The sequence below is a fragment of the Streptomyces roseirectus genome (assembly GCF_014489635.1).
Lineage (GTDB): Bacteria > Actinomycetota > Actinomycetes > Streptomycetales > Streptomycetaceae > Streptomyces > Streptomyces roseirectus.
In genome coordinates, this window is record NZ_CP060828.1 from 7,491,135 (window position 1) to 7,606,477 (window position 115,343).

The 115,343-nt window shown below is 71.0% G+C and carries 102 protein-coding genes (2 of these 102 cut by a window edge); 60 read left to right on the forward strand and 42 right to left on the reverse strand.

What is annotated here, in order from left to right; translation table 11 throughout:
* The 3 genes from metH to IAG44_RS32235 all read left to right on the forward strand — a co-directional run.
* Positions 1-2,137, forward strand: the 3' portion of a protein-coding gene (gene metH, locus IAG44_RS32225; protein WP_187750602.1) for a methionine synthase. 1,385 nt of this gene lie to the left of the window's left edge; 2,137 of the gene's 3,522 nt are visible here — the last part of the coding sequence; its start codon lies beyond the left edge, outside the window; its stop codon occupies positions 2,135-2,137.
* 161 nt (positions 2,138-2,298) lie between these two features.
* On the forward strand, positions 2,299-2,994 hold the full coding sequence (locus tag IAG44_RS32230; protein WP_187750603.1) for an HAD family hydrolase: 696 nt from the start codon (positions 2,299-2,301) through the stop codon (positions 2,992-2,994).
* A gap of 355 nt (positions 2,995-3,349) precedes the next feature.
* Positions 3,350-4,930 (forward strand): ABC transporter substrate-binding protein, encoded by a 1,581-nt coding sequence (locus IAG44_RS32235; protein WP_187750604.1) that lies wholly within the window; start codon positions 3,350-3,352, stop codon positions 4,928-4,930.
* A 90-nt stretch (positions 4,931-5,020) separates the two neighbouring features.
* On the opposite strand, the gene IAG44_RS32240 is transcribed toward IAG44_RS32235, so the two are convergent.
* Entirely contained in the window at positions 5,021-5,692 is a 672-nt protein-coding gene (locus tag IAG44_RS32240) for a response regulator (protein ID WP_187750605.1), read from the reverse strand.
* Positions 5,693-6,305: 613 nt separating this feature from the next.
* On the reverse strand, positions 6,306-7,085 hold the full coding sequence (locus IAG44_RS32245) for a RecB family exonuclease (RefSeq protein ID WP_246562203.1): 780 nt from the start codon (positions 7,083-7,085) through the stop codon (positions 6,306-6,308).
* 557 nt (positions 7,086-7,642) lie between these two features.
* Here IAG44_RS32245 and IAG44_RS32250 point away from each other — a divergent pair.
* The 3 genes from IAG44_RS32250 (at position 7,643) to IAG44_RS32260 (ending at position 10,993) form a co-directional block, all read left to right on the forward strand.
* Complete coding sequence (locus IAG44_RS32250) at positions 7,643-9,271, forward strand: site-2 protease family protein (RefSeq protein WP_187750606.1); 1,629 nt, start codon at positions 7,643-7,645, stop codon at positions 9,269-9,271.
* A gap of 41 nt (positions 9,272-9,312) precedes the next feature.
* Positions 9,313-10,218: a tRNA (adenine-N1)-methyltransferase gene (locus tag IAG44_RS32255; protein WP_187750607.1), complete on the forward strand. Its 906-nt coding sequence runs from the start codon at positions 9,313-9,315 to the stop codon at positions 10,216-10,218.
* A 196-nt stretch (positions 10,219-10,414) separates the two neighbouring features.
* Positions 10,415-10,993: a hypothetical protein gene (locus IAG44_RS32260; RefSeq protein ID WP_187750608.1), complete on the forward strand. Its 579-nt coding sequence runs from the start codon at positions 10,415-10,417 to the stop codon at positions 10,991-10,993.
* Positions 10,994-11,038: 45 nt separating this feature from the next.
* Here IAG44_RS32260 and IAG44_RS32265 read toward each other — a convergent pair whose 3' ends face one another.
* On the reverse strand, positions 11,039-11,344 hold the full coding sequence (locus IAG44_RS32265; protein WP_187750609.1) for a ferredoxin: 306 nt from the start codon (positions 11,342-11,344) through the stop codon (positions 11,039-11,041).
* A gap of 252 nt (positions 11,345-11,596) precedes the next feature.
* On the opposite strand from IAG44_RS32265, the gene arc reads away from it, so the two are divergent.
* The 6 genes from arc (at position 11,597) to prcA (ending at position 17,680) form a co-directional block, all read left to right on the forward strand.
* Complete coding sequence (gene arc, locus IAG44_RS32270; RefSeq protein WP_187750610.1) at positions 11,597-13,363, forward strand: proteasome ATPase; 1,767 nt, start codon at positions 11,597-11,599, stop codon at positions 13,361-13,363.
* A gap of 272 nt (positions 13,364-13,635) precedes the next feature.
* Positions 13,636-15,147, forward strand: a complete 1,512-nt coding sequence (dop, locus tag IAG44_RS32275) for a depupylase/deamidase Dop (RefSeq protein WP_343075755.1) — start codon at positions 13,636-13,638, stop codon at positions 15,145-15,147.
* A 154-nt stretch (positions 15,148-15,301) separates the two neighbouring features.
* Positions 15,302-15,520, forward strand: a complete 219-nt coding sequence (locus IAG44_RS32280; protein WP_187750611.1) for a ubiquitin-like protein Pup — start codon at positions 15,302-15,304, stop codon at positions 15,518-15,520.
* 309 nt (positions 15,521-15,829) lie between these two features.
* Positions 15,830-16,063 (forward strand): endonuclease VII domain-containing protein, encoded by a 234-nt coding sequence (locus IAG44_RS44835; RefSeq protein ID WP_319726289.1) that lies wholly within the window; start codon positions 15,830-15,832, stop codon positions 16,061-16,063.
* A complete protein-coding gene (gene prcB, locus IAG44_RS32290; protein ID WP_187750613.1) occupies positions 16,015-16,860 on the forward strand; it encodes a proteasome subunit beta in 846 nt (281 codons plus the stop codon). The genes IAG44_RS44835 and prcB overlap by 49 nt, the downstream gene beginning before the upstream one ends.
* Positions 16,861-16,921: 61 nt before the next feature.
* Positions 16,922-17,680 (forward strand): proteasome subunit alpha, encoded by a 759-nt coding sequence (gene prcA / locus IAG44_RS32295; protein ID WP_187750614.1) that lies wholly within the window; start codon positions 16,922-16,924, stop codon positions 17,678-17,680.
* Positions 17,681-17,714: 34 nt separating this feature from the next.
* On the opposite strand, the gene IAG44_RS32300 is transcribed toward prcA, so the two are convergent.
* The gene (locus IAG44_RS32300) at positions 17,715-18,746 is read right to left on the reverse strand and encodes a LacI family DNA-binding transcriptional regulator (RefSeq protein ID WP_187750615.1); all 1,032 of its coding nucleotides are present in this window, start codon (positions 18,744-18,746) and stop codon (positions 17,715-17,717) included.
* 127 nt (positions 18,747-18,873) lie between these two features.
* On the opposite strand from IAG44_RS32300, the gene IAG44_RS32305 reads away from it, so the two are divergent.
* The 11 genes from IAG44_RS32305 to IAG44_RS32355 all read left to right on the forward strand — a co-directional run bounded on the left by IAG44_RS32305 (position 18,874) and on the right by IAG44_RS32355 (position 30,249).
* Positions 18,874-20,142, forward strand: coding sequence for an MFS transporter (locus tag IAG44_RS32305; RefSeq protein WP_187750616.1), 1,269 nt, complete (start codon positions 18,874-18,876; stop codon positions 20,140-20,142).
* A 9-nt stretch (positions 20,143-20,151) separates the two neighbouring features.
* Entirely contained in the window at positions 20,152-21,513 is a 1,362-nt protein-coding gene (gene pafA / locus IAG44_RS32310; RefSeq protein ID WP_187750617.1) for a Pup--protein ligase, read from the forward strand.
* Between the two features lie 127 nt (positions 21,514-21,640).
* Positions 21,641-22,651: an FKBP-type peptidyl-prolyl cis-trans isomerase gene (locus IAG44_RS32315; RefSeq protein ID WP_187750618.1), complete on the forward strand. Its 1,011-nt coding sequence runs from the start codon at positions 21,641-21,643 to the stop codon at positions 22,649-22,651.
* 59 nt (positions 22,652-22,710) lie between these two features.
* Positions 22,711-23,082, forward strand: a complete 372-nt coding sequence (locus IAG44_RS32320) for an FKBP-type peptidyl-prolyl cis-trans isomerase (RefSeq protein WP_187750619.1) — start codon at positions 22,711-22,713, stop codon at positions 23,080-23,082.
* 130 nt (positions 23,083-23,212) lie between these two features.
* Complete coding sequence (locus tag IAG44_RS32325) at positions 23,213-24,190, forward strand: helix-turn-helix transcriptional regulator (protein ID WP_187750620.1); 978 nt, start codon at positions 23,213-23,215, stop codon at positions 24,188-24,190.
* A gap of 17 nt (positions 24,191-24,207) precedes the next feature.
* A complete protein-coding gene (locus IAG44_RS32330) occupies positions 24,208-25,200 on the forward strand; it encodes a helix-turn-helix transcriptional regulator (protein ID WP_187750621.1) in 993 nt (330 codons plus the stop codon).
* 23 nt (positions 25,201-25,223) lie between these two features.
* Positions 25,224-25,496 (forward strand): hypothetical protein, encoded by a 273-nt coding sequence (locus IAG44_RS32335; protein ID WP_187750622.1) that lies wholly within the window; start codon positions 25,224-25,226, stop codon positions 25,494-25,496.
* A 96-nt stretch (positions 25,497-25,592) separates the two neighbouring features.
* Complete coding sequence (locus IAG44_RS32340; RefSeq protein ID WP_187750623.1) at positions 25,593-25,787, forward strand: hypothetical protein; 195 nt, start codon at positions 25,593-25,595, stop codon at positions 25,785-25,787.
* 260 nt (positions 25,788-26,047) lie between these two features.
* A complete protein-coding gene (gene tatA, locus IAG44_RS32345; RefSeq protein WP_187750624.1) occupies positions 26,048-26,332 on the forward strand; it encodes a Sec-independent protein translocase subunit TatA in 285 nt (94 codons plus the stop codon).
* 47 nt (positions 26,333-26,379) lie between these two features.
* On the forward strand, positions 26,380-27,324 hold the full coding sequence (gene tatC / locus IAG44_RS32350) for a twin-arginine translocase subunit TatC (protein ID WP_187750625.1): 945 nt from the start codon (positions 26,380-26,382) through the stop codon (positions 27,322-27,324).
* Positions 27,325-27,399: 75 nt separating this feature from the next.
* A complete protein-coding gene (locus tag IAG44_RS32355; protein WP_187750626.1) occupies positions 27,400-30,249 on the forward strand; it encodes a DEAD/DEAH box helicase in 2,850 nt (949 codons plus the stop codon).
* A 71-nt stretch (positions 30,250-30,320) separates the two neighbouring features.
* On the opposite strand, the gene atzF is transcribed toward IAG44_RS32355, so the two are convergent.
* From atzF to IAG44_RS32410, 11 genes are all read right to left on the reverse strand, one after another.
* Entirely contained in the window at positions 30,321-31,946 is a 1,626-nt protein-coding gene (atzF, locus tag IAG44_RS32360) for an allophanate hydrolase (protein WP_187750627.1), read from the reverse strand.
* Positions 31,947-31,961: 15 nt separating this feature from the next.
* Positions 31,962-35,504: a 5-oxoprolinase/urea amidolyase family protein gene (locus IAG44_RS32365; protein ID WP_187750628.1), complete on the reverse strand. Its 3,543-nt coding sequence runs from the start codon at positions 35,502-35,504 to the stop codon at positions 31,962-31,964.
* A complete protein-coding gene (locus tag IAG44_RS32370) occupies positions 35,501-36,103 on the reverse strand; it encodes an urea amidolyase associated protein UAAP2 (RefSeq protein ID WP_187750629.1) in 603 nt (200 codons plus the stop codon). The genes IAG44_RS32365 and IAG44_RS32370 overlap by 4 nt, the downstream gene beginning before the upstream one ends.
* Complete coding sequence (locus IAG44_RS32375; protein WP_187750630.1) at positions 36,100-36,924, reverse strand: urea amidolyase associated protein UAAP1; 825 nt, start codon at positions 36,922-36,924, stop codon at positions 36,100-36,102. The genes IAG44_RS32370 and IAG44_RS32375 overlap by 4 nt, the downstream gene beginning before the upstream one ends.
* A gap of 508 nt (positions 36,925-37,432) precedes the next feature.
* On the reverse strand, positions 37,433-38,923 hold the full coding sequence (locus IAG44_RS32380; protein WP_187750631.1) for a cytochrome P450: 1,491 nt from the start codon (positions 38,921-38,923) through the stop codon (positions 37,433-37,435).
* A gap of 30 nt (positions 38,924-38,953) precedes the next feature.
* Positions 38,954-39,574: a GTP-binding protein gene (locus IAG44_RS32385; protein ID WP_187750632.1), complete on the reverse strand. Its 621-nt coding sequence runs from the start codon at positions 39,572-39,574 to the stop codon at positions 38,954-38,956.
* On the reverse strand, positions 39,555-39,968 hold the full coding sequence (locus IAG44_RS32390; protein ID WP_187750633.1) for a DUF742 domain-containing protein: 414 nt from the start codon (positions 39,966-39,968) through the stop codon (positions 39,555-39,557). Before IAG44_RS32390 ends, IAG44_RS32385 begins: the two co-directional genes overlap by 20 nt.
* The gene (locus IAG44_RS32395; protein ID WP_187750634.1) at positions 39,965-40,372 is read right to left on the reverse strand and encodes a roadblock/LC7 domain-containing protein; all 408 of its coding nucleotides are present in this window, start codon (positions 40,370-40,372) and stop codon (positions 39,965-39,967) included. The genes IAG44_RS32390 and IAG44_RS32395 overlap by 4 nt, the downstream gene beginning before the upstream one ends.
* Complete coding sequence (locus IAG44_RS32400) at positions 40,369-42,051, reverse strand: ATP-binding protein (protein ID WP_246562206.1); 1,683 nt, start codon at positions 42,049-42,051, stop codon at positions 40,369-40,371. The genes IAG44_RS32395 and IAG44_RS32400 overlap by 4 nt, the downstream gene beginning before the upstream one ends.
* Positions 42,052-42,321: 270 nt before the next feature.
* Entirely contained in the window at positions 42,322-42,939 is a 618-nt protein-coding gene (locus IAG44_RS32405) for a TetR/AcrR family transcriptional regulator (protein WP_187750635.1), read from the reverse strand.
* Complete coding sequence (locus IAG44_RS32410) at positions 42,936-43,892, reverse strand: pseudouridine synthase (protein WP_187750636.1); 957 nt, start codon at positions 43,890-43,892, stop codon at positions 42,936-42,938. Before IAG44_RS32410 ends, IAG44_RS32405 begins: the two co-directional genes overlap by 4 nt.
* A gap of 694 nt (positions 43,893-44,586) precedes the next feature.
* Here IAG44_RS32410 and IAG44_RS32415 point away from each other — a divergent pair.
* Positions 44,587-45,180: a GNAT family N-acetyltransferase gene (locus tag IAG44_RS32415; RefSeq protein WP_187750637.1), complete on the forward strand. Its 594-nt coding sequence runs from the start codon at positions 44,587-44,589 to the stop codon at positions 45,178-45,180.
* On the opposite strand, the gene IAG44_RS32420 is transcribed toward IAG44_RS32415, so the two are convergent.
* From IAG44_RS32420 to IAG44_RS32430, 3 genes are all read right to left on the reverse strand, one after another.
* Positions 45,170-46,669 carry an amino acid permease gene (locus IAG44_RS32420; RefSeq protein ID WP_187750638.1) on the reverse strand — a complete coding sequence of 500 codons (1,500 nt, stop codon included), beginning with the start codon at positions 46,667-46,669 and terminating at the stop codon, positions 45,170-45,172. The two genes, IAG44_RS32415 and IAG44_RS32420, sit on opposite strands and share 11 nt — an antisense overlap.
* A 139-nt stretch (positions 46,670-46,808) precedes the next feature.
* On the reverse strand, positions 46,809-47,648 hold the full coding sequence (locus IAG44_RS32425; protein ID WP_187750639.1) for a siderophore-interacting protein: 840 nt from the start codon (positions 47,646-47,648) through the stop codon (positions 46,809-46,811).
* Positions 47,649-47,824: 176 nt separating this feature from the next.
* Positions 47,825-48,739 (reverse strand): 5'-3' exonuclease, encoded by a 915-nt coding sequence (locus tag IAG44_RS32430; protein ID WP_187752937.1) that lies wholly within the window; start codon positions 48,737-48,739, stop codon positions 47,825-47,827.
* A gap of 174 nt (positions 48,740-48,913) precedes the next feature.
* Here IAG44_RS32430 and IAG44_RS32435 point away from each other — a divergent pair, with 174 nt between their 5' ends.
* The 4 genes from IAG44_RS32435 (at position 48,914) to IAG44_RS32450 (ending at position 53,612) form a co-directional block, all read left to right on the forward strand.
* The gene (locus tag IAG44_RS32435) at positions 48,914-49,945 is read left to right on the forward strand and encodes a quaternary amine ABC transporter ATP-binding protein (RefSeq protein WP_187752938.1); all 1,032 of its coding nucleotides are present in this window, start codon (positions 48,914-48,916) and stop codon (positions 49,943-49,945) included.
* Complete coding sequence (locus IAG44_RS32440) at positions 49,938-51,731, forward strand: ABC transporter permease/substrate binding protein (protein ID WP_187750640.1); 1,794 nt, start codon at positions 49,938-49,940, stop codon at positions 51,729-51,731. The genes IAG44_RS32435 and IAG44_RS32440 overlap by 8 nt, the downstream gene beginning before the upstream one ends.
* A 338-nt stretch (positions 51,732-52,069) precedes the next feature.
* Positions 52,070-52,639, forward strand: a complete 570-nt coding sequence (locus IAG44_RS32445; protein ID WP_187750641.1) for a helix-turn-helix domain-containing protein — start codon at positions 52,070-52,072, stop codon at positions 52,637-52,639.
* A 61-nt stretch (positions 52,640-52,700) separates the two neighbouring features.
* The gene (locus tag IAG44_RS32450) at positions 52,701-53,612 is read left to right on the forward strand and encodes a LysR family transcriptional regulator (protein WP_187750642.1); all 912 of its coding nucleotides are present in this window, start codon (positions 52,701-52,703) and stop codon (positions 53,610-53,612) included.
* Positions 53,613-54,505: 893 nt separating this feature from the next.
* Here the strand turns inward: IAG44_RS32450 and IAG44_RS32455 are convergent.
* Both IAG44_RS32455 and IAG44_RS32460 read right to left on the reverse strand, forming a co-directional pair.
* Positions 54,506-55,186 (reverse strand): gamma-glutamyl-gamma-aminobutyrate hydrolase family protein, encoded by a 681-nt coding sequence (locus IAG44_RS32455; RefSeq protein WP_187750643.1) that lies wholly within the window; start codon positions 55,184-55,186, stop codon positions 54,506-54,508.
* 94 nt (positions 55,187-55,280) lie between these two features.
* On the reverse strand, positions 55,281-56,018 hold the full coding sequence (locus tag IAG44_RS32460) for a FadR/GntR family transcriptional regulator (RefSeq protein WP_187750644.1): 738 nt from the start codon (positions 56,016-56,018) through the stop codon (positions 55,281-55,283).
* Between the two features lie 113 nt (positions 56,019-56,131).
* Here IAG44_RS32460 and IAG44_RS32465 point away from each other — a divergent pair, with 113 nt between their 5' ends.
* The 3 genes from IAG44_RS32465 to IAG44_RS32475 are packed head-to-tail and all read left to right on the forward strand — an operon-like array spanning position 56,132 to position 59,672.
* Entirely contained in the window at positions 56,132-57,490 is a 1,359-nt protein-coding gene (locus IAG44_RS32465) for a glutamine synthetase family protein (RefSeq protein ID WP_187750645.1), read from the forward strand.
* A gap of 35 nt (positions 57,491-57,525) precedes the next feature.
* The gene (locus IAG44_RS32470; protein WP_187750646.1) at positions 57,526-58,893 is read left to right on the forward strand and encodes an aldehyde dehydrogenase family protein; all 1,368 of its coding nucleotides are present in this window, start codon (positions 57,526-57,528) and stop codon (positions 58,891-58,893) included.
* Positions 58,890-59,672 carry a 3-oxoacyl-ACP reductase gene (locus tag IAG44_RS32475; protein WP_187750647.1) on the forward strand — a complete coding sequence of 261 codons (783 nt, stop codon included), beginning with the start codon at positions 58,890-58,892 and terminating at the stop codon, positions 59,670-59,672. Before IAG44_RS32470 ends, IAG44_RS32475 begins: the two co-directional genes overlap by 4 nt.
* 7 nt (positions 59,673-59,679) lie before the next feature.
* Here the strand turns inward: IAG44_RS32475 and IAG44_RS32480 are convergent, their stop codons facing one another.
* The gene (locus IAG44_RS32480) at positions 59,680-60,882 is read right to left on the reverse strand and encodes an amino acid deaminase/aldolase (RefSeq protein WP_187750648.1); all 1,203 of its coding nucleotides are present in this window, start codon (positions 60,880-60,882) and stop codon (positions 59,680-59,682) included.
* A 1,100-nt stretch (positions 60,883-61,982) separates the two neighbouring features.
* Between IAG44_RS32480 and IAG44_RS43835 the strand changes: the two genes are divergently transcribed.
* Together IAG44_RS43835 and mycP are read left to right on the forward strand one after the other, a co-directional pair.
* Positions 61,983-64,475 carry a hypothetical protein gene (locus IAG44_RS43835; RefSeq protein ID WP_246562212.1) on the forward strand — a complete coding sequence of 831 codons (2,493 nt, stop codon included), beginning with the start codon at positions 61,983-61,985 and terminating at the stop codon, positions 64,473-64,475.
* A 71-nt stretch (positions 64,476-64,546) separates the two neighbouring features.
* Positions 64,547-65,713 (forward strand): type VII secretion-associated serine protease mycosin, encoded by a 1,167-nt coding sequence (mycP, locus tag IAG44_RS32490; RefSeq protein ID WP_187750649.1) that lies wholly within the window; start codon positions 64,547-64,549, stop codon positions 65,711-65,713.
* A gap of 39 nt (positions 65,714-65,752) precedes the next feature.
* Here the strand turns inward: mycP and IAG44_RS32495 are convergent, their stop codons facing one another.
* On the reverse strand, positions 65,753-66,691 hold the full coding sequence (locus IAG44_RS32495) for a serine hydrolase (protein ID WP_187750650.1): 939 nt from the start codon (positions 66,689-66,691) through the stop codon (positions 65,753-65,755).
* Positions 66,692-66,840: 149 nt separating this feature from the next.
* Between IAG44_RS32495 and IAG44_RS32500 the strand changes: the two genes are divergently transcribed.
* Positions 66,841-67,575: an SseB family protein gene (locus IAG44_RS32500; RefSeq protein ID WP_187750651.1), complete on the forward strand. Its 735-nt coding sequence runs from the start codon at positions 66,841-66,843 to the stop codon at positions 67,573-67,575.
* 12 nt (positions 67,576-67,587) lie between these two features.
* Here IAG44_RS32500 and IAG44_RS32505 read toward each other — a convergent pair whose 3' ends face one another.
* The gene (locus IAG44_RS32505) at positions 67,588-67,932 is read right to left on the reverse strand and encodes a DUF1844 domain-containing protein (RefSeq protein ID WP_187750652.1); all 345 of its coding nucleotides are present in this window, start codon (positions 67,930-67,932) and stop codon (positions 67,588-67,590) included.
* Positions 67,933-68,305: 373 nt separating this feature from the next.
* Between IAG44_RS32505 and infC the strand changes: the two genes are divergently transcribed.
* The 10 genes from infC to IAG44_RS32555 all read left to right on the forward strand — a co-directional run bounded on the left by infC (position 68,306) and on the right by IAG44_RS32555 (position 78,888).
* The gene (infC, locus tag IAG44_RS32510) at positions 68,306-68,986 is read left to right on the forward strand and encodes a translation initiation factor IF-3 (RefSeq protein ID WP_187752940.1); all 681 of its coding nucleotides are present in this window, start codon (positions 68,306-68,308) and stop codon (positions 68,984-68,986) included.
* Between the two features lie 111 nt (positions 68,987-69,097).
* Entirely contained in the window at positions 69,098-69,292 is a 195-nt protein-coding gene (gene rpmI, locus IAG44_RS32515; protein WP_004933563.1) for a 50S ribosomal protein L35, read from the forward strand.
* Positions 69,293-69,396: 104 nt separating this feature from the next.
* Entirely contained in the window at positions 69,397-69,780 is a 384-nt protein-coding gene (gene rplT, locus IAG44_RS32520) for a 50S ribosomal protein L20 (RefSeq protein ID WP_187750653.1), read from the forward strand.
* Positions 69,781-69,855: 75 nt separating this feature from the next.
* Positions 69,856-70,701, forward strand: a complete 846-nt coding sequence (locus IAG44_RS32525; RefSeq protein ID WP_187750654.1) for a TrmH family RNA methyltransferase — start codon at positions 69,856-69,858, stop codon at positions 70,699-70,701.
* 44 nt (positions 70,702-70,745) lie between these two features.
* Positions 70,746-71,852, forward strand: a complete 1,107-nt coding sequence (locus IAG44_RS32530) for a sensor histidine kinase (RefSeq protein WP_187750655.1) — start codon at positions 70,746-70,748, stop codon at positions 71,850-71,852.
* Positions 71,853-71,978: 126 nt separating this feature from the next.
* Positions 71,979-73,100 (forward strand): phenylalanine--tRNA ligase subunit alpha, encoded by a 1,122-nt coding sequence (gene pheS / locus IAG44_RS32535; RefSeq protein ID WP_187750656.1) that lies wholly within the window; start codon positions 71,979-71,981, stop codon positions 73,098-73,100.
* Positions 73,100-75,643 (forward strand): phenylalanine--tRNA ligase subunit beta, encoded by a 2,544-nt coding sequence (gene pheT / locus IAG44_RS32540; RefSeq protein ID WP_187750657.1) that lies wholly within the window; start codon positions 73,100-73,102, stop codon positions 75,641-75,643. The genes pheS and pheT overlap by 1 nt, the downstream gene beginning before the upstream one ends.
* Positions 75,644-75,791: 148 nt before the next feature.
* Positions 75,792-76,808, forward strand: coding sequence for a PP2C family protein-serine/threonine phosphatase (locus IAG44_RS32545; RefSeq protein ID WP_187750658.1), 1,017 nt, complete (start codon positions 75,792-75,794; stop codon positions 76,806-76,808).
* A 43-nt stretch (positions 76,809-76,851) separates the two neighbouring features.
* Entirely contained in the window at positions 76,852-78,195 is a 1,344-nt protein-coding gene (locus tag IAG44_RS32550; protein WP_187750659.1) for an NsdA family TPR-like regulatory protein, read from the forward strand.
* A 162-nt stretch (positions 78,196-78,357) separates the two neighbouring features.
* Positions 78,358-78,888 (forward strand): NUDIX hydrolase, encoded by a 531-nt coding sequence (locus IAG44_RS32555; protein ID WP_187750660.1) that lies wholly within the window; start codon positions 78,358-78,360, stop codon positions 78,886-78,888.
* On the opposite strand, the gene IAG44_RS32560 is transcribed toward IAG44_RS32555, so the two are convergent.
* Both IAG44_RS32560 and IAG44_RS32565 read right to left on the reverse strand, forming a co-directional pair.
* Positions 78,885-79,142 (reverse strand): hypothetical protein, encoded by a 258-nt coding sequence (locus tag IAG44_RS32560; protein ID WP_187752941.1) that lies wholly within the window; start codon positions 79,140-79,142, stop codon positions 78,885-78,887. The genes IAG44_RS32555 and IAG44_RS32560 overlap by 4 nt on opposite strands.
* Before the next feature lie 204 nt (positions 79,143-79,346).
* A complete protein-coding gene (locus IAG44_RS32565) occupies positions 79,347-80,207 on the reverse strand; it encodes a 3-hydroxybutyryl-CoA dehydrogenase (protein WP_187750661.1) in 861 nt (286 codons plus the stop codon).
* Positions 80,208-80,344: 137 nt separating this feature from the next.
* Here IAG44_RS32565 and IAG44_RS32570 point away from each other — a divergent pair, with 137 nt between their 5' ends.
* Entirely contained in the window at positions 80,345-81,601 is a 1,257-nt protein-coding gene (locus tag IAG44_RS32570) for a glycoside hydrolase family 10-like protein (RefSeq protein ID WP_187750662.1), read from the forward strand.
* A gap of 52 nt (positions 81,602-81,653) precedes the next feature.
* Here the strand turns inward: IAG44_RS32570 and IAG44_RS32575 are convergent, their stop codons facing one another.
* Together IAG44_RS32575 and IAG44_RS32580 are read right to left on the reverse strand one after the other, a co-directional pair.
* Positions 81,654-81,848 (reverse strand): DUF1918 domain-containing protein, encoded by a 195-nt coding sequence (locus IAG44_RS32575; RefSeq protein WP_187750663.1) that lies wholly within the window; start codon positions 81,846-81,848, stop codon positions 81,654-81,656.
* 49 nt (positions 81,849-81,897) lie between these two features.
* Positions 81,898-82,839, reverse strand: a complete 942-nt coding sequence (locus IAG44_RS32580; protein WP_187750664.1) for a DMT family transporter — start codon at positions 82,837-82,839, stop codon at positions 81,898-81,900.
* Here IAG44_RS32580 and IAG44_RS32585 point away from each other — a divergent pair.
* Positions 82,838-84,271, forward strand: coding sequence for an aminotransferase-like domain-containing protein (locus IAG44_RS32585; RefSeq protein ID WP_187750665.1), 1,434 nt, complete (start codon positions 82,838-82,840; stop codon positions 84,269-84,271). The two genes, IAG44_RS32580 and IAG44_RS32585, sit on opposite strands and share 2 nt — an antisense overlap.
* Here the strand turns inward: IAG44_RS32585 and IAG44_RS32590 are convergent.
* On the reverse strand, positions 84,268-84,828 hold the full coding sequence (locus IAG44_RS32590; protein WP_187750666.1) for a DUF6461 domain-containing protein: 561 nt from the start codon (positions 84,826-84,828) through the stop codon (positions 84,268-84,270). The genes IAG44_RS32585 and IAG44_RS32590 overlap by 4 nt on opposite strands.
* 496 nt (positions 84,829-85,324) lie before the next feature.
* On the opposite strand from IAG44_RS32590, the gene IAG44_RS32595 reads away from it, so the two are divergent.
* Positions 85,325-85,762, forward strand: coding sequence for a GNAT family N-acetyltransferase (locus IAG44_RS32595; protein ID WP_187750667.1), 438 nt, complete (start codon positions 85,325-85,327; stop codon positions 85,760-85,762).
* Here the strand turns inward: IAG44_RS32595 and IAG44_RS32600 are convergent.
* Complete coding sequence (locus IAG44_RS32600; RefSeq protein WP_187750668.1) at positions 85,735-86,226, reverse strand: DUF6314 family protein; 492 nt, start codon at positions 86,224-86,226, stop codon at positions 85,735-85,737. The genes IAG44_RS32595 and IAG44_RS32600 overlap by 28 nt on opposite strands.
* A gap of 129 nt (positions 86,227-86,355) precedes the next feature.
* Here IAG44_RS32600 and IAG44_RS32605 point away from each other — a divergent pair, with 129 nt between their 5' ends.
* Positions 86,356-88,833, forward strand: a complete 2,478-nt coding sequence (locus IAG44_RS32605) for an alpha-L-arabinofuranosidase C-terminal domain-containing protein (protein ID WP_187750669.1) — start codon at positions 86,356-86,358, stop codon at positions 88,831-88,833.
* Here the strand turns inward: IAG44_RS32605 and IAG44_RS32610 are convergent.
* Both IAG44_RS32610 and IAG44_RS32615 read right to left on the reverse strand, forming a co-directional pair.
* Positions 88,820-89,257, reverse strand: a complete 438-nt coding sequence (locus tag IAG44_RS32610; protein WP_187750670.1) for a carboxymuconolactone decarboxylase family protein — start codon at positions 89,255-89,257, stop codon at positions 88,820-88,822. The genes IAG44_RS32605 and IAG44_RS32610 overlap by 14 nt on opposite strands.
* Before the next feature lie 52 nt (positions 89,258-89,309).
* Complete coding sequence (locus IAG44_RS32615; protein WP_187750671.1) at positions 89,310-89,684, reverse strand: VOC family protein; 375 nt, start codon at positions 89,682-89,684, stop codon at positions 89,310-89,312.
* Positions 89,685-89,946: 262 nt separating this feature from the next.
* On the opposite strand from IAG44_RS32615, the gene IAG44_RS32620 reads away from it, so the two are divergent.
* From IAG44_RS32620 to IAG44_RS32645, 6 genes are all read left to right on the forward strand, one after another.
* A complete protein-coding gene (locus IAG44_RS32620; RefSeq protein ID WP_187750672.1) occupies positions 89,947-92,529 on the forward strand; it encodes a YfhO family protein in 2,583 nt (860 codons plus the stop codon).
* A 213-nt stretch (positions 92,530-92,742) separates the two neighbouring features.
* On the forward strand, positions 92,743-93,771 hold the full coding sequence (gene argC, locus IAG44_RS32625; protein ID WP_187750673.1) for an N-acetyl-gamma-glutamyl-phosphate reductase: 1,029 nt from the start codon (positions 92,743-92,745) through the stop codon (positions 93,769-93,771).
* The gene (gene argJ / locus IAG44_RS32630; RefSeq protein WP_187750674.1) at positions 93,768-94,919 is read left to right on the forward strand and encodes a bifunctional glutamate N-acetyltransferase/amino-acid acetyltransferase ArgJ; all 1,152 of its coding nucleotides are present in this window, start codon (positions 93,768-93,770) and stop codon (positions 94,917-94,919) included. Before argC ends, argJ begins: the two co-directional genes overlap by 4 nt.
* A complete protein-coding gene (gene argB, locus IAG44_RS32635; protein ID WP_187750675.1) occupies positions 94,916-95,860 on the forward strand; it encodes an acetylglutamate kinase in 945 nt (314 codons plus the stop codon). Before argJ ends, argB begins: the two co-directional genes overlap by 4 nt.
* 41 nt (positions 95,861-95,901) lie before the next feature.
* Positions 95,902-97,053 (forward strand): acetylornithine transaminase, encoded by a 1,152-nt coding sequence (locus tag IAG44_RS32640; protein WP_246564702.1) that lies wholly within the window; start codon positions 95,902-95,904, stop codon positions 97,051-97,053.
* Positions 97,054-97,060: 7 nt separating this feature from the next.
* On the forward strand, positions 97,061-97,585 hold the full coding sequence (locus tag IAG44_RS32645) for an arginine repressor (protein ID WP_187750677.1): 525 nt from the start codon (positions 97,061-97,063) through the stop codon (positions 97,583-97,585).
* Positions 97,586-97,709: 124 nt separating this feature from the next.
* Here IAG44_RS32645 and IAG44_RS32650 read toward each other — a convergent pair whose 3' ends face one another.
* From IAG44_RS32650 to IAG44_RS32685, 8 genes are all read right to left on the reverse strand, one after another.
* On the reverse strand, positions 97,710-98,447 hold the full coding sequence (locus tag IAG44_RS32650; RefSeq protein WP_425508482.1) for an FAD:protein FMN transferase: 738 nt from the start codon (positions 98,445-98,447) through the stop codon (positions 97,710-97,712).
* Positions 98,448-98,502: 55 nt separating this feature from the next.
* Positions 98,503-99,597 carry an FMN-binding protein gene (locus IAG44_RS32655; RefSeq protein ID WP_187750679.1) on the reverse strand — a complete coding sequence of 365 codons (1,095 nt, stop codon included), beginning with the start codon at positions 99,595-99,597 and terminating at the stop codon, positions 98,503-98,505.
* Between the two features lie 86 nt (positions 99,598-99,683).
* Positions 99,684-101,066: a ferredoxin reductase family protein gene (locus tag IAG44_RS32660; protein ID WP_187750680.1), complete on the reverse strand. Its 1,383-nt coding sequence runs from the start codon at positions 101,064-101,066 to the stop codon at positions 99,684-99,686.
* 102 nt (positions 101,067-101,168) lie between these two features.
* Entirely contained in the window at positions 101,169-101,807 is a 639-nt protein-coding gene (locus IAG44_RS32665) for a hypothetical protein (protein WP_187750681.1), read from the reverse strand.
* On the reverse strand, positions 101,807-102,145 hold the full coding sequence (locus tag IAG44_RS32670) for a hypothetical protein (RefSeq protein ID WP_187750682.1): 339 nt from the start codon (positions 102,143-102,145) through the stop codon (positions 101,807-101,809). The genes IAG44_RS32665 and IAG44_RS32670 overlap by 1 nt, the downstream gene beginning before the upstream one ends.
* A gap of 11 nt (positions 102,146-102,156) precedes the next feature.
* Positions 102,157-106,971 (reverse strand): HD domain-containing protein, encoded by a 4,815-nt coding sequence (locus IAG44_RS32675; RefSeq protein ID WP_187750683.1) that lies wholly within the window; start codon positions 106,969-106,971, stop codon positions 102,157-102,159.
* Positions 106,972-107,103: 132 nt separating this feature from the next.
* Positions 107,104-108,534: an argininosuccinate lyase gene (argH, locus tag IAG44_RS32680; RefSeq protein ID WP_187750684.1), complete on the reverse strand. Its 1,431-nt coding sequence runs from the start codon at positions 108,532-108,534 to the stop codon at positions 107,104-107,106.
* Between the two features lie 81 nt (positions 108,535-108,615).
* The gene (locus IAG44_RS32685) at positions 108,616-109,809 is read right to left on the reverse strand and encodes an argininosuccinate synthase (RefSeq protein ID WP_187750685.1); all 1,194 of its coding nucleotides are present in this window, start codon (positions 109,807-109,809) and stop codon (positions 108,616-108,618) included.
* 179 nt (positions 109,810-109,988) lie between these two features.
* Here IAG44_RS32685 and IAG44_RS32690 point away from each other — a divergent pair, with 179 nt between their 5' ends.
* Positions 109,989-110,879 (forward strand): hypothetical protein, encoded by an 891-nt coding sequence (locus IAG44_RS32690; protein ID WP_187750686.1) that lies wholly within the window; start codon positions 109,989-109,991, stop codon positions 110,877-110,879.
* Positions 110,880-110,966: 87 nt separating this feature from the next.
* On the opposite strand, the gene IAG44_RS32695 is transcribed toward IAG44_RS32690, so the two are convergent.
* Positions 110,967-111,488 carry an ATP-binding protein gene (locus tag IAG44_RS32695; protein WP_187750687.1) on the reverse strand — a complete coding sequence of 174 codons (522 nt, stop codon included), beginning with the start codon at positions 111,486-111,488 and terminating at the stop codon, positions 110,967-110,969.
* Between the two features lie 150 nt (positions 111,489-111,638).
* On the opposite strand from IAG44_RS32695, the gene IAG44_RS32700 reads away from it, so the two are divergent.
* A complete protein-coding gene (locus IAG44_RS32700) occupies positions 111,639-112,571 on the forward strand; it encodes a helix-turn-helix domain-containing protein (protein ID WP_187750688.1) in 933 nt (310 codons plus the stop codon).
* A complete protein-coding gene (locus IAG44_RS32705) occupies positions 112,568-112,837 on the forward strand; it encodes a DUF397 domain-containing protein (protein WP_187750689.1) in 270 nt (89 codons plus the stop codon). Before IAG44_RS32700 ends, IAG44_RS32705 begins: the two co-directional genes overlap by 4 nt.
* A 122-nt stretch (positions 112,838-112,959) precedes the next feature.
* Here IAG44_RS32705 and IAG44_RS32710 read toward each other — a convergent pair whose 3' ends face one another.
* Positions 112,960-113,139 carry a hypothetical protein gene (locus tag IAG44_RS32710; protein WP_187750690.1) on the reverse strand — a complete coding sequence of 60 codons (180 nt, stop codon included), beginning with the start codon at positions 113,137-113,139 and terminating at the stop codon, positions 112,960-112,962.
* A 57-nt stretch (positions 113,140-113,196) separates the two neighbouring features.
* A complete protein-coding gene (locus tag IAG44_RS32715; RefSeq protein WP_343075756.1) occupies positions 113,197-113,418 on the reverse strand; it encodes a hypothetical protein in 222 nt (73 codons plus the stop codon).
* 68 nt (positions 113,419-113,486) lie between these two features.
* On the opposite strand from IAG44_RS32715, the gene IAG44_RS32720 reads away from it, so the two are divergent.
* The 3 genes from IAG44_RS32720 to IAG44_RS32730 all read left to right on the forward strand — a co-directional run.
* The gene (locus IAG44_RS32720; protein ID WP_187750692.1) at positions 113,487-114,431 is read left to right on the forward strand and encodes an aldo/keto reductase; all 945 of its coding nucleotides are present in this window, start codon (positions 113,487-113,489) and stop codon (positions 114,429-114,431) included.
* A gap of 77 nt (positions 114,432-114,508) precedes the next feature.
* Positions 114,509-115,060, forward strand: a complete 552-nt coding sequence (locus IAG44_RS32725) for a TetR/AcrR family transcriptional regulator (RefSeq protein ID WP_187750693.1) — start codon at positions 114,509-114,511, stop codon at positions 115,058-115,060.
* A protein-coding gene (locus IAG44_RS32730; protein WP_187750694.1) for an MFS transporter crosses the window boundary here: on the forward strand, positions 115,057-115,343 show its 5' end (the start). Its footprint extends 1,234 nt past the window's final position; 287 of the gene's 1,521 nt are visible here — the first part of the coding sequence; it begins with the start codon at positions 115,057-115,059; its stop codon lies off the right edge, out of view. The genes IAG44_RS32725 and IAG44_RS32730 overlap by 4 nt, the downstream gene beginning before the upstream one ends.

Consider the following 115,343-nt stretch of genomic DNA (forward strand, 5'->3'; position numbering starts at 1 on the left):
GGTCACCAAGCTCGCCCGGGAACACGGCGCCGCCCTCATCGCCCTCACCATCGACGAGGAGGGCCAGGCCCGCACCCCCGAGAAGAAGGTCGAGATCGCCGAACGCCTCATCGACGACCTCACCGGCAACTGGGGCATCCACGAGTCCGACATCCTCATCGACACCCTGACCTTCACCATCTGCACCGGCCAGGAGGAGTCGAGGAAGGACGGCATCGCCACCATCGAGGCGATCCGCGAACTCAAGCGCCGCCACCCCGACGTCCAGACCACCCTCGGCCTGTCCAACATCTCCTTCGGCCTCAACCCGGCCGCCCGCATCCTCCTCAACTCCGTCTTCCTCGACGAATGCGTCAAGGCCGGCCTCGACTCCGCGATCGTCCACGCGTCGAAGATCCTGCCCATCGCCCGCTTCAGCGAGGAAGAGGTCACCACCGCCCTCGACCTGATCTACGACCGCCGCGCCGAGGGATACGACCCCCTCCAGAAGCTGATGGCCCTCTTCGAAGGCGCCACCGCCAAGTCCCTCAAGGCCGGCAAGGCCGAGGAACTGGCCGCCCTGCCCCTGGAGGAACGCCTCAAGCGCCGCATCATCGACGGCGAGAAGAACGGCCTGGAGACCGACCTCGACGAAGCCCTCCAGACCCGCCCCGCCCTCGACATCGTCAACGACACCCTCCTGGACGGCATGAAGGTCGTCGGCGAACTCTTCGGCTCCGGCCAGATGCAGCTCCCGTTCGTCCTCCAGTCCGCCGAGGTCATGAAGACGGCCGTCGCCCACCTCGAACCCCACATGGAGAAGTCCGACGCCGACGGCAAGGGCACCATCGTGCTGGCCACCGTCCGCGGCGACGTCCACGACATCGGCAAGAACCTCGTCGACATCATCCTCTCCAACAACGGCTACAACGTCGTCAACCTCGGCATCAAGCAGCCCGTCTCCGCGATCCTCGAAGCCGCCGAGGAACACAAGGCCGACGTCATCGGCATGTCCGGACTCCTCGTGAAATCCACCGTGATCATGAAGGAGAACCTGGAGGAGCTGAACCAGCGCGGCCTCGCCGCCAACTACCCCGTCATCCTCGGCGGCGCCGCCCTCACCCGCGCCTACGTCGAACAGGACCTCCACGAGCTCTACGAGGGCGAGGTCCGCTACGCCCGCGACGCCTTCGAGGGACTGCGTCTCATGGACGCCCTCATCGGCGTCAAACGCGGCGTCCCCGGCGCCGCCCTGCCCGAGCTGAAGCAGCGCCGGGTCCGCGCGGCGGCCGGCGCCGTGCAGACCGAGGAGCACACCGAGGAAGAAGGGCACGTCAGGTCCGACGTCGCCACCGACAACCCGGTGCCCAAGGCCCCCTTCGAGGGCACCCGCATCATCAAGGGCATCCCCCTCAAGGACTACGCGAGCTGGCTCGACGAAGGCGCCCTCTTCAAGGGCCAGTGGGGACTCAAGCAGGCCCGCGCCGGCGACGGCCCGACCTACGAGGAACTGGTCGAGAACGAGGGCCGGCCCCGGCTGCGCGGGCTCCTCGACCGCCTCCAGACCGACAACCTCCTCGAAGCCGCCGTCGTCTACGGCTACTTCCCGTGCGTCTCCAAGGACGACGACCTGATCATCCTCGACGACCGGGGCAACGAACGCACCCGCTTCACCTTCCCCCGCCAGCGCCGCGGCCGGCGCCTGTGTCTCGCCGACTTCTTCCGCCCGGAGGAGTCCGGCGAGGTCGACGTCGTCGGCCTCCAGGTCGTCACCGTCGGCAACCGCATCGGCGAGGAGACCGCCAAGCTCTTCGAGGCCAACGCCTACCGCGACTACCTCGAACTGCACGGCCTGTCCGTCCAGTTGGCCGAAGCCCTCGCCGAGTACTGGCACGCGCGCGTGCGCGCCGAACTCGGCTTCGGCGGCGAGGACCCCGCCGAGATCACCGACATGTTCGACCTCAAGTACCGCGGCGCCCGCTTCTCCCTCGGCTACGGCGCCTGCCCCAACCTGGAGGACCGCGCCAAGATCGCCGAACTCCTCCAGCCCGAACGCATCGGCGTCCACCTCTCCGAGGAGTTCCAGCTCCACCCCGAACAGTCCACCGACGCGATCGTCCTCCACCACCCGGAGGCGAAGTACTTCAACGCGCGCTGAACCCTCCGGCCCGCCACCGCGTCTGTAAAGACCCGGGCCCGGAAACAAAACGCGCACGGATCGATCCGGTCGTACACTGGTCGGTCCACCGCAGGCCGGTCGCCCCTCTGCGCACAGCAGGGACCGCGACCGGCCTGCTCGTCCCTCCAAGGAGGCAGTGGATGACCAGTACGGTCCCCGCACCCGCAGCGATCACCGCCGAGGGCTCCGCCCTCCAGGCCGTCCTCCTCGACATGGACGGCACCCTGGTGGACACCGAAGGCTTCTGGTGGGACATCGAGGTCGAGATCTTCAAACGCCTCGGCCACACCCTCGACGACGCCTGGCGGCACGTCGTGGTCGGCGGACCCATGAGCCGCAGCGCCGGCTTCCTCATCGAGGCCACCGGCGCCGACATCACCCTCGACGAACTCTCCGGCCTGCTCAACGACGGCTTCGAGGAGCTGATCGGCCAGGCCCTGCCCCTCATGCCCGGCGCCGCCCGCCTGCTCACCGAACTCGCCGCGCACGACGTGCCGACCGCCCTGGTCTCCGCCTCCCACCGGCGCATCATCGACCGCGTCCTGACCGCCCTCGGCCCCCACCACTTCCGCCTCAGCGTCGCCGGCGACGAGGTCACCCGCACCAAGCCCCACCCCGAGCCCTATCTCCTCGCCGCCACCCGCCTCGGCGTGGATCCGGCCAGATGCGCCGTCGTCGAGGACACCGCGACCGGCGTCGCCGCCGCCGAGGCCGCGGGCTGCCAGGTCGTCGCCGTACCCTCCGTCGCACCCATCGCCCCCGCCGCCCGCCGCACCGTCGTCCCGTCCCTGGAACACGTCGACGTGACATTCCTGCGCGCCCTCGTCACCCACTGACCGGAAAGCGGGACAGCGCCGGTGGCCAGGCAATTCACGGAAGGCGACGGAAGGCACCGGAACGGAATTCGGCACGCCCCGAATTCCGGGGGAACGGCCGAAACACCGCCCCACCCCTCATGTGACGTTCCCCACTCACAAAAGCCTTTTCCGGCCCGGACCGGCCCGCCCAAGTGTCCCGATTCATGAACCGCTGCACGAAACATGCCGGGCCCGATTCTCCGATCCGTCGGCTTTCGGCTCCACAGCGTGAGGAACCGTCAACTCCGCTCCCCGCAAGTCGACGCGCGGACGCCCACTAACCTCGTACAGAACCACCCCGAGACCTCCGCGTCCGACGACAAGGCACGTACACGTGAACAAGCGCACCCAGTGGCCGGTCCTCCCGATCGTGGCAGGGCTCGCCTCCGGCCTGTTGACCGGCTGCGGCTCCGAGAGCGGCTCCTCCGGAGGCAGTGGCTCCTCCGTGGTCATGGGGATGTCCGACGACGTCCTCGCCACGGACCCCGCCTCCGGCTACGACCCCGGCTCCTGGCTGCTGTTCAACAACGTCTTCCAGTCCCTCCTCTCCTTCCCCAAGGGCGGCACCGACCCCGAACCGGACGCCGCGAAGGAATGCACCTTCAGCGACACCGAGACCAAGGTCTACGAGTGCACCCTGAAGTCCGGACTGAAGTTCAGCAACGGCGACTCCCTCACCTCCGAGGACGTCAAGTTCTCCTTCGAACGCATGCTGAAGATCAACGACGAGTCCGGCCCCGCGATCATGTTCCCCATGCTCGACAAGGTCGAGGCCCCCGACGAACACACCGTCGTCTTCCGCCTCAAGGTCCCCGACGCCACCTTCCCCAGCAAACTCGCCTCCGGCGCCGGCTCCATCGTCAACCACGAGCAGTACGACGCGGACGGGCTGCGCAAGGACGACAAGGCCATCGGCTCCGGCCCCTACAAGCTGGACTCCTTCGACAAGGACCAGGCCGTGTTCTCCGTCAACGAGAACTACAAGGGCAACGCCCAGGTCAAGAACTCCGGCGTCACCCTCAAGTTCTTCCACGGCGACCAGTCCGCCCTCAAGAAGGCCCTCCTCGACGGCAAGGTCGACATCGCCTACCGCGGCCTGACCGCCGCCGACATCACCGACGTCCAGCACAGCGACAACAGCAAGGGCGTCGACGTCGTCGAAGGCACCAGCGCCGAGGTCCAGCACCTCGTCTTCAACATGAAGGACCCCGTCGCCGGGAAACTCCCCGTCCGCAAGGCCATCGCCCACCTCATCGACCGCGACGCCCTCATCAAGGACGTCTACGAGGGCACCGCCGACCCCCTCTTCTCGATCATCCCCGCGGGCATCACCGGCCACAACACCGCCTTCTTCGACCGCTACGGCGCCCGGCCCTCCGTCGAGAAGGCCACCGCCGCCCTGCGCGAAGGCGGCATCACCGACAAGGTCAAGCTCACCCTCTGGTCCACGCCCTCCCGCTACGGCCCCGCCACCGACCAGGAGCTCAAGACCATCGCCGGCCAGCTCAACGCCAGCGGCCTGTTCGACGCCGACGTCAAGTCCGTCCCCTTCGACAAGTACGAGAAGGACATCGAGGCCGGCAAGTACGGCGTCTACGTCAAGGGCTGGGTCCCCGACTACCCCGACGCCGACAACTTCACCGCCCCCTTCTTCGGCGAGGGCAACGTCCTCAACAACCACTACACGAACGAGACCATCACCGGCACGCTCATCCCCCGCACCGCCGCCGTCACCGACCGCGCCGCCACCGACCGCGACTACGGCCACCTCCAGGACATCGTCGCCGACCAGCTCCCCGTCCTGCCCGTCTGGCAGGCCAAGCAGTACGCCGTCACCCGCGAGAACGTCTACGGCCTGGAGTACTGCCTCGACGCGTCGACCGTCTTCCGCTTCTGGGAACTCAGCAAGGGCTGAAAGCCTTCCGCATGACGACGACGGGGTGCCCCTTTCCCGAAGGGGCACCCCGCGTCGGTCGTCCAAGCAGTGCTTTTACTGCCGGTGCTTCTACTGCGCGCCCGGCCGCACCAACCCGCTCTCGTACGCGTACACCGCCGCCTGCACCCGGTCCCGCAGCCCCAGCTTCGTCAGCACATGACCCACGTGCGTCTTCACCGTCGTCTCGCTCACGAACAGGTCCGCCGCGATCTCCGCGTTCGACAGGCCCCGCGCGACCAGCTTCAACACCTCGACCTCACGGTCCGTCAGCGTGTGCAGCGTGTTGGGGACCGGGTCGTCGCCGGACGGCAGGTGCGTCGCGTACTTGTCCAGCAGCCGTCGCGTGATGCTCGGCGCGAGCATCGCCTCGCCGGCCGCGACCACCCGGATCGCCTGCACCAACTCGTTCGCGGGCGCGTCCTTCAGCAGGAAACCGCTGGCCCCCGCGCGCAACGCCTCCACCACGTACTCGTCCAGGTCGAACGTCGTCAGCACCAGCACCTTCGCCGGGCCGTCCCGCTCCGGGCCCGTGATCTGCCGGGTCGCCTCCACACCGTCCATCCGGGGCATCCGGATGTCCATCAGCACCACATCGGGCTGCAGCGCCCGCACCTGATCCAATGCCTGAAGACCGTCACCGGCCTCCCCCACGACCGCGATGTCCTGCTCCGCCTCCAGAATCATCCGGAAGCCGGTACGCAGCAGCGGCTGGTCATCGACCAGTAGGACGCGGATGGCCACGAAAGTCTCCTTCGCTCGTCCGGGCCCATTCTGCCTTGTACGAACGGTGAAGACCCGACCGGGCTGGGGAGGGGGCGTCGGGGGAGTCAGGGGGGCTGTGGAGGCTGGGATGGGAACGCGTATAGGGGTGAGGCTGGGGCGGGGAGAGTGCGGGGGCCCGGGAGGGCGTGGGACCGCTGCACGAGGTGCTGCCGACGCCGGCCGCACGGGGGAGGGTCCGCCGGTCCCCGGCACGGTGACTGTCGCCCGCCGCGGCCAAGGGACCTCGGACGCCGGTCCCTGCCCGGACAGCCTCCACGGCTCAGGAACGTCCGCGCCCCGGACGCCGGGCCCGACCCCCGGCGACACCGAGGGCCCTCGGACACCGGCCTCGGCCTCCCGGCGTCGCCAGCACCTCCTGCGGTGGCCCCACGCCCTCCCGGGCTTCATGCCCTCCCCGCCCCATGTCCTCCCGGGCCCTCTCGGCCCCCGGGCTCTCTCGGCCCCCCCCCACACCCTCCCCGCCCCCATGTCTTCCCTGCCCCCACACTCTCCCTGCCCCCACACTCTCCCGGCCCTCGCGCCCTCCCGGGCCCGGGGCCGGCCCCTCCGCTGGGGAGAGGGAGCGGGCGGGCTACTGCTGGGGCTGGGGTTCCCGGAGGGGGAGGGGGTACGGCGGGGGTGTGCCGCCGAATTCCGGGCAGTGGGACTGGTGGTCGCACCAGCCGCAGAGCTTGGTGGGGCGGGGACGCCAGTCGCCGGTGCGGGTGGCCTCGGTGATCGCCTCCCAGAGCGCGAGGAGCTTGCGTTCGACGCGTTCGAGGTCGGCGGGAGTGGGGTCGTACGTGAGGACGTCGCCACTGCCGAGGTACACGAGCTGGAGCCGGCGCGGGATCACCTTCTTCAGCCGCCACACCACCAGCGCGTAGAACTTCATCTGGAACAGCGCCCCCTCCGCGTACTCGGGGCGCGGCGCCTTGCCCGTCTTGTAGTCGACGATCCTGACCTCACCCGTCGGCGCGACGTCGACCCGGTCGATGATCCCGCGCAACGTCAGCCCCGAATCCAGCTCGGCCTCGACGAACAGCTCCCGCTCGGCCGGCTCCAACCGCGTCGGATCCTCCAACGTGAACCACCGCTCCACCAGCCCCTCCGCCTCCCCGAGCCACCGCGCGAGCCGCGCCCCCTCAGGGTCGTCCGCGAACAGCTCGGCGACCTCCGGACGGCTCTCCCGCAGCCGCTCCCACTGCCCCGGCACCAACCCCTTCGCCCTCGGCACCGTCCGCTCCCCGGCCGGCGCGTCGAACAGCCGCTCCAGCACCGAGTGCACCAGCGTCCCCCGGGTCGCCGCCTCACTCGGCTTCTCCGGCAGCCGGTCGATCACCCGGAACCGGTACAGCAGCGGACACTGCATGAAGTCACTGGCCCGCGAAGGAGAAAGCGAACTGGGCACGGAGGAACGAGACCGAGAGCCCGCCGGGGGAGAGACGACAGGGGAGGCCGCAGCGCCGGCGGACCCCTCCGAGACGGCCGCGCCACGACCGACGGCGGACAGCACACCGTCCGCAGCCCCCTCGACATGCGAACCCCCCGCAGACCCCCCGGCACGCGCGGCCCCCGCGGACTCCCCACCCGGCCCACCCACCCGCGCGAGCAGAGCCGCCACCGCGTCCGCGGCTCTCCCGGAAGCAGTCACGCCGGAAGCGGCCACCCCGCCCCCGGCCTCCCCCTCCGGCACACACGCCCGCGCACCCACCCCGTCACGCCCCTCTGCCACACCCTCGCTGCTGCTCTCCATGCCCCAGACCATACGACCCACCACTGACAGTCACCCACTCCCGCCGTCCCGACCCCGACGGGCGGGCAAACACAGGGGGTGCCGGGGCGGAACGCGCCGCGACGGCCGCATACCATCGGTCGAAGACCCTTCCGCCCGGCAGGAGCGGGAGACCTTTCGATCGAGGGGACACCGTGGTGGAAAGCGGCGGGAGCGGCCAGCCGCGGCCGGACAACGAACAGCCGACCGAGCACCCCTCCGACGACCCCACACCGCAGTCGGACGAGACCCCCCGCCCGTCCGACGAGCAGCCCACCCCTCCCGCGCCCGCCGACTCCCGGACGGACGAAGCCGACACCCCGGCCGACGACCCGACCCCACCCCCGGCGGCCAAGTCCCCCCAGCCCCCGGCCCCGGAGGAGCAAGAGGAGAAAGCGGATACCACCCCCGCCGACCCCCCTCACGACGACGCCACACGCCAGATCCGCCTCCCCGCGAAACCCCCTGCCACCCCCGGCCCCGAGGCCGAACCCCCCGCGACCCCCCGGACCCAGCCCCAGCCCCCGGCCCTCACCCCCGACCTGCACCCCGACCGCCCCCACGCCCACAGCGGCACCGGCGGAGCGAGCAGCACCGGTGGTGCCGGCAAGAAGGAAGCCGAGAAAGCGCGCGAACCCCGCAGCGGCATCCTGATGGGCCGCCCCTTCGGCGTGCCCGTGTACGTCGCCCCCAGCTGGTTCCTGGTCGCCGCCCTGATCACCTGGGTGTTCGGCGGCCAACTGGACCGCGTGCTGCCGGAACTCGGCGCGGGCCGCTACCTCGTCGCCCTGTTCTTCGCCGTCGCGTTCTACGCCTCCGTCCTGGTCCACGAACTCGCCCACACCGTCGCCGCCCTCCGCTTCAAGCTCCCGGTCCGCCGCATCCAGCTCCAGTTCTTCGGCGGCGTCTCGGAGATCGAGAAGGAGGCGGAGACCCCGGGCCGCGAGTTCTGGCTCGCGTTCGTCGGCCCGCTGCTGTCCCTCGTCCTGTCCGGCGTGTTCTACCTGGCGATGCTGCTGGTCGACCCCGGCACGGTCCCCGGCGTCCTGCTGGCCGGCCTGATGATCTCCAACCTCATCGTGGCGATCTTCAACCTCCTCCCCGGCCTCCCCCTGGACGGCGGACGGATGCTGCGCGCCGTCGTCTGGAAGATCACCGGCAAGCCGATGACCGGCACCATCGCCGCCGCCTGGGTCGGCAGGGCGCTCGCCGTCTCCGTCCTGATCGGCCTGCCCCTGCTCACCCAGTCCGGCGCGCTCGGCACCACCGCCGAGGACAGCGTCGGCATGGACACCGTCACCGACGCCCTGCTCGCCGCGATCCTCGCCGCGATCATCTGGACCGGCGCCGGCAACAGCCTGCGCATGGCGCGCCTGCGCGAACACCTCCCGGAGCTGCGCGCCCGCAACCTCACCCGCCGCGCGGTCCCCGTCGAGACGGACACCCCCCTCTCCGAGGCCCTGCGCCGCGCGAACTCCGCGGGCGCGCGCGCCCTCGTCGTCGTGGACGCCCAGGGCGAACCCCTCTCGCTGGTCCGCGAGGCCGCCATCGTCGGCGTCCCCGAGCACCGCCGCCCCTGGGTCGCCGTCAGCGGCCTCGCCCAGGACCTCACCGACGGCATGCGCGTCTCCGCCGAACTCGCCGGCGAGGACCTGCTCGACGTCCTGCGCGCCACCCCCGCCACCGAGTACCTGGTCGTCGAGGACACCGGCGAGATCTACGGCGTCCTGTCCGCCGCCGACGTCGAACGCGCCTTCGTGAGGGCCATGGCCCGCCCCAGCTGACGGTGGTCGGCGGCCTCCACAAACCCCGGTAGGCTGTTCACATGTCCGAACCGACCGGTGCCGCCCGCAGGCGCGGGCCCTTCAAGGTCGGGGACCAGGTTCAGCTGACCGACCCCAAGGGCCGTCACTACACGTTCACGCTCGAAGCCGGGAAGAACTTCCACACCCACAAGGGTTCCTTCCCGCACGACGAACTGATCGGCGCACCCGAGGGCAGCGTTGTCCGCACCACCGGGAACGTCGCCTACCTCGCGCTGCGCCCCCTGCTCCCCGACTACGTCCTGTCCATGCCCCGCGGGGCAGCCGTCGTCTACCCGAAGGACGCGGGGCAGATCCTCGCCTTCGCCGACATCTTCCCCGGCGCGCGCGTCGTCGAGGCCGGCGTCGGCTCCGGCTCGCTCAGCAGCTTCCTGCTGCGCGCCATCGGCGACCAGGGCATGCTGCACAGCTACGAGCGCCGCGAGGACTTCGCGGAGATCGCCCAGCAGAACGTGGAGCGCTACTTCGGCGGCCCCCACCCCGCCTGGCAGCTCACCGTGGGCGACCTCCAGGACAACCTGTCCGACACGGACGTCGACCGCGTCATCCTCGACATGCTCGCTCCCTGGGAGTGCCTGGAGGCCGTCTCCAAGGCCCTCGTCCCCGGCGGCATCCTCTGCTGCTACGTCGCGACCACCACCCAGCTCGCGCGGACCGTCGAGTCCATCCGCGAGATCGGCTCCTTCAACGAGCCGACCGCCTGGGAGTCGATGATCCGCAACTGGCACATCGAGGGCCTGGCCGTCCGCCCCGACCACCGGATGATCGGCCACACCGGCTTCCTCCTGACCGCCCGCCGCCTCGCGGACGGCGTCGAGCCCCCCATGCGCCGCCGCCGCCCCGCCAAGGGCGCCTACGGCGAGGACTACACGGGCCCCAACGCCGACGGCGGCACGGGAGACCGCTAGCCCGGCGCACGCGTACGGCGCCGCGGCCCAGTTCCCGTCAACCGGAACCGGGCCGCGGCGCCGACCTGTTGGCGAGCCGCACGGCCCTCACCCCCACCGTTCCACCGCCCCGCCCCCCTGTGGCACGATGCTGGCACTCCCGCCCCTCTTCGGCACCGCCCCCTTTCGGCACAGCCCCCTCAGGAGACGCGCACTCGTGCAGCAACCCGTCGTCCCGGAACTGGCCCACACCCACACCCGCCCCATCCACTGGCTCGCGACCGCCACCGCGCTCGCCGGCGTCGTCGCCCTCTCCTCGGTGATCCAGCCCGACCCCGCGACCGCCGCCCAGCCCACCGCCGGGACGACCGCGGACGACAGACCCGCCGCCGTCGCCCCCTCGGTCGCCGGCGTGGACTTCCCCCTCGACTGCGGCCCCGTCAAAGCCCTCGTCGTGAAACAGGCGGCCGGCGATCTGGACGGCGACGGACGGCCGGAAACCGTCGCCGTCGTCCACTGCGACGCCCCCATGGGCACCCCGCCCGACTCCGTGTACGTCATCACGCGCGGCGCGAAGGACGACGCCCCGCGCGTCGTCGCCACCCTCGTCGGCCCCAAGGACGGCAACACGGTCACCTCGGTCGCCGTCACCGACGGCGCCGTCCGCGCCTCCCTGCTCGGCTACTCCACGTCGGACGTGCCCCGTTGCTGCCCCGACGTCAAGAGCGAGGCCCAGTGGCGATGGAAGGACCACAGGTTCGTCCGCTCGACCCCCGCGGGCACGCGCACCGTCTGAAACGAGCCACCCGGGAAGCCGCACCGACGCGGGGTGAGTGAACGCTCACTCCGCGTCCGGGCCGTACACCTCCACCCTGTCCGAAACACGCCGCACATGGATGCACTCACCCGGGCACTCCCGAGCCGAATCCACCACATCCGTCAGCAACGGCAACGGAACCGGCACCACCGCGCCCGGCTCCGACAACAGTTCGTCACCCGCCCCGCGCACGTACGCCAGACCATCGATGTCCAGCTCGAACACATCCGGCGCGTACTGCGCGCAGATCCCGTCCCCCGTGCAGAGATCCTGGTCGATCCAGACCTCCAGAGCGTCACCGGCGACACCGGCCTCCCGCAGCACGTCCATCTCTCCCGCGACTCCCGCCGTTTAACACCGAGCCCCACGGGAACCATGCAGGCTCTGACCGCCGTTGAACACTTCGACCCTACCTGGACCGGCTTCCCAATCATGTTCGGTGGGTATTCCCCTGGCGTGAGGGAGAGCGCAAGGGTGAAGATCGGACACACCCCGACCGTCTTTGTGATCTAGGGGTTTCAACCGACACCCACCCAGGTAGGGTCTGGAAGCGTCCAGCTCCCCATGGAGGAGGTGAGGACCGTGGCAGCCCACGACGACGACATGAACCGCGGCATCCGCCCGGGACGAGGGTCCGACGACCCGTCCGGGCAGATCGCATACCTTGAGCAGGAGATCGCCGTCCTGCGCCGCAAGCTCGCCGACTCTCCGCGGCACACGAGGATTCTCGAAGAGCGGATCGTCGAGCTACAGACCAACCTGGCCGGCGTGTCCGCCCAGAACGAACGACTCGCCAACACACTCCGCGAGGCCCGCGACCAGATCGTCGCCCTCAAGGAAGAGGTCGACCGGCTCGCCCAGCCCCCGGCCGGCTTCGGAGTCTTCCTCCAGGCCACCGAGGACGGCACCGCCGACATCTTCACCGGCGGCCGCAAACTCCGCGTGAACGTCAGCCCGAGCGTCGACCTCGACGACCTCAGGCGCGGCCAGGAAGTGATGCTCAACGAAGCACTCAACGTGGTCGAGGCCATGGAGTACGAGAGCGTCGGCGACATCGTCACCCTCAAGGAGATCCTGGAGGACGGCGAACGCGCCCTGGTCCAGGGCCACACCGACGAGGAACGAGTGGTCCGGCTCGCCGAACCACTCCTCGACGTCACCATCCGCCCCGGCGACGCCCTGCTCCTCGAACCCCGCTCCGGCTACGTCTACGAGGTCGTCCCCAAGAGCGAGGTCGAAGAACTCGTCCTCGAAGAGGTCCCCGACATCGGCTACGAGCAGATCGGCGGCCTCGGCGGACAGATCGAAGCCATCCGCGACGCCGTCGAACTCCCGTACCTGTACCCGGACTTGTTCAAGGAGCACGAACTGCGCCCGCCCAAGGGCGTCCTGCTCTACGGACCCCCCGGATGCGGCAAGACGCTCATCGCCAAGGCCGTCGCCAACTCGCTGGCCAAAAAGGTCGCCGAGGTCACCGGCCAGGCCGCCGGCAAGAGCTTCTTCCTCAACATCAAGGGCCCCGAACTCCTCAACAAGTACGTCGGCGAGACCGAGCGCCAGATCCGCCTCGTCTTCCAGCGGGCGCGTGAGAAGGCCAGCGAGGGTACCCCCGTCATCGTCTTCTTCGACGAGATGGAATCCCTGTTCAGGACCCGCGGCTCCGGCGTCAGCTCCGACGTCGAGAACACCATCGTCCCCCAGCTCCTCGCCGAGATCGACGGCGTCGAGGGCCTGCAGAACGTCGTCGTCATCGGCGCCTCCAACCGCGAGGACATGATCGACCCCGCCATCCTGCGCCCCGGCCGACTCGACGTGAAGATCAAGATCGAGCGCCCCGACGCGGAAGCCGCCAAGGACATCTTCGGCAAGTACCTGACCGAACGCCTCCCCCTGCACGCCGACGACCTCGGCGAACACGGCGGCAGCAAGACGGTCACCGTCGACAGCATGATCCAGACCGCCGTCGAGCACATGTACGCCGAATCCGAGGAAAACCGCTTCCTCGAAGTCACCTACGCCAACGGAGACAAAGAAGTTCTCTACTTCAAGGACTTCAACTCCGGCGCGATGATCGAAAACATCGTCGGCCGCGCCAAGAAAATGGCGATCAAGGACTTCCTGGAGAAAGAACAGAAGGGCCTGCGCGTCTCCCACCTCCTCCAGGCATGCGTGGACGAGTTCAAGGAGAACGAGGACCTCCCCAACACCACCAACCCGGACGACTGGGCCCGCATCTCCGGAAAGAAGGGCGAGCGGATCGTCTACATCCGCACCCTCATCACCGGAAAGCAGGGGGCCGACACCGGCCGCTCCATCGACACGGTGGCGAACACCGGACAGTACCTGTAAGAAGACAGGGCGGCTGCGGGTGCCCCCGGGGCACTCGCAGCCGCCCTGTTTTACCCACGGAAAAACACAGTTGCAGCAGGCACAACTGAAAAACCGGCCACAAGCCGGAGGCATGCAATGACGCAAATGATCTCCCCGACGGCGCGCAGGCGTTCTAGGCTCTTCCGTACCGCCGAGTCGCACAGTGCGGGGACGGGCACCGCACACGCACCGCAGCACCAGCGGTACTTGAGCGCCGCCCACGAAGGGCGCCGCCGGGCAAGGAGGGCCGCATGACCGTACGGCGAGTAATGGGCATCGAGACGGAGTACGGCATCTCCGTCCCCGGCCACCCCAACGCCAATGCCATGCTCACCTCGTCCCAGATCGTCAACGCATACGCCGCGGCGATGCACCGGGCCCGCCGGGCCCGCTGGGACTTCGAGGAGGAGAACCCCCTGCGCGACGCCCGGGGCTTCGACCTCGCCCGGGAAGCCGCCGACGCCAGCCAGCTCACCGACGAGGACATCGGCCTCGCCAACGTCATCCTCACCAACGGCGCCCGCCTCTACGTCGACCACGCCCACCCCGAGTACAGCTCGCCCGAAGTCACCAACCCGCGCGACGCCGTCCTCTGGGACAAGGCCGGCGAACGCATCATGGCCGAAGCCGCCGAACGAGCCGCCCAACTCCCCGGCGCCCAGCCCATCCACCTCTACAAGAACAACACCGACAACAAGGGCGCCTCCTACGGCACGCACGAGAACTACCTGATGAAGCGCGAGACCGCCTTCTCCGACATCGTGCGCCACCTCACGCCCTTCTTCGTCTCCCGCCAGGTCTTCACCGGCGCCGGACGCGTCGGCATCGGCCAGGACGGCCACGAACACGGCTTCCAGATCAGCCAGCGCGCCGACTACTTCGAGGTCGAGGTCGGCCTGGAGACCACCCTCAAGCGGCCCATCATCAACACCCGCGACGAACCCCACGCCGACGCGGAGAAATACCGGCGCCTGCACGTCATCATCGGCGACGCGAACCTCTCCGAGATCTCGACCTACCTCAAACTCGGCACCACCGCGCTCGTCCTGTCCATGATCGAGGACGGCTTCATCGCCGTCGACCTCGCCGTCGACCAGCCCGTCCGCACCCTCCACCAGGTCTCCCACGACCCCAGCCTCCAGCGCCTCGTCACCCTCCGCAGCGGACGCACCCTCACCGCCGTACAACTCCAGATGGAGTACTACGAGCTCTCCCGCAAGTACGTCGAGGAACGCTACGGCGCCGACGCGGACGACCAGACCAAGGACGTCCTCGCGCGCTGGGAGGACACCCTCACCCGGCTGGAGAACGACCCCATGAGCCTCGCCGGCGAACTCGACTGGGTCGCCAAGAAGGAACTCATGGAGGGCTACCGGCGCCGCGACGACCTCGACTGGGACGCCGCGCGCCTGCACCTCGTCGACCTCCAGTACGCCGACGTACGCGCCGAGAAGGGCCTCTACAACCGGCTCGTGGCCCGTGGGCGCATGAAGCGGCTGCTGGACGAGGGCGAGGTCGAGCGCGCGCGCTCCCAGCCGCCGGAGGACACCCGCGCGTACTTCCGGGGGCGCTGCCTCGACCAGTACGCCGACGACGTCGCCGCCGCCTCCTGGGACTCCGTCATCTTCGACCTCCCCGGGCGCGACAGCCTCCAGCGCGTCCCAACCCTCGAACCGCTACGCGGAACGCGAAATCACGTCAAGGAGCTTCTGGACCGATGCCGCACGGCCGAGGACCTGGTCAGGGTCCTCTCCGGCGGCTGAACACATGATCCCCGCGCACGGGTGGAAACCCCCGCGCCCGGGAATCATCGAGGTGGCCCCCGCACGTTGTACCAACTGCGGGGCCGATGTCGGACCCGGCTTGTAGGGTCTGATCATCACCGACATAGCGGGCGAACTGAGCGGGGTGAAGGTTATGGCGACCAAGGACACCGGCGGCGGCCAGCAGAAGGCGACGCGCTCCACCGAGGAGGTCGAGGAGCAGACCGCGGAGACACAGGGCTCGGAAGACCTCAAGGAACGCCACGAGAAGCTGAGCGACGACGTCGACTCGGTTCTTGACGAAATTGACGATGTCCTCGAGGAGAATGCCGAGGACTTCGTGCGTGGGTTCGTGCAGAAAGGTGGGGAATAGTCCGATTTGCCCCTTCGGGAGGGGAGAGCGGGGGCTTCTGTGTCGGAGGGGCAAGAGGTGAAGCGTTGCTCGCGGTGCAAGGAGGACAAGCCGCGAGCGGCCTTCGCCAGTAACAAGGCGGCGCGGGGCGGCCTTCAGGCGTACTGCCGGGAGTGTTGGTCGGCGTATCACCAGGCTCGGCAACTGGCCAAGGGGAAGAACGTCAGGCCGAGGGTGGAAGCACCTCCGGGGCATAAATACTGTCGCGCCTGCGGGCGGGCCAGGCACCTCAAGCGCAACTACAACCTCACCGAATCTCAGCGGGACGAGATGATCGCGGAGCAGAAGGGGCTGTGTGTCATCTGCCTGAAAGCCCCCGCCGTTCATGTGGATCACTGCCATGAGACGGGTAGGGTCCGTGGCGTACTGTGCTTCAACTGCAATTCGGCCATCGGCAAGTTGGGGGACGACCCCGATGCGGTTCGTCGGGCGGCCTCCTACCTGGAAGGAATCTCGTGGAAGCCAACACTCGTAGCACCGGGCGTCTACCAGCTGCCTTCCTGACGCCTGGGTCCTCGTCGTTCATGGATTTCCTGTCCGAGCACCAGCCGGAACTGCTGCCGGGGAAGCGGCAGTTGCCGCCGGTGCAGGGTGTGGTGGAGGCTCCGCACGGGACGACGATCGTCGCGGTGACGTTCCGGGGCGGGGTGATCCTCGCGGGGGACCGCCGGGCGACGATGGGGAACATGATCGCCCAGCGGGACATCGAGAAGGTGTTCCCGGCGGACGAGTACTCGGCGGTCGGGATCGCCGGCACGGCGGGCCTCGCGGTGGAGATGGTGAAGCTGTTCCAGCTGGAGCTGGAGCACTTCGAGAAGGTGGAGGGCGCGCAGCTCTCGCTGGAGGGCAAGGCGAACCGCCTGTCGACGATGATCAGGTCGAACCTCGGGATGGCGATGCAGGGCCTCGCGGTCGTGCCGCTGTTCGCCGGTTTCGACGTGGACCGCGCGAAGGGCCGCATCTTCAGTTACGACGTGACGGGCGGCCGTTCCGAGGAGCAGAACTTCGCGGCGGTCGGTTCGGGTTCGATCTTCGCGCGGGGCGCGATGAAGAAGCTGTACCACGCGGACCTGTCGGAGTCGGAGGCGACGACGCTGGTGGTGCAGGCGCTGTACGACGCGGCTGACGACGACTCGGCGACGGGTGGCCCGGATGTCGCGCGCCGGATCTACCCGATCGTCACGGTGATCACCGACGAGGGTTTCCGCAGGCTGACGGATGTCGAGTCGGCGGAGATCGCGCGTTCGGTGCTGGAGAAGCGGCTGGAGCAGCCGGACGGCCCGCGGGCCGCGCTGCTGTAGCGGCGGTTCTCGTTTCTTGTCAGGTGATCGTGTGACTTCCACAGAAAGGGACGGGTAACCGGTGTCGACGCCGTTCTATGTCTCCCCCCAGCAGGCGATGGCGGACCGCGCGGAGTACGCCCGTAAGGGCATCGCGCGGGGCCGGAGTCTGGTCGTCCTGCAGTACGCCGACGGCATCGTGTTCGTCGGCGAGAACCCTTCGCGCGCGCTGCACAAGTTCAGCGAGATCTACGACCGGATCGGTTTCGCGGCGGCGGGCAAGTACAACGAGTACGAGAACCTGCGGATCGGCGGTGTGCGCTACGCGGATCTGCGGGGTTACACCTATGACCGGGACGATGTGACCGCGCGGGGTCTGGCGAACGTGTACGCGCAGACGCTGGGCACGATCTTCTCGTCGACGGCGGAGAAGCCGTACGAGGTGGAGCTGGTGGTCGCGGAGGTCGGTGAGACGGTCGAGGGTGACCAGATCTACCGGTTGCCGCACGACGGTTCGATCGTGGACGAGCACGGTTCGGTCGCGGTGGGCGGTAACGCGGAGCTGATCAGCAACTATCTGGACCAGCGTCATCAGGACGGGATGAGCCTGTCGGAGGCGTTGCAGCTGGCGGTGCAGGCGTTGTCGCGGGAGGCGAACGGGACACAGCGGGAGATTCCGGCGGAGCGTCTTGAGGTCGCGGTGCTGGACCGTACGCGTCCGCAGCAGCGGAAGTTCAAGCGGATCGTGGGTCCGCAGTTGTCGCGCCTGTTGGAGGCGGGTGGCCCGGCGACGGAGGCGGAGAGCGCCGAGGACGCGGGCGACGCCGGGGACGGCGAGTAGGCGGCGCGGTCTCCCGTTTCGTGCCCCGGCCGGGTCATCCGGCTGGGGCGCGGGGTTTTTCGGGGGGTGGTGCGGTGGAGCCGCGCACGACGAGGTGGACGGGGATGTCGTCCTGGCCGGGGCTGCGTCCGTCGAGGACGGCGAGGAGGGTGTGCATGCCGCGTTCGCCGAAGAGTTCGGCGTCGAGGCGGACGGTGGTGAGTTCGGGGTCGATGGCGGTGGCGAGGGCGAGGTCGTCGAGGCCGGTGACGGAGAGGTCGTCGGGGATGCGCAGGCCGAGTCGGCGGAGGGCTTTGTAGGCGCCGGCGGCGAGTTTGTCGTCGTCGCAGACCACGGCGGTGGGGTGGGGGCCGTGCTGGAGGGCCTGGACGAGGGCGTCGCGGGCGCCTTCGATGGCGATGGGGGCGTGGGCGGTGCGCAGGGTGGTGCCGGGGACGGTGGCGAGGCGGGTGGCGAGGGCGTCGGCGCGGACCTGGAAGGTCCAGGAGGGGACGTCGGCCGCGAGGTGGAGGAAGTGGCGGTGGCCGAGGCCGAGGAGGTGGTCGGCGACCTGGCGGGTGCCGTCGGCGATGTCGAGGTTGACGGTGGCGGCGCCGAGGCTGCCGTGGGGGTCGCTGTCGAGCATGACGAGGGGGAGTTGGTCGCCGCGGATGGCGGTGAGGGCGTCGGCGGCCATGGAGGAGGCGATGACGCCGTCGAGGGCGGTCTGGGCGCTGGCGAAGGGGTCGCGGGCGGGGCCGACGCCTTCGGGGGAGGGGTAGAGGACGACGCCGAAGCCGTGCTGGGCGGCGACGCGGGCGGCGCCGGTGTAGACGCCGGCGAAGAACTCGGTGGTGAGCGCGGGGACGACGAGCAGGACGGTGCGGGTGTGGCCGAGGCGGAGGTTGCGGGCGGCGAGGTTGGGGCGGTAGCCGAGGTCGCGGGCGGCCTGGCGGACGCGTTCGGCGGTGGTCTCGGCGACGCGGCCGCGCCATTTGTCGCCGAGGACGAGGGAGACGGCGGCCTGGGAGACTCCGGCGGCCTGGGCGACGTCGCGGCTCGTGGGGCGCGTGGTGTTGCGTGCCACCTTGGGGCTGCCTCCGGTTGTGGGTCGTTCGCCTCCGGGCGCTCCGGTCTCGGTCTGGACCGGTTGTCTTGGGTCATGCTACGTATGACCCCGGACGTTATACGTAACACTGATGGCGGGAGGCGGGATGGCCGGGGGACTGGCGGGTTACGCGGAGGTCGTGCGGGCGCGGTACGCGGCACGGCTGCTGGCCGGGACGCTGGTGGGGCGGCTGCCGTGCGCGACGGCGGCGGTCACGATCGTGCTGTTCGCGCGCGCGGAGGGCGCCACCTACAGCCTGGCCGGTGTGCTGGCGGCGGTGTACGGGGTGGCGAACGCGGTGGGACAGCCGCTGCTGGGACGGCTGGTGGACCTGCGCGGACAGCCGAAGGTGCAGTTGCCGGCGGCGGTGGGCGCGGCGGCGGCGATGGCGGTGTTCGCCTGGAGCGGCCTGGACCCCCTGTGGCAGGCGTACACGGCCGTGGTGGTCTCGGGGCTGCTGACACCGCCGCTGGAGGGCGGGCTGCGGGCGCTGTGGCCGTCGGTGCTCAAGCGCGAGGAGCAGGTGCACACGGCGTACGCGATGGACGCGGTCGCGCAGGAGGTGATGTTCACGCTGGGGCCGCTGCTGGTGACGGTGTGCGTGTCGGTGTGGTCGGAGCGGGCGGCGCTGCTGGTGATCAACGCGGTGGGCGTGCTGGGGGCGCTGTCGGTGGTGGTGTCGCCGCCCGCGCGCGCGTGGCGCTCGGCACCGCGCGAGGCGCACTGGCTGGGCGCGCTGCGCTCGCCCGCGCTGCTGGCGCTGCTGGGGGCGTGCGTGTTCGTGGGGGTCGCGCTGGGGTCGATCACGGTGGCGTCGGTGCCGTACGCGGACGAGCACGGCGGGGACGTGGTGTACGGCTGGCTGATGGCGGCGATCGGGTTCGGCGCGCTGGTCGGCGGGACGGTGTACGGGGCGCGGTCGTGGCGGGGTCCGGCGGAGCGGCGGCTGGTGGTGATCGTGGCGCTGCTGGCGGTGTGCTACGTGCCGTTGACGCTGCGGCCGGGGGCGCCGGCGATGGTGGCGCTGACGGTGCTCGCGGGGGTGTTCCTGGCGCCGGCGCTGACGTGCGCGTTCGTCCTGGTGGACCGGTACGCGCCGCGTGGGACGGTGACGGAGGCGTTCTCGTGGCTGGTGACGATGTTCACGGTGGGGCAGTCGGCGGGGGCGGGTCTCGCGGGGCCGGTCGTGGAGGCGGGGGGCACGCTGTGGGGGTTCGCGGTGCCCTCTCTCGCGGGTGGTGCCGCGTTGCTGGTTTTGCTGGCGACGAGGAGGGTAATGGCAGTGCCGGCCGCTGACGGGGTGGTTGTGGTGTCGTCGGAAAATGATCCGAACCGTGCTGCCGAACCCCGTTTCAGTTCGGGGGATCGGGCGTAATGTTCAGTCATGGACCGCCGCATTTTCGGGCTGGAGAACGAGTACGGCGTCACGTGCACGTTCAGGGGACAGCGGCGTCTGTCTCCTGACGAGGTGGCGCGGTACCTCTTCCGCCGTGTCGTGTCATGGGGCCGCAGCAGCAATGTCTTTCTGCGGAACGGAGCCCGCCTCTATCTCGATGTGGGTTCGCACCCTGAATACGCGACACCCGAATGTGACAACGTGACCGAGCTGGTCACTCACGACAAGGCCGGCGAGCGCATTCTCGAAGGACTTCTGGTGGACGCGGAACGGCGCCTGCACGAGGAGGGAATCGCGGGCGACGTCTACCTCTTCAAGAACAACACGGACTCGGCCGGGAACTCCTACGGCTGCCACGAGAACTATCTGGTGGCACGGCACGGGGAGTTCTCCCGGCTCGCGGACATCCTGATCCCGTTCCTGGTGACGCGTCAGCTGCTGTGCGGCGCGGGCAAGGTGCTGCAGACGCCGCGTGGTGCGGTGTACTGCGTGAGCCAGCGGGCGGAGCACATCTGGGAGGGCGTCTCGTCGGCGACGACCCGTTCGCGGCCGATCATCAACACGCGTGACGAGCCGCACGCGGACGCGGAGCGCTACCGCCGTCTGCATGTGATCGTGGGCGACTCGAACATGTCGGAGACGACGATGCTGCTGAAGGTCGGCGCGACCGACCTGGTGCTGCGGATGATCGAGGCGGGCACGGTGATGCGGGACCTGACGCTGGAGAACCCGATCCGGGCGATCCGCGAGGTCAGTCACGACATCACGGGCCGGCGCAAGGTGCGTCTGGCGAGCGGGCGCGAGGCGTCGGCGCTCGAGGTGCAGCGCGAGTACTACGAGAAGGCCGTCGACTTCTGTGAGCGGCGCGGTATCCGGACGGGCACGGTCGAGCAGGTGCTCGAACTGTGGGGCCGGACGCTGGACGCGATCGAGGCGGAGGACCTGGACCGGATCGGCACCGAGATCGACTGGGTGATGAAGTACAAGCTCATCGAGCGGTACCGGGCCAAGCACAACATGACGATGTCGCATCCGCGCGTGGCGCAGATCGACCTCGCCTACCACGACATCCACCGTCGCCGGGGTCTGTACTACCTGCTGGAGCGCAAGGGGCAGGCGGCGCGGATCTGTGACGACCTGAAGATCTTCCAGGGCAAGTCGGTGCCGCCGCAGACCACCCGGGCCCGGCTGCGGGGCGACTTCATCCGGCGGGCGCAGGAGCAGCGCCGGGACTTCACGGTGGACTGGGTGCACCTGAAGCTGAACGACCAGGCACAGCGGACGGTGCTGTGCAAGGACCCCTTCCGGTCGGTGGACGACCGGGTCGAGAAACTGATCGCCGGGATGTGACCGACCCTTTCCGGTGACAGGCCGGAACGCAACACGGGCGCCGTACGTTTCCAGTACGGCGCCCTTTGCACGCCGTAGAGTTGCGCGCACGCCATCCACAAGATCGACCGATTACGAGGCTTCCACCGTGCGCCGACGTTCCCTCATCCTGGCCGCCGTCCCCGCGGGGCTGGTCACGCTCGCCGGCTGCGGCGACGACAAGTCCGACTCGAACAAGGCGAGCGACAGCGTGTCGCCGTCCGCCTCGGACTCGGCGTCGTCGGCGGCCCCCGCGCCGAAGATCGTGGACGGTCCGCTGCCGGCCGTGACGGCGGGTCAGAAGGTCGGCGAGAAGCCGACGGTGGCCAAGGGCAGCGGCACCCCGTCCGACCAGCTCGCGGTGAAGACGCTGGTCGCGGGCGGCGGGAAGACGATCGCGGAGAAGGACTACGTGTGGGCCAACTACCTGGGCCAGATCTGGGACACGGGCAAGGTCTTCGACAACTCCTACGACCGCAAGACCCCGCTGTTCATCCAGCTCGCGCAGGGCAGCATCATCGACGGCTGGCGGTACGCGCTCGCGGGCAAGAAGACCGGCAGCCGCGTCGAGTTCTCCGTCCCGCCGACCTGGGGGTACGGCTCGCAGGGCCAGTCCCAGGCGGGCATCAAGGGCACGGACACGCTGGTGTTCGTGGTGGACGTGCTGGACACGTTCAACGGCACCTCCTCCGCCAAGGGCAAGGACGTCGCGCAGGACGACGCCGCGCTGCCGAAGGTGGGGACGAACACCGACGGGAAGGCGCCGTCCGTCGAGGTCCCGAAGTCGGCGGCGCCCAAGGGCCTGGTGGCGAACTACGTCATCGAGGGCGACGGCCCGGTCGTCAAGGCGGACTCCACGCTGGTCGTGCAGTACAAGGGCGTCGTCTGGGAGACCGGCAAGGAGTTCGACTCCTCGTACCAGCGCAGCGCGCCGACGTCGTTCTCGCTCCAGCAGGTCGTCAAGGGCTGGGCGCAGGGGCTGACCGGCAAGAAGGTCGGCAGCCGTGTCGTCGTCGTGGTGCCGCCCTCGCTGGGCTACGGGGACAACCCGCCGAGCGACTCGGGGATCGGGAAGACGTCGACGATGGTGTTCACGGTGGACATCCTGGCTTCTTCGTGACGCCGCGCGGGATGTAAGACTGTGCGGGTTGCCTTTCTGTGAACAAGCTGGAGTTTGACGTGAGCATCGAGAAGCCCGAGATCGACTTCCCCGAGGGCGAGCCGCCGGCGGACCTTGAGATCAAGGACATCTGGGAGGGTGACGGCCCGGTCGCGCAGGCCGGTCAGAACGTGACCGTGCACTACGTGGGCGTCACCTTCGCGACCGGCGAGGAGTTCGACGCGAGCTGGAACCGCGGTTCCGCGTTCAAGTTCCCGCTGGGCGCCGGCCGGGTCATCAAGGGCTGGGACCAGGGCGTGCAGGGCATGAAGGTCGGCGGCCGTCGCCGGCTGACCATCCCGCCGCACCTGGGCTACGGCGACCAGAGCCCGACCCCGGCGATCCCGGCCGGTTCCACGCTGATCTTCGTGGTCGACCTGATCGCGGTCTGAGCAGCGCACGACCGGTGCTGACCGAGTGGGGCCCATGCCTGTACGGGCATGGGCCCTCGGCTTTTGCCGGGGCGGCGCGGGGCGGTACGGTCATCCGTCGGAAGCACCATAGGAAAGGCGAAGGGCGTCGATGGCCATTGCCAAGGCCGAGCGGCTCATGAACCTGGCGCTGTGTCTGCTGGGGACGCGCAGGCCGCTCAGCAAGCGGGAGTTGCGCGACTCCATCGAGGCATATGTCGAGGCCGGCCGGCCGGGGGAGGGCACGCCGGGCGCGGACGACGCCTTCAACCGGATGTTCGAGCGCGACAAGGACGATCTGCGCGAACTCGGCCTGGTCATCGAGACGGTGGAGAACCTGGACGGCGAGGTCGGCTACCTCGCCCGCAAGGACAGCAACCGGCTGCCGCCCATCACCCTGGACGCCGAGGAGGCCGCGGCGCTCGGGCTCGCCGCGAAGGTGTGGCAGCAGGCGCGCTTCGCCGGCGCCGCCTCGGGCGCGCTGCAGAAGCTGCGCGCGGCCGGCCTGCCGGAGGACGTCGACCCGTACGGCGCGCACAGCGCCCTCGAACCCCACATCCCGGTCCACGAGGCGGCGTTCGAGCCGCTGATGCTGGCGTGCCGCGACCGCCGTCCGGTGGTCTTCGACTACCGGAAGGTGACCGCCGCGCGGCCCGAGACGCGGCATGTGGAGCCGTGGGCGCTGGAGTGCTGGCGCGGGCACTGGTACCTCGCCGGGTACGACCGGGAGCGGGGCGCCGAGCGGGTGTTCAGGCTGTCGCGGATCACGGGGCGGGTGCGGACGCGCGGGAACGGGTTCACCGCGCCGGTGCCGGACGTCGTGACCGTGCGGGAGACCGTCGCGAGCTGGGCCGGGGAGAACGCCGACCGCAGCGCCGTCATCCGGCTGCGGGCGGGCGCCGGGTACCCCCTTCGGGCGAAAGCGACGGCGGTGCGGGAACTCGGGGACGGTTGGGACGAGTTGGAGATTCCGTACGGGCACGGTCTGGACGCCTGGCTGGTGGAGTTCGGGCCGGACGTCGTGGTCGTCGAGCCCGCCGGGCTGCGGGCGGACGTCGTGGACCGGCTGCGGGCCGTGGCCAAGGGCTGAGGGGGCGGGGAGAGAGCATGGCGGGCAAACCGGTACGGCCGGTGAACGCGATCGACCAGACGCGGCGGATGCTGTCGCTGGTGACCTATCTGCGGGAGCGGCCCGGCGCGCGCGTCGAGGACGTGGCGCGGGCGTTCGGGATCAGCGAGGAGGAGCTGGTCGCCGACCTCGACGTCCTGCCGATGTGCGGGACGAGCTTCCGGGGCGGTGACCTCCTGGACATCGACACCGACGGCGAGCACATCTGGTGGCACAACCCGGACGACGTCGCCGAGCCGCTGCGGCTCGCCGCCGACGAGGCGACGGCGCTGCTGGTCGCCGCGCGCGCGGTGGCCACGCTGCCGGGGCTGCGCGAGGGGGACCGGCAGGCGCTGCTGCGGGCCACCGCGAAGGTCGAGACGGCCGCGGGGGAGGCCGCGGGAGCGAGCGCGCGCCTTTCGGTGACGTTCGAGTCCGAGGGCGGGGTCTTCGCCGACGTCGACCGGGCGATCGCCGAGCGGCGCCGGCTGTGGATCCGCTACTACTCGCCCGCGCGCGACGAGGTCACCGAGCGGGAGATCGACCCGATCCGCCTGGTCACCGTCGGGCACACGTACGTCGAGGCGTGGTGCCGCAGGTCCGAGGCGCGGCGGACGTTCCGGCTCGACCGGGTCGCCGAGATCAAGATCCTCGACGAGCCGTCGGCGCCGCCCGAGGTGGAGCTGCGGGACCTGTCGCTGGGGCTCGTGCAGCCCGCCGCCGAGGATCCCGAGGTGGTCGTCGAGGTGGGGCCCGGGGGGCGCTGGGTCGCCGAGTACTACCCCCACGACAGCGCGGACGAGCTGCCGGACGGGGGGTTGCGGATCACCCTGCGCACACCTGATCCGGCGTCGCTGCGGAGGCTCGCGCTGCGGCTCGGCGCGGACGGGCGGATCGTCGCCCCGCAGGATCTCGCGGACAGCGCGCGGCGCGCGGCGCGGGAGGCGCTGGCCGCGTACGAGCAGGTGGAGACGAGGGGAGCGGCTGGGTGAGGGAGTCGGCCGAGGGGCGGGGCATGACCGTGGCCACCGCGTTCGCGGGGATGCGGGACGTGGGGATCGAGGCCGTCACGCCGGTGGTGTTCACCGCCGGGTGCCCTGAGTGCCGGGGGCGGTTCCAGTTGGGGGCCGCGGCGTTCATGCTGGCGATCGGGGGGAGTGAGCGGACGACGTTCTACTCGTTCACGTGTCCCGAGTGCGAGGTGGCGGTGCGGAAGCCGGCGGGGGAGCGGATCGTGGAGTTGCTGGTGGGGGGTGGGGTGCGGGTGTTGCGGTTGACGGGGGCGTAGGGGGAGGGCGCGCGGTCGTGGGGGGTGTGGCCGTCAAGGGGGGGTGTATGTGTGACCGGGGGGATCGGGTGGGGGCGGAGCGTCTAGGCTCGGGGCATGTTCTGGGCGATGGTCGCGGTTGCTGTGGGATTTCTCGGGCTGCTCGTGCTGGGGGTGCTCGCGGTGCGGGTGTTCGTGGAGGCGCGGCGGCTGGGGGCGCAGGTCGCCGAGTCCGCCGAGCGGATCGGGCTGGCCGCGGAGGAGCTGGAGCGGGCGGCGGTGCGGACCGCTCGGGCCGTCGACTCGCTCTGAGGGCGGCTGTGCTGTCCTGTGAGTCCGGCGGCTGATGCGATTTGGGCGACTTCGCCCTCCCGCGCCGGTGGGTGCGGCGGGTACGCTGCTGGTCGCGGACCGGATAACGAGGCCCGATTCGCGGAACCGGGAGTACGCACAGGGATTGCTTCACGTTCACCCCCGGGCGTTACGATCGCTGTGAGCACGATCGTTCGGACACCTGTCCGACCGGTCGGACAGCATCCCACCCAGCCGCCTCGGTGAGAAGGTAAAGACTTATGTTCGGAAGGCTCGGAGCCCCCGAGATCATTCTCATCCTCGTCGTCATCATCCTGCTGTTCGGCGCGAAGAAGCTTCCGGACATGGCCCGCTCGCTCGGCAAGTCCGCGCGGATCCTCAAGAGCGAGGCCAAGGCGATGAAGGAGGAGGGTGGCAGCAGCGCCGCCGCTCCGTCCGCCCCGCCCACCCCCGGCGACCAGGCGCAGCGCACCATCCAGGCGGCCCCCGGCGACGTGACCAGCTCCCGCCCGGTCACCGAGCCGACGGACTCCACCAAGCGCTGACGCAGGGCCGGTGAACACCGGCCCGCCGCACGAGATGGGAACGTGGGTTGCTCAAGTCTGCCCGCAAGAAGGAGAAGGATCCCGAGGGGCGGATGCCCCTCGTGGAGCACCTTCGTGAGCTGCGCAACCGCCTGGGCAAGGCGGTCTTGGCCATCGTCCTGTGCGCGGTCATCGGTGCCATCTACTACCAGGACATCATCAACGTCCTGACGGAGCCGATCCGGCACGAGGTGGGCTGCAAGACCGCGTTCACCGAACTGGCGAAGCAGAAGGACGGGGCCTGCGGCAACATCACGATGTCGGGTCTGATGGGCCCGTTCACGCTGATGATCAAGGTGTCGCTGACCGCGGGCGTCGTCATGGCCAGCCCGGTCTGGCTCTACCAGCTGTGGGCGTTCATCGCCCCCGGCCTGCACAAGCACGAGCGGAAGTACGCGTACGCGTTCGTCGGCGCCGGCGCTCCGCTGTTCCTCGCGGGCGGCTGGTTCTCGTACCACGTGCTGCCCGCCGCGGCCGAGGTGATGCTCGGCTTCACCCCCGACGGCACGGTCAACCTGCTACCGCTCGACGATCTGCTGGACCTGGTCACCCGCATGGTGATCGTCTTCGGCCTCTCGTTCGAGCTGCCTCTGCTGCTGGTCCTGCTCAATCTCACCGGGATCGTCACCGGTCAGCGGATGCTCGGCTGGTGGCGCGGCATGATCATGGGCGTCACCGTCTTCGCGGCCTTCGCGACGCCGACGGTCGACCCGGTCTCGATGCTGTCCCTGGCCGCCCCCATCGTCGCCCTGTACTTCGCCGCGACCGGCTTCTCCCTCCTCAACGACCGCCGCAAGCGCCGTCGTGAGGCGCTGGGCCCCGCCGACGACGAAGCCTCCGAACTGGACCTGACCCCCTCCGACATCGGCGAGGTCGAGGCGGTCTCCTCCTCCCGCGCCCTCCCCGGCCAGTCCAGCACGGACCGGGTCAACGGGTACGACGACGTGACCTGACCGTCCTTCCAGGACAGGAGACGGCCGGATGCCCGCGAGGTGTCCGGCCGTCGCCGTTCGTCCGGGATCCGGATAATGATCGTCCCGTTGTCGGTGGGGGCCAGTAAGCTCGAAGGCACGATGACAGAGGAACTCTCTCCGGCTGAGCGGTATGCGGCGGCGCGTAGGCGTGCTGTCGAGCAGGCGACTGCGTTGGCTGGGTTTCGCGAGATGTATGAGTTCGGGCTCGATGCTTTTCAGGTGGAGGCATGTCGGGCGCTGGAGGCTGGGAAGGGGGTGTTGGTTGCCGCTCCTACGGGGTCGGGGAAGACGATCGTCGGTGAGTTCGCCGTTCATCTGGCTCTGGGGCAGGGGAAGAAGTGTTTTTATACGACTCCCATCAAGGCGCTCTCCAACCAGAAGTACGCCGACCTGTGCCGCCGCTACGGCGCGGACAAGGTCGGGCTGCTGACGGGCGACAACAGCGTCAACTCCGACGCGCCGGTGGTCGTGATGACGACCGAGGTGCTGCGGAACATGCTGTACGCGGGTTCGCAGACGCTGCTCGGCCTCGGATACGTCGTGATGGACGAGGTGCACTACCTCTCCGACCGGTTCCGGGGAGCCGTGTGGGAAGAGGTGATCATCCACCTCCCCGAGTCGGTGACGTTGGTCTCCCTCTCCGCGACCGTCTCCAACGCCGAGGAGTTCGGTGACTGGCTCGACACGGTCCGGGGCGACACCGAGGTCATCGTCTCCGAGCACCGCCCCGTCCCCCTGTTCCAGCACGTGCTGGCCGGACGGCGCATGTACGACCTGTTCGAGGAGGGCGAGGGCAGCAAGAAGGCCGTCAACCCCGACCTCACCCGGCTGGCCCGGATGGAGGCGCAACGGCCCTCGTACCAGGACCGCAGACGCGGCCGGATGCGCGAGGCCGACCGCGAGCGGGAGCGGAGATCCCGCTCACGCGTGTGGACACCGGGCCGCCCCGAGGTCATCGAACGCCTCGACGCCGAGGGCCTGCTCCCCGCGATCACCTTCATCTTCAGCCGCGCCGCCTGCGAGGCCGCCGTCCAGCAGTGCCTGTACGCAGGGCTCAGGCTCAACGACGACGAGGCGAGGGCCGAGGTCCGCGCGCTCGTCGAGGAGCGCACGGCCTCGATCCCGCGCGAGGACCTGCACGTCCTCGGCTACTTCGAGTGGCTGGAGGGTCTGGAGCGGGGCATCGCCGCGCACCACGCCGGCATGCTGCCGACCTTCAAGGAGGTCGTCGAGGAACTGTTCGTCCGAGGACTCGTCAAGGCCGTCTTCGCGACGGAGACGCTGGCGCTCGGCATCAACATGCCCGCCAGGTCCGTCGTCCTCGAAAAGCTCGTCAAGTGGAACGGCGAGCAGCACGCGGACATCACGCCGGGGGAGTACACGCAGCTCACCGGGCGGGCGGGGCGGCGTGGCATCGATGTCGAGGGGCACGCGGTCGTGCTCTGGCAGCGCGCCATGAGCCCCGAGCACCTGGCCGGGCTCGCGGGCACGCGGACGTACCCGCTCCGGTCGAGTTTCCGGCCGTCGTACAACATGGCCGTCAACCTCGTCGAGCAGTTCGGGCGGCATCGGTCGCGGGAACTGCTGGAGACGTCGTTCGCGCAGTTCCAGGCCGACCGGTCGGTCGTCGGGATCTCCCGGCAGGTCCAGCGCAACGAGGAAGGGCTCGACGGCTACAAGGAGTCGATGACCTGCCACCTCGGGGACTTCGAGGAGTACGCCCGGCTGCGGCGCGAACTCAAGGACCGCGAGACCGAGTTGGCCAAGCAGGGCGTCGCCCAGCGGCGCGCCGAGGCCGCCGTCGCGCTGGAACGGCTCAAGCCCGGGGACGTCATCCACGTGCCGACCGGCAAGTACGCCGGGCTCGCGCTCGTCCTCGACCCGGGGCTGCCCGCAGGCCGCGCCAACGGGCACCGCGGGTTCGAACACCACGACGGGCCACGGCCGTTGGTGCTGACCGCCGAACGGCAGGTCAAGCGGCTCGCGTCGATGGACTTCCCCGTGCCGGTCGAGGCACTGGACCGGATGCGCATCCCGAAGACCTTCAACCCCCGCTCCCCGCAGTCCCGCCGCGACCTCGCGTCCGCTCTGCGGACCAAGGCCGGGCACATTCCGCCGGAGCGGGCCCGCAAGAAGCGGGCCCAGGCCGCTGACGACCGTGAGATCGCGCGTCTGCGGGCCGCGTTGCGCGCGCACCCCTGTCATGGGTGCGCCGAGCGCGAGGACCATGCGCGCTGGGCCGAGCGGTATTACCGGCTTCTGCGGGACACGTCTCAGTTGGAGCGGCGGATCGAGGGGCGGACCAATACGATCGCCCGGACCTTCGATCGGATCGTCGCGCTGCTGACCGAGCTGGACTATCTGCGTGGGGACGAAGTCACCGAGCACGGGCGGCGGTTGGCCCGGCTGTACGGCGAACTCGACCTGCTCGCCAGTGAATGTCTGCGGGCGGGGGTGTGGGAGGGGTTGTCGCCCGCTGAACTCGCGGCGTGCGTCTCGGCGTTGGTGTATGAGGCGCGGGTCGGGGATGACGCGATGGCTCCCAAGCTGCCGTCCGGGGCTGCCAAGGCGGCGCTCGGGGAGATGGTGCGGATCTGGGGGCGGCTGGACGGGCTTGAGGAGGAGTTCCGGATCAGTCAGACGGAAGGGGTGGGGCAGCGGGAGCCGGATCTCGGGTTCGCGTGGGCCGCTTACTCGTGGGCTTCCGGGAAGGGGCTGGATGAGGTGTTGCGGGAGGCGGAGATGCCTGCGGGGGATTTCGTGCGGTGGTGCAAGCAGGTGATCGATGTGTTGGGGCAGGTTGCTGCGGCTGCTCCGCAGGAGGGGTCGACTGTGCCCAAGGCTGCGCGGAAGGCGGTTGAGGGGGTGTTGCGGGGGGTGGTGGCCTACTCGTCGGTGGGGTGACGGGTGCGTCGGCGGGTGCGGGTGCTTCGTGGCTTGTCGCGCAGTTCCCCGCGCCCCTGACCGGCAGATGCCTAGCGCTTGTTGAGATATGAGCGCCAGCCTCCATATGACGTGATGTCCTCTGCGTTTTCCAGTGCCGCTGGTTCGCAGAGGAAGCCCGTTATCTGGGTGCCGTCTGCCAGTTCTACCCTGCCCAGGGTCATGGGGCGGGGGAGGGCTGAGAGGAAGTGGCCCAGGGACTCCGGAGTTAGGCGCCAGACCTCTGTTTCTATCGCCGCGCCGCCCTCTCCCACGTGCACCAAGCCCGGCTTCGGGGGTGTCGTGTTCAGGGCGTGTAGGCGGTAGTGCGGGGACGTGGTGGTGGTGTGGTCCAGGGTTGCGCCCAGGGTGAGGAGTTGGTGGTTCAGGGGCTGGCCCGTCAAGTGGGCGCCTACTACCGCTAGGTGGACTTCCTGGGGCAGGGAGTCGGCGATCCTCGCGAGGTGTTCCTCCGAGTGGCGGCGGCCGAGGAGCATGACGCCGAAGGGGAGGCCGTTGACGCGGCCGGCGGGGATGGCCAGGGCGGTCATGCCGAAGAGGTTCGTGGAGTTGGTGAACCGGCCCAGGCGGGCGTTGGTGGCGAAGGGGTCGGCCGCGACCTGGGCCAGGGTGGGGTGGGTCGGGGTGGTGGGGAGCAGCAGGGCGTCCGAGTCGTGGAGTTCCTTGAAGGCGCGGGTGCGCAGGACCGCCAGCTTCTCCTGGTCGGTGAAGAGTTGGTGGGCCGGGACGTCGCGGGCCCGGGTGATGATCGCGGCCACCGTGGGATCCAGGTCGGGGGTGCCCTTCTCGACGAAGGCGCCGACGGCCGTGTAGCGCTCGGCGACGAACGCGCCCTCGTACAGCATCGCCGCCGCCTCGGTGTACGGCGTGAGGTCGAGGGTGCGGATCTCGGCGCCGGCGGACCGGAGCCGGCGGACCGTCGCGTCGTACGCCTGCTGCCAGCCCTCGTCCATCTCGCCGAGGTGCTCGGGGGAGGCGATCGCGATGCGCCAGGGGCCCGGGGTGCGCGGGACGGTGTAGCGTGCGCTGCTCGTCATGTGGTCCAGGGCGTCCTCGGCCTCGTTCACCGTGCGGGCGAAGACGGTCACGCAGTCCAGGGAGGCGCAGGCCGGGACGACGCCGTGGGTCGAGACCGAGCCCTTGGTGGGTTTGAGGCCGACGATGCCGTTGAAGGCCGCCGGGACGCGGCCCGAGCCCGCCGTGTCCGTGCCGAGCGCCAGGTCCGCGATGCCCAGGGCCACCGCGACGGCCGAACCGGAGCTGGAGCCGCCGCTGATCCGGGCCGGGTCGTGGGCGTTACGGACGGCGCCGTAGGGCGAGCGGGTGCCGACCAGGCCGGTCGCGAACTGGTCGAGGTTCGTGGTGCCGAGGACGAGGACACCGGCCGCGCGCAGGCGGGCGACCACCGCGGCGTCCTCCTCGGGCTCGTACGCGTACGACGGGCAGCCGGCGGTCGTCGGGAGGCCCGCCACGTCGATGTTGCCCTTGACGGCGAGGAGTTGGCCGGCGAGGGGAAGGTGTTCGCCCGCGTCCAGCCGGGCTTGCAGGGCCCGCGCCTCGGTCTCCACCTCGGACTGGGGGCGGAGGCTGATCCAGATCTCCGGGCGGTCGACGGCCTCGATACGGGCGTAGGCGGCGCGGACTCGGGCGGTGAGCATGGGGCGGCTCCTGTGTCAGTGGACGGCCGGGGTGCGCGGTGCGGGTGAGGGCGGGGCCAGGACGAGGAGTGCGGTGCCGGCTTCCACCTGGTCGCCGGGTCTCGTCAGGATCTCATGGACGACGCCGGGGGCGGGGGCGTGGATTCTGGACTCCATCTTCATCGCCTCCAGCGCCAACAGGGGCTGGCCCGCGATCACCTCGTCCCCCGCGCTGACGTTCAACTGCCAGACGGACGCGGCGAATTCGGCCTCGACGAGACGGCCGCCCGGCGGGATCTCGACCTGTGCGGGCGGCGGCGTGGGCGTGTCGGCCGCCTCCGCGCGCGTGAACTCGCCCGCCGCTTCCCAGGCTTGGCGTTCGGCGGTGAACGCCCGCTGCTGGCCCTGCCTGAACTCGGCGATGGAGTCGGCGTGTTCGGCGAGGAAACGTGCGTACTCCGCGAGGGAGAACGTGCCCTCCTCGACGCGGGGGACGAAGCGGCCCGAGGTGATGTCGGCGCGCAGGTCCAGGAGTTCGTCCGCGTCGACCGGGTACCACCTGATGCGGTCGAAGAAGCGCAGCAGCCAGGGCTTGCCGGGTTCGAAGGCGCCGCGCTGCTGCCAGGGGGACCAGACCTGGGTGGTGCGGCCGACGAACTGGTAGCCGCCGGGGCCCTCCATGCCGTAGACGCACAGGTAGGCGCCGCCGATGCCGACGGAGTTCTCGGCGGTCCAGGTGCGGGCCGGGTTGTACTTCGTGGTGACCAGGCGGTGGCGGGGGTCGAGCGGGGTGGCGACCGGGGCGCCGAGGTAGACGTCGCCGAGGCCCAGGACCAGGTACTCGGCGTCGAAGACCGTCCGGTACACGTCGTCGACGCCGGCCAGGCCGTTGACGCGGCGGATGAACTCGATGTTCCAGGGGCACCAGGGGGCGTCGTCGCGGACGCCGGCCATGTAGCGGGCGATGGCCTCGCGGGTGGCGGGGTCGTCCCAGGAGAGGGGGAGGTGGACCGTGCGGGAGGGGACGGTGAGCTGGGCTGTGGGCGGCAGGTTTCTGGTCAACTCCATGGCTTGCGGCAGGAGTTCGGTCAGGGGCAGGCGTGCCGGGTCCGTCTTGATCTGGAGGGAGCGGATGCCCGGGGTGAGGTCCGTGACGCCCTCGATCGCCGCGTCCGTCACCGCTTCCATGAGGGCGTGGACGCGCATCCGCAGCGCCAGGTCCAGCTGCATGGGGCCGAATTCGACCAGGAGGTTGTCGTCGCCGCTGCGGCGGAAGGTGACGTCGTCGTCGCGGGCCAGGATGCCGCCGTCCTCGATCTCCTTGCGGGGGGCGCCTGTTGTGTCGACCGGGGTGAAGCGGACCGTGTCGCCGGGGCGGAGCTGGCCCAGTTTCCAGCGTTCCGTGGAGAGGATCGTCGCCGGGCAGACGAAGCCGCCGAGGGAGGGGCCGTCGGGGCCGAGGAGGACCGGCATGTCGCCGGTGTAGTCGACGGCGCCCACCGAGTACGGGGTGTCGTGGATGTTGGAGGGGTGCAGGCCCGCCTCGCCGCCGTCGGTGCGCGACCAGCGGGGCTTGGGGCCGACCAGGCGGACGCCGGTGCGGGCCGAGTTGAAGTGGACTTTCCAGTCGGCGGTGTAGAAGTCGTGGATGTCGGCCTCGGTGAAGAACTCCGGGGCGGCGTGGGGGCCTTCGGTGACGGCGAGGTGCCAGGTGGAGGTGAAGGGGGTGGCGGGTTCGGTGGGCTGGGGGGCTTGTTCTGTTGTGGTGGCCGTTCCGCCGTGCAGGACGTCTCCCGTCCGCAGCGCCCTGCCACCGTGTCCGCCGAACCGGCCCAGTGTGAACGTGCTCGCGCTGCCCAGGAATTCGGGGACGTCGAGGCCGCCCGCGAAGAGGACGTATGTGCGCAGGCCGTGCTCGGTCGGGGCGCCGACCTTCAGCACGCCCCCCGCAGGGACCGTCACCGGCTCCCCCCGCGGCACCCGAGTGCCGTCCACCGTCACCGACGCCGGTGCACCCGTCACACACACCCGCGCCGCATGGGTGAACCTCAACTCCGGCCCCTGAAGCGTGCATTCGAGACCCGCCGCCCCCTCCGGGTTCCCCAGCACGCGGTTGCCGAGGCGGAACGACCGGTCGTCCATCGGGCCCGACGGAGGGACGCCCACCTGCCAATGACCGGTGCGGCCGGGCCAGTCCTGGACCGTCGTGAGCGTGCCGGCGGAGACGACCTCGATGCGCGGCGTGGGGTCGGTGACCGTCGCCAGGGTCGCCGTGGAGTGCGTGGCCGAGGTGAACTCGCCGTGGTCCAGGGCCGCGCGGAGCAGGCCGAGGTTCGTCTCGATGCCGTCGATCCTGGTGCGGGCCAGCGCCTGTGAGAGGCGGCGCAGCGCGTCGGCGCGGTCGGTGCCGTGGGCGATGACCTTCGCGAGCATCGGGTCGTAGGCCGTGGTCACCTCGGTGCCGGTCTCCACCCAGCCGTCGACGCGGACGCCGTCCGGGTAGGCGACCCGCGTCAACAGGCCCGCGCTGGGCCGGTGTTCGCGGGTGGGGTCCTCGGCGTAGAGGCGGGCCTCGACGGCGTGGCCGGTGGGGGCGGGCGGGGCGGCGACGACCGACGTGTCGCCCTGGGCGAGGCGCAGCATCCAGGCGACCAGGTCGACGCCGTGGATCTCCTCGGTGACCGGATGTTCCACCTGGAGGCGGGTGTTGACCTCCAGGAAGTACGCCTCCTCGCGGGCCGCGTCGTACACGAACTCGACGGTCCCGGCGGAGCGGTAGGCGACCGAGGCGCACAAGTCACGGGCGTTCGCGGTGAGTTGGGCTCGGATGTGGTCGGGGAGGTTGGGGGCCGGGGCCTCTTCGACCACCTTCTGGTTGCGGCGCTGGAGGGAGCAGTCGCGGTCGCCGAGGGTGACGACCTTGCCGTGGCCGTCGCCGAAGACCTGGACCTCGATGTGGCGGGCGTGTGCCACGAGGCGTTCCAGGAAGACGCCGGCGGAGGAGAAGGAGGCGGCGGCGACGCGGTGCACCGACTCCCAGGCGCCCTTGAGGTCCCCGGGGGTGTGACAGGCGGACATGCCGATGCCGCCGCCTCCGCCCGTCGCCTTCAGCATCACGGGGTAGCCGATCGCCGCCGCCCGCTCCAGGGCCTCGTCCAGGGAGGCCAGCAGGCCCGTGCCGGGGGCCAGGGGGACGCCGGCCGCGCGGGCTGCCGCGCGCGCCGTGTGTTTCGCGCCGAAGAGGTCCAGGTGGTCGGGGGTGGGGCCGACGAAGACGAGGCCGGCGTCCGCGCAGTGCCTCGCGAAGCCGGCGTCCTCGGAGAGGAATCCGTAGCCGGGGTGGATCGCGCCCGCGCCGGTGTCCTGGGCGGCCTTCAGGACGAGGCCGGCGTCGAGGTACGAGTCCTTTGCCGGGGCCGGGCCGAGGCGTACGGCCTCGTCGGCGAGGCGGACGTGCGGGGCGGTGCGGTCGGGGTCGGAGTACACGGCGACGGTGCGCAGGCCGAGCCGACGGGCCGTGCGGATGACACGGGCGGCTATCTCGCCCCGGTTGGCGATCAGGACGGTGTCGAAGGTCACGGCGCCGCCTCGATCGTCATCTCCACGGCCGTCGGGTCGAAGCCGTTGCACGGGTTGTTGATCTGGGGGCAGTTGGAGACCAGGACGAGGACGTCGCGGTCGGCGCGCAGGGTCAGGGAGAGGCCGGGGGCGGAGATGCCGTCGACGATGCCGAGGGTGCCGTCGGCTTCCACGGGGACGTTCATGTACCAGTTGATGTTGGACACCAGGTCCCGTTTGCCGAGGCCGTACTTGGCGCCCTCGGCGAGGAAGTTGTCCACGCAGGCGTGCTGGGACCAGGTGTGGTGGCCGTAGCGGAGGGTGTTGGACTCCTTCGAGCAGGCGCCGCCGAGGGTGTCGTGGCGGCCCACGTCGTCCCTCAGCACCGTCATCAGGGGCGTGTGCTCGTTGGAGAGGAGCACGCTGCCCGTCGTCAGGAAGATGGTGCCCTGGGCCTGGATCGTGTCGGGGGCGCTGTAGCGGATGGCCGTGTCGTGGGCGTCGTACACCAGGAAGTCGACGGCCTGGTTGCCGTGCAGGTCGGTGATCGTCAGGGTTTCGTGCTCGCGGACGACCGCCGACCACGCGGCCCGGGGCGCCACCACTGTCGTCCCGTTCATGCCCGGCCCTTCGCGGTGAGGAATTCGGCGGTGTTGAGGTAGGCCCGGTGGGTTTCCGGGGTGGCGGTCCACAGGGGGTCGGCGGGGGTCGTCGGGGCCGCCTTCCAGGCCAGGACCTCCAGCGGGGTGCTGGTGTACTCCTCGCGGGGGTCGAGGGGGTGCGGGACGTTCGCGAGGAGGACGGTGACGTCCTGTTCCGTGCGGAGGGTGACACTGGTGCCGGGGCCCGCGCTGCCGGTGAACTCCAGGGCGCCGGTGCCGGTCACGCGGACGCCCTGGAAGAAGGAGACCGACGGGGGCAGGTCCCGTGGGTCCAGGCCGTTCTTGGCCGCCGCGAGTTTCAGGAGCTCGCGGCCGGCGGGGGTGGGGGAGTGGGGGGTGCCGTCGCCGTAGCGGGACGTGTTGCGGGCGAGGGTCGAGGTGCCGCACAGGGTGTCGTGCCGGCCCGAGGTGTCCGCGGTGAGGGTGGCCAGGGCCCGGCCCTGGTCGGAGAGGAGGACGGTGCCCTCGGTGGCGTACGCGTTCCACTGGACCTTGACCGTGTCCGCCGTGTTCAGACGTTCCCAGGGGCGGGTGTCGGCGTACAGGAGGAGGTGGGCGCAGGCGTCTCCCTGGACGTCCGTGAGCCTCAGCTCCGTTCCCCTGGCCAGGACCCGGTGGGTGTAGTTGCCGCCCGCGACGGTCTCCGCCCAGACCAGGTGACCCGCCTCGCACGGCGGGTTCGGCCACGCCGTCGCCGGGACCGTCGGCATCGCCTCGGCCGTCGCGCCGTGCTGGGACCGTGCGTGGGCTCGGGCTCCGTGAGTGGTCGCTGTGGGCATGTCGGCCTCCGCGCGCGATGGTTTCTGTCGTTCGACAGAAATTAGGGCGCGGGGGATTCCCGGGGATTGCCCCGGCGTTTCCCGGGGGTTGCCGTGGGCTCACTTCCTGCGCGGGGCGCGGACCGGGCGACGGGGCAAACCTCGCGCCGGCGTCCACGACCCCGGCCTGCTCCGCGCCCGAGGCTGCCGGCGCCGCCCTGGACCCGGTCGCCTGCACGGTGCTGCCCGGCACCCGTACCGGCGACGCGGGCGACACGCGCGGTACCCGTGCCTGCGGCGCCCGCGACCCCGGCTTCGGGCCGACGGCCGGAGGCTGGTCGGCGCCGCGCATGAGATGTCCCACGGCGTGACGGCACGGACCGCCGGACTCGCTCACACGGGTGAGTCCGGCGGCCTGAACGAAGCGACCTCCGACCGCTTCGCCACGCCTACCGAGTTCCGGCCTGGAACGCGGTCGAGGTGCGCGAACGCCCCCGGGCCGGCCGCCCGTCCGTGTGCTCGGGGGTCCTCAGTACCCCCTCCACCACGCCAGCACCCGGCGCCACACGCCCGGCCGGCGTTCCTGTACCGGCTCGGGGGCGGCCTGCGTCGGCGCGGGCGCCTCGGCCGGTTCCGGGGCCGGCTCGGGGAGCGGTTCCGGGGTCGGGCGTTGGCGGGTGGGCAGGGACCACTGGCCCCTGGGCTGGGGGAGGTTGGTGTGGCTGGGCTTGTGGGTGATGTCCTGCTGCGGCCGGGGCTCGAAGCGGACGGGGAGGGAGACGAGGTGCCGGGAGGAGATGGACTGCGTGTAGCGCAACTCCGATTCCGGGCAGGCCAGTTGGACGTCGGGGAGGCGGAACAGGAGGGCGTCCACGCCGACGTCGGCGATGGCGCGGCCGACGTCCTGGCCGGGGCACTCGTGGGCGCCGCTGCCGAAGGCGAGGTGGGAGCGGTTGCCCCGCATGTTCTTCGAGAGGTCGGGCCGCATCTTCGGGTCCACGTTCGCGGGCGCCGGCGCGAAGAGGAGGCCGTCGCCCTTGCGGATGCGCTGGCCGCCCAGCTCGGTGTCGACCTTGGCGAAGTAGGCGAAGATCGTGCTGAACGGGGGGTGGTCCCACAGCGCCTGCTCGACCGCCTCGGGCACGGTCATCTGGCCGCCGTTGAGCTTGGCGTAGAAGCGGGGGTCGATGATGACCTGGAGGAGCGCGCTGGACAGCAGGTTGACGCTGGCCTCGTAGGCGGCGAAGAGCAGCAGCCGCAGGTGCTCGCGGACCTCGTCGTCGGTGAGGTTCGCCGGGTGGGTGACGAGCTTGCTGGCCGCGTCGTCCAGGGGCTCGGCGCGGCGGCGGGCCGTGAGGCGGCTGAGCGCGTCCATCACGTACCCGTGGCTGGCGATCGCCGTCTCGGTGCCCTTGAGGGCGTCGCGGGCGGCGTGCACGAGACGTTCGTTGTACTCCTCGGGCATGCCGAGGACGTGGCACATGACGGCCATCGGGAGGTGTTCGGCGAACTGGCCGACCAGCTCCGCCTTGCCGCTCTCGCAGAAGTCGTTGACGAGCCGCTGGCTGGAGCGGTTGATGTACCGGCGCAGCGTGCGGTCGTCGAGCCCTTCCATGGACGCCTTGACGGCGCCGCGCAGCCGTTTGTGCTCGTCGCCCTCGGCGTGCGAGGCGATGGGCTGCCAGGCGATGTGCGGCATGAGGGGGTGGTCGGGCTTGACCTGGCCCTCGACGAGCGGCGTCCAGATCCGGCTGTCGCGGGTGAAGTGCGTGGGCGAGCGGACCATGTGCAGGTTCTCGGCGTGCCCGAGGACGATCCAGATGGGCACGTCGTCGTGGAGGAGGACCGGCGCGACGGCCCCGTGCTCCTCGCGCAGCCGCTCGTACAGGGCGTTCAGGTCCTCGGCGCCGGGCCCGAACAGCCGGGTCAGACCGCCGGCGCCGCGGCCGTGGGCGGGGCAGCCCGCGGGGGGTTCGGCGGGCGGTTCGGTGGTGGTCGTGGAGGTGTGGTCAGACGTCACGGAAGTCGCTTTCAGGACGTGCGGAGAGCGTCAGACGAGGGCGCCCTTGTCGATGAGGGAGTCGAGGAACCCCATGAGGGTGACGAGCAGATCGCGGCTGGAGGCCCGCCTGCGGACGTCGCACTCGACGATCGGGATCCGGGGGTGCAGGTCAAGTGCCCCGCGCAGCACGGGAATCGGGTAACGAGGGCCGTCGGGAAAGGTGTTGATGCCGACGACGAAGGGCACACCGCGCTCTTCGAGCCGCCCCATCACCTCGTAACTCACGTCGAGGCGGCGGGTGTCGACGAGGACGACGGCCCCGAGCGCCCCTTCGAACAGTCCGTTCCACAGGAACCAGAACCGCTCCTGGCCGGGCGTGCCGAACAGGTAGAGGACGAACTCGTCGCTGATCCGGATCCGCCCGAAGTCCATGGCGACGGTCGTCGCGGTCTTGGAGTCGGAGCCGTAGTCGTCGTCGACGCCGATGCCGGCCTGCGTCATGGTCTCCTCGGTGGTCAGCGGCCTGATCTCGCTGACGGAGCCGACCATGGTCGTCTTGCCGACGCCGAACCCGCCCACGATGACGATCTTCGCGGCGGCGGCCGTGGTGTGCGGGAGCCGGTCCTCGGCGCGTGGGCCGGGGACGGTGTCAGAGGCGTTGAAGTCCATGCATCACCGCTTCGAGAAGGGACCGGTCGGGGAGCTTCTGCCGGACGACGGGAGCGCGCGAGTCGAGCAGTCCGGCCGCCAGCATGTCGCTGATCAGCACGGACACCACGCTGAACGGCAGCGCGAGGTACGCGGAGACCTCGGCGAGCGACAGCGGGTTCGCGCACATCCGCAGCACCACGGTCTGCTCCGGGCCGGTCGAGGAGTGCGGCTGGGTACGGGCCACGACGAGCGTGACCAGGTCGAGGGGGACCCGCTCGCCGTCGGGGCCCGAGATCGTGTAGAGCCGTTCGGGTGCCTTCTTCTCCTTGCCCTCCCCGCCCTCGCCCGGCGCTTCGGGCGGGGGCGGCAGGGGCCGCAGGGCGGCGCGTCGCCGGCGTTGCGGAGGAGTCATACGGTCTGCCCTTTCCGCCGGGGCGGACTCGTGAGGTGCGAGCCGATCCGGACGACCAGGTCACGCATGTGCAGGCTCATCGCACCGGGCTCGCAGCGCACGTCGGACAGGACGGCGAGATAGGCGCCGGCGCCCGCGGCCATCAGGTAGAAGTAGCCGCCGTCCATCTCGATGACGACGAGTTTCATGTCCCCCTCGACGGTGGGGATCTCCTCGGCGACCGCCCCGGCGAGGCTCTGCAGCCCGGCGCAGGCGGCGGCGACCCGGTCGGCGGCGTCGGGGTCGCCGCCGTAGCGGGCGATGCGCAGCCCGTCGGCGGAGAGCACCACGATCATCTCGATGCCCGGGACGCCGCTGTAGAGCTCCTTGAGCATCCAGTCGAAGTTGGCGCGCGGCTTGATCACGTGGGGTCCCCTTCGTCGCCGGCCCCGGCGGGGGCCTCGGCCTCGTCGTCGATCAGGTGCAGGTATGCGGTGGGATTGCGGGTGAAGTCGGTGGGGTGGACGCCCTCGGGCGTGTTGTCCTTCAGGCCCGCCCAGAACGCCTCGAAGCCGAGGCCGGGCGCGGGTCCGGACGGGGCGGGCTTGGCCAGCACGCGCGCGGCGGCCTCGGCCCACATCTCCTCCTCCGGGTCGACCGGCACCGGCTCGCCGCGCGCGGCGGCCTTCTCGGCGGCCTCCTCGGCGAGCTGGCGGGCATACGCCTGGGGGTAGGAGTCGACGATGGAGACGACGGCCTTGCTGCGCCGCTGCGGCAGCCCTTCGGCGGTCCACTCGGTGACCTCGGGCGGCTCCTCCTGCATGGACACGCCCTCCGGCAGGCGCGGGCTGGTGGGCCGGCGTTTCTTGGGTTTGCGCTCGGGGCCCTTGATGCCGCCGAGGTCGAGGGTGGGGGTGGCGCCGGCGCCGATGCCGTGCGCGTAGATCGTCTCCGGGCCCTCGGTCAGCATCTCGCTGGGCACGATCAGGACGGCGCGGACCCCGCCGTACGCCGAGACCCGCAGCGAGCACTGCATGTTGAACGTCGTGCACAGCCGGCCCACGACGGCCAGGCCCAGGCGCGGGGCGCCGCCCTCGTCGTGGATGTCCTCGCCGCGCTTGGCGTCCTCCAGGATCCGTTCGACGCGGGCGCGGCCCTCCTCGCTGAGGCTGACGCCGGCGTCCTCGATCTCGATGGCGATGCCGGTCTGCACCTCGATCGCGTTGACGTGGACCTTGCTCGCCGGGGGTGAGAACCGGGTGGCGTTGTCCATGAGTTCGGCGCAGGCGTGGATGACCGGCTCGACGGAGATGCCGCGGATGTTGACCTTGGCGATCGACTCGAGCTTGATCCGCGGGTACTCCAGGATCCGGGACATGCCGCCGCGCAGCACGCTGTAGAGGGGGACCGGCTTGGGCCACTGGCGGCTTGGCCGGCCGCCGCCGATGACGCCGACGGAGTCCGCGAGACGGCCGATCATCGCCGTGCCGTGGTCGATGCGCAGGAGGTCGTCGAAGACGTGCGGGTTGTTGCCGTGGTCGTACTCCATCTCCAGCAGTTCGTCGTTCTGCTGGTGCACGATCGCCTGGATGCGCCGGGCGACGGAGGTGTACGAGCGCAGCGCCGAGTCACGCAGGTTCTCCTGGTGCTCGACGACGTTCAGGATGCTGGTGACGACGCCGACCTGGGCGCGGTCCAGATCGCGGAAGGTCGGGTCGATGTCCGGCATCAACTGGAGTACTTCGCGGGGGGAGTTGCCCGCCTGAAGCACCTTCACCGCCGTCGGCACGTGGTCCTCGGCGACCCTCAGGTTCAGCTCCGCGTACCGGTCGATACGGCGCTCAAGGGCGGCCGTGCGGCGCTCCGTGTCGGCGCGCAGCTCACGCAGCCGGCGGCCGCGCCGGACCACTTCGACGGCCGTCATCACGACCAGCACCGTGGCGACGGCCCCGCACACGCCGACCGCGATCCGAGCCGACCGCGGCACCAGCGCGACAGCCGCACCGCTCACCGCGGTCATCAGTATCGCGGGGGGCAACAGCACCCGTGCGAAGGGGCGTTCACGCCCGGTCGGGTACGGCGCCGGGGACTGAGCACTCACCATGGGGACCCTCTGTCGGGAATTGTCCGCATCTTCAGAACATTCGGGAACAAGCGCACGAATCCATCTCAACTCGGTGCGCCGCGGGCGAGCTTAGTCCGACCGGATCAACGCCGGGTCATGTTCGGCAACCGCCTGAAACGGATCCCCCGCCAGGGGTAAGGTCGTTCGGTTTGCACGCTGGGGATTCGTTCGAACGCGACGGGTAACCGGGCACGGGTGTGCGAGAGTTGGCGAATCCGTACGGATCCGGACGCCGATTCGGGCGCCGGTTCAGACGCCGGCGATCCGCAGCGCGGCGTCGGCGGTGGCGCGGGCGAACTCCGAGACCGGGCGCGTGGGATCGGAGCGGTGGATCAGGATGACGCCCTCGATCAGACCGAAGACCAGATCGGTGCGCAGGTCCAGCTCGCCGCCTTCGAGGGACGTGGCGCCGGCCACCAACTCCCGGTAGGCGGCCTTGAGTTCGTCCCGTGCCGTGCGGAACCCCGCGAAGCGCTCGCCCCGCACCTCGGGGAGCAGGTACAGGCCGCCCAGGTTGTACGTCCCGCCGCACAGGACCTCGACGTCCGCCCGGCACAGCTCCCACAGGCGCTCGCGCGCGCCCCGGCCGTCCTCGGTGAGCAGTGTCCGCGCGCAGGCCAGGGACGGGGCGACCGTCGACTCCAGGAGTTCGGCCAGCAACTCCTCCTTGCCGGACACGTAGTGGTACATCGTCGCCTGCCGCATGCCGGCGCGTTCCGCGACCGCGCGGGTGCTGGTGGCCGCGTACCCCTTCACGGTGAACAGTTCGGCCGCGGCTCCCAGCAACTCCCCCCGGGGGTCAGCCCCCTTGCCCGCTCGCTCCACGGCGCGCGGGCGGCCCACACGTCGTCCACCCGGTGTCGTCATGCCGGTCTCCCCGCCCACTCGTCGTACGCCTCCCACGCCTCCAACGTCCGTGCGCTGCGCAGGTGGTGTTCCCGGCCGGTGAGCGGGTCCGTGAAGTGGAGTTCGCGGGCCAGGAGTTGCAGGGGGCGGTGGAAGTCCGTCGGGGGGATCGGGGGCAGGACCTCCGGGTACAGCGGGTCGCCCAGCAGGGGGAGGTTCAACGAGGCCATGTGGACGCGGAGTTGGTGCGTCTGGCCGGTCTCCGGGGTCAGTCGGTACAGGGCCCGCGTGCCCCGGTGCGCGAGCCTGGTGACGTGTGTGACGGCGTTGGGGGTGCCGGGGAGTTCCACGGCGGTCAGGGAACCCCGGTGCTTCTCCATCCTCGACGTCAGGGTCAGCGGGAACGTGCGTGCCGGGTCGTGGGGGGCCACCGCCTCGTACACCTTGCGCACCTTCCGGTCCCTGAACAGGGTCTGGTACGCGCCGCGTTCCTCCGGGCGGACGGTGAACAGCACGAGGCCCGCGGTGAGGCGGTCCAGCCGGTGCGCGGGACTGAGCGCCGGCACACCCAGCTCCCGCCGCAGCCGCGCCAGCGCGGTCTGGGTGACGTGGCTGCCGCGGGGCGTGGTGGCGAGGAAGTGCGGCTTGTCGGCGACGAGGATGTGCGCGTCGCGATAAACAACGTCCAACCCGAACGGCACAGGAACCTCGGGCGCGAGATCCCTGTGGAACCACACATACGCCCCCGGCACGAACGGCGCGTCCCCTGCCACGGCCCGCCCATCCACCCCGACGACCCTCCCCCGCGCGAACAACCCCTCCACCACCCCGTCCCCGGCCCCCCTCAACCGCGCCCCCAAATACTCCCCGACCGTCCCCCATCCCCCTTCCCCCGGCAACCGCACCCGCACCGCATCCACCCCATCACACTGAGGCAGCGGCGAGGGCGGGGCAGACGAACGTCGACGAGTCATGGCAGGTCAAGGGTACGGGGCGAGCGGGCGGGCCGGGCGGGGTGGTGCCGGTAGGCGGTCACGGGGCGGAAGGGGGTGGGTGGGGTGATGCCGACGGGCGGTCGAGGGGCGGGGCGGGGTGGGTGGAGCGGTGCCGGTGGGGTCGTGGGGCGGGATGGGTGCCGGTGGGCGGTCGTGGGGTGCGGCGGGGCCGGCAGGTCGGCGTCATGGTTCGCGGCGTGTTGGCGGGTGCGGGGCGCCGTGGTGCAGGGCGGCTCGGTCGGCGGGGTGTGCCTGCGGTGGGTGGAGCAGTGTTGGTGGGGCGGGGCGGGGCGGTGCCGGTAAGCGGTCGTGGGGCGCGGCGGGGCCGGCGGGTCGGCGTCATGGTTCGCGGCGTGTTGGCGGGTGCGGGGCGTGGGCATGCGGGGCGGCTCGGTCGGCGGGGTGTGGCGTGGTGCGGTAGGGGAGTGGGGCGGGTTGCTTGCCTCGGGTGTTGTTCCCTTCGGCGTTTGGGGGCTCCGCCGGTGTTGGGGGCACGGTCCGGCGGGACGGGGCATCGGGGCTGTGGGCCCGCCGGAGTGCCCTGTGTGCCTCCGGCCCGCCCTCTGCGCCTCGGCCCGCCCCCTGCGCCCCACCCAGGCGTTCTCGTCGGCCCGCTCTCCTCCGTCGCCGAAACTCACGTGTCCCGCCCCCCGCTTCCCGGCAAGATGCCCCCATGCCCTACCTCACCTCCCCCGTCCTGCTCCCCGGTGTTCTCGCGGCGCGTCCGCAGCCCAGGCTCGTGGCTCCTGGTGGTCTGTTGTTGCGGCCGTTTCATGAGGGGGATGTGCCTGCGGTGTATGCCGCGTTCCAGGATCCGGTGATGCATCAGTGGCACGCGCGGGCGGCGGGGTCGGTGGGGGAGGTGGAGGGGTGGGTGGATGAGTGGCGGGGGCAGTGGGCGGGGGAGGAGAACGCGCAGTGGGCGGTGGCGGACGCGGACAGTGACGCGCTGCTGGGGCGGGTCGCGCTGCGGGAGATCGTGCTGGGTGACGGGCTCGCGGAGATGGCGTACTGGACGGTCCCGGCGGCGCGGGGCCGGGGTGTCGCCGCGCGGGCCGCCGCCGTCCTGAGTGACTGGGCCCTGGACGACGTCGGCTTCCACCGGCTGGAACTCCTGCACGCGACGGGCAACCCGGCGTCGTGCGGCGTCGCGCGGAATGCGGGTTTCGCCGCCGAGGGCACCAAGCGGAGTGCGGTCCTGCACGCCGACGGCTGGCACGACATGCACCTGCACGCGCGCGTGAAGGGAGATCCGGTCAGCGCTTGACGCGAGCCCGGTACGCGGCGCCCAACAGCACCGTCGCGCCCAGGAACAGCACCGTGAACCACTGGAAGTACCAGTGCCCGCCCGCCGGGTCGTACACGGCCGCGCGGGGCCAGGCGAGGTTGACGGCCATGAGGACGCCGTAGAGCACCGCGAGGATGTTGAGGGGCAGGCCCCAGCGGCCCAGGGAGAAGAGGGGCGCGCCGGTCTCGTCGGTGCCGTCGGGGCGTCCCCAGCCGCCGCGCAGGCGGCGCAGCAGGAGCGGTCCGGTGACCATCGCGTACGCGAGGTACAGCATGACGATGCAGGTCGTGCCGATCGCGAGGAACGCCTCGGGGGAGGCGAAGTTGAGCAGGAGCAGCGCGGCGGCGAGGATGCCGACGGTGAGGGCGGGGGCGGTCGGCATGCCGGTGCGCGGGTGGACCCGGGCGAGGCGGTCGGCCAGCGGGAGACGGCCGTCGCGGGCCATGGAGAACAGCATCCGGGAGGCGGACGTCTGGATCGCGAGGGTGGCGACGGCGACGGCGACGACGACGTCCGCGAGCAGGGCCTTGCCGACACCGTCGCCGAGGCTGCTCGTGAGGACGTAGCTCAGCCCGTCCGTGGCGAGCCGGCCGTCCGTGAGGCTGGGCGCGGCGAGGAGCCCGGCGAGGACGATCAGGCCGCCCAGGACCCCCGCGGCCGTCAGCGCCGTCAGGATCGTGCGCGGCGCGGTGCGCCGGGGGTGGTGGGTCTCCTCGCTCATCTCCCCCGCGCTGTCGAACCCGATCATGACGTACGCGGCGGTGAAGGACCCGACGAGCAGCGCCCCCAACAGCCCGTCCTGGAGGGCGCCTTGGGTGTGGAAGGTGATCGTCGGGGTGCGTTCGGAGTGGGTGAGCAGGAGGACGACGATGAGGACGGCGCCGATGATCTCGGCGGTGACGCCGACGCGGTTGACCACGGACATGACCCGGTTGTCGAGGACGTTGACCAGGGTCGTGAGCACCAGCAGGAGGACGCCGAGCAGGGCGGCGTTGGCCGCGCCGTCGGCGGACGTGGGCGCGGGGTCGGTGCCGATCAGCTGGAAGCCCGTCCACAGCGCGGGCAGCACCATCTGGAGGGCGAGGGCCGCGGCGGCGACGACCACGATCTGCCCGATCACCATGATCCAGCCCGCGAACCAGCCGAACGCGGGCGTGGACAGCCGGGACGACCACTGGTAGATCGCCCCGGATATCGGGTAGCGGGCGGCGAGTTCGGCGAAGCACGCGGCCACCGCGAGCTGCCCGAGCAGCACCACCGGCCAGGCCCAGAAGAAGACGGGGCCGCCGAACGCGTACCCGAAGGCGAAGAACTGGAAGACGGTGGTGAGGACGGAGATGAAGGAGAAGCCGGCGGCGAAGGAGGCGTACCGGCCGAGGCTGCGGTGGAGTTCCTGGCGGTAGCCGAACTCGGCCAGGGAATCGGCGGGGGGAGTGTCGAGGACGTCGGGGAGCGGGGAGGTCGTCACGGCGGCACCTGCCTTCGGCGCGTGCTCCGGCACGTATCCCTGAGCACGTCATTCCTGTCGGGTGACAGAAATTAGGGAGGCGCTGTTGCGCACGCGTCACGCGGGCATGTCCGAGCCGGGCCCAACTCCTCACACGGCCCTAGGCCGCCGGCGTCTCCTGCTCCGCCTCGATGCGGGCGTTCCACTCCCGCTTGGACGCCTGCCAGCCGTCCTCGTTGTGGCCGAGCCGCCAGTATCCGGAGATGGACAGGTCCTCGCGCGGCAACTGGCGCTCGACGCGCAGCAGTCGGCGCAGTTCCTTGACGAAGTGGGCCTCGCCGTGGACGAACGCGTGCACCCGGCCCGCGGGCCACTCCAGCGCGCGCACCGCCTCGGTCAGCGGCTCGCCGACCGGCCGGTCCCCGCGGTGCAGCCAGGTCACCTCGACGTCGGAGTCGATCTTCTGCTCCTCCTCGGGCCCGGAGATCTCCACGAAGACGCGGGCGACGGCACCGTCGGGCAGCGACTCCAGGGCGGCGGCGATCGCGGGCAGCGCGCTCTCGTCACCGGCGAGCAGATGCCAGTCGGCGTCGGGCGCGGGGGCGTAGGCGCCGCCGGGTCCCATGAAGCGGACGGTCTCGCCGGGCTGGACGCGCATCGCCCAGGGCCCGGCGATCCCCTCGTCGCCGTGCAGGACGAAGTCGAGGGTCAGCTCCCGGTGTTCGGCGTCCCAGTGGCGCACGGTGTAGGTGCGCGTCACGGGCCACTGCTCGCGGGGCAGTTCCGCGCGGATGCGCTCCAGGTCGAAGGGTTCGGGGTAGGTGACGCCGTCGGGGGCGAACAGCATCTTGACGTAGTGGTCGGTGCAGGTGTCCGCCGAGAACCCGGCCAGCCCCTCGCCGCCGAGCACGACGCGCTGCATGTGCGGGGTGAGCCGTTCGGTGCGGACGACCTGCGCGGAATGGGGCTTGCGCGGTGTGCGTGCCGGACGCTCTGCCATGACGACCTCCCACTGTTATGGTTAGGTTTACCTAAGTTAGCATCACTCCCCCCATTCCCGCCCCCCTCACTCCGGGCGGCCGTTGCCCTTTACCGAAGGCAAACCCATCACCTGCGGAAACACCGTTCTCTTGGGTGAGAACCCGACGCCCGCTCCAGAACGGCTCCAGGAATACGTCAGGTTCCCGGCGCGCCCAGCGTCGCCAGCAGCCGACCCAGCGACCCGCCGAGCCCCCACCGCGCCCCCAGCGCCGCGACCGCCTCCGGGTCCCGCGCCCCGCGCGGCAGCGCCGTATCGACCTCCGGCAGCGGCACGTCGTCCGCGACCCGCACCACCGTCGGCGCCACCGCCACGTAGGGCCGCGACTCGTCCAGCCGCTTGCGCTGCGACGGCGTCAGCTTCGCCTTCGGGTCGTCGACGGCGGCCATGATCCCCGCGAGGTCCCCGAACTCGGCCAGCAGCTTCGCCGCCGTCTTCTCCCCGATCCCCGGCACCCCCGGCAGTCCGTCGCTCGGGTCGCCGCGCAGCAGTGCGAGATCCGCGTACCCGCGCCCGTCCACCCCGTACTTCTCGCGCAGCCACGCCTCGTCGGTGACCTGGAGCGTGCCGACGCCCTTCAGCGGGTACAGGACGCGCACCCCGCGCGCGTCGTCCACGAGCTGGTACAGGTCGCGGTCGCCGGTGACGATGTCCACCGGGCCCTTCGCGCGCGCGGTGAACGTGCCGATCACGTCGTCCGCCTCGTACCCGGCGACACCCACGCGCGCGATGCCGAGCGCGTCCAGGACGGCCTCGATCACCGGCACCTGCGGGGAGAGCGTGTCGGGCACCTCCTCGGCGTCCGGGCCCTCGGGGCGCTCCTCGGCGACGCGGTGCGCCTTGTAGGAGGGGATCAGGTCGACCCGCCACCGGGGGCGCCAGTCGGCGTCCATGCAGGCCACCAGCGCGTCGGGGTGGTGGTCCTTGACCAGGCGGTCGATGAATTCGAGCAGGCCGCGCACCGCGTTCACGGGCGTCCCGTCCGGCGCCTTCACGGACTCCGGGACGCCGAAATAGGCGCGGAAGTAGAGGGAAGCGGTGTCGAGGAGCATCAGTCGTCCGGTCACCCCCGCATCATGCCGCACCCCACGGACCCTTTGTGAGCTGGGCCACCTGTGTGTTTGGCCGGAAAAGGCCGGGGCAGGCGCGCCCTCGGAGCGATGCCGGTTGCGTATCCGGCAACACGTTGCACGCTCCCGACCATGTCCCCGACCGGAGAGGTCCGCGTGTCCGCCAGGCTAGAGGCAGACCAGCTCTACAAGGTGTTCGGCAGAAAACCGGACGACGCCGTCGACCGCCTCAGACGGGGCGCCGACCGCGACGACCTGCGCGCGGACGGCGCCATGCCCGCCGTCATCGACGCCTCCTTCACCGTCGAACCCGGCAGCATCTTCGTCGTCATGGGCCTGTCCGGGTCCGGCAAGTCGACGCTGCTGCGCATGCTCAACGGCCTCCTCGAACCGACGGCCGGGCACGTCCGCTTCGACGGCCAGGACCTGACCGCGCTCGGCGACCGCGAGCTGCGGGAGGTGCGTGCGCGGAAGGTCTCCATGGTCTTCCAGCACTTCGCGCTCTTCCCCCACCGCACGGTCCTCGACAACGCGGCCTACGGCCTCGCCGTCCAGGGCGTCCCGCGCCCCGAGCGCGAGCAACGCGCCGCCGAGGCGCTGAAGTTGTGCGGCCTGGAGGGCTGGGAGGCGTCCTGGCCCGACGAGTTGTCCGGCGGCATGCAGCAACGCGTCGGCCTCGCCCGCGCATTGGCCACCGACGCCGACCTGCTCCTGATGGACGAGTCGTTCAGCGCGCTCGACCCGCTGATCCGGCGCGACATGCAGGACCAGCTCCTCACGCTCCAGCAGACCCTGAAGAAGACCATCGTGTTCATCACCCACGACCTCAACGAGGCGATGCGCCTCGGCGACCGCATCGCCGTCATGCGCGACGGCCGCATCGTCCAGAACGGCACCGCCGAGGACATCCTGCTGCGCCCGGCGGACGACTACGTCGCCTCCTTCATCCAGGACGTCGACCGCTCCCGCGTGCTGACCGCCTCTGCCGTCATGGACCCGGACGCCGACCCGGACGCCTGCGCCGGCGAGACCGTGACGCCGGACACCCCGTTCACGGAGCTGTGCGCGGTCTGCGCGCGCGCCGAGCGGCCGGTGGCCGTGCTCGACGACGCGGGGACGGTCGTCGGCGTCGTCTCACCGAACCGGCTCGTCGGGTTCATGGCGCAGGAGGGGGCGGCCCGTGCCTAGGCTCCACCTCGGCGACTGGGTCGACTCCGGCGTCGACTGGCTCGTCACGCACCTGGCCTGGTTCTTCGACGCCGTCAAAGCGGTGGTCGAGGGGTTGTACGACGTGTTGGACGGCGTGCTGAACGCGCCCGAGCCGCTGCTGCTGGCGGGCATCCTCGCGGTGCTCGCGTGGTGGCTGCGGGGGCTCGCGGCGGGGGTGCTGTCGTTCGCGGGGTTCGCGCTGATCGACTCGCTCGACCTGTGGGAACGGGCGATGTCGACGCTGTCCCTCGTCCTGGTCGCCACCCTGATCGCGCTGGTGATCTCGGTGCCGCTCGGGGTGTGGGCGGCGCGCTCGAAGACGGTCAGCGCGGTGATCCGGCCGGTGCTCGACCTGCTCCAGACGATGCCGTCGATGGTCCTGCTGATCCCGGCGATCCTGTTCTTCGGCATGGGCGTGCCGGCCGGGGTGATCGCCACGCTGGTCTTCGCGCTGGCGCCGGGCGTGCGCATGACCGAGCTGGGCATCCGCCAGGTGGACGCCGAACTCGTCGAGGCCGCCGAGGCGTTCGGGACGACACCGCGCGACACCCTGCTGCGGGTGCAGCTGCCGCTGGCGCTGCCGACGATCATGGCGGGCGTCAACCAGGTCATCATGCTGGGCCTGTCGATGGTCGTCATCGCGGGCATGGTCGGCACCGGCGGGCTCGGCGGCGCCGTCAACGAGGCCATCGGGCAGCTCGACATCGGGCTCGGCTTCGAGGCCGGCCTCGGGATCGTCGTCCTCGCGATCTACCTCGACCGGATGACCGGCGCCCTCGGCACCCGGCTCTCGCCGCTCGGGCGCAGGGCCGCCGCGAAGACGCGGACCACGGCGTGGACGTACCGGCCGCGCCCGGCCGTCGCCGTGTCCTGCGTGACCGTGCTCGCGGTCGTCGCGGGCGGGCTCGGCGTGTTCGGCGGGAACGGCTCACCGGCGCACGCGTCCGGCACGGACGTCGGACGCGGACAGCGGATCACCATCGGCTACATCCCGTGGGACGAGGGCATCGCCTCCACATACCTCTGGAAGGAGATCCTGGAGGAACGCGGCTTCAGGGTGCGGACGACGCAGTACGCGGCGGGCCCCCTCTACACCGGCCTCGCCACCGGCCAGATCGACTTCCAGACCGACGCCTGGCTGCCCACCACCCACGCCGAGTACTGGAAGAAGTACGGCGACAAACTCGACGACCTCGGCTCCTGGTACGGCCCGACCTCCCTGGAACTGGCGGTCCCGTCCTACGTGAAGGACGTCAGGACCCTCGCCGACCTCAAGGGCCGCGCGGGCGAGTTCGGCGGCCGGATCGTGGGCATCGAACCCAGCGCCGGGATGATGGGCCTGCTCAAGAACAAGGTCGTCGGGGCGTACGGGCTCCAGGAGTACGACGTCGTCGACGGCTCGACGCCCGCCATGCTGGCCGAGCTGAAACGGGCGTACGCGAAGAAGCAGCCGATCGTGGTGACGCTGTGGTCGCCGCACTGGGCGTACAGCGACTACGACCTGAAGAAGCTGGCCGACCCGCGCGGGGCCTGGGGCGAGGGCGACCACGTCCACACCGTCGCCCGCAGCGGCTTCGCCGCCGACCAGCCGGAGGTGGGACGCTGGCTGAAGGACTTCCGGATGACCGAAGCACAGCTCACCTCGCTGGAGGCGCGCATCCAGCGGTCCGGCAAGGGCAAGGAACAGGACGCGGTACGCGCCTGGCTCAAGGGGAACCCGGGACTGGTGGAGAAGTGGGCGCCCACCGGGAACACCGCGAGCTAGTGGGACCGCCCGTTACAACGCGGTAAGGATTCGGCCAACCACGCAGAGCGATGTAGTACCCCGAGGTCACCCTTCGGCGTCCCCCAGTGGGGCCGGACGGGTGACTTCGGGCCGTGCGGGGCGTACGCTCGCGACCCGCCGGGGCCCCGGGAGCCGTTTCCGCGTTCCTTCCTCGTGTGATCCACTGGCGAGAACCGGTGCGTCGGGCGTGACCGGGTGTGTCGTCGATGTGACGGGCACATGAAACGGTTTGCGGAACATGCGTAGGGTGCAGAGAAGTCATCAGAGAGCGTGCACCCGAGGCCGCGGACCGACGAGCTGAGGAGGGAGCCGGAGCGATGGGCGACCACAAAGAACGGCCCCTGCGCGTGGGGGCGGCCGTACGGCGTCGGCGGCACGCGCTGGAACTGACGCTCGCGGTCGTCGCCGAGCGCAGCGGGCTGTCCGTGCCCTTCCTCAGCCAGATCGAGAACGACCGGGCCCGGCCCAGCAGCGAATCCCTGGAGAAGGTCGCGGACGCGCTGCGGACGACCGCCGTCGAACTGCTCGCCGCGGCGGATCCCGCGTGCAGCGTCGACGTCGTGCGGGCGGACGACGCCGACGCGGGGGTCTCACCGCAGGCCCGCTCGCTCGTGCGGGGGCACCACCAGATGCACGCGACCGAGTTCACCGGCGACCACGACGCCGGGCGCGAATTCCAGTACCGCAACGACCAGTTGATGTACGTCGCCGACGGGGCCGTCGAGATCGAGGCCGAAGGGCGGGCGTACCGGCTCGGGCGGGGCGACACGCTCTACCTCACCGGCGGGGTCCGCCACCGCTGGCGGGCGACCGTCGCGGACACGCGGATCCTCGTCGTCGCCGTCGCCGAGCACATCGAGGCGGTGCGGGGCGGGAAGCAACGCTAGGCCGACCGGCCGGAGCTGGTCTGACCTGGGGTGATTTTCCGCTCGGGCATAAACTGGGGTTATGAGCATCGACGGTGTTGTGGTTCCCCTCGCGCATCGGGTGCCCGATCTCGGGGCGCTCGAACTGCTCCTCGCGGTCGCCCGGGTGGGGAGCCTCGGGGGTGCCGCCCGCGAACTCGGGATCACCCAGCCCGCCGCCAGCAGCCGGATCCGGTCCATGGAACGGCAACTCGGTGTCGCCCTCGTCGACCGGTCGCCCCGGGGGTCCCGGCTCACCGACGCGGGGGCGTTGGTGACCGACTGGGCCCGGCGGATCGTCGAAGCGGCCGAGGCGTTCGATGTCGGCGCGCAGGCGTTGCGGGACCGGCGTGACTCCCGGCTTCGGGTCGCCGCGAGCATGACCATCGCCGAGTATCTGCTGCCGGGGTGGTTGTTGGCGCTTCGTGCGCAGCGGCCCGATACGGCGGTGTCCCTGCTTGCCGGGAACTCCGCGGTTGTCGCCGAGCGGGTGCTGGGTGACGAAGCCGATCTCGGGTTCGTGGAGGGGGTGAGTATGCCCGGCGGGCTCGACTCCGCCGTCATCGGACATGACCGGTTGATCGTCGTCGTCGCGCCCCGGCATCCCTGGGGGCGCCGTCGGAAAGCCGTCCAGGCCGAGGAGTTGGCCGCGACTCCCTTGATCCTCCGCGAGCGGGGGTCCGGGACCCGGCAAGTCCTCGATACCGCGCTCGGCGTTTCCGCCCGGCCGCTGATCGAACTCTCCTCCACGACCGCCGTCAAAGCAGCGGCAGTCGGCGGCGCCGGGCCCGCTGTCCTGAGCGAACTCGTCGTGAGCGAGGAGTTGGCCCTGCGCCGGTTGGTGTCCGTGCCGGTCGAAGGGGTCGCGTTGGGGCGGGAGTTGAGGGCGGTATGGCGCACGGGACACCGGCCTGCGGGCCCGGCCCGGGAACTGTTGGCGCTGACTCGGGGGTGAGGGGTGGGTGGGGGCGAGTGATGCCGGTGGGGCGGTGCGGGTACGTCGTGGTCGTTCGCGCAGTTCCCCGCGCCCCTGATGTCGGCTGGTGTAGTGGGTTGGGTGCGGCGCCGTCGTGGCTTGTCGCGCAGTTCCCCGCGCCCCTGAGGGGTGGCTGGTGTAGTGGGTCTGGTGCGGCGTCGTTGTGGCTTGTCGCGCAGTTCCCCGCGCCCCTGGAGCGTTGCGGCTCGGGGCGTTGGGTTGGGGGCGTCCGCGTGGCTGGATCCGCCCGCGCGGCGACACCGCATGGCAGGCTTGGCGGCGTCCCGTACCGGGCTTGGTGGCGTCGCGTTTCCGGCTCAGCCCCACGCCCCTCGACGCCACGCCCAACCCCCGCGCCCCCGCAGCCGCCGGTCCCTGCCGTGCCCTCTGCGGCGCAGCCGCATAATGCTCAAGCTCTTTCGTGAGCTGAAGGCACCTCACCTATAGGCAACCTCACCTGTAGGCACCTCCCCGCCCACCCGAAAAGCGTTGGCCAGTCCCGCAGCACCCCACGCACCATGCCCTCATGAACCCCCTCGTCTCACCGGCCACCGGTGGTCGAGGGCCGGCAGCCGGATGTTCCGTGGGACAAGGGCGAGTTGCAGATCGTGCTGGACGCAGTCGACGGGCTCGCACGGACGTCGACTGGCCGCACGCCCTGAGGGCAACCCCATGGCTGGACCTGCTCCTCCTGCTGCCCAGCGTGAGGGCGCAGGGCGGCCCGGACCCGGACGCGGTGACGGCCGCGTTGGCCGGCTTGGCGGGCTACTTCGTCCACGCGTCCCGAGAGCCCGCACCCCAGGGCCTGCCGACCTTGCGTCCGTTCCAACGGGCCCAGGGGAACGCCGCGTTGGCGTGGCTGGACCGCCGCCTCAGGAGGCCGCCTCGACCAGCGCCCGCATGACCCGGAGATCGTCCCCCATCTCGGGATGCCACTGCACACCCAGCGTCCACCCCTCACTCCGCTCGACCGCCTCGACGGTCCCGTCCTCCGCGTGCGCGGACGCGACGAGCCCGGGGGCGACACGGTCGACGGCCTGATGGTGGTACGTCGGCACACTGGCCGGCTCGGGAACGAGCGAGGCGTACCGGGTCCCCGGCACGGGCGTGACCGTGTGCTGCCCGAACACCCCGGGCGCCTTGACGTGCCCGTCCATGTGCTGGACCAGCGTCCCCCCGAGGACGACGTTGAGGAGCTGCATGCCCCGGCAGATCCCGAGGAGCGGCACCCCGGCGGAGAGCGCGGCGTCGATCAACGCCGTCTCCCAGCCGTCCCGTTCCCGCGCGGGCGGGTCGGTACGGGGGTGAGGCTCGGCCCCGTACAGCGCGGGATCGACGTCCGGCCCCCCGGAGACGACGAGCGCGTCGAGCCGGGCGACCGTCGCGGCGGCCCGGGACGGCGCGTCGGGCGGCAGCATCGCCGCGATCCCCCCGGCCCGCTGGACCAGCCGCGGATACCCGACCGGAAGCAGCGCCGCCTCCGACTCCCAGACCCGCCAGCGGACGGCGGGCTCCAGATAGGTGCTGATCCCGACGAGCGGAACGTTCGCCATGAACCCTCCAGGTGATCCAGGCAATCCAGGTAATGGCCTCAAGGGATACCTTTACAGAGAGGCACCCGCCAGAGGAAGCCCCACCCTCGCCCCCTCAGGCCAGAAACCCCCGCAGCAGCGCCGCCGTCCCCCCGCAGTGCTCCCGCATGATCTCCCGCGCGCCGTCCGCGTCCCCGTCCAGCACCGCCTCCACCAGCGCCTCGTGCTGCCGCTGCGAGTGCTCCAGGTTCCGCACGAGCAGCGGGATGCAGTCGAGGAGGTCGTTGACCTGCGCGCGGACGGCGGCGTACTGCGCGGTCAGCGAGGCGGACCCGCACAGCTCGGCCAGGGTGAGGTGCAGCAGCGTGTCCCGTCGCCGGTAGTCGCCCAGCGGGGCGTCATGGGTCTGGGCGAGCGCGTCCCGCAAGCGCGTCGCCTGCGCGTCCGTCAGCCCGTGCGCCGCGCACAGCCCCGCCGCCCCGACCTCGAGGACCTCGCGGAACCGCAGGACGTCCTCGATGTCGACCTCGGCGATCCGGCGCCGCAGCTCGTCCTCGCCGCCCGCGTCGGCCGGCCGGGGCAGCACGAACGTGCCGCCGTAGCGCCCCCGCCGGGACTCCAGGAGCCCCTGGTCCTGGAGGACCTTCAGCACCTCGCGCAGGGTGACCCGGCTGATGCCGAGCCGTTCGGCCAACTCCCGTTCCGCGGGCAGCCGTTCACCGCCGGGGACGAGGCCGAGGCGGACCACCTGGAGGATCTGCTCCAGCGCCTCCTCGAAGCCGTTGCCCGCCCGCACCGGCCGCAGCACCGGCGTCAACCGGTCACCCGTGTTCGTGTCCTTCTCCGTGGTCATCCGGCCGTGCCCCCTTCCCAAGCAATGGTTCTCGGCAATACCTTATGGCTCCCGGACGCTTCATGGCCCCCGGACGGCCGCCGAAGTCGACGACGCCCCCAAGGAGGCCCCTCGTGCCAGACCGCACAGCCCCGCTCCCCGTCGAGGACCTGCACGCACTGGTCGCGGCCGGCGAGATCGACACCGTCGTCCTGGCCTTCCCCGACATGCAGGGCCGCCTCCAGGGCAAGCGGTTCGCGGCCCGCTTCTTCCTCGACGAGGTCCTGCGCCACGGCACCGAGGGCTGCAATTACCTCCTCGCCGTCGACACCGACATGAACACGGTCCGCGGCTACGCCATGTCCTCCTGGGAGAACGGCTACGGCGACTTCGCCATGCGCCCCGACCTGACCACCCTGCGCCGCATCCCCTGGCACCCCGGCACCGCCCTCCTGATCGCCGACCTCGCCTGGGACGACGGCTCCCCGGTCGGTGCCGCGCCCCGCCAGATCCTGCGCCGCCAGCTCGACCGCCTCGCCGAACGCGGCTGGACCGCGCAGGTCGGCACCGAGCTGGAGTTCATCGTCTTCCGCGACACCTACGAGCAGGCGTGGGACGCCGGTTACCGGGGCCTGACCCCGGCCAACCAGTACAACGTCGACTATTCGATCCTCGGCACCAGCCGCGTCGAACCCCTCCTGCGCCGCATCCGCAACGAGATGGGCGCCGCCGGGCTGACCGTCGAGTCCGCCAAGGGCGAGTGCAACCTCGGCCAGCACGAGATCGCCTTCCGCTACGACGAAGCCCTCGTCACCTGCGACCAGCACGCCGTCTACAAGACCGGCGCCAAGGAGATCGCGTCCCAGGAGGGCGTCGCGCTCACCTTCATGGCCAAGTTCGACGAGCGCGAGGGCAACTCCTGCCACATCCACCTGTCGTTGACCGACGCCGACGGCGCCAACGTCTTCGCCGGGCCGGACGGCATGACCGACACCATGCGCCACTTCCTCGCCGGGCAGCTCGCCGCCCTGCGTGACTTCTCCCTGCTGTACGCGCCCAACATCAACAGCTACAAGCGGTTCCAGCCGGGCTCGTTCGCCCCGACGGCCGTCGCCTGGGGCCGCGACAACCGCACCTGCGCCCTGCGGATCGTCGGCCACGGCCGCTCCCTGCGCTTCGAGAACCGGCTGCCCGGCGGCGACGTCAACCCGCACCTCGCCGTCGCCGGACTCGTCGCGGCCGGCCTCTACGGCGTCGAGCACAAGCTCGAACTCCCCGCCGCCTGCGCGGGGAACGCCTACACCGGCGACTACGAACACGTCCCCACCACGCTCCGCGAGGCCGCCGAGCTGTGGGAGAAGAGCCCCATCGCCCAGGCCGCGTTCGGCGAGGAGGTCGTCGCGCACTACCTCAACATGGCGCGCGTCGAACTCACCGCGTTCGACGCGGCCGTCACCGACTGGGAGCTGCGCCGCTCCTTCGAGCGACTGTAGAAAGACCGCGAGTCACGACTGTGAAAGGCCAGGAATTGTCCGAGCTGACCGTCCTGAACCCGGCCACCGGGGACGTCGTCACGACCGTCCCCGCCGCCGACGCGGCCGAGGTGGACGCGGCCGTCGCGCGCGCGGCGAAGGCCCAGGAGAAGTGGGCCGCCCTCGCGCCCGCCGACCGCGCCCGCCTCCTGCGCCGGTTCGCCGACCAAGTCGACGCCCACGTCGAGGAGTTGGCGCAACTGGAGGTCCGCGAGGCCGGGCACACGATCGGCAACGCCCGCTGGGAGGCGGGCAACGCGCGCGACCTGCTCCTGTACGCGGCGGGCGGCGTCGAGCGGCTGACGGGCAGTCAGATCCCGGTCGCCGGCGGCATCGACGTCACCTTCCTCGAACCCCTCGGCGTCGTCGGCGTGATCGCCCCCTGGAACTTCCCCATGCCGATCGCCGCCTGGGGCTCCTTCCCGGCCCTCGCGGCGGGCAACGCGGTCGTCCTCAAACCCGCCGAGACGACCCCGCTCACCGCGCTGCGGCTGGCTCAACTCGCTCTGGACGCCGGGCTTCCCGAACACCTCTTCCAGGTCGTCCCCGGCTATGGCGGCATCGCCGGACGCGCCCTCGTCGACCACCCCGGCGTCGCGAAGATCGTGTTCACCGGCTCCACCCGCACCGGCCGCGAGGTCATGGAGCGCTGCGCGAAACTGGTCAAGCCGGTCACCCTCGAACTCGGCGGCAAGAGCCCCAACGTCGTCTTCGCCGACGCCGACCTCGAAAAGGCCCTCGACCCCTTCTCGTTCCTCGACAACGCCGGCCAGGACTGCTGCGCCCGCACCCGCATCCTCGTCCAGGAGAGCGTCTACGACGAGGCACGCGACTTCCTCGCGCGGGCCCTCGCGGCGGTCGTCGTCGGCGACCCGGCCGACGAGAAGACCCAGATGGGCCCCCTGATCTCCCGTCAACAGCTCGACCGCGTACGGTCGCTGGTCCCGGACGACGCCCCCGGCGCCCTGCGCGGCGACGCCCCCGACGGCCGGGGCTTCTGGTTCCCGCCGACCGTCCTGACCGCAGAGCGCCCCGACTCCCCGGCCAGCCGGGAGGAGATCTTCGGCCCCGTCGCCGTCCTGCTCCCCTTCACCGACGAGGCCGACGCCATCCGCCTCGCCAACGACACCCCCTACGGCCTCTCGGGCTCCCTGTGGACCCGGGACGTGGGCCGCGCACTGCGCCTCTCACGGGCCGTCAAGGCGGGCAACCTGTCCGTCAACTCCCACTCCAGCGTGCGCTATTGGACCCCCTTCGGGGGATACAAGCAGTCCGGGGTCGGCCGAGAACTCGGCCCCGACGCGCTCGCCGCCTTCACCGAGACCAAGAACGTCTTCATCAGCACGGAGGACCCCGCACAGTGACCGAGACTCCTGTCTGCCGCCGCCTCGTCGGCCGTACCGCCGTCATCACCGGAGCCGGCAGCGGCATCGGCCTCGCCACCGCCCGCCGCCTCGCCTCCGAGGGCGCCAACGTCGTCTGCGCCGACGTCGACGAGACCAGCGGCAAGGCCGTCGCCGACGAGGTCGGCGGGCTCTTCGTCAAGGTCGACGTCACCGACCCCGAACAGGTCGAGGCGCTGTTCAAGACCGCCTTCGACACCTACGGCAGCGTCGACATCGCCTTCAACAACGCGGGCATCTCGCCCCCCGACGACGACTCCATCCTGGAGACCGGCCTGGAGGCGTGGAAGCGCGTCCAGGAGGTCAACCTGACGTCCGTGTACCTGTGTTGCAAGGCCGCGATCCCCTACATGCGGCGGCAGCAGCGGGGTTCGATCATCAACACGGCGTCGTTCGTGGCCCGCATGGGCGCGGCGACCTCGCAGATCTCGTACACCGCGTCCAAGGGCGGCGTCCTCGCCATGTCCCGTGAACTCGGCGTGCAGTTCGCGCGGGAGGGCATCCGCGTCAACGCGCTCTGCCCGGGGCCGGTCAACACGCCTTTGCTGCGAGAGCTGTTCGCGAAGGACCCCGAGCGCGCCGCCCGCCGCCTCGTGCACATCCCCGTCGGCCGGTTCGCCGAGGCCGAGGAGATCGCCGCCGCCGTCGCCTTCCTGGCGAGCGACGACTCCTCGTTCGTCAACGCGACCGACTTCCTTGTGGACGGCGGGATCTCGGGCGCGTACGTGACCCCGCTCTAGGTCCTCCTCAGAGGAACGTGTGGCCCTCGCCGCGGTAGGTGGGCACCGTCTCCGTGACGGTGTCCCCCTCGATCAGGTGCAACTGGTCGAAACGCTCGCACAGTTCACCGGCCTTCGCGTGCCGGAACCACACCTTGTCGCCGATCAGCAGATCGTCGGCCGGGGCGCCGAGCAGCGGCGTCTGGACCTCGCCGGGGCCTTCCTGCGGGTCGTACCTCAGCCCCTCCGGCAGGTAGGGCACCGGCAGCCGGTCCACGCCGGGGGCGCCCGACGCCGGGTAGCCGCCGCCGAGGACCGTCACCACACCGACGCCGGGGCGGCGCACGACCGGCTGCGCGAACAGGGCCGCCGGACGGCCCGAGAACGACGTGTAGTTGTCGAACAGGCGCGGCACGTACAGGCCCGAACCGGCGGCGACCTCCGTCACCGCGTCCTCCGCGACCGTGCTCTCCACGCTGCCCGTGCCGCCGCCGTTCACGAACTCCAGGTCCGGGGCGACGGCCCGCACCGCGCGGACCACCGCGGCGCGCCGCTCGGCGAGTTCACGGCGCGCGGTGGCCTGCATCAGCCGGACCGCGCGGGACCGGAACGGACGCCCCGCGACCGAGTCACCGACCCCGGCGATATGCCCCTCGTAGGCCATGATGCCGACCAGCTTGAAACCCTGACGCCGGGTCACCGTCCTTGCGAACTCGGCGAGTTGGGCGGGGGAGCGGAGCGGGGAGCGCAGGGCGCCGATGCGGACCCGGCCGCCCAGCATCTGCAACGCCGTGTCCAACTCCAGGCAGACGCGCACGACTTCACGCCCGTCGCCGCGCGCCGCGTCGATCAGGTCGAGTTGGGCGACGTCGTCGACCATGACGGTCACGGCCGCGGCGAGCTTGGGATCCGACGCCAGCTCCGCGTACCCCGCGCGGTCCGCCGAGGGGTAGGCCAGCAGGACGTCGTCGAAGCCCGAGCGGGCCAGCCACAAGGACTCCGCCAGCGTGAACGACATCAGCCCCGCGAAGCCGTCCCGCGCGAGCACGCGCTCCAGCAGCGCCCGGCAGCGGACGGACTTGCTCGCCACCCGGATCGGCTTCCCCGCGGCCCGGCGGCGCAGATCGTCCGCGTTGGCGTCGAAGGCGTCCAGGTCGACGATCGCGAGAGGGGCGTCCAGATGGGCGGTGGCCCGGTCGTAACGGGCCCGGTCGGCGGCGCGCGCAGTCATGCACGCAGCCTGCCAGACGCGATTACCGCAGGGTAGGGGGACGATCCGGGCAGATGCCCCGGGGTGGCGGGACGGGTTCTCCCTCGCCCCACGACAAGCCGTAGAGTGACGCGCACGCACGGAGGACGGCTCCGGCCGGCAGTCCGCGCCGGGATGCCTGTCGTCCTGTGCGGGTATGCGTGCCCAAAGGGACCACCGTCCGCCGGGCCGCCGGGGCGCGTTCTCACCCACGCGCCCACGATCGACGGCATCGCCCGGCACGAGGAAACGGGGGCACTGTGAGCACCGAAGCGCGGCGCCCTCCGGCGAACCCCCCGACCCCGTCCCCCGAAACCCCCGCCAGAGACGGGCGTGTCACGGGGGGCGAGTCGTGGGACGAACCGGGCCCGTACGGGGGCGAGACCGAGGGCGTGAACGGCGTCACGCAGGCCGGCCGGGAGACCGGCACGAATGCCGACGGCAGACAGGCGGCCACGCCGGCCGGTGGGGGAGCGGGCGTGAGTGGTGTTCCGTCGGCCGGCCACGGCGCCGGTGCGCACTACGCTCCGTCGACCGGCCAGGGGCCCGGCGCGAGTGGGACCACGGCGGCGGGCGGGAACGATGGCGTGAGTGGTGTCCCGTCGGCTGGCCGGGGGACCAGCGCGAATGGCAACGGCGTGCAGGGGGCCACGCCGGCCGGTGGGGGAGCGGGCGTGAGTGGTGTTCCGTCGGCCGGCCACGGCGCCGGTGCGCACCACGCTCCGCTGACCGGCCAGGGGCCCGGCGCGAGTGGGACCACGGCGGCGGGCCGGGGTGGTGGCGTGAGCGGTGTCCCGTCGGCTGGCCGAGCGCCCGGTGCGAGCGATGTCTCATCGGCCGGTCAGGGGCCCGATGCGAGCGGTGTTCCGTCGGCCGGTCAGGGGACCGGTGTGAGTGGTGTTCCGTCGACCAGCCGGGGAACCGGCGTGAGTGGTGTTCCGTCCGCGCGGCGGAACGATTCGCGTGGGTCGGCCGGTGCCGGAGGAGGTTCCGGGATCGCCGGGGACGTCTTTCCGCCGCCGCCCGCTTCGGCCCGGTTCCCGGACGCTCCGCCGGCCGCTCCCCGGAGGCCGGGTTCGAGGGTGCCCGGCACGGACGAGGGTGCGCGCGCCGACGACGTGACGGCCCCGGACGCGGGCACGGAGTTCGGCGTCGACGGTGTCCGCCCGTACATCTCCCGGATCACCCCCCGCACCCCGGCCACGGACACCCCGTCCGCCCCCGGCAGCGCCTGGACCCCCTTCTCCCGCAGCCGCATGGCACCCCCGCCCCGCCCCTCCACCGAACGCCCCCCGCGCCCCGCCCCGACGGACACCCCCGCCTGGACTCCGGCGTCCCCGGTACGCCCCCCGGAGTTCGACGCCCTGTTCCCCACCCCGGACCCGGCACCCCCACGCCCGACGACCACCCCGGCCCCGGCGCACGGAACCCCGGCCCACAAGCCGCCGATCACCCCACCGCGCCCCACCGGCGCCCCGGAGAACGGGCGCACACCCCGGCAGGACGCGCCCGTCCCGCCACGCCCCGCATCCGCGCCCGCCTCACCCGCGTCCGAGCCCGCCTCGTCGTACCCCGCGTCCGCACCGACCGCCTCGTCATACCCCGGCACGGGCAGACAACCGGAGGACCACCCCCGCCGGCAGACCCCGACCACCGCGCCCGGCCCCTCGCCGCAGGGCGATGCCTCACCGACGTCCCCGCGCTCCGGCGCCGCACAGGGCACCTCGCCCCGCCCGGACTCCGACGGGAACCGGCCCAGCACCGGCCCCACCCCTCCCCACCCGGGGGCCCAGGCGTCCCCGGTGTGGGAGCGGCGGCCCGGCACGCCGAGCGCCCCCGCGTCAGCGGACCGTCCCGTCACGGCGCAGGGCACCCCGCGCCGCCCGGAACGGGAGGGCACGGCGACCTCGCCCCGCCCGGACTCCGACGGGAACCGGCCCAGCACCGGCCTCACCCCTCCCCGCCCCGCGTCCCAGACGCCCCCGGCGCGGGAGTGGCGGCCCGGCACGCCGAGCGCCCCCGCGTCAGCGGACCGCTCCGCCACCGCACAGGGCACCCCGCGCCGCCCGGAACAGGAGGGCACGGCGACCCCGCCCCGCCCGGACTCCGACCGGAACCAGCGCAGCACCGGCCCCACTCCTCCCCGCCCGGCGTCCCAGACGCCCCCGGCGCGGGAGTGGCGGCCCGGCACGCCGAATGCCCCCGCGTCAGCGGACCGCCCCGCCACCGCACCGGGCACCCCGTCCGGCCCGGCGTCGAAGGAGCAGGCAGCCACACCGCGCCCCTCCACCACCCCGGCGTCCAAGCCCCCGCAGACGCCGAACGGCCAGGCGACCCCGCAGACCCCCACCCCCGGCGACCCCAACCCGGCACCGGAAGCCCGCCCCACCACCCGGCCCCACACCCCCGACCCGGCCCCCGAAGGCGCGGCCCGCCCCATCCCCCCGCGCCCCACCACACCCCCGAAGTCCGCCCGCCCCGGCACCACCCGTGTGACCCCCGCCGAACAGAACACCCCGATGCCCACCCCCACCCCGACGACGGGCCACCCCTCCACCCCGAAGGACCCCGGACAGAGCACCCGGCACACGGCCCCCGAAGTCACCCTCGGCGGGCAGACCCGGCCCGCGCCCGCTGCCCCTCCGCGCGACCTGAACCACCCGGCCCCCGAGGCCACCTTCGGAGGGCAGGCCGGACAGACCCGGCCCACGCCCCCGCGCGACCTCAACCACCCGGCCCCGGACCCCGCCCTCTCCTGGACCGTCACCCCCGCCCACACGCCCACCACCCACCCGGCGGCCACCCCCGAAGCACCGCACGAGCCCTGGATCCGTGGGCGTGTGGTCGCTGCGGCGGCCTGTGCGGTGCTGGGGCTCGGGCTGATCGGCGGCGCGGCTACAGGGACCTGGCTCGTGGGGGACGATTCCGGCGCGCGGAGCGGGAGTTACGCGGCGGCGGCGGCGATCTGGCACAGCGTGCCGGTGGACGAGCTGTTCCCGGCGACGGTGGACGGCCAGGGCGCGGGCCCAGGCGGCGCGGACCGGACGTGGACGCGGATCGCCGTAGCCCCGGACGCCGGCTGCGAGAACGCGTTCGACCCGCTGCTGGCCCAGGTCCTGGAACCGGCCGGCTGCGACCGCCTCCTGCGGGCGACGTACACCGACGCCACCCAGAGCTACGTCACCACCGTCGGCCTGCTCTTCACGAAGGCCGACGTCGCGACGATGCGCGCACTGGACGCCCGCTTCGACAAGGAGGGCCTGGCGCGCAGGACGGACCTGATGCCCCGCCCGTACGCCGTCCCCGGCACCCTCGCCGCCCGCTTCGGCGACGCCCAGCGCGCCTCGTGGACGGTGTCGGTCCTGACGGACGCCCCGGTCGTCGTCTACTCCGTCTCCGGCTGGGCCGACCACCGGACCGTCGACACCCCGCAGCCCGCCGCCGAGGCGACCGCGACCGGCGCGTCCTCGGCCGTCGCCCAGGCCGGCCTCGGCAACGAGGCCAAGGGCCTCGCGGACCGCGTCGAACGCTCCCTCCGCAAGGCCGCCGCCGCCCCGACGGAGCAGCCGTCATGACCCGCACCGCCCGCACGGAAAAAGCCACGGAAAAGACCTCAGGAAAAGCCCCGACGACCCCCGCACCCCCCATGCCCCGCACAGCCACCCGCGCCGCCCTCCTCAGCACCCTCCTCGCCGCGGCCATCGCCCTGCTCCCCTCCACCACCGCCTACGCCGACGGCATACGCGACCAGCAGTGGGCCTTGGAGGCGATGCACACCGAGGAGGCGTGGCGGACGACCAAGGGCGCCGGCATCACCGTCGCCGTCCTGGACACCGGCGTGGAGGCCGACCACCCCGACCTCACCGGCAACGTCCTGCCCGCGAAGGACCTCGTCGGCTTCGGCGCGGTTCCGGGCCAGCGCGCGTGGGCCCGCCACGGCACCGCGATGGCCGGCATCATCGCGGGCCACGGCCACGGGTACGACAACGCCGACGGCGTCATGGGCATCGCCCCGGAGGCCAAGATCCTCCCCGTCCGGGTGATCCTGGAGGACGGCGACCCGGCCCGCACCCGCGCCCGCAACACCCGCGGCAACGCCCTCGCGGAGGGCATCCGCTGGGCCGCCGACCAGGGCGCCGACGTCATCAACCTGTCCCTCGGCGACGACTCCGCGTCCGCGCACCCCGAGCCCGCCGAGGACGAGGCCGTCCAGTACGCGCTGAAGAAGGGCTCCGTCGTCGTCGCCTCCGCGGGCAACGGCGGCGACAAGGGCGACCACATCTCCTACCCGGCCGCCTACCCCGGCGTCATCGCCGCGACGGCCGTCGACCAGGACGGCGTCCGCGCGACCTTCTCCACCCGCCGCTGGTACGCCACGGTCAGCGCCCCCGGCGTGGACGTCGTCATCGCCGACCCCGACCACAAGTACTACGAGGGCTGGGGGACGAGCGCGGCGGCGGCCTTCGTCTCCGGCGCGGTCGCCCTGATCAAGGCCGCCCACCCCGGCCTCACCCCGCCGCAGATCAAGAAGCTCCTGGAGACGACAGCCCGCGACGCCCCCACCGGCGGCCGTGACGACTCACGCGGCTACGGCTTCATCGACCCCGCCGCCGCGATCAAGGCCGCCGCACGCCTCAAACCCGAGGGCCTGACCTCCCGCGCCTACGGCAAGGAGTACTTCGGCACCGGTCCCGACCGCGAACCGGACGACACCGGCACCGCGGACTGGGCGGGCCCCCTCGCCGGCGGCGCTGGCGGCGTCCTGCTGGTGGCGGCGGTGGTGCTGTGGCGGGGCCGCAGGAGGATGGGCTGAGGGGCCGGGGCGCCGCCTCGAAGAGAGGCCGAGGAGAGGTCAGGGCGTCGCCGTGAACGCCCCCACCGCCGCCCGCGCCGCCTCCTCCACCAGCGAGATCCCCGCCCGCATGCTCACGTTCCCGTCCGACAGCACGGCCACCAGGTACGACCCGTCCCCGGCGGCCACCCGCCCGATGCTGTTGACGTCCCACAGCCCCGTCGTGCTCCGCGCCAGCCACCCGTTCTTCACGGCCCACTCCGCGCCCCGCGCGGCGGCCGACACCCCCCACCCCTGATCGGCCCGGACCTGGGCCATCAGTCCCCGCACGTACTCCCGGGACACCTGGCTCAGCTCCGACTCCTCCCCGAACACCTGCCGGAGCAGGACGAGTTGATCGGCGGCGGTCGTCCGGGTGAGCCCCCACAGCGCGCCCTCACCCCCCTCGGTGCCGCTCATCCCGAACCGCTCGTTGGCGGCGTCGAGCCCTTCCGCCTGACCGATGGTGTTCCACAGCGCGCTCGCCGAGTCGTTGTCGCTGTACTCGATCATCGCGGCGGCGTACGCCCGCTCCTGGCCGGTGAGCCGGCGCCCCGCGTCCTGCGCCTGGAGCAGCAGCGCGGCGAGGATGTCGACCTTGACGATGGAGGCCGTGTCGAACGCGGCCTCCCCGGACACGGCGCTCTCCCCGGACGCGAGATCGAGCACCCCCACGGCGACGGCGGCGTCCCCGGGCACGCTCACCGCCTCCAGCGCCGACTTGAGCAGCGCGGTGTGGTCGGTCTCAGGCACGGTCACAGTCCCCTCCCGGGTGCGCGCGGCCGGCGTGGACGGCACGGCCGGTGCCGACGATACGACGCCGTCCGCGCCCCCGTCGTGGGTCTCCACGTACGCCGTCCCGCCGGCCGTCGCGAGCACGGCGAGCGCGGTGAGGAGGATCGGCCGGCGCCGGGAGGAGGCGCGGGCGCGGTGTCTGCGGGCGGCTCTGGAGGACTCCATCCCGCGATGCTCGGGGCGGTGACTGTGCGCGGCGTGAGACGGACGTTAGACCTGTGTCAGGGATTCCTGAGGAAACCGTGAAACCGGTGACCGCCGGGTTACCGGCCCCGCACAACCGCAGCAGCATCCCCCCGATAGGGTCGGTGACCGTGGCGAACAAGAACATTCCCGACCCCGGCTTCTCCGACGACGACGGCACGGCCGACCCGGCCCTGGCCTCGGCGCTCGCCGCCTGGTCGGCCGACCGCACCGCCGTCCCCCCGGTCCTCGCCGCCCTCAAGAACGCCCGCCTCCTCGTCCCGGTGGTGGCGGTCCTGGGTGAGGTGGAGGAGGACGAGAACGGCCTGCGCCGCGAGAAGACGAGCGACATGGCCGTCCCCACCCTCAAGGCAGGCCCCCGCAAAGCGCTCCCCGCCTTCACCTCAACGGCTTCCCTGGCCCTCTGGGACCCCCAGGCCCGCCCAGTAGCCGTCCCCCTCCACCAGGCCCTCCAGGCAGCGGCCCACGAAAACGCCGACACGGTGGTCCTGGACCTCGCAGGCCCGGTCCCTTTCGAACTGACGGGCCAGACCCTGCTGGCGCTGGCAGAAGGCCGCACGACGACGGATCCGCTGGCGGACCCGGCGGTCCGGGAGGCGGTCCGCACGGCGGTAGCCGCAGCGCCGGGCGTGGAGCGGGCATACCTTGGCCCGGGGGAGTCGGACGGCACGCTGGCCCTGGTCCTGACGGACACGGCCGGAGCGGCGGAAGTGGCCCGAACGATCGCCGAGCACCTGGCAGCGGACGAGACCCTGAGGGCGAGACTGGTACGCGGCCTGGACCTGGCGCTGCTACCGACGGAGGCAACGCCTCCGGGGCAGCCGTTGTATGTACGGAAGCCGTGACCTGCGGAATTCTTAACCGTAGACAGGTCCGGTGTACTTCTCGCCCGGCCCTTGCCCAGGCGCGTCCGGCACGATCGACGCCTCCTTGAAGGCCAGCTGGAGCGACTTCAGACCGTCCCGCAGGGGAGCCGCGTGGAAGGAGCTGATCTCCGTCGCGGACGCGTCCAGCAGCCCCGCCAACGCGGTGATCAGCTTCCGCGCCTCGTCGAGGTCCTTGAACTTCTCGCCCTCCTCGGTCAGCCCCAGCTTGACCGCGGCGGCGCTCATGAGGTTGACGGCGACCGTCACGATGACCTCGACGGCGGGGACCTCGGCGATGTCGCGGGTCATTTCGTTGAAGTCGGGGGTGTCACTCATGGGGGACACGATAGGCGCCCTTCCGCGAGGCGCCTGTACCTGGCCCGGATTGGCCAGTATGCGCGAGGACTGTTAACCTCGTTGAACGACCGGTCGGACATGACTGTGCCCGGCCCACAAGTGGAGGCTTCGAACTCCCACCCGACCACCCCTAAGGGCGGCGGGTCACCGGTCAGACGGCCGCCCTCGTGGGGCGTCGCCGTCCGATGAGTACGCCCCGCGATCCCCGCGGCGGTGTTCCGGTAGTTCGAGGAACCCCGCATGTGATCGTTCGGGGCATTTTTTCTGCCTCGGCGTGGTTGAAGCTCTTACAGAGACAGACGTTACGCGGCGCTCGAACCAGGGTGTCGCGTGGTGCAACCGAGGAGGACTCATCAGCGCCGAGCCCCGCATCAACGACCGGATTCGCGTTCCCGAGGTGCGACTTGTCGGTCCCAGTGGCGAGCAGGTGGGCATCGTCCCGCTGGCCAAGGCACTGGAGCTTGCGCAGGAGTACGACCTGGACCTGGTCGAGGTCGCGGCGAACGCCCGCCCGCCGGTCTGCAAGCTCATGGACTACGGGAAGTTCAAGTACGAGTCGGCCATGAAGGCCCGTGAGGCGCGCAAGAACCAGGCGCACACGGTCATCAAGGAGATGAAGCTCCGGCCGAAGATCGACCCGCACGACTATGACACCAAGAAGGGTCACGTCGTCCGGTTCCTCAAGCAGGGCGACAAGGTCAAGATCACGATCATGTTCCGCGGCCGTGAGCAGTCGCGTCCGGAGCTGGGCTACCGCCTGCTCCAGCGCCTCGCGGAGGACGTCCAGGACCTCGGGTTCGTCGAGTCGAACCCGAAGCAGGACGGCCGGAACATGATCATGGTCCTCGGTCCGCACAAGAAGAAGACCGAGGCGATGGCCGAGGCACGTCAGGCTCAGGAAGCCCGCAAGGCGGACGCGAAGGCCAACCCCGGCCGCTCGCAGAACCCGCTGGACCTGGTGGACGAGTCGGGCGAGGCCGCCGAGACCGCCGAGGCCGCTCAGACCCCTGCCGAGGCTCCCGCCGAGGCGTGATCCGAGGGACGCGAGTCCCCTGGGTCGAACCCGACAGAACACGACGCTCCACCCCGTGCCCGGTTTCACGACCGGGCACCGGAGCGCCACCGACGAGGAGAGAACGGCGCTATGCCGAAGAACAAGTCGCACAGCGGTGCCAGCAAGCGCTTCAAGGTCACCGGCTCCGGCAAGGTGCTCCGCGAGCGCGCCGGCAAGCGCCACCTGCTTGAGCACAAGTCGTCCCGCGTGACGCGTCGCCTCACCGGCAACGCCGAGATGGCCCCGGGCGACGCCGCGAAGATCAAGAAGCTTCTCGGCAAGTGACGTACCCGGCGCCGGGTGACCCGCGCGCCGTACGTCGACACCGGGACCTATTCGAAACCGGGTCGTGTGAGTCCAACCACGGCCCCGCTACAAGGAGTTAACAAGTGGCACGCGTCAAGCGGGCAGTCAACGCCCACAAGAAGCGCCGGGCGATCCTGGAGCAGGCCTCCGGCTACCGTGGTCAGCGTTCGCGCCTGTACCGCAAGGCCAAGGAGCAGGTCACCCACTCGCTGGTCTACAACTACAACGACCGCAAGAAGCGCAAGGGCGACTTCCGTCAGCTGTGGATCCAGCGCATCAACGCCGCTGCCCGCGCGAACGGCATCACCTACAACCGCTTCATCCAGGGTCTGAAGGCCGCCAACGTCGAGGTCGACCGCAAGATCCTCGCGGAGCTGGCCGTCAACGACACGAACGCGTTCGCCGCGCTCGTCGAGGTCGCCCAGAAGGCGCTCCCGGCCGACGTGAACGCCCCCAAGGCCGCCTGAGCGATCAGAGCCTGACTGCACGGACCCGCGGGATTACCTGCGGGTCCGTTCTGCTGAACAGAAGGTGAGCCCTCCGTGCCCCCCATCACCCCCGACCTCATCTCCCCCCGTTCCCCCCGCGTCGCCGCCGCCCGGCGGCTGGCCCGGCGGAATTTCCGGAGCAAGGAGCGGCTGTTTCTCGCCGAGGGGCCGCAGGCGGTGCGGGAGGCGGCGAAGGGGACGCTGGTCGAGCTGTTCGCGACCGTGGAGGCGGCGGAGCGGTACGCGGACGTCGTCGGGGACGCGCGGGACGCCGGCGTGCGGGTGCACCTCGCCGACGAGCAGGTGATCGCCGACATCTCGACGACCGTCACCCCGCAGGGCCTCGTCGGGATCTGCCGGTTCCTCGACCGGCCGTTCGAGGAGATCCTGGCCGCCCGCCCGAAGCTGGTCGCCGTGCTCGCGCACGTGCGCGACCCCGGGAACGCCGGGACGGTACTGCGCTGCGCGGACGCCGCCGGCGCCGAGGCCGTCGTCCTCACCGACGCCTCCGTCGACCTCTACAACCCGAAGGCCGTACGCGCGTCCGTCGGATCGCTGTTCCACCTGCCCGTGGCGGTCGGCGTGCCGGTCGAGACGGCCGTCGAGGGGCTGAAGGCGGCCGGCGTGCGGATCCTCGCCGCCGACGGGGCGGGCGAGGACGACCTGGACGACGAGCTGGACAAGGGCACGATGGGCGGACCCACGGCCTGGGTGTTCGGCAACGAGGCGTGGGGGCTCCCGGAGGAGACCAGGGGGCTCGCGGACGCCGTCGTGCGCGTCCCTATCCACGGAAAGGCTGAAAGTCTGAACCTGGCCACCGCCGCCGCCGTATGTCTCTATGCGTCAGCCCGTGCACAGCGCGCCCGCGGAGGGTGCCGTTCCGTCACCGACAGCTTGTAGGGTGACGGGCTCGGGGGTCCTCGTCTGGGAGGTGGGGTACGAGGATGAGTGCGGTCACGAGCGGTACACCGGAAACCCGAAGGGCCTGGTGGCCGCCCGGAATGGGGCCGGATGAACTGCCGGACGGCCTGGTGGTCGCCGACGAGCACGGCCGGGTCGTGTGCTTCAACGCCGCCGCCGAGCGGATGACCGCCACCGCGGCGGCCGACGCCCTCGGCAGGCCGCTGGAGAAGGCACTGCCGTTAGAGGACCTGGAGGGCCGCCGCTGGTGGCAGCTCACCGACCCCTACGGCGGCCTCGCCACCCGGGTACGACAACCCGAACGCAACCTCCTGTTGCCCGGCGGCCGGGAGTTCCTGGTCTCCGCCCGCTACGTCCGCGACCGCCCCGCGGGCCCCGTCCGCCGGCTCGTGGTCTGCCTGCGCGACACCGAGGCCCGCCGCCGCACCGAGCGCTCCCACGCCGAGCTGATCGCCACCGTGGCCCACGAACTGCGCTCCCCCCTCACCTCCGTCAAGGGCTTCACCGCGACCCTCCTCGCCAAGTGGGAGCGCTTCACCGACGACCAGAAGCGCCTCATGCTGGAGACCGTCGACGCCGACGCCGACCGCGTCACCCGCCTCATCGCCGAACTCCTCGACATCTCCCGCATCGACTCCGGCCGCCTCGAAGTGCGCCGCCAGCCCGTCGACATGGGCGCCGCCGTCGGCCGTCACATCCAGGCGTACGTCGCCGCGGGGCTGCCCGCCGACCGGTTCCTGCTCAGGATCGGCCATCCCCTGCCCGCCCTGTGGGCCGACCCGGACAAGGTCGACCAGGTGCTGAGCAACCTCATCGAAAACGCGGTGCGCCACGGCGAGGGAACCGTCACGATAGACGTCACGCCCGCCGCGTCCCCCCGGGAAGGGGAGGACACCGGCACGTCGGTCACCGTGAGCGACGAGGGCGCCGGCATCCCGGAGGAGTCCATGAACCGCGTCTTCACCCGCTTCTGGCGGGGCAGCAAGCGCGGCGGCACCGGGCTCGGCCTCTACATCGTCAAGGGCATCGTCGAGGCCCACGGCGGCGTCATCACCGTCGGACGCGCCCCCGAGGGCGGCGCTCAGTTCCGATTTACGCTGCCCGTGGCGGCCCCTGCTTATCTGAGCTAGGCGGCCACGGGCGCGTTCGAACATCCACGCCCCGTTAGACTCGGCCTTTGGCACCTTTGTGTCCCACAGCGCTCAGTGAGCCGGTCACGGGGGTCTTCAGCCAGCCAACCGGAAGCACGGGAAGAGATGTCGGCACCGAATAAGTCGTACGACCCAGTAGAGGTCGAGGCGTTGAAACCGGAAGAAGTCGAGCGCATGCGGGACGAGGCGCTGGCCGCGTTCACCGCCGCCGACTCCCTGGACGCGCTCCAGGAGGCGAAGGTCGCCCACACCGGCGGCACCTCTCCGCTGGCGCTGGCCAACCGCGAGATCGGCGCCCTGCCCCCGCAGGCCAAGGCCGCCGCGGGCAAGCTCGTCGGGCAGGCGCGCGGTGCCGTCAACAAGGCCCTCGCCGCCCGCCAGGCCGAGCTGGAGGCCGAGCGCGACGCGCGCGTCCTCGTCGAGGAGGCCGTCGACGTCACCCTCCCGTACGACCGGGTCCCGGCCGGTGCCCGCCACCCGCTGACGACGCTGTCGGAGCGCATCGAGGACGTCTTCGTCGCGATGGGCTACGAGGTCGCCGAGGGCCCGCAGGTCGAGGCCGAGTGGTTCAACTTCGACGCCCTGAACATCGGCCCCGACCACCCGGCGCGCGGCGAGCAGGACACCTTCTTCGTCCAGGCCGCCGACGGCAGCGCCGACTCCGGGCAGGTGCTGCGCACCCACACCTCGCCCGTGCAGATCCGCTCCCTGATGGACCGCGACCTGCCGGTGTACGTGATCTGCCCCGGCGTGGTCTACCGCACCGACGAGCTGGACGCCACGCACACCCCGGTCTTCCGCCAGGTCGAGCTGCTGGCGGTCGACGAGGGCCTGACCATGGCCGACCTCAAGGGCACCCTGGACCACATGGTCCGCTCCCTGTTCGGCCCGGACATGAAGACCCGGCTGCGGCCGAACTTCTTCCCGTTCACCGAGCCGTCCGCCGAGATGGACATGGTCTGCTACGTCTGCAAGGGCGAGTCCGTCGGCAACCCCGACCGCCCCTGCCGCACCTGCTCCTCCGAGGGCTGGATCGAGCTGGGCGGCTGCGGCATGGTCAACCCGAAGGTGCTGACCGCCTGCGGCGTCGACCCCGAGAAGTACAGCGGATTCGCCTTCGGGTTCGGCATCGAACGGATGCTGATGTTCCGCCACAACGTCGAAGACATGCGAGACATGGTCGAGGGTGACGTCCGTTTCACCCGGCCGTTCGGGAGTGAGATCTGATGCGCATCCCGCTTTCCTGGCTGCGGGAGTACGTCGACCTCCCCGCCACCGAGACCGGCCGCGACGTCCAGGCCAAGCTCGTCTCCGCCGGCCTTGAGGTCGAGACGGTCGAGCAGCTGGGCGACGGCCTCAAGGGCCCCCTCGTCGTCGGTCAGGTCCTCACCATCGAGGAGCTGGAGGGCTTCAAGAAGCCGATCCGCTTCTGCACCGTCGACGTCGGCACCGCTGGGGGCACCTCCCAGGCTTTCGGCACTGGGGGAGGCACCGGCGAGCCGCAGGAGATCGTCTGCGGCGCCCGCAACTTCGCCGTCGGCGACAAGGTCGTCGTCGTGCTGCCCGGCGCGGTCCTGCCCGGTGACTTCGCGATCGCCGCCCGCAAGACCTACGGCAAGACGTCCCACGGCATGATCTGCTCCAGCGACGAGCTGGGCATGGGCGACGACGGCACCAAGGGCATCATCGTCCTGCCGCCCGAGACAGAGGTCGGCAAGGACGCCATCGAGCTGCTGGAACTGGTCGACGAGGTCCTCGACATCGCCGTCACCGCCAACCGCGGCGACTGCCTCTCCATTCGCGGTGTCGCCCGCGAGACCGCGATCGCCTACGGCCTGCCGCTGCGCGACCCGGCGCTCCTCGACGTCCCCGGGCCGAACGCGTTCGGCTACCCGGTGCAGGTCGCCGACCCCTTCGGCTGCGACCGCTTCACCGCCCGCACGGTGACCGGGCTCAGCCCCGAGGCGCGCTCCCCGATCTGGCTGACGCGGCGCCTGCAGAAGGTCGGCGTCCGCCCGATCTCCCTCGCCGTCGACGTCACGAACTACGTGATGATGGAGCTGGGCCAGCCCCTGCACGCCTACGACCGCTCCCTGGTCCAGGGCACCATCGGCGTCCGCCGCGCCACCCCCGGCGAGAAGCTGACCACCCTCGACGGCACCCAGCGCACCCTCGACACCGAGGACCTGGTCATCACCGACGAGCGTGGCCCCATCGGCCTCGCCGGCGTCATGGGCGGCGCCAACACGGAGATCGCCGATCACGAGGAGGGCCAGGGCACGACCGACGTCGTCATCGAGGCCGCCCACTTCGACGCCGTCGCCATCGCGCGCACCGCCCGCCGGCACAAGCTGTCCTCCGAGGCGTCCCGCCGCTTCGAGCGGGGCGTCGACCCGCAGGCCGCGCCCGCCGCCGCGCAGCGCGCCGTCGACCTGCTGGTCCTCCTCGCGGGCGGTACCGCCGAGGCCGGTGTCACCGAGGTCATCGCGCCCTCGGCCCCACACACCATCGCGATGGCCGCCGACCACCCCGACAAGGTCGCGGGTGTCGTCTACGGCCGCGAGACCGTCGTCCGCCGGCTCCAGGAGGTCGGCTGTGACGTCTACGGGCAGGACGAGCTGATCGTCACCGTGCCGTCGTGGCGGCCCGACCTCGCCGCGCCGAACGACCTCGCCGAAGAGGTCATCCGCCTGGAGGGCTACGAGAACCTGCCCTCCACCCTGCCGAAGCCGCCCGCCGGGCGCGGGCTCACCGGGCGCCAGCGGCTGCACCGCCGCGTCGGGCGCGCGCTGGCCGGCGCCGGGTACGTCGAGGCGCCGTCCTACCCGTTCATCTCCGAGCAGGTCTTCGACCAGCTCCTGCTGGACGCGGACGACGCCGGCCGCCGGGTCGTCAAGCTCACCAACCCCCTCAGCGACGAGGAGCCCGCGCTGCGCACCTCGCTGCTGCCGGGGCTGCTGGGCGCGCTGCGGCGCAACGACGGGCGGGGCGCGCACGACCTCGCCCTGTTCGAGACGGGCCTGGTGTTCCACCCGCGTGCGGAGCAGGCCGTCGCGCCGGTCCTTTCGGTCGAACGGCGGCCCACGGACGCCGAGTTGGCGTCGCTGGACGCCGCTCTTCCGGTCCAGCCTCGGCACGTCGCGGTCGTGCTGGCCGGGGCCCGCGAGCAGGCCGGCTGGTGGGGCAAGGGGCGCCCCGCCGACTGGGCCGACGCGGTCGAGGCCGGGCGGACCGTCGCGCGTGAGGCCGGGGCCGAGGTCGTGGTGCGCCAGGGGCAGTACGGGCCCTGGCACCCCGGCCGGTGCGCCGAGTTCGTGATCGTCGCCGCCGACGGCACCGAGACTGTCGTCGGGCACGCCGGTGAGCTGCACCCCCGCGTCGTCAAGGCGCTCGGGCTGCCCGCCCGGACCGCCGCGATGGAACTCGACCTCGACGCGGTCGCCGCCGCCGGGGACGACACGCCCCAGGCGCCCCGGATCTCCTCGTTCCCCGTCGCCACCCAGGACGTCGCGCTCGTCGTCGACGCCGGGGTGCCGGCCGCCGACGTCGAGGCGGCGCTGCGCGAGGGCGCGGGCGAACTGCTGGAGTCGATCCGGCTGTTCGACGTCTACGAGAACGCCGAGCAACTGGGCGAGGGGCGCAAGTCCCTGGCCTACGCGCTGCGCTTCCGCGCCGGTGACCGGACCCTGACGGTCGACGAGGCGTCTGCCGCGCGCGACGCGGCCGTCGCGCTCGCCGGGGAGCGGTCGGGGGCGGTCCTGCGGGGCTGAGCTCTCGGCGCCCCTGAGGATCTTCACTCGTCCGGGTGACAAGTGAGGGCTCGCTAGTCCTCTTCGGCCCCCACGCCGACAGAATGCAGACCGGCCTTTCGGGGCCGGTCTGTTTTCATTTCCTGGCCTGGATGGGGGGCCGTCGGGGATGTTCGGCATCAGGCGGTCGTTGGGGTGGGTCGTCGCGCCCGTGATGGTGGTCGGCGCGTATCAGGCGGTGTGCCCGGTGGTCGGCGGGGCGGCGGTCCTCGCCGTCGGCGGGGGCGTCGCGCTGCACGTGCGGCGGGAGCTGAGACAGGCGAGGCGGGTCGCGGGGGTCGCGCAGAGCGTCGTCCTGCGGCCCCTGCCGCCCCGCGTCGAGGGGCTGGGGGTGGCCGCCGTCCAGATCTCCGCCGAGCGCGGGGCCGTCGTCGGCGGGGATCTGTACGAGGTCGTCGGCACCGAGTTCGGGGTGCGGGTCGTGATGGGGGACGTGCGGGGGCACGGGCTCGCGGCGCTCGGCACGGTCGCGGCGCTGCTCGGCGGCTTCCGCGAGGCCGTGCACGACGAACCCGACCTCGGCGGGGTCTTACGCCGTCTCGACCGCACCCTCGCCCGGCACCTGCGCGACCGCGCCCTCGCCGAACACCCCTCCAGCGGACGGGAGTCGGAGGGCGGCCCGGCGGGGGAGGAGTTCGTCACCGTCCTCCTGCTGGAGATCGGCGCGGACGGCGGCGTCCTCGCCCTCAACTGCGGTCATCCGTGGCCCTACCTGATCACCGGCTCCCGGGTCCTGCCCCTGTCGCGGGCCGACCCCCTCCCGCCCCTGGGCCCGTTCCCCCTGCCGGCCGACCTGGCGGTGGAGCACGGGTTCCTGCTGCCCGGCGAGTCGATGGTCCTCTTCACGGACGGCGCCGAGGACGCCCGGGACAGGAAGGGCCGCTTCTTCCCGCTCCCGTACATGCTGGAGCGGGCGGCGGCGGAACACGGCGGCTCCCCACGGGAGTTGGTGCGCACGGTCCTGTCGGACCTGCTGCGGCACACGGCGGGCCGGCCCGCGGACGACGTGGCGCTCCTGGCCCTGCGCAACGGACGGACGGGAGGTTCCTTCCGGCCCGCGGGACACCGCGCGGGCGGTCATGAACACCCCGCCCCCGACAGCACACCCCTGGCCCCCCATCCGTAGTCGCCCCTACGCTGTCGGTAACGAGCCACAACGGGGGCCCCTCATGCAGCCCAACACCCTCCTCGACGCGATCCTCGACGAAGCCGGCATCTCCCACGCGGGCCTGGCCGCCCACGTCAACGAGGTGGGCCGCAGACGCGGGCTCACCCTGCGCTACGAACACACCGCGGTGGCCCGCTGGCTGAAGGGCCAGCGCCCCAGGGGCCAGGTCCCGGACCTGATCTGCGAGGTGCTGGCCGCCCGCCTGCACCGCCAAGTCACCCTGGACGACATCGGGTTGGGCGTCCCCGGCGGCGACCCCGGCGCCCCGCACTCCGGCACGCTCACCAACTTCGTGGAGCGCGCGACCGCGCTGTGGCGCTCGGACGAGCAGCAGCGCCCGCACATCCTGGGCGCCCCGGCGGTGACGGGGACGCCCGCGGTGATGCCGGTGTGGGAGTGGGAGAACCCGCCGGAGGACGTCGACGTCTCCCGGGGCGGGCGCCACCGGGTGACGCCGCAGGACATCGAGATGCTGCGGGCGGCGCGGGCGCACTACGAGCAGATGTACCGCAAGGCCGGCGGCGTCGCGACGCGCGCACGGATCGTCGGCTTCCTGAACGCCGAGGCGGCCCCGCTGCTCAGGGGCGGCTACACGGACGAGACGGGCCGTCAACTGCACCGGGCGACCGGCGGGTTGGTGGCGGTCGCCGGGATCTGCGCGTACGACTCGGACGCGCACGGGCTCGCGCAGCGCTACTTCCACCAGGCGCTGCGCCTCGCGAAGGCCAGCGGGGACCGGGGACTTGGCGCGTACGTGATCGCGCTGCTCGTCAACCAGGCCCTGTTCATGCGGGAGTTCAGACAGGCGGTGGCGTTCGCGGAGGCGGCCCTGCGGACGGCCGGCACGGACATCACCCCGGCGCTCTCCTCGGACCTGTACGCGATGCAGGCCAAGGCGTACGCGCACCTCGGCGACAGCACGAGCGCGATCTCCCGCATCCGGCGCGCGGAGTCGGCCGCCGAGCGGATCCGGCGCGGCTACGAACCCGACGAGACGGGGTACGTCCAGCCGGGGCTGGTCAACGTCCAGGTCGCGGAGGCGCTGCTCAGCCTCGGTGACCTCGCGGCCGCCGCCGAGCACGCCGCCGCGGCCGTCGGCACCCCGGCGCACGACCGGGGCCGGGTGCACCGGCTCGCCATGCTCTCCACGATCGAGCTGCGGCAGGGCAACGCGGACAAAGCTGTCGTCACCGCCGTCGAAATGGCCGAGCAGGCGCGGGGGATGGAGTCCCAGCGGCTGCGGGACCGGCTGCGCGAGGTCCGTGAGCACCTGGTGCGCAGCGGCGGCGCCGGGACGGCCGAGGCCGCCGAGCTGATCGCCGGGGCGCTGCGGGTGCCGCTGTAGACACATTCACGTCCGGGACGAATGGGACGCGGCGCGCGGGGAAGTCGCACACGGAGAGAACGCCGCGCGCCCCCTTGGTGCACCCGCTTGTTCCGCTTGCTCTCACCACTGCTCATTCCCTGCTGCGATATTGCCCCTTACCCGACGGAAGGTGGCAGAACCGTGCAGTGGACGAAAAAAAACGAACAGACCGTGTACGCGAACCGGTGGTTCAGCGTGAACCTCGCGGACGTGGAACTGCCGGACGGACGGCACCTGGACCACTTCCTCATCCGGCTGCGCCCGGTCGCGGTCGCGACGGTGGTCAACGAGGCGAACGAGGTGCTGCTGCTGTGGCGGCACCGCTTCATCACGGACAGCTGGGGGTGGGAACTCGCGGCGGGCGTCGTGGAGGACGGGGAGGACGTCGCGTACGCGGCGGCGCGGGAACTGGAGGAGGAGACCGGCTGGCGGCCGGGACCCCTGCACCACCTGATGACCGTGGAGCCGTCCAACGGACTCACCGACGCCCGCCACCACATCTACTGGTCGGACCAGGGGGAGTACGTCGGACACCCTGTCGACGACTTCGAGTCGGACCGCCGGGAGTGGGTCCCGCTCAAGCTCGTCCCCGACATGGTCGCCCGGGGTGAGGTCCCGGCCGCCAACATGGCGGCCGCCCTGCTGCTCCTGCACCACCTCAGGCTCGGCTAACGCCCCATCCGCTCCCAGAGAGTGGCCACCAGGGCGCCGATCGAGGTGACCGCCGCGAGTGAGGGGAGTGGCCAGCGGCGATGCTCCAGATGAACGATCCGGGTGCTCAGCTGGTCCAGTTCCTTGGCGGTCTCCTCGGTGCGATGGTTGAGCAGCGCCAGCCCTCCCTCGACGCGGGCATATGCCACGTCGAGTCGGCGCCGTAACTCTGCGAGTTCTTCGGTCTTCGTGGGATGTGCCGGATCGCCGGTCACCTCTCCGCTCCTTTCCGCGATGATCCGTGATGGTCCGTAGTGGAACGCCATCCCTCGCATGCGCATGACGAGTGAACTCGCCTGGTGGGCGCGTGGGGAGAGTGTGCGGAAGGCATATGCGGGCCCGGCGCGCACACGGTGTGTGAATGCCGCGGGCCCGGCGCTCCGTGGAGTGCCGGGCCCGTTGCCGGTGACGATGGGTAGTCAGCCGTAGGTGTAGAAGCCCGCGCCGGACTTCCGGCCCAGCCGGCCCGCGTCCACCATCCGCTGGAGCAGCGGGGGAGCGGCGTACAGGGGCTCCTTGTACTCCTCGTACATGGAGTGCGCGACCGAGGCGACCGTGTCCAGGCCGATCAGGTCCGACAGCTTCAGCGGGCCCATCGGGTGGGCGCAGCCCAGCTCCATGCCGTTGTCGATGTCCTCACGGCTCGCGATGCCCGTCTCGAACATCCGGATCGCGGACAGGAGGTAGGGGATCAGCAGCGCGTTCACCACGAAGCCCGAGCGGTCCTGGGCGCGGATCGCGTGCTTGCCGAGCAGCTTCTCGGCGAAGAGCTGGGCCCGGCTGAGGGTGCCCTCGCTGGTCGTCAGCGCCGGGATCAGCTCGACGAGCTTCTGCACCGGCGCCGGGTTGAAGAAGTGGACGCCGATCACGTGGTCCGGGCGGGAGGTGGCGACGGCGAGCTTCACGAGCGGGATGGACGAGGTGTTGGACGCCAGGATCGCGTCCGGGCGGGTCACGACCTGGTCCAGGACCTGGAAGATCTCCGTCTTCACCTGCTCGTTCTCGACGACGGCCTCGATCACCAGGTCCCGGTCGGCGAACTCGCCGAGGTCCGTGGTGAAGCTCAGGCGCGCGAGCGCGTCGTCCCGCTCGGCCTCGGTGATCTTGCCGCGTTCGGCGGCCTTCGTCAGGGAGGTGAGCAGCCGGGTCCGGCCCAGCTCCAGGGCCTCGCCGGTCGTCTCCGCGACCTTCACGTCCAGGCCGGCGCGGGCGCAGACCTCGGCGATGCCCGCTCCCATCTGGCCGCAGCCCACCACTCCGACGCGTTCGATGTCGGTCACACCGCTCCCTTTCCGCCGCACATTCTCTGCCTGCTCCGATCGTGCACGTTACTAGCAAGTATCGATGATCGATCGGCGGGGTCGGGCATGCTGACCCCCGAGACAATCCGCACACCTTGGTTCAAGGGGGTTCTGCTATGGGGCGACTGACCCGACGGGCGTTCGCGTTGGCGGCGGGGACGGTGGTGGCGGGAGCCGTCACGGGGGGATCGGCGGCGGGGGCGGGGGGTTCCGAGGGGCGTGCGGGTGAGGTGGGGGAGTCCGGGCGGCACCGGCGGATGCGGGGGATGTGGCTGGCGACCGTCGCGAACCGGGACTTCCCCTCGCGGGCCGGGCTCAGCGCGAAAGCCCAGCGGGCCGAGCTGACCGGCTGGCTCGACCTCGCCGCGAAGTCCCGCCTCAACACCGTGATCCTCCAGGTGCGGCCCACCGCCGACGCGCTGTGGCCCTCGCCGCACGAGCCCTGGTCCGCCGTCCTCACCGGGACGCAGGGCAAGGACCCCGGCTGGGACCCGCTGGGGACGGCCGTCCGTGAGGCGCGGGAGCGGGGGCTCCAACTGCACGCCTGGTTCAACCCGTTCCGCGTCGCCAACCACGCCGACCCGGCGAAGCTCGTCGCCGACCACCCCGCGCGGCTGCACCCCGAGTGGGTCGTCACGTACGGCGGGCGCATGTACTACAACCCCGGGCTGCCCGAGGTGCGGGCGTTCGTCCGGACGGCGATTCTCGACGCGGTCGGCCGCTACCCGCTGGACGCCGTCCACTTCGACGACTACTTCTACCCCTACCCCGTCGCCGGGCAGACCTTCGACGACGACTCCGCGTACGCCCGTCACGGCGCCGGGTTCCCCGACCGGGCCTCCTGGCGGCGCGCCAACATCGACGCCTTCGTCCTCGACATCGCCACCGCCGTCAAACGCATCCGGCCCACCACCCTCTTCGGCATCAGCCCCTTCGGCGTCTGGCGCAACAAGTCCAGCGACCCCCTCGGCTCCGACACCCGCGCCGCCCAGTCCTACGACGACACCTTCGCCGACACCCGGAAATGGGTCCGCGAGGGCTGGCTCGACTACATCGTCCCCCAGCTCTACTGGAACATCGGCTTCCCCGCCGCGGACTACGCGAAGCTCGTCCCCTGGTGGGCGGACGTCGCCGAGGGCAGCCGAACCCGCCTCTACCTCGGCGAGGCCCTGTACAAGGCAGGCGACCCCGCGCAGCCCGCGGCCTGGCAGGACCCGGGTGAACTCTCCAAGCACCTCACCCTCGCCGACGCCCACGCCTCGGTACGCGGCCACGTGTTCTTCGCCGCCCGCGAGGTGAGGGCGGACCCGATCGGGGCGTTCACCCGGGTGGTGACGGACCACTACAAGGGGGCGGGGAGCAGGGGGAAGTGAGGCGGGGGCGGGGTGAGTGCGTCACCGTGCTCACCCCCCGTTCCCTCCCCCCTCAGCCCGCCTTCCCCCGGGCGCGGACCTCGCAGTCCGGGCCCGGGGAGAGGAGGGTTTCGTGGCCGTCGGAGTGGCGGACGCGGTAGGGGGGTTGGCCGGAGGGGCCGAGGACTTCGATGATCTCGGTGATCTGGTCCTGGCGGCCGATCACCCGGCTGTGCTGGACGAGTTGGTCGCCCACGGATGCGTGCATCTGGGCCTCCTCATGTTTGTGGGGAGTCTAGGACGGCGGACCGGGGGAGTCAGCCCCGCGCGCGTTGGGTGACGGCGATGCAGGCGACGACGCCGAGGGCGGTGAGGGGAGCGGCGGGGGTGAGGTGTTCGGACAGCAGGACGACCGACCAGAGCAGGGTGAGGAGGGGCTGGGCGAGCTGGAGCTGACTGGCCTTGGGGATCCCGATCGAGGCCATGCCCCGGTACCAGACGACCAGCCCGAGGAACTGGGACCCGGCGGCGACCCACAGCAGCCCGGCGACACCCCGCGCGCTCAGCTCGACACTCTCGTACGACAGGGCGACCCCAGCCGCGGGCACGGCCAGGGGCAGACACAGCACCAGCGCCCACGCGATCACCTGCCACCCCGGCATGACCCGCGCGAGCCGCCCGCCCTCGGTGTACCCGGCGGCACACACGATCAGCGCCGCGAACAGGTACACGTCGGCCCCACTGACCGCCCCACCGCTCTGCCGCACGGTGAACCCCGCCACGGCGACGGCCCCCGCACCGGCCGCGACCCAGAACGTCCGCGACGGCCGCGCCCCCGTCCGCAGCGCCGAGAACAGTGCCGTCGTCAGCGGCAACAGCCCCACGACGACGGCCGCGTGCGCGGTGGACGACGTCCGCAGCGCCAGCGTCGTCAGCAGCGGGAACCCGACGACCACGCCCGCCGCGACGACGACGAGCCCCGCCCGGTGCTCCCGCGCGGGCAGCGGCACGCGCAGCGCCAGCAGGCACCCGCCCGCGATGACCGCCGCGAGCACACACCGCACGGCGACGAGCGACCACGGCCCGAAACTCTCCAGCCCCCAGGCGGTCGCGGGGAACGTGAGGGAGAAGGCGACGACCCCGAGCCCGGCTTGCAGGGTGCCGAGCCGCGCACCGGGAAGGGTGCCGGGCCGCACGCCGGGGACCCCGCCACTCACCGCTATCCGGTCCTGCGTGATAGCGCTATTCTCTGGCTTCATGTACGAGCGTAGCAGCGTCACTGACCTCGCCGACAAGCTGCGAGCCGAGCTCAACCGCTACTCGCCCGGTGGAAAGCTCCCCTCCAGTCGGGCCCTCGTCGAGCGGTACAAGGTCAGCCCGGTGACCGTCTCGCGGGCGATCGGGCAGCTCGTCGCCGAGGGGCTGGTGGTGACGCGCCCCGGCGCGGGAGCGTTCCGCGCGCGGGAGCGCAGCCCTGAGCGGGCGTCCGGCGACACCTCGTGGCAGCAGGTCGCGCTGAGCGCGGACGGCGCCGCCGACCTCGTCCCGCGTGCCGTCGACGCGACCGGCGTCACCGTCTCGCTGGCCGTCCCACCGCCCGGCGTGATCGAGTTCAACGGGGGTTATCCGCACCCGTCGCTCCAGCCGGAGCGCGCGATGTCGGCGGCGCTCGCGCGGGCGGGCCGGCGGCCGGGGGCGTGGGGGAGACCCCCGCTGGAGGGGCTGCCCGAGCTGCGGGAGTGGTTCGCGCGGACCGTCGGCGGGACAGTTACGTCCGCGGAGGTGCTGATCGGCGCCGGCGGACAGGCGGGGCTGACGACGGCCCTGCGCGCGCTCGCTCCGCCGGGCGCGCCGGTGCTCGTCGAGTCGCCCACGTACCCCGGCATGCTGGCGATCGCCCGCTCCTCGGGCCTGCGTCCGGTTCCCGTGCCGGTCGACTCCGACGGCGTCCGGCCCGCGCTGCTCGCGGACGCGTTCCGGGCGACCGGCGCGCGGGTGTTCGTCTGCCAGCCCCTCTTCCAGAACCCCACCGGCGCCGTCCTCGCGCCCGAGCGGCGGACGGAGGTGCTGCGGGTCGCGCGGGACGCGGGGGCGTTCGTCGTCGAGGACGACTACGTCCGCCGGCTCGTCCACGCCGACGCGGGGCCTCTCCCTCGGCCCCTGATCGCCGACGATCAGGACGGTGTCGTCGTCCACGTCAGTTCGCTGACGAAGGCGACGTCGCCGAGTTTCCGGGTGAGCGCCCTGATCGCGCGGGGGCCCGCGCTGGCCCGGCTGCGGGCGATCCAGATCGTGGACACGTTCTTCGTGCCGAGGCCCCTTCAGGAAGCGGCGCTGGAACTGGTCGGCTCGCCCGCCTGGCCCCGCCATCTCCGCGCCCTGTCCGCCGAGTTGCAGCGACGCCGCACGGCACTGACCACCGCCCTCACCACCCACCTCCCCACCCTCACCCTCCCCCACATCCCCACCGGCGGCTACCACCTCTGGCTCCGCCTCCCCGACACCACGGACGAAGCCGCCCTCACCACCGCCGCCCTCCACGAAGGCGTCGCCCTCACCCCGGGCCACCCCTACTTCAGCGCCGAACCCCCTGGCCCCCACCTCCGCCTCAGCTTCGCGGCGGTGGCGGGAACGGACGAACTCGCGGAAGGCGTACGCCGCTTGAGCAGGGCATACGAGACGACGAGCTAACGCACGTCAACGAACCCGCACAAGAACACCCCCTCCTCGAACACATCCGGCGTCACCCGCACCCCGGTGATCCGCCGCGCCAACTCGAAACACGCCCCAACCCTCGACTCCCCGACGAACCCCGCCTCCCTCACCCACCCGCCCACCCGCTCCGCCTCCGGCCCGTCCCGCCGCTCAGGAAACAACGGCTCGAAGTGCAACCTCCGCACACCGTCCGCGTACCAGCAGAAGTGATCGAGAGCATCAGCGGTAAGAAAATGCGAAACGATCACCCGCCCCCGGGACAGCGGCAGCATCACCTCATCGGTGATCCCCAGCCGGCCGTTGTACTCCACCAACAACGTCCACCCCTCCAACTGACCCGCCCCCACCAGAAATCGCCTCTCACTCCATGTGTCGTACGAGGGCTCGAGCAGCCCATCCACCCCAACAATCCGCGCCCCCGGCTCAACCCCCAACTCCCGGAACATTCCCTCGGGCGTGAGACCGCGCAGCAGGGTCAGACAGTACGCGTCCGCCAGCGCGGGAAACCGCTCACTGAACCAGTCGTAGTCCATGGCCCTCATCCTCGCTCCCCGGGACGGAGTGCGGGGTGGCGTCCCGCCCAGTGGTGATGGTGCCTCGCGAAGTGGTGCAGCGCGGCGCGGAGTTCGTGACCCGGGAGGTCGGTTCGCCGGCGCCTGGATGGTGTCCCGCCGGGTGGTGTGGCGATGCGGGGCCGTTGGCCTCCGCCCGGAGCTGAAGTGGCGCCCGCCTGGCCACGGCGTGGGCTGCTCACCGGCACCGGCACCCCGACGTGCCGCGCCGACGCCGGCCCGGCGGGCCGCCTCGCGGAGTCGCCGGCTCCACGCCGGTACACCATCCAACGGGACGTGACCGGCGCCTGTGCGCAGCACTGAGGCTGGGCGGGCACCTGCGGCCGCCGCTCCGGATCCGGTTGGTGGCCTGCGGCCCGCATGCGCGAGCCGATGTTCCGCTCGCCCAACCACTCGTCGCCCCCGCCCCCGCGAAACCCGCTCGTCCCCGTCGCCCCCCACCTGTCACCCTCCTCCCATGAACGAAGCTTTTCCCCTCGCGGAGGGGTATGAGATCTCGCACGATGGCCGGCGGATCGACGTGGAGCGGGTGCACGGGTGGTTGTCGAGGGATGCGTACTGGGCGTTGGGGAGGGAGCGGGAGAAGCAGGAGAGGGCGATGGAGGGGTCGGTCAACTTCGGGGTGTATCGGGGGAGTTCGGGGGAGCAGGTGGCGTATGCGAGGGTGGTGAGTGATCGGGCGACTTTTGCCTGGCTGTGTGATGTGTACGTTGATCCGGAGGTGCGGGGGCTGGGGATCGGGACCGCCCTCGTCGCCGGAGTACGCGACCACTTCGCGGAGTTGGGGATCCGGAGGATGCTGCTCGCCACGCATGACGCGCACGGAGTGTACGAGCGGATCGGGTTCACGCCGCTGGAGAAGCCGGATCAGTGGATGGCGTTGTATTTCGGGTGAGTTGAGGGCCGGCGGGTGTAAGTGGTCGTGAGGAGAAGGTCCTTGGAGGGACCGCGCACCCGCCAGACCGTCCGCCAGCGGGAGGGCGAGAGGACGCTGAACTCCCCCCGGTAGAGATCGGCGACGCAGGGGTGCTCGGCGATGTGGTGCCCGGTGGAGAGGTCGAGCCCGTGGAAGGGCCGCCCGTCGGAGAACCGGACGTCGGCGGCGGAGGGCGTGGGTCCGGGCAGAAACCGCAGAGTCCGCGAGGCGGGCCGCGCCACCCCTTGCCAACGAAACGTCCCGCCCTCAAGATGCAGCAACCCACCCTCCTCCAGCGGCCCATCCCCTTCCAGCGGCCGGAACTCGGTCGTCCCGTTGAACTCGCCCGCATCCCCGCCCGCCAGATCCCGCACCCCCCGCTCGACCTCCCACTCCCCGGCGAGATACCCCAGCACGTCCGCGACCGGCCAGAACTCGCTCATGGGCCCTCTCTTTCGACACTTTCGGTACTGCGGGACTCATTGACGCCTCACGCCCCCCTCCCTATCTTGCCGTTCGAAGTGCTGACCAACGTCCGATATCACGAACAGATACAGAGCCGCGGAGCACACATGTCACGCACCCGCTGGAGACTAGGTCTCGGCGCCACCGCCCTCCTCCTGGCCACGGCCGGCCTGCCCGTCACCGCGCAGGCGGCCGACACGACCGACTACGCCGTCACCGTCGACCCCGCCGGAAAGGGCGCGAGGATCGACGACACGATGTACGGCGTCTTCTTCGAGGACATCAACAGGGCGGCGGACGGCGGCCTGTACGCCGAACTCGTCCAGAACCGCTCCTTCGAGTACTCGACCGTCGACAACCGCGCGTACACCCCGCTGACGGCGTGGACGGTCACGGGCTCCGCGAACGTCGTGAACGACGCGGGCCGTTTGAATGAAAGGAACCGCAACTACCTGGCCCTGGACGCCGGTTCGGCGGTCACGAACTCCGGCTACAACACGGGCGTCCATGCCGACCAGGGCAAGAAGTACGACTTCTCGGTGTGGGCCCGCGCCGAGAAGGGCACCGAGCTGACGGTCACCCTGCACGACGCGGACGGCACACTCGCCCCCGCCCGCAGGATCACCGTGCGCGAGAACGGCTGGGCCCAGTACCGGACGACGTTCACGGCGACCCGCACGAGCAGCGTCGCCCGCCTGACCGTCGCGTCGTCGAAGGCCGCCGCCCTCGACATGGTCTCGCTGTTCCCGAGGGACACCTACAAGGGCCAACCGAACGGCCTGCGCAAGGACTTGGCCGAGAAGGTCGCCGCGCTGAAGCCGGGCTTCGTCCGCTTCCCCGGCGGCTGCCTGGTCAACACCGGTTCCATGGAGGACTACAGCGAGGCGTCGAACTGGCAGCGCGCCCGCTCGTACCAGTGGAAGGACACGATCGGCCCGGTCGAGCAGCGGGCGGTGAACTCCAACGTCTGGGGCTACCACCAGAGTTACGGCCTGGGCTACTACGAGTACTTCCGTTTCGCCGAGGACATCGGCGCGATGCCGCTGCCCGTCGTCCCGGCCCTCGTCACCGGCTGCGGCCAGAACAAGGCCGTCGACGACCCGGCACTCCTGAAGCGCCACATCCAGGACGCCCTGGACCTGATCGAGTTCGCCAACGGCCCGGCCACCTCCACGTGGGGCAAGGTCAGGGCGAAGATGGGTCACCCGAAGCCGTTCCACCTCACGCACATCGAGGTCGGCAACGAGGAGAACCTGCCCGTCGAGTTCTTCGACCGCTTCAAGCAGTTCCGCGCGGCGATCGAGGAGAAGTACCCGAACATCACGGTCGTCTCCAACTCCGGCCCGGACGACTCCGGTTCGACCTTCGACACGGCCTGGCAGCTCAACCGGGACGCCAAGGTCGGCATGGTCGACGAGCATTACTACAACAGCCCTCAGTGGTTCCTCCAGAACAACGACCGCTACGACACCTACGACCGCACCGGCCCGAAGGTCTTCCTCGGCGAATACGCCTCCCAGGGCAACGCGTTCAAGAACGGCCTGGCCGAGGCCGCGTTCATGACCGGCCTGGAGCGCAACGCGGACGTCGTCAAACTCGCCTCGTACGCACCGCTGTTCGCCAACGAGGACTACGTCCAGTGGCGCCCCGACCTGATCTGGTTCAACAACCACGCCTCCTGGAACTCCGCCAACTACGAGGTCCAGAAGCTGTTCATGACCAACGTCGGCGACCGCGTCGTCCCCTCGACGGCCACCGGCACCCCGTCCCTCCAGGGCCCGATCACCGGCGCCGTCGGCCTGTCGACGTGGGCGACGAGCGCCGCGTACGACGACGTCCGGGTGACCGGCGCCGACGGCACCCCGCTGCTGAGCGACGACTTCTCCGGTGACGCGTCGAAGTGGACCCACACGGGCGCCGGGAGCTGGAGCGTCCAGGACGGCCAGTACGTCCAGAGCGACACGGCCGCCGAGAACACCATGGCCAGCGCCGGCGACCCGAGTTGGCACGACTACGACCTCCATGTGAAGGCCACCAAGAAGGCGGGCAAGGAGGGCTTCCTCGTCGCGTTCGGCGTCAAGGACACCGGCAACTTCTACTGGTTCAACGTCGGCGGCTGGAACAACACCCAGACCGCCGTCGAACAGGCCGTGGACGGCGGCAAGTCGACGCTGATCTCCAAGGCGGGCAGCGTCGAGACGGGCCGCGCCTACGACATCGACGTCAAGGTCCGCGGCCGTCAGGTCACCCTCTTCCTCGACGGCGAGGAGTGGGGCAGCTTCACCGACGACAAGCCCGCCGAGCCGTTCCGCCAGGTCGTCACCCGTGACGCGAAGACCGGCGAGCTGATCGTGAAGGTCGTCAACGCGCAGGCGGCGGACGCCCGGACGGCGATCGACCTCGGCACGTCCCGCGTCGCGAAGACGGCCCGCGTCACCACCCTCAGCGCCGCCGCCGACGCCGTGAACACGGAGACGGCCACCCCGGTCGCCCCCGTGACGTCCACGTTCGACGGAGTCGCCAGGAAGTTCACCTACACCTTCCCGGCGAACTCGGTGACCTTCCTGCGGATCAGGCAGAGGTAGCCGGAAGCAGCCCCCGCTCACCGAAGACCTTCTTCGCGACGAACGTCGCGTTGAGGGCCTTCGGGAAGCCGCAGTACCCGGCGGAGTGCAGCAGCGCCTCGGTGATCTGGGTCGGCGTGAGGCCGACGTTCAGCGCGGCGTTGATGTGCACCTCCAGCTGGGGCTCGCAGCCCCCGAGCGCGGTGAGCATCCCGAGCGTCACCAACTGGCGGTCACGGGGCGCCAGTTCGGGACGGTCGTAGATCTCGCCGAAGCCCCAGGCCACGATCTGGTGGCCCAGTTCGGGGTTGATGTCGGCCAGCGAGTCGATGACCCGCTGGCCGGCCTCCCCGTCGACCTTGCGCAGCACTTCAAGGCCGTGGGCGAAACGTTCGTCGCGGGTGGTGCTCTCGTTCGTGCCGCTGTTCGTGCTGTCGTTCGTCATGAGAGAGACCGTAGGAGTAGGAGCGCGCTCCAACGCAACCCGCGCCGCCCGTCTACAGGTAAGGCTTGGTGATCAGCTCGATCGCGTGGCCCGACGGGTCCTTGAAGTAGACGCCCCGGCCGCCGTGCCCGGTGTTCGTCTCGCCGGGGCGCCGCATCTGGGGGTCGGCCCAGTGCGTGATGCCGTCGGCGCACAGCCGCTGGTAGGCGCGGTCGAACAGGGCGTCGTCGACGAGGAACGCGTAGTGCTGCATCTGGATCTCGACCGGCGGCTCCGCGAACTGGAGCAGGGTGCCGTCGGAGAGCTGGATGTTGGTGAACGGGCCCCAGGACGGGGCCGCGTCGACTTCGAGGAGCGCGCGGTAGAAGCGGGCGGACTCCTCGCGGTCCTTCGACGCGATGATGGTGTGGTTGAAGGAGACGGGCATACGGTGGGTGACCTCTTCGCTCGGAACTTCGGGACGGAGACTGCGGAACGCGTCGTCGAAATCCGAGCGGACGGCGGGGCTCGACCCCGCCCGAAGGTCAGTCGGCCACCGGGTAGCCGATCCGTGAATGGCGCGTGCGCGCCGGTCCGGTGTTCACGGGGGTGACCTTAGCCAGGGGAACGCCGGGCGACAACCCGGTTAACCTTTCCGCGAGTTCACGCCGCCGGACAACCGATCCGCGCGCCCGTCTGTCTGAGCGGACGTGGAAACGACCACCCGCCCGCGACGCGCCGCCTCCGGCCTCGCCGCGCTCGTCACGCTCGCCGTGTTCTGCGCCGCCGACGCCGTCGCCCGCAGCTACCCCTTCGGGCCGCGCACCCGCAGCGTCAACGACCTCGGCAACCAGTACCTGCCGTACCACGCGCACCTCTGGGACCTCCTGCACGGCCGTGCCGACGGCGGGCTCCTCATGAACTGGCAGTCCGGGTTCGGCGCGAGCTTCCTGCCCGACTTCGCGACGTACCTCAGCAGCCCGTTCGCCCTGCTCGTCGGGGTGTTCCCGCGCGACGAGATCGACCTCGCGGTGTACGTCATCACGGCGCTGAAGACGGCGAGCGCGGCGGCGGCGATGAGCTGGCTGCTCCTCACCCTGCGCCCCGGGCCGCGCTGGGCCGCCGTCCTCCTCGGCGTCTCCTACGCCCTGTGCGGCTGGAGCCTCGCCGACGCGTCCTACAACCTCATGTGGCTCGACGGTCTCATCGCGCTGCCGGTGCTGTGCCTGGTGGGGGAGTGGCTGCTCGCGGGGCGCCGCCGTGTGGTGGGCGTGCTGGTCGTCGCGCTCGCCTGGACGGCGAACTTCTACACCGGGTACATGGCGACCCTCGGCGCCGCCCTGGTCCTCGCTGTCCGCCTGATCCTCATCGCCCCGCCGCGCCGCGAGACCCTTGCCGCGCTCGGCCGCGCCGCCCTCACCACCGCCCTCGGCATCGGCCTCGCCGCCCCGCTCGTCACCGTCGTCTACTTCGGCAGCGAGCACTCCTCCCCGACCCACTTCAGCGGCTTCGTCCCCTCCGACGCCGAGGACGTCCTCGCCCGCCTGATGCCGACGACGTACGGCTTCGGCTCGCCCAGCCTGTACGTCGGGACGACGGCCCTGCTGCTCGCGCTCGCCCTGCCGCTGCACCGGGCGGTCCCGGCGCGGGTGCGGTGGGCCTGGTCGGGGCTGATCGTCGTCATGTTCGCGTCGATGCAGTGGGAGCCGACGCAGCTCGCGTGGCACGGCTTCACGACACCGCAGGGGTCCGGGTACCGGGAGGCGTTCGTGCTGTGCGCGTTCCTGGTGCTGGCGGCCTGGTACGGGCTGTCGTACGGGGTGCCGGACGGGCGGGCGCTGGGGGTCGCGGCGGGGGCGCTGGCGCTGATGGGGGCGGGGGCGAGCGGGAGTCATCTGGTGCGGCCGTTCGTGCTGCCGATCATGGCGGTGGTGGGGGTGGGCGCGGTCGTGGGGCTTCGGGCGCTGTACCGGGCGGGTGGCCGGGGTACCGAGGACGCTTCGGCGGCCGGTGAGCCGGCGGACCCTGCCGATCACCCCAGGCCCTCGGTCCTCCGCACGAGACTCCGCCTCACCCGCCCCCTCCCCGCCGGCTTCGCCGTCGCGCTCCTCCTCGCGCTCCAGCTCGGCGAAGTCACCGGCACCTCCGCCGTCACCAGCCGCCTGCGCCTCGCCCACTTCGACAACTACGCGCCCTGGGGCGCACGTCAGGAGGCCCAGGCGGAGGCGGTGGAGTCGGCGGACGGCTGGCCCGCCTACCGCACCGACCCCGGCCGCGAGCAGACCGTCGGGAACGACCCGATGATGGTCGGCGGACAGGGCGCCCAGTACTACAGCAGCCACACCTCAGACGTCCTGTACCGCACACTCACGGCTCTGGGGGACGGCTGGACGTCCGGCGGACGGAGTCTCCAGAGCCTCGACAACGCCGTCACGGACACGGTGTTCTCGGTCGGCGCGCGTGTGCACTTCCCGCCGGATCCCCACCAGGACTGGTTCCCGCAGGACGGCACGGGCGAGACGGTGACCCGGCAGGTGGTGCCGCCGCTGGTGACGGTACGGCCGGCGGGACCGCAGCCGGGGTTCGGGACGTCGCCGTTCCGCAACCAGGAGCTGCTGCTGGGGACGAGGGTCTACACGGTCCCCCACGTCACCGTCCGGAACCGGACCCTCACGGCCCAGTGCCCGGCGGACAGCGAGGCGTACCTCTACGCCCCGCGCTTCGCCGGCACCGCGAGCCTGACGGGCAGCGCGCTCACGGGCCGCTTCCGGGCCGACGCGCGCAAGAAGATCGCGGCGATGGCGAGGCTGGGCCAGGTCCCCCCGACGGGCCGGGTCCACATCACCCTGACCCCCAACAAACCCGGCCGCCTCCCCACCCAAGGCTCCCTGGGCTGCCTGGACACGAAGAAACTCCGAACAGCGACCGACCACCTCCGCACGACCGGCGCGACAAAGGTCACCGTCTCGGACACCACGATCCGCGCCACCCTCCCTCCCGCCAGCCGAGGCATCGCCGTCATCGCCACCCCCCGCATCGCCGGCTGGCGCTGCGCCGTGGGCGACGCCCCCGCCGTCCCCGCCACCCAGTTCCACGGCCTGCTGGCCACCCCGTTGAACCCCACCTCCACCACCGTCACCTGCACCTTCCACCCCCCGGGCCTCCGCCTCGGCCTGACTCTCGGTGCCGCCGCCCTGACCGGCACCCTGGCCCTCACGATCTGGACGGCGACCCGAGGCAGAACCCGCCCCCGGACGACACCGAGGAAACAACCCACACCGACGACGCCCTGACACCCCCCACAACACGCCCCCAAGCCCCCCGGCCCCACCGGGGGGCGTCTCCCCGACGCGCCACGCCGCCGACCACCCCCCACGAGAGCCACGACACGGTTTTCGTGGTCCTGACGAAGGGAAGCTCTCTCCCCGGTCGGCGGTCTTTGTATGCGATCGATTGCATAAACGTGCAGCGAGACGTATAGTCATGCCATTCAGGAGGAGGAGTTCATGGTGGTACGTGCGGCGGTAGCCGGGGCGAGTGGGTATGCGGGCGGTGAGGCGTTGCGTCTGCTGCTCGCGCACCCGGAGGTCGAGATCGGCACGTTGACCGGGAACTCCAACGCGGGACAGAAGCTCGGGGCGTTGCAGCCGCACTTGTGGCCGTTGGCGGACCGGGTGCTGGAGGAGACGACGGCGAAGACGCTGGCGGGGCATGACGTCGTGTTTCTGGCGCTTCCGCACGGACAGTCCGCAGCCGTCGCCGAACAACTCGGCCCGGATGTCCTCGTCGTCGACATGGGTGCCGACTTCCGACTGAAGAACGCCGGCGACTGGGAGAGGTTCTACGGCTCCCCGCACGCCGGTACCTGGCCGTATGGCCTGCCCGAACTCCCGGGTGGCCGCGCCGCGTTGGAGGGGTCCAAGCGCATCGCGGTCCCCGGTTGCTACCCGACCGCCGTCTCGCTCGCCCTGTTCCCGGCCTACGCCGCCGGCCTCGTGGAGAACCAGGCGATCGTCGTCGCCGCGTCCGGCACCTCCGGCGCGGGCAAGGCGCCGAAGCCGAACCTGCTGGGCAGCGAGGTGATGGGCTCGATGTCGCCGTACGGCGTCGGCGGCGGCCACCGCCACACCCCCGAGATGATCCAGAACCTGAGCGCGGCGGCCGGCGAGCCGGTCACCGTCTCGTTCACCCCGACCCTCGCCCCCATGCCGCGCGGCATCCTCGCGACGTGCAGCGCGCAGGCGAGGCCCGGCGTCACGGCGGAGACCGTCCGCGCGGCCTACGAGAAGGCCCTCGCCGACGAGCCGTTCGTACACCTGCTGCCCGAGGGCCAGTGGCCCGCGACGGCGTCGGTGCAGGGCTCGAACGCGGTCCACATCCAGGTCGCGTACGACGAGGCCGTGGACCGCGTCATCGCGATCAGCGCCATCGACAACCTGACGAAGGGCACCGCCGGCGGTGCCGTCCAGAGCATGAACATCGCCCTCGGTCTCCCCGAGGAGCTGGGTCTTTCCACGATCGGAGTCGCACCGTGAGCGTGACGGCAGCAAAGGGATTCACGGCGGCCGGAGTCGCCGCCGGGATCAAGGAGAGCGGCAACCCGGACCTGGCCCTCGTGGTCAACACCGGGCCGCGCCGCGCCGCCGCCGGTGTCTTCACCTCCAACCGCGTGAAGGCCGCCCCGGTGCGGTGGTCCGAACAGGTCCTGAAGGCCGGGGAGTTGACGGCCGTCGTCCTCAACTCTGGCGGCGCCAACGCCTGTACGGGCCCCAAGGGCTTCCAGGACACGCACGCGACGGCCGAGAAGGTCGCCGAGGTGCTGGAGATCGGCGCGGGCGACGTCGCCGTCTGCTCGACCGGCCTCATCGGCGTCCTCCTCCCGATGGACAAGCTGCTCCCGGGAGTCGAGACGGCGGCCGCCCAACTGTCCGAGCACGGCGGCGAGAAGGCCGCCATCGCCATCAAGACCACCGACACCGTCCACAAGACGTCGGTCGTGACCAGGGACGGTTGGACCGTGGGCGGCATGGCCAAGGGCGCCGGCATGCTCGCCCCCGGCCTCGCGACGATGCTGGTCGTCGTCACCACCGACGCGGACGTCTCAAGTGCCGACCTGGACAAGGCACTTCGCGCCGCGACCCGGACCACCTTCGACCGCGTCGACTCCGACGGCTGCATGTCCACCAACGACACCGTCCTCCTCCTCGCCTCCGGCGCCTCCGAAATCACCCCGGAGTACGCCGAGTTCGCGGAAGCCGTCCGCCAGGTCTGCGACGACCTCGGCCAGCAGCTCATCCGCGACGCCGAGGGCGCCAGCAAGGACATCAAGATCGAGGTCATCAACGCGGCGACCGAGGACGACGCCGTCGAGGTCGGCCGCTCGATCGCCCGCAACAACCTCCTCAAGTGCGCGATCCACGGCGAGGACCCCAACTGGGGCCGCGTCCTGAGCGCGATCGGCACGACCGGGGCCGCCTTCGAGGCCGACGAGTTGAACGTCGCCATCAACGGCGTCTGGGTCTGCGAGAACGGCGGCGTCGGCGAGGACCGCGACAAGGTCGACATGCGCTACCGCGAGGTCCACATCGTCGCCGACCTCGCCGCCGGCACCGAGACCGCGACCATCTGGACCAACGACCTCACCGCCGACTACGTCCACGAGAACAGCGCGTACTCGTCATGAGCGAAACCCGCAAGCACAAGGCGCTGCCCAAGGCGCAGATCCTCATCGAGGCGCTGCCCTGGCTGACCCGGCACAACGGCAAGACCGTCGTCGTCAAGTTCGGCGGGAACGCCATGGTCGACGAGGAGTTGAAGGCCGCGTTCGCCCAGGACGTCGTCTTCCTCCACCGCGCCGGACTCAAGCCGGTCGTCGTGCACGGCGGCGGCCCGCAGATCAACGCCGCGTTCGAGAAGCACGGCATCGTCAGCGAGTTCAAGGCCGGCCTGCGCGTCACCACCGAGGACGCCATGGACGTCGTCCGGATGGTCCTCGCCGGGCAGGTCCAGCGCGAGCTGGTCGGGCTCCTCAACCAACACGGGCCGCTCGCCGTCGGGTTGACCGGCGAGGACGCCCACACCATCACCGCGACCAAGCACCGGCCCGAGATCGACGGCGAGTTGGTCGACATCGGCCGGGTCGGTGAGATCACCGCGATCGACACCGGCGCCATCGAGGCGCTGCTCGCCGACGGCCGTATCCCGGTCGTCTCGTCGATCGCCCGCAGCCAGGACGACGGACATGTCTACAACGTCAATGCTGATACGGCGGCTGCGGCACTCGCTGCGGCACTGGGGGCCGAAACCCTCATGGTCCTCACCGACGTCGAAGGACTCTACGAGGACTGGCCGAACTCCGACGAGGTGATCAGCCGCCTCACCGCTTCCCAACTGGAGAAGCTGCTGCCGGAGTTGAGCTCCGGCATGGTCCCCAAGATGGAGGGCTGCCTGCACGCGGTGCGCGGCGGCGTGCGGACCGCGCGCGTCATCGACGGCCGCGTCCCGCACTCCATCCTGCTGGAGATCTTCACGGATGACGGGGTCGGCACGATGGTCGTACCCGACGAGACCGACGAACACGACGAGACCGACGAGCACGACGAGCAAGAGGGGGAAGCGAAGTGACGGCCAATCAGGAACTGACCGCTCGCTGGCAGGGCGCGCTCATGAACAACTACGGCACCCCGCGCCTCCCCCTCGTGCGCGGCGCGGGCGCCAAGGTCTGGGACGCCGACGGCACGGAATACCTCGACTACGTCGGCGGCATCGCCGTCAACGCGCTCGGCCACGCCCACCCCGCGATCGTCGAGGCCGTCTCCACCCAGATCGCGTCCCTCGGCCACGTCTCCAACCTCTTCGTCGCCGAACCCCCCGTCGCCCTCGCCGAACGGCTCCTCGCCCGCTTCGGCCGCGACGGCAAGGTGTTCTTCTGCAACTCCGGCGCCGAGGCCAACGAAGGCGCGTTCAAGATCGGACGGCTCACCGGCCGCACCCACATGGTCGCCACCACCGGCGGCTTCCACGGCCGCACCATGGGCGCCCTCGCCCTCACCGGCCAGCCCGGCAAGCAGGACGGCTTCCACCCGCTGCCCGGCGACGTCACCCACGTCCCCTACGGCGACGCGCAGGCCCTCGCCGCCGCCGTCACCGAGGACACCGCGCTCGTCATCATCGAACCGGTCCAGGGCGAGAACGGCGTCGTCGTCCCGCCCGCCGGCTACCTCAAGGCCGCGCGCGCCATCACCGCCGCGACCGGCGCGCTCCTCGTTCTCGACGAGGTCCAGACCGGCGTCGGCCGCACCGGGCACTGGTTCGAGTACCAGGCCCACGAAGGCGTCCTGCCCGACGTCGTCACCCTCGCCAAGGGCCTCGGCGGCGGGCTCCCGCTCGGCGCGACCGTCGCCTTCGGCCGCGCCGCCGACCTCCTCCAGCCCGGCCACCACGGCACCACCTTCGGCGGCAACCCCGTCGCCTGCGCCGCCGGCATCGCCGTCCTCGACACCATCGAGAACGAAGGGCTGCTGGAGAATGTCAAGGCGCAGAGCGAGAAGTTGCGGGACGGTGTCGAAGGTCTCGGACATCCGTTGATCGATTATGTCCGGGGCGCGGGCCTCCTCCTGGGTATCGTGCTCACCGAGCCCCTTGCCGCGAAGGTGCAGCAGGCGGCTCAGGAGGCCGGTCTCCTGGTGAACGCGCCCGCCGCCGACGTCGTACGGCTCATGCCGCCGCTGAATCTGCGCGACGACGAGGTGACGGCGTTCCTCCAGGCGCTGCCCGGCATCCTCGACACAGTGCACGGGGACGGAACCGGAGAATGAGACGACGATGAGTGACGCTGCCGCTGGGCCGGCCGTACCCCAGACGCGGACCGCGCGTCATCGGCGGATCGTGGACATCCTCAACCGGGAACCGGTGCGGTCGCAGAGCCAGTTGGCGAAGCTGCTGTCCGACGACGGGTTGAGCGTCACGCAGGCGACGCTGTCGCGGGACCTCGACGAGCTGAACGCGGTGAAGATCCGCAACACCGACGGCGACCTCATCTACGCGGTGCCCAGCGAGGGGGGGTTCCGCACGCCGCGCGCCCCGCTGGGGGAGTCCGCGAAGGAGGAGCGGATGCGGCGGCTCTCCCAGGAGCTGCTGATCTCCGCGGAGGCGTCCGCGAACCTCGTCGTCCTCCGGACGCCGCCCGGGGCCGCCCAGTTCCTCGCCTCCGCCATCGACCAGGCCGAGCTGCACGACATCCTGGGGACCATCGCCGGGGACGACACGCTGCTGTTGATCAGCCGCGAGCCGAGCGGGGGGCAGGCGCTCGCGGATCACTTGCTGCGGTTGGCTCAGAACGGGGGATGAGGTGGGGGGAACTGTCGGCGGCCGGCTGCGGGTTGTGTGTGGCTGGTCGCGCCCACGCGGCGGTAGCCGCAAATTGATACAGCCCCGCGCCCCTAAAAGATCGCAGTGGCCCGGCGCTGAAAAGCTAGCCCAGCCTTGCTGCAAGGCCGCCCGTGCATCTGACTTCGTCTCCCGCCGTGATCAGTAAAGCCTCCACGTCCGGCAGCGACTCCAGCCAGGCCAGCGCCTCTCTCGAACCCATCGCGAAGGCTGCCGTTGCCCAGCAGTCCGCCCAGGTCAGGCTCGGGGCTACAACTGTCACCGCCACCAAGTCCGTTACCGCTGACTTACCCGTTCGCGGATCGACGATGTGCGCGCCGCGTTCCACCGTGCCCGAGGTGGCCACTGCCAACTCCGGTGCCCCTGCTGCCGATACGACCGCTGCCAGACCGCCCGGTCTCAAGGGGTCCGACACGCCTACGCGCCAAGGGCGTTCGGGGCCGGGGACGCCCAACAGCTGCACGTCGCCGCCGCCGTTGACGCTGACGCCTGTGGCGCCGGCCTCGGCGAGGATGCGGGCGGCGCGTTCGGTGGACCAGCCCTTGACGATGCCGGTGGGGTCGAGGCGGCCCTCGTAGCGGGTGCTGAACCAGCCGTCGCTCAACCGCTCGGCGCGGGCGGCGAGTTCGAGGACGTCGGGGACCTCGGGGGAGCAGTCGGCGAGGGTGAGTTCGCCTCGGGCGAGACGGGAGATCTCGCTGTCGTCGCGGTAGGTGCTGAAGACCTCGTCGACGCGGTGCAGGGACGCCACCGCGTCGACGAGGGCCGCGCGGACCGAGGCCGGGTCCCCGCCGCGGACGTCGAAGGAGAAGACAGTCCCCATGACTTCTTCCACGTGACGCACCGCGGCGGGAGCTTCGGACGGCTGGGCCACCGGTTCAGACCCCGGCCTGGTCGAGCGCCGACTGGAGCGACTTCTTGTACCCGTCGGACGTGTACGTCGCCCCGGACACCGTGTCGACGTCCGCGCTCTGCTTGGCGACCGCCTCGGCGTTGAGCTTGGGCACGGAGTCGTTGGTGCGCTGCGTGCTCTGCCCGCCCTGCGGCGCCTTGACGGCCTCGGCCTTGGTGACCTTGCCGCCCGCGACGGTGATGCGGACCTGGACGTCGCCGTACTGGGTCTGCGCGGCCTCACCGGTGAAGGTCCCGGACGCCTGCTGCTGGCCCCCGCCCCCGCCCGACCCCGACTGCTGTGAACCCCCTTGCGCCGACCCGGCGTTGGCCTTGTCGATGGCCGACTGGAGCGACTTCTTGTACCCCTCGGACGTGTACGTCGCCCCCGACACCGTGTCGACGTCCGCGGACTGCTTGGCGACGGCCCCGGCGTTCAGCTTCGGCACGGCGTCGTTGGTGCGCTGCGTGCTCTCCCCGCCCTGCGGCGCCTTGACCGCCTCGGACTTGGTGATCTTCCCGCCCGCGACGGTGATGCGGACCTGGACGTCGCCGTACTGGGTCTGCGCCGCGTCGCCCGTGAACGTCGCCGCCTGCGCCTGACCGCCGCCCGACTGCGAACCACCTTGCGCGCCACCCGAGTTGGCCTTGTCGATGGCCGACTGCAACGACTTCTTGTACCCCTCGGACGTGTACGTCGCTCCCGACACCATGTCGATGTTCGGGGACTGCTTGGCGACGACGTCCGCGTTGAGCTTGGGCACCGCGTCGGCCGTCCGCTGCGTGCTCTGGCCGCCCTGCGGCGCCTGCACGGCCTCGGCCTTGGTGATGCGGTTGTTGTCGACGGTGATGCGGACCTGGACGTTGCCGTACTGCGTCTGGATCGCGTCCCCGGTGACCGTGCCCGTGACCGGCGCGCCCGCGCCGCCCTGGGCCGCCTCCTGCGCCGCCGCGCCCGTGCCGGCGGCCTGCGCGGACGAACCGGGGTCGGAGGACGGCTTCAGCGTCAGCAGCAGCACGATCCCGGACACGGTGGCGGCGCTGGCCAGCACGACGCGCCGAAGCGGGTGGCTCTTCCTCATCTGTTTCTGGGCTCCTGATATCCGTGGAAGGAGAGGTCTGTGGGGGGCGCCGAGGGAGCGCCGGGCCTTCGGGTGAGGCGAGGGACCTACATCTCGAAGGACTCGTGGTGGATACGGCGGGCCGGCACCCCGGCACCGCGCAGCGCCTCGTACACGGACTGAGCGAACCCGCCCGGACCGCACATGAAGACGTCGTGCTCGGCGATGTCCGGGATCTTCCGCTCCAGGGACTCGGCGGAGATGTCGGGCCGCTCGCCGTCGGGGCTGTTCACGGCGTACATCAGACGCGCCCCACGCTCATCGGCGATCTTCGCCAGCTCGTCCCACAGGGCGAGGTCCTGGGTGCTGTTGGCGCGGTAGAGCAGGGTCAGGTCACCGGGCGCGCCCGGCAGTGTCTCGAACAGCGCGCGCATCGGCGTGATCCCGACCCCGCCGGCCACCAGCAGCACCTTGCCCCGGCTGCGGCGCGACGCGGTCATCGCGCCGTACGGGCCCTCGGCCCACACCTTCGTGCCGGGCGCGAGCCCCCGCAGGGCCGCGCTGTGGTCGCCGTTCGCCTTCACCGTGATCCGCAGCATGCCGGGCCTCGGCGCGGCCGACAGGGAGTACGGGTGCGAGCTGAACCGCATGCCGGGCGCGAGGAACCGCCAGCGGAAGAACTGGCCCGCCTCCGCGCCCATCCGGTGCAGCTTGCGCCCGCCGATCAGCACCGACACGACGCCGGGCGCCTCCTCGACGACCGCCTCGACGTACATCCGGTGCCGCAGGTTCAGCCGGATCGGCGTCAGCACCCGGTACCAGATCACCAGCGCGGTGACCGTCCCGTACAGGCCGTACCAGACCGTCTTCGCCGTCGGGTCGACGACGAACTCGTTGCCCGTCGTCAGCTGGTGCCAGAACGTCAGGAACACCGCCGCGTACGTCATCAGGTGGATGTGGTACCAGGTGTCGTACGGCATCCGCTTGCGCACACCGCCCACCGAGGCCAGCCCGATGACGACCAGCAGGCCCGTCCCGATCGCCGCCTTGCCCATGTCCGGCAACTGGTTGACCAGGTCGATCGTCTGCTGCGCGAAGTCGCCCAGCGTCTTGCCCGCCTGGAGCGCGTACCCCCACACGATCAGGAACACGTGCGCGAACGTGAGGCACAGCGTGTACCTGCCGCTCATCGCGTGCCACCGCGCCACCCGGTCCGAGCCGACCCAGCGCTCCAGCACGGGCACCCGCGCCATCTGGAGCACCACCAGCGCCATCAGGTATCCCGCCAACAGGCCGGTGATCCGGCCCGCGTTGAGGATCATGCTGTCGGTGTCCGCGATGTTCGGCGTGTTGTCCCACCACAGCCACAGCACCCCCGCCGCACCCGCCCACACGGCAAGCAACAACGGGACTGCCGGGGAGCGGCGCGGGCGGATGCGGCGCATCGTCTGGCGTCGGGCGGCACGTCCGCCTGCGATCGTGGTGGTCACGGTTCCTCCGTGGGACTTGACCCTTGGCCCACAGATACGTGCCGGGAGCGGAGTGTGTTCAGCCAGTGGCGTGTATCCGTCCGCTGATCTCCGTAGATCTTTCTACCCGGCCCCCGACGACGCGCAGGCCGCGACCGGTGTCACCGCGACGACCTGTGCCGCGGGCACGAACGCCTCGCCGGCGCCCCCGCTCTTGCCCTCGCTCTTGATACGTACGCCCTCCCGGCCCGCGCCGAGCAGTTCCCCACACCGCTCCCCGGCCGTCGTCGTCACCCGGACGAGATGCGTGTCGGCCGGGCTCGCCTTCGTCGTCGCCCATACGACGATCACCGCGCCCGCCGCCAGGATGATTCCGGCCACACAGCAGAACGCCGCCCACCTCAAGTATCGGGTGACGCGGACGATTTCCTTCCTGGTCCAACTCCGCAGCGTCTGGCCCGCGAGGAGGATCCGGCTGTCCGGGGTGCCGTGCGCCGCCCTCACCGCGCAGACCGAGCCGGTCAGCAGCAGGGCGAACGCGATGCCCGTCAGCACACCTGCCGTCCAACGGGACCAGTCCGGGATCTTCGAGAGGTCGTCTCTCCCTTTGAGGACGACGAGGGTGGCGAGCAACGCCGTCAAGCCGGCCAGCCCCGACCTCCACCCCTCCGCCTGCCTCCGCAACTCCGGGAGCTGCGTGAACTCCAACTCCCTCGCCAACTCCGCCCAACGCCGGTTCCTTCTGTCCGCCGGGGTCGCCATCAGGCGGTCCCCGCCTGGAGGTTGGTCACCTTCCAGCTCGCGCCGCAGCCGATGAAGGGGGCGTCCGGGGGGAGTTGGGGGTGTGCGTGGCCGCACTCGCAGTAGTGGAACTCGGCGAGGAGCTGGGTTTCCGGGGGGTCGGGTTGCGAGCGGGAGAAGATGCCCTTCGTGCCGGTGCCGGGGATGCCGTACGCGTACTCCGAGGTGGTGACGCCCTGACAGGTGGGGCAGATGCCCCTCAGCGTCAATGTCCGGCCGTCGGTGTGGTGCGTGAACGGGGTCGCGGTCGGGCCGATGTACGTCTCGGCGTACGGGATGTTGTGGTCGTGCGGCGGCATGGGCTCGGTCCTCAGTCCAGGGGCAGGGTCAGGGCGAACATCTCGGCGTACAGGGCGAGTCGGGAGGCGACCCAGTCTTCGGTCATGTCCGTGGCCTGGGCGGCTCGGGCGATGTGGTCGCGGGTGACCTGGCCTTCCAGCGCGGGGAGCAGGCCGTTCAGGTAGGGGGTGAGGATCGAGAGGTCCTGCCAGAGGGGGATGAGGTCTGGGACTGGGGGGAGGGGGGTGGGGGAGTCGGTCAGGGGGAGGTAGGGGGCGATGCGGGCGGCGGTGCGGGGGAGGGGTTCGCCGAGGCGGGCGGAGATGCTGAGGAGGTCCAGGGGGGTGTAGGGGGAGGGGGGTTGGGTGAGGCGGTGGATGTCGCCTAGGGCTAGGAGGTCGTGCTGGGTGGGGACTTCGGTGGGGAGGGCTGCCAGTTGCCCGGGGGTGAGGGTGGGGATGAGGGCGCCGAGGGGGCGGAAGGGGAGCAGGCGAGCGTAGGCCGTGGCTGGGGTGATCACTTGCCGGTAGGCGTAATGGGCGAGTTCTTGTGGGCCCAGGGGCTTCCAGTTGAGGTCGTAGTTGGTCAGGGCGTAGATCTCGTTCTGCGAAGGGCGGACCTCCAAGAGGGACTTGGGCAACGGCGGCACCGCGAATCCGTAACGCTTGCCGTATTCGGTCGCGGAGCTCCAGACCTGCGCCAGCGTCTCGTTGAGGCGTTCCGCTGAGCGGACCAGGACGGCGGACGTCACCGCGTGGGCGGGGCAGTCCTTCTTCTCCCTCGAGGCTTCCGCACCCGAGAGGAGGAAGCGATCGTGGAGGGGCAGGCTGTGCCAGTCGAAGACGAGCGAGATGTCGTTCGGTACGTCGACTCCCGCTTGCCGCAGTTCGTCCACCGCGAGGGCCAGGTCCTCGATGCCTGCGTCCTCCCTGTAGAAGGACAGGTACAGGGACTTCAGGGTGATCCCTTCTTCCAGAGGGGCTTTCAGCTTCCTCAAACGTCTGACCAGCTTGGCGGTGTCCTCTGATGGCCGCACCGAGCCGGCCTCAGTGCCGGACATGTACCGGCGGGTGTAGCTCAGACCCAATTCCTCGACTGTCCAGGCGAGTTGGCTCTCGGCTGTGCTGAGGTCGGTGCCCAGTGCGTGGGCGAACTTCACGGTCGCCGCCCACGGCATCACCTTGGCATTCCACTGGGCGAATTCGTACAGCACGTCGGAGACGGCGTTCCCGCCAAGGAGGCATTCGACAGCCTTGGCCGACGGTGGTGTCCAGCCCAGCCAGGAGAAGTCGGCCAGGGCTTGGAGCACTTCCGATTCGGGTATGTCGCGGTTCTTGGCGACCCGACATACGCCCGAGGGATTGTCGACCAGTAAGAAGTTTCCGCCGGACAGGTGATGGAAGAGCCTGTCGACGTCGTCCTGCGTGCAGATGTGGTTCTCGTGCCGCTCGGGGATCTCTGGGAGAGGTGACGGGAGAAGAGACCGGTGGAAGGCGAGCTGTCTCACCAACTTGCCCAGCGGTACAGACATGCGTAGCGACGCAGTGACCAGGCTGCCCCAATGACGGCTACCAGCACCACCGATGACCTCGCTCGCATTCCTGCTGTCGGCGAGGTGTTCCGCCAAGGAAGACTCGGCTCCGTCGGGTACCCGGCTTATGGTGTCTCCCTGGCTGGGCAAGGGAGACAATGCAGGGTGTGCGATGCGTAATGTCCTGAGCCTGCGTTGCACATAGTCAGGGGTCCGCTTCAACCGTGCCGCGTTCGCCACCACGGAGTACCAGGAGACGGAGAAGAACTCTGTCAGTTTGGCGTCTCCGGGGACTGGCACTGGATATCCGGTCAGGTCTGTCGGCAGCACCATGGTGGAATTCAGTCGCTGCGACCACCCGTGAGCTGAGGCACGCCAGGGCAGGTCACCCTCAGCGCGAGGCGTCGACTTGGCGGTGAGATCCTCGTCGGTGAAGTACCAGCCCACGCGATCTAGTTCGACGGGGTTCCCGGTCCATCCTCGGGCCTGTACCCCCTTGCCCCGCCACGTCGAATCCAGTACCTGTGCCGTAGCGAGGCTGGACTTCTCCAGAGTCCACATCCATGCACATGACAGCATGGGCGAGGAGGCCAGAGCCTGCGCCCCTCGCCGCCACAGCGACTCCACCCACTTGGCGTCGTATGCCTGCAACTCCTCACGGCTTACGCTCAGTTGCCCCGCGTGCGGCCCGGTCAGGTTGACCACATACCCGAAGGGCTCCTGATCGGTCACGATGCCGTCGCAAAGGACGCTCCCCTCTCCGCTCACCCACCACAAAGCCCCCGGTACCCCCTCCACCGCCCCCGCCCGCTGCAACACCCCCGGCTCCCACACATGCTCCCGCTCACCCCCATCCCAAGCCCTCACCTCAAACTCACTCACCCACACCAACTCCCGCAACACCTCCACGCAAGACACCCCCCGAATCCCCTCCTCATCCCGCAGATAAAGCCGAACCCGAGTACCCCCCTCAGCCATCCCATCCCCCACCCCATCATGCCGCTGAACCCGGAACAGACTCCCGCTGCTAGGAATCTCAACCCGCAACGCATGCTCAGCCGGAATCCCCTCCGGACTAACCACCCGCGTCACAATCGTCATCTCCTCCGCGAGCATGAAATAGCTGAACACCCCAATCCCGAACCGACTATTGGGATAAAGCCGCAACTCAGGATCATGCCGCAACCACCGAGACTGCTCCCGCCGAAAAGAAGTAGACCTCTCGAACCGACTCCCCGCCCGAGTGAACGTCTGCTTCAACTGCTCCGCACTCATCCCCACCCCGTTATCCCGACACTCCACATACCGCCCCCGCTCATCCTCCCCCTGCGTGAACTCAATCCGCCCACTCCAAGCAGCAGGACGAGCCCCCACACTGTCGAGATACCGCCACCGCATCCCCCGATACCGGCACGCATCCATAGCGTTCTGATACAACTCCCGCAGCGCCAACTGCGGCTCGCCCCCATAAAGTTGCTCCCCCATCAACAAATCCCGCACCTCGGTCTGCGCAAGATGGAATCGCAGCAGAGGCACCTCATAGGACTCCCGCCCACCAACCCGGGAGGGCTGAAGATCCCGATCGGTCACCCGGGAGGGCACCGCAGCCAACACCCCTTCCCCAGCAACCCGCCCCGCGAACCGATCCGCCTCCTCAACCACCTCCGCCAACGCCGCATGAACAGCCTGATGAGGACACAACGCGTCAAGATGCAACGTGCTGTTCTCCCGCTGCCAACTCAACTCCCGCACAACCCCCAGCACATGTTGAGGCAGCACAGGATCCGACACGGCCAGATGATCGGCGACAACATCGGGCAACGTCCGCACATCCACCGCCAACACCCCCGCAAGCCGCACCAGCGCCCCCAACGCCCGCACCCGCACCACCTGATGCTGATGCTGCTGCCCCCCGACCGGCAGAACGACCTTCCGCGCACCCCAGGACTCGTCCAGCGGTTCATCGGAAGCAACCCCGGAAGCCACCACCCGCAACAACTCGGCGAATTCCTGGGCCCGTTCGGCGGCGAGCCCCAGCCGCCCCGCGAGTGAAGCGGCGAACGGAGACGGCACCACCTCATCGATCTGAACCCGGTCCTCGATCCACCGATGCACGAGCCACATGACAAGCGTGCCGGCATCCTCCCCGCGCGCCTGAAGCCCCATCACCTTCCGCGCCACACGCCCGTGTTGCTCCACGATCTGCTCGTAGTGCAACCGATGCGCATCCCCACCCCGCCGCTCGACCGAGTACGGCCGCACCTCCACCGCCTGACTCAACCGCTCGGCCCAGGCGGCTTCGTGCAGGAACGGCGCAGCAACCAAGGCGATCACCTCAGCGATGGACAACGACACCCCGTCAGGCAGAAGTTCCGGCAACCGATCACGCAACACCCGCACAGGAAACGCGTCATCGACCCAGGGATCCACCTCAGGCAACCGCTCCTGAGCCAGATGCACCCCACGCGCACACTCCGTGACGAACTCCTCCAACACCCCCACCAACGCGGCCCGTTCACACGACGGCACGTACTCCCACAACGGCGTCTCCCGAACCGCCCCCTGCCAAGCCTCCAGCAGCGCCCGCCCCTCACAGATCTCCGTCTTCCGGGCCCGCGCCTCTTCCTCGGCCCCGTACAGGAACCACGGCGTCTGCCGCACCCCGTACCGCCGGGCGGCCTTGACCGTCGCGGCCCGCGCGGCGGCGAGGACGTCCTCGACCGTCCGCGCCGGCGTCATGGGCCCCAACGCCTCGGCCAACCCCCGGGTGAAGAAGCTCCCTTCGGAGGTGAAGCCGCTCCGCTCCCCGGCGGAACACCCGGCCATCACGGCGAACCCGCCCTGCGGTGGCCCGTTGACGGCCTCGTTGGCGAACCGCTCGCCGTCACCGTCGAGTTCGGTGCGGCACGCGTCGATGAACCAGAGAGCGGTCCCGGCCTCACAACCCCGCAGCAGGGGCCCGATGTTGGCGGGTAACAGGGAGTCGAGATGCAACTCGGTCCAGCCCCCGTCGGCAGGGGCGATGGCATCGGCGGGAACGAGATAGTCCTTGCCCCCGACCCGCACTCCATGCCCGCTGAAGTACACCAACAGCGTCCCGCCGGACGGCACTTCGCGGGCCACCCGGTCGATCGTCAGCCTGATTTTGTTGCGCCCGGCGTCGGCCAGGACCTCCACCTCGTACCCCGACGCCCTGAGCGTCGCGTCCAGCAACCGCAGATCGGCGCTGACCGCCTCCTCCAACGCCCCCAACACCCCTTCAGCCTCCGGCGCCCGCCCCACCCCGACACGCAGCGCCCTCCGCACCCGTGCCATGTCCCCGTCCCCTCCCCGAACAGGGCACCATGATGGCACCGCACATCATGACGGCACACGCAAAAGGCCCCCGCCCCCGGAGCATTCCGGGAAACGGGGGCCACCCCCAACAACACGCCAACTCCAGCGCGCCTACTTCTTCTTGGCGCCCGCCCACTCATACTGCCGAGCCAAATCCGCCTTGACCTCCCCCAACTGCACAGCAACAGCACTAGGCGCGGTCCCACCCCGCCCATTACGCGACGCCAGCGCACCGGGAACATTCAACACAGACCGCACCTCAGCCGTGAGATGAGCGGAGATCTTCGCGAACTGATCATCCGTCAGCTCGTCCAGTTCCTTCCCCTCCCCCTCAGCCACCTTCACACACTCACCCGCGACCTCATGAGCCACCCGGAACGGCACCCCTTGCTTCACCAGCCACTCGGCGATATCGGTGGCCAGCGAGAACCCGGCCGGCGCCAGTTCCTCCATCCGCTCCCGGTGAACGGTCAACGTGGCGATCATCCCGGTGAACGCGGGCAGCAGAACCTCAAGCTGGTCGCAGGAGTCGAAGACGGGCTCCTTGTCCTCTTGGAGGTCACGGTTGTAGGCGAGCGGAAGGGCCTTGAGCGTGGCCATCAGCCCGGTCAGGTTCCCGATGAGCCGCCCGGACTTCCCCCGGGCCAGCTCGGCGATGTCGGGGTTCTTCTTCTGCGGCATGATCGACGACCCGGTGGAGAACGCGTCGTGCAGCGTCACGAAGGAGAACTCCTTCGTGTTCCAGATGATGATCTCCTCGGCGATCCGGGAGAGGTTGACCCCGATCATCGCGGTGATGAAGGCGAACTCGGCGACGAAGTCCCGGGACGCCGTCCCGTCGATCGAGTTGCCCACACTCCCGTGCTCGAACCCGAGGTCAGCGGCGACGGCCTCGGGGTCGAGCCCGAGGGACGACCCGGCGAGCGCCCCGGCGCCGTACGGTGAGACGGCCGTCCGCGCGTCCCACTGCCGAAGCCGCTCGGCGTCGCGGGCCAGCGGCTGGACGTGGGCGAGCAAGTGGTGGGCGAACAGCACGGGTTGGGCGTGCTGGAGGTGCGTACGGCCCGGCATGGCGACGTCCGGGTGGGCCTCCGCGAGGCCGATCAGCGCGTCCTGGAGGTCGGCGATGAGGCCGCCGATGATCCGGGCGTGGTCGCGCAGGTACATCCGGAAGAGGGTCGCGACCTGGTCGTTGCGCGAGCGCCCCGCCCGCAGCTTGCCCCCGAGGTCGGCCCCGAGGCGTTCGAGCAGACCCCGTTCGAGCGCGGTGTGGACGTCCTCGTCGGCGATGGTGCCGACGAAGGAACCGTCGGCGACGTCGGCCTCCAGCTGGTCCAACCCGGCGATCATGCGCTGGAGTTCGTCGGCCGTGAGGAGCCCGGCCTTGTGCAGCACGCGCGCGTGGGCGCGGGACCCGGCGATGTCGTAGGGCGCGAGGCGCCAGTCGAAGTGGACGGACGCGGACAGCTTCGCCAGGGCCTCGGCGGGCCCGTCCGCGAACCGGCCGCCCCAGAGCCGTACGTCACCGCTGTTGCTGCTCACTGCCTTGCTCCTCAAAAAGCTGATGATGTGCCACCGCCTCCCCAACACGCGTGTGTGGGGAGGCGGTTGTCACGCTATCGGTTACGCGAGGTCCCGCTTGGCCGCGATCTTCGACGACAGGCTGTAGATGTCGATGAAGCCCTTCGCGGCGGCCTGGTCGAACGTGTCGCCGGTGTCGTACGTCGCGAGGTTGAAGTCGTACAGGGACGACTCGGAACGCCGGCCCGTGACGACCGCGCGCCCACCGTGCAGCGTCATCCGGATGTCGCCGTTGACGTGCTGGTTGGCCTCGTCGATGAACCCGTCCAGCGCGCGCTTCAGCGGGGAGAACCACTGGCCGTCGTAGACCAGTTCGCCCCAGCGCTGCTCGACCTGCCGCTTGTAGCGGGCGAGTTCACGCTCGACGGTGACGTTCTCCAGCTCCTGGTGCGCGGTGATCAGCGCGATCGCGCCCGGAGCCTCGTACACCTCACGGGACTTGATGCCGACGAGCCGGTCCTCGACCATGTCGATGCGGCCGATGCCCTGGGCGCCGGCGCGCTCGTTGAGCTGCTGGATGGCCTGGAGGACGGTGACGGGCTTGCCGTCGATGGCGACGGGCACGCCCTCCTTGAAGGAGATGACGACCTCGTCGGCGTCGCGGGCGACGGCCGGGTTCTGCGTGTACTCGTAGATGTCCTCGATCGGGGCGTTCCAGATGTCCTCCAGGAAGCCCGTCTCGACCGCGCGCCCGAAGACGTTCTGGTCGATGGAGTAGGGGGACTTCTTGGTGGTCGCGATCGGGAGGTTCTTCTCCTCGCAGAACGCGATCGCCTTGTCACGGGTCATCGCGTAGTCGCGGACCGGGGCGATGCACTTGAGGTCGGGGGCGAGGGCGACGATGCCGGCCTCGAAGCGGACCTGGTCGTTGCCCTTGCCGGTGCAGCCGTGGGCGACGGTCGTGGCGCCGTGCTTCTGGGCGGCGGCGACGAGGTGCTTGACGATCGTCGGCCGGGAGAGCGCGGAGACCAGCGGGTAGCGGTCCATGTAGAGGGCGTTGGCCTTGATCGCGGGGAGGCAGTACTCCTCGGCGAACTCGTCCTTCGCGTCGGCCACTTCGGCCTCGACCGCGCCGCACGCGAGGGCGCGCTTGCGGATGACGTCCAGGTCCTCGCCGCCCTGGCCGACGTCGACCGCGACGGCGATGACCTCGGCGCCCGTCTCCTCGGCGATCCAGCCGATGGCGACGGAGGTGTCCAATCCGCCTGAGTAGGCGAGTACGACGCGCTCGGTCACGGGTTTCTCCTCACAGTGCATTCGCTGACATGCATGAGTATGCAGAACTCTGCATGGTTCGTCAATCTGGACGTTTTTTGGGGAGCTGTTGAACAACGGCAACCGCTTGCTCGTACTTCCCGGCGAACGCAGGCGCCGCGTTGTTGAACACCCACTCCTGACCCAAGTGAGGCATCTCCATGTCCAGGGCTCTCCCCAAGTACAACAAGCGTCGCGTCGGCCTCATCGGCGGCGCCGCCGCGGTCGTGCTCTCCGGCGCCGTCATCGCCGGCACGGCCCTCGCCGGGCAGGACTCGTCGGACAACAACGCGACGAACGCCAAGACCCTCGCCGCGAGCCCAGGCACGATCAGCTGCCCGGACGTCGCCTCGCAGCTCCCCGCGATCCCGGCGTCGGCGCAGGCCGAGGTCACCCGCAACCTCCAGCTCCTCCAGACGCAGATCCAGGAGGCGAACACGCGCCTGGTGAATACGGTCGGCCAGGGTGGTCCGAACTTCGTGCAGAACGCGATCGTCGGCCCGCTGAAGGACAAGCGCGTCGCGACGATCAACCGCATCGCGACGGCCATCGGCCGCACGGCGGCCAAGCCGGCCGGCCTCGACGCGCTCGCGCCGTGCAGCGTGAGCGGCGCGGGGACGAACGCGGGCGGCAACACGGGCAACACCGGAAACGCGGGCAACACCGGCAACAACAACACCGGCAACAACAACGCCGGGAACAACAACGGCAACGCGGGCAACAACAACGGCAACGCGGGCAACGGCAACGCCGCCGGCGTCGGCACGATCAGCTGCCCGGACGTCGCCTCGCAGCTCCCCGCGATCCCCGCGTCCGCGCAGGCCGAGGTCACCCGCAACCTCGAACTGCTCCAGAAGCAGATCGACGAGGCCAACACGCGCCTGGTCAACACCGTCGGCCAGGGCGGCCCGAACTTCGTCCAGAACGCGATCGTCGGCCCGCTGAAGGACAAGCGCGTCGCCGCGATCAACCGCATCGCCACGGCGATCGGCCGCACCGCCGAGAAGCCGGTCGGCCTGGACGCGCTCGCGCCCTGCTCGGTCAACCAGTGACCTGACGCCACAAGGAAGCCGCCCCGTCGCAACACCGACCGGGGCGGCTTCCCCGTTTCCCGGGCGCCTCAGCACCCCGGCCGCGCCTCAGCACCCCGGCAGCGCGTACTCCGCCCACACCGTCTTCCCCGGCCCCTCCGTCCGCAGATGCCAGTCCCAGCGCGAGGCCAGCGCCGCGACGAGTAGCAGCCCCCGCCCGTCGAGGGTGACGTAAGGATCCCGGCCGGGGATGACGGTGGCGGGACGCGGCGGCAGCCGCTCACCCCGCGTGTCCGTCACGTCGACGCGCGCCGTCCGCAGCCGGGGCGCGACCTGGAGCCGCAGGTGGAAGTCCCGCCCGGGGACGTGACCGTGCCGGACGGCGTTCGCCGTCAGCTCCGCGACGATGACCACGAGCGCGTCGTGCGCGTCCGACCCGTACGGGATGCCCCACTCGTGCAGCCGCACGGCGGCGAGGCGGCGGGCGAGCCGGGCGCCTCTGCGGGTCGAGGTGAACCGCATCTCGAAGTACTGCTCCCCGGGCGGTGTGAGAGTGCCCGTGGGGGCCAAGTGCTCGGTGGGGCCGGTGTGTTGCGTGGCGCCGGTGGGGCTGCCGGGTTCTTTCGTCATGCCTTCCACGGTCCTCTTCGTGGCGTACCGTCACCAGTGGTGACGCACCGACGCGGACCGACATGTACGCGTGGGCGGCGGCCCCTGTACGTGTCGTGCGGCGTGACCGCGTCCCTCGTGGGGGCGTTGGTCCGGAGAGGTGGTGATCCCATGAAGGAGCGTACGAATTCGGCGACCGGGCCGGAAGTCCCCCGGAACAACGGGGAGTTCGAGGACGGGGGTGGCCTGCTGGCGTTCGGCGACGACCTGGACGACGAGGAGGCGGGCCCCCAACCGGACGACGCCAGCAAGGCGTTGGTGGTGGCGTTCGGCCAGACGATGAAGACCCTGAGGGTCCGCGAACGGATGGACCGCGAGACGCTGGGGCGGGCCCTCGGCTACTCGGCGGCGACGATCGCGTCCTACGAACAGGGCCGCAGGATCCCGAGCACCAAGACGATCATCAAGGCGGACCAAGTCCTCAACGGCGACGGCCTGTTGCTGCACTGGCTGGACCAGATGGACCAGGCCCAGTTCCCGGCGACGTTCCAGGGGATGGCGGCGCTGGAGAAGAAGGCGATCGAGCTGTTGATGTACGACACGCTCGTGTTCCCGGGGTTGCTCCAGACCGAGGAGTACATGCGAGCGCTGTTTGCGATGCGGCGCCCCCTCCTCGACCAGGACACCGTCGAGCAGCGGGTGGCGGCACGACTGGCGAGGCAGGAGATCTTCGAACGCTGGCCCGCACCGCTGATGAGCTTCATCATCGACGAGGCGATCCTGCGGCGTCCGCACGGCGGAAAGGAAGTCCTGCGCGGTCAGTTGGAGCACTTGCTGCTGGCTGGCCAGAGGCGGAACGTCGAGATCCAGGTCATGCCGCTCGATCGCGAGGAGAACGCGGGTGTGACCGGCCCGTTCACCATCGTGACCCGCCGCAAGGACGGCAAGCAGTTCCTGTACGGCGAGGCGTCCGGGGTCACTTCTCTCCAAACCGACCCGGAACACGTATCCCTGGCTCACGCACGCTATGGGATCATCCGATCGCAGGCTCTCCCCTCCCGGGAGTCGATGCAGACGATCGAAGGAGTACTGGGATCGCTATGAACAACTCTGAGTCCTCGACCGCCACTTCCGGCCTCGCTTGGTTCAAGAGCAGCTACAGCGACACGGAAGGCAACGACTGTGTCGAAGTAGCGTGGCGCAAGAGCAGCTACAGCGACACCGAGGGCAACCAGTGCGTCGAGATCTCGGAGCGCACCACCGCCATCCACATCCGAGACTCCAAGGACACGGCCATCCCCCACCTCTCCGTCTCCCGCGCCGCGTGGACCGGATTCGTCGACCTGGCCCGCTCCGAACCCCACGCCTGACCCCCCGAGCCCCGCATCGCCCCAACACCCACCGGCGATGCGGGGCTCCACACTCATCCGACGCCCGGCTCCTCGGGGACGTGCCACCGACGGGCGGGCGATGCGCTGGTGCGCGGCGGCCCTCAGCCCGCGTCACCGGCTGGCGCGAGGGCGGTTGACAGGCCCAGGAAGGCGATGCCCGGGGTGGGGAACCGCCGTGCGGCGAGCCCTGGATACGCCTGGTCCGCTTCCACCAACGCGCACGCGGCGGCGTACACACGCACCCCCGCTCCGCCGGTCGCCTGGTAGACGAGCCGGGACATGAGCGGTCGCTGCGCAAGACGATCAGCGCGTCGGTGTCCAGCTCGACGCTCAGTCGTTCACGCGGCCTCGGCCATGCGCCGGGCCAGCAGAGCATCGGCCTCCGGATCGGAGGCGGCAGGGTCGTAGCCGCTCAACTCCAGCAGCACCTGCCGAGTTCGCTCGGCTTCCCCCGCCCGCTCACCGGGAGTCCTGACGGCCTCCGCCAGCTTGTCGAGCCAGGCGCGCAGGCTCAGCCCCTCAGCCGCCGCGACAGCGGCAAGCCTGTCCCTCGTCTCCACCTGGGCACATACACGCACCCAACCAGGGCCTACGTTTGTCGAGGAGCACCCGACAGAACAGGACCCCCATGCCCCTCACCACCCTCCCCGCCCCCCACCTCGGTCTGGGCCTCGCCGCAGTGGGTCGACCCGGTTACATCAACCTCGGCCGGGACCGGGATCTCGGCGAGGACAGGAGCGTCGACGCCCTCCGCGCCCGCACGCACGACCTCCTCACCGCCGCCTACGACCAGGGCGTCCGCTACCTGGACGCCGCCCGCTCGTACGGCAGGTCGGAGGAGTTCCTGGCGGAGTGGCTGCGCGCGAACCCCGGCATCGACGTCGTCGTCGGCAGCAAATGGGGCTACACCTACACCGCTGACTGGACGACGACCGCCGAGAAACACGAGGTCAAGGACCACACCCTCGCGACGTACGACCGTCAGCGCGCGGAGACGGCGGAACTGCTCGGCGCCCGCCTGGACCTCTACCAGATCCACTCGGTCACCCCGGACAGCCCGGCCCTGACGGACAAGGCCCTCCACGAACGCCTCGCCGCCTCCGAAACCCCCGTCGGCTTCTCGACGAGCGGCCCCGCGCAGGCGGACGCGATCAGGGCGGCCCTGGAGATCGAGGTGGACGGCAAGCCCCTGTTCCGCACGGTCCAGTCGACGTACAACGCGCTGGAGACCTCGGCGGCCCCGGCCCTCGCGGAAGCGCACGCCGCCGGGCTGACGGTGATCGTCAAGGAGGGCATGGCCAATGGCCGCCTGGCGGGCGACACGGCCCCGCCCGCCGTCCGCGAGCTCGCGGAGGAGACCGGCGTAGGCCCCGACGCGATCGCCCTCGCCTGGATCCTCCACCAGCCCTGGACCGGCGTCGTCCTGTCCGGCGCGGCGACAAAGGCCCAGCTCACGGCCAACTTGCAGGCCCGGACGATCACCCTGGACGAACCCCGGCTGGCGACCCTCGCCACCCTCGCGGAGACCCCGGCCCAGTACTGGTCCACCCGCTCCGCCCTGCCCTGGCACTGACGCCACCCCGCCGACGAACCTAAGACGACCACGCCCACGGTGAGACATCAACGTCTCACATGGGCTATGGTCGTCTCATGGCCGTCGACCGTGACCACGTACTGCGCTCCGCCGCAGCCCTGCTGACCCGCAAAGCCACCTCGACGATGGACGAGGTCGCGAAAGCCGCCGGGATCAGCAGGGCCACCCTCCACCGCCACTTCGCGGGCCGCGACGCCCTGATCCGCGCCCTGGAGCTGCACAGCATCGCCGAGTGCGAGACCGCCCTCGACGCGGCCCGCCTCGACGAGGGCACCGCCGTGGAGGCCGTCCACCGCCTCGTCCGCGAACTCGAACCCGCCGCCGCGCTGCTCGCCTTCCTCTACGGGGAGAACCAGCTCTTCGAGGACGGGGGGCTCAACGAGGGCTGGGCGAAGGTCGACGAACGCATCGCCGCCCTCTTCAGACGCGGCCAGCTCGCCGGCGAGTTCCGCATCGACCTCACACCCGTCTGGCTCACCGAGGCCCTGTACGGCCTGCTCGCGTCCGCCGTCTGGATGGTCCAGTGCGGAAAGGGCGCCCCCAAGGACTTCCACCACATGACCGTCGAACTGCTCCTCGGCGGCGCGCTCAGGAGAGAGGACGCATGACCAGCACCGTCCAGGCGACGCAGGCGGAGGCACCGGCGCAGCGTCCGGGCCGCTGGCTCGCCCTCGCCGTCCTCGTCCTCGCCGTGCTGCTGGTCGCCGTCGACGCGACCGTCCTCGGCCTCGCGACGCCCTACATCACCGAGGACCTGAAGCCGTCCGGCACGCAGTTGCTGTGGATCGGCGACGTCTACTCGTTCGTCATCGCCGGTCTGCTGGTCTCGATGGGCAGCCTCGGTGACCGAATAGGCCGTAAGCGCATCTTGTTGATCGGCGCGACCGCCTT

Bases quoted from the DNA above. Each gene is read 5' to 3' on its own strand.
- IAG44_RS32230 (WP_187750603.1), top strand. From the start codon at position 2,299: ATGACCAGTACGGTCCCCGCACCCGCAGCGATCACCGCCGAGGGCTCC.
- IAG44_RS32245 (WP_246562203.1), bottom strand. From the start codon at position 7,085: ATGCAGTGTCCGCTGCTGTACCGGTTCCGGGTGATCGACCGGCTGCCG.
- IAG44_RS32255 (WP_187750607.1), top strand. From the start codon at position 9,313: ATGTCCGAACCGACCGGTGCCGCCCGCAGGCGCGGGCCCTTCAAGGTC.
- IAG44_RS32265 (WP_187750609.1), bottom strand. From the start codon at position 11,344: ATGGACGTGCTGCGGGAGGCCGGTGTCGCCGGTGACGCTCTGGAGGTC.
- dop (WP_343075755.1), top strand. From the start codon at position 13,636: ATGACCGTACGGCGAGTAATGGGCATCGAGACGGAGTACGGCATCTCC.
- IAG44_RS32280 (WP_187750611.1), top strand. From the start codon at position 15,302: ATGGCGACCAAGGACACCGGCGGCGGCCAGCAGAAGGCGACGCGCTCC.
- IAG44_RS44835 (WP_319726289.1), top strand. From the start codon at position 15,830: ATGATCGCGGAGCAGAAGGGGCTGTGTGTCATCTGCCTGAAAGCCCCC.
- IAG44_RS32305 (WP_187750616.1), top strand. From the start codon at position 18,874: ATGGCCGGGGGACTGGCGGGTTACGCGGAGGTCGTGCGGGCGCGGTAC.
- pafA (WP_187750617.1), top strand. From the start codon at position 20,152: ATGGACCGCCGCATTTTCGGGCTGGAGAACGAGTACGGCGTCACGTGC.
- IAG44_RS32325 (WP_187750620.1), top strand. From the start codon at position 23,213: ATGGCCATTGCCAAGGCCGAGCGGCTCATGAACCTGGCGCTGTGTCTG.
- IAG44_RS32330 (WP_187750621.1), top strand. From the start codon at position 24,208: ATGGCGGGCAAACCGGTACGGCCGGTGAACGCGATCGACCAGACGCGG.
- IAG44_RS32335 (WP_187750622.1), top strand. From the start codon at position 25,224: ATGACCGTGGCCACCGCGTTCGCGGGGATGCGGGACGTGGGGATCGAG.
- IAG44_RS32340 (WP_187750623.1), top strand. From the start codon at position 25,593: ATGTTCTGGGCGATGGTCGCGGTTGCTGTGGGATTTCTCGGGCTGCTC.
- tatA (WP_187750624.1), top strand. From the start codon at position 26,048: ATGTTCGGAAGGCTCGGAGCCCCCGAGATCATTCTCATCCTCGTCGTC.
- IAG44_RS32355 (WP_187750626.1), top strand. From the start codon at position 27,400: ATGATCGTCCCGTTGTCGGTGGGGGCCAGTAAGCTCGAAGGCACGATG.
- atzF (WP_187750627.1), bottom strand. From the start codon at position 31,946: ATGCTCACCGCCCGAGTCCGCGCCGCCTACGCCCGTATCGAGGCCGTC.
- IAG44_RS32370 (WP_187750629.1), bottom strand. From the start codon at position 36,103: ATGAACGGGACGACAGTGGTGGCGCCCCGGGCCGCGTGGTCGGCGGTC.
- IAG44_RS32375 (WP_187750630.1), bottom strand. From the start codon at position 36,924: ATGCCCACAGCGACCACTCACGGAGCCCGAGCCCACGCACGGTCCCAG.
- IAG44_RS32385 (WP_187750632.1), bottom strand. From the start codon at position 39,574: ATGGACTTCAACGCCTCTGACACCGTCCCCGGCCCACGCGCCGAGGAC.
- IAG44_RS32390 (WP_187750633.1), bottom strand. From the start codon at position 39,968: ATGACTCCTCCGCAACGCCGGCGACGCGCCGCCCTGCGGCCCCTGCCG.
- IAG44_RS32400 (WP_246562206.1), bottom strand. From the start codon at position 42,051: ATGGTGAGTGCTCAGTCCCCGGCGCCGTACCCGACCGGGCGTGAACGC.
- IAG44_RS32405 (WP_187750635.1), bottom strand. From the start codon at position 42,939: ATGACGACACCGGGTGGACGACGTGTGGGCCGCCCGCGCGCCGTGGAG.
- IAG44_RS32410 (WP_187750636.1), bottom strand. From the start codon at position 43,892: ATGACTCGTCGACGTTCGTCTGCCCCGCCCTCGCCGCTGCCTCAGTGT.
- IAG44_RS32415 (WP_187750637.1), top strand. From the start codon at position 44,587: ATGCCCTACCTCACCTCCCCCGTCCTGCTCCCCGGTGTTCTCGCGGCG.
- IAG44_RS32425 (WP_187750639.1), bottom strand. From the start codon at position 47,648: ATGGCAGAGCGTCCGGCACGCACACCGCGCAAGCCCCATTCCGCGCAG.
- IAG44_RS32430 (WP_187752937.1), bottom strand. From the start codon at position 48,739: ATGCTCCTCGACACCGCTTCCCTCTACTTCCGCGCCTATTTCGGCGTC.
- IAG44_RS32445 (WP_187750641.1), top strand. From the start codon at position 52,070: ATGGGCGACCACAAAGAACGGCCCCTGCGCGTGGGGGCGGCCGTACGG.
- IAG44_RS32450 (WP_187750642.1), top strand. From the start codon at position 52,701: ATGAGCATCGACGGTGTTGTGGTTCCCCTCGCGCATCGGGTGCCCGAT.
- IAG44_RS32455 (WP_187750643.1), bottom strand. From the start codon at position 55,186: ATGGCGAACGTTCCGCTCGTCGGGATCAGCACCTATCTGGAGCCCGCC.
- IAG44_RS32460 (WP_187750644.1), bottom strand. From the start codon at position 56,018: ATGACCACGGAGAAGGACACGAACACGGGTGACCGGTTGACGCCGGTG.
- IAG44_RS32480 (WP_187750648.1), bottom strand. From the start codon at position 60,882: ATGACTGCGCGCGCCGCCGACCGGGCCCGTTACGACCGGGCCACCGCC.
- mycP (WP_187750649.1), top strand. From the start codon at position 64,547: ATGCCCCGCACAGCCACCCGCGCCGCCCTCCTCAGCACCCTCCTCGCC.
- IAG44_RS32495 (WP_187750650.1), bottom strand. From the start codon at position 66,691: ATGGAGTCCTCCAGAGCCGCCCGCAGACACCGCGCCCGCGCCTCCTCC.
- IAG44_RS32505 (WP_187750652.1), bottom strand. From the start codon at position 67,932: ATGAGTGACACCCCCGACTTCAACGAAATGACCCGCGACATCGCCGAG.
- rpmI (WP_004933563.1), top strand. From the start codon at position 69,098: ATGCCGAAGAACAAGTCGCACAGCGGTGCCAGCAAGCGCTTCAAGGTC.
- IAG44_RS32530 (WP_187750655.1), top strand. From the start codon at position 70,746: ATGAGTGCGGTCACGAGCGGTACACCGGAAACCCGAAGGGCCTGGTGG.
- pheS (WP_187750656.1), top strand. From the start codon at position 71,979: ATGTCGGCACCGAATAAGTCGTACGACCCAGTAGAGGTCGAGGCGTTG.
- pheT (WP_187750657.1), top strand. From the start codon at position 73,100: ATGCGCATCCCGCTTTCCTGGCTGCGGGAGTACGTCGACCTCCCCGCC.
- IAG44_RS32545 (WP_187750658.1), top strand. From the start codon at position 75,792: ATGTTCGGCATCAGGCGGTCGTTGGGGTGGGTCGTCGCGCCCGTGATG.
- IAG44_RS32550 (WP_187750659.1), top strand. From the start codon at position 76,852: ATGCAGCCCAACACCCTCCTCGACGCGATCCTCGACGAAGCCGGCATC.
- IAG44_RS32570 (WP_187750662.1), top strand. From the start codon at position 80,345: ATGGGGCGACTGACCCGACGGGCGTTCGCGTTGGCGGCGGGGACGGTG.
- IAG44_RS32575 (WP_187750663.1), bottom strand. From the start codon at position 81,848: ATGCACGCATCCGTGGGCGACCAACTCGTCCAGCACAGCCGGGTGATC.
- IAG44_RS32585 (WP_187750665.1), top strand. From the start codon at position 82,838: ATGTACGAGCGTAGCAGCGTCACTGACCTCGCCGACAAGCTGCGAGCC.
- IAG44_RS32580 (WP_187750664.1), bottom strand. From the start codon at position 82,839: ATGAAGCCAGAGAATAGCGCTATCACGCAGGACCGGATAGCGGTGAGT.
- IAG44_RS32590 (WP_187750666.1), bottom strand. From the start codon at position 84,828: ATGGACTACGACTGGTTCAGTGAGCGGTTTCCCGCGCTGGCGGACGCG.
- IAG44_RS32595 (WP_187750667.1), top strand. From the start codon at position 85,325: ATGAACGAAGCTTTTCCCCTCGCGGAGGGGTATGAGATCTCGCACGAT.
- IAG44_RS32600 (WP_187750668.1), bottom strand. From the start codon at position 86,226: ATGAGCGAGTTCTGGCCGGTCGCGGACGTGCTGGGGTATCTCGCCGGG.
- IAG44_RS32605 (WP_187750669.1), top strand. From the start codon at position 86,356: ATGTCACGCACCCGCTGGAGACTAGGTCTCGGCGCCACCGCCCTCCTC.
- IAG44_RS32610 (WP_187750670.1), bottom strand. From the start codon at position 89,257: ATGACGAACGACAGCACGAACAGCGGCACGAACGAGAGCACCACCCGC.
- IAG44_RS32615 (WP_187750671.1), bottom strand. From the start codon at position 89,684: ATGCCCGTCTCCTTCAACCACACCATCATCGCGTCGAAGGACCGCGAG.
- argC (WP_187750673.1), top strand. From the start codon at position 92,743: ATGGTGGTACGTGCGGCGGTAGCCGGGGCGAGTGGGTATGCGGGCGGT.
- argB (WP_187750675.1), top strand. From the start codon at position 94,916: ATGAGCGAAACCCGCAAGCACAAGGCGCTGCCCAAGGCGCAGATCCTC.
- IAG44_RS32640 (WP_246564702.1), top strand. From the start codon at position 95,902: ATGAACAACTACGGCACCCCGCGCCTCCCCCTCGTGCGCGGCGCGGGC.
- IAG44_RS32645 (WP_187750677.1), top strand. From the start codon at position 97,061: ATGAGTGACGCTGCCGCTGGGCCGGCCGTACCCCAGACGCGGACCGCG.
- IAG44_RS32650 (WP_425508482.1), bottom strand. From the start codon at position 98,447: ATGGGGACTGTCTTCTCCTTCGACGTCCGCGGCGGGGACCCGGCCTCG.
- IAG44_RS32655 (WP_187750679.1), bottom strand. From the start codon at position 99,597: ATGAGGAAGAGCCACCCGCTTCGGCGCGTCGTGCTGGCCAGCGCCGCC.
- IAG44_RS32665 (WP_187750681.1), bottom strand. From the start codon at position 101,807: ATGGCGACCCCGGCGGACAGAAGGAACCGGCGTTGGGCGGAGTTGGCG.
- IAG44_RS32670 (WP_187750682.1), bottom strand. From the start codon at position 102,145: ATGCCGCCGCACGACCACAACATCCCGTACGCCGAGACGTACATCGGC.
- IAG44_RS32675 (WP_187750683.1), bottom strand. From the start codon at position 106,971: ATGGCACGGGTGCGGAGGGCGCTGCGTGTCGGGGTGGGGCGGGCGCCG.
- IAG44_RS32690 (WP_187750686.1), top strand. From the start codon at position 109,989: ATGTCCAGGGCTCTCCCCAAGTACAACAAGCGTCGCGTCGGCCTCATC.
- IAG44_RS32695 (WP_187750687.1), bottom strand. From the start codon at position 111,488: ATGACGAAAGAACCCGGCAGCCCCACCGGCGCCACGCAACACACCGGC.
- IAG44_RS32700 (WP_187750688.1), top strand. From the start codon at position 111,639: ATGAAGGAGCGTACGAATTCGGCGACCGGGCCGGAAGTCCCCCGGAAC.
- IAG44_RS32705 (WP_187750689.1), top strand. From the start codon at position 112,568: ATGAACAACTCTGAGTCCTCGACCGCCACTTCCGGCCTCGCTTGGTTC.
- IAG44_RS32710 (WP_187750690.1), bottom strand. From the start codon at position 113,139: ATGTCCCGGCTCGTCTACCAGGCGACCGGCGGAGCGGGGGTGCGTGTG.
- IAG44_RS32720 (WP_187750692.1), top strand. From the start codon at position 113,487: ATGCCCCTCACCACCCTCCCCGCCCCCCACCTCGGTCTGGGCCTCGCC.
- IAG44_RS32725 (WP_187750693.1), top strand. From the start codon at position 114,509: ATGGCCGTCGACCGTGACCACGTACTGCGCTCCGCCGCAGCCCTGCTG.